Genomic DNA, 112,677 nt, shown 5'->3' with positions numbered 1-112,677 from the left:
AATGGCCACGCCACTGGAAGTCATGGAACTGAACGACACCATAGCCATGCTGAAACAGGTGACACGCTATGGCGGCAATATCCGTGACTCTCTGGTCGAATACACCAGCCTGGTTGAACAACGTCAGGTATCTGACCTGCGTGAATATGTGAGCAAACTTTCCGCCAAGATGACAGTGATCATGATTCTGTTCCTGTTTCCGGCGCTGATGATCTTCCTGGCTGGGCCGGGATTTATGGGCTTATCCAAAGCACTAAAAGGAGTAAATGGCTTATGAGAAAAACCGCACTGATGATGACGTTCGCATGGCTGTGCTTGCAGAGTTTGCCCAATGCCGCCGCCGAGTTCAACAGCAAGTCTGCACCGACTATCAAAACGGTTGCCGACAAAGCCTGCGCAGAGCTTGCGCCTGAAGAAACCACCAGACTTTCGCTGATCCAGCAGATGCTGGCAGAAGGCAAGCCACACGCTGCGCTGGCCCACCTCGATGCCATCAAAGTCAGAAGTGAACGCGCAGAACTGCTGCGTGCCCATGGTCTGCGCCAGACCGGGCGGGCAGCGCAGGCACAGGGCATCTATGAACAGTTAACCAATAGCTGCGTTTCCGGGCATGCCTATCGTGGCCTGGGGCTGATCGCCAGCCAGGGCGGCAATCTGACTGAGGCACTGCGCTTTCTCAAGGCTGCCAGCAACGCGCTGCCAACCGAACATACCATACGCAATGATTACGGTTATGTGCTGATGCAGGCCGGCCAGAGTGAACCCGCCTTGCATGAGTTCCTCACTGCGGTTGAGCTGGCACCAGATTACCGTCAGGCGGCCCACAATCTGGTGCTGCTGCTTTACAAACAAGGCGATATCGCCAGGGCGGATGCATTTGCCAGACAGTTCGGCCTGGTAGAGGATGAGATGCAGCAACTGAAAAAAATGACGCAAGCCAGCAACAAAGCCAACCCATAACCGGGCCAACTCATCACCAAAGGAGCCGTCATGAACCGTATTTGCATCCTGATGCTAAGTGGACTCTTCTCCCTCTCTGCCGCCGTGGCGGACGAGGTGCCAGGTCAGAACACAGCCGTACAGCAGCCATCACCATACCCCTTATCACCGACGCAGCAATGGCTAGAACTGCAACGATCAGGAAAATCAGCCTCTGCCCAGGCACAGCCATTCTCGGGCGAAGTCATGGATAAAGTACATACGCGCTACCTCAAGAGCTTTGAAAAACCGATCCCGGAGTTCTTTGAGCATGAGATGCGCACCGCTCGCTAACTACCGTTACCAGCGCGGTGCCATCGGTCTCGCTGGCGGCCTGGTATTGTTGCTGGCATTACTGCTGACTATGCTGGTAGTGGATAGCGGCCGCCTGTGGATGCAACAGAAAAAACTGCAATCCATCGCCGATATGTCGGCTATTCATACTGCACGCCATCTCGGTTGTAATGCCAGCCAGCAGGCTGTGATACAGATCGCGCAACAGGCCGCCTTGAATAATGGCTTTGATGGCCAGCTCGCGGCCAGCCCCAACCAGGTGCTGCTAGGCAGGCTGGATACCGTACAAGGCATACGCCAGTTCACTGCCGACGGCAGTGCGGGTGCTGTCTATGTCAGGGCGACCAAAGAGGTACCCAGCAGCCTGATCGCCGGCGGCCTGTTCGGCGGCACAGTCACCTTGCATGCAGAAGCCGTGTCTATGTCTGACCCGCCATTGGCCACTTTTGGCGTGGGCAGTTTCACCACCAGCCTGACCAGCCAGCAATCCGTGCTGCTGAACGGGCTGTTAGGCGGCATGCTGGGCGGTCCGCTCAACCTGGACGCGCTGACTTACCGCGGTATTGCCGCCACCACAGTCACCTTGCACGATATCCTGGCGGTTTCCGGGCAAGCTGGCACGGTGGAAGAGCTGCTGAATACCAATCTGGAGATAGGCGACCTGCTAGACCTGGTCGCCAGCGCTGCCGCACAAAACGGCGTGGCAGACCTGCAGGCGATCTCAGGCATACAGACCATCGCCAGTATGACGGTGAAAAATGTGCCGCTCAAGCTGGGTGATGTGCTCGCCGTGACCACGCCTGACGCCAATGCCGCTGCCGGTGTCGCGCTGAATGTCTTATCCATCATCACCACTGCCGCCATGATCGCCAATGGCAACAATGCCATCACCCTGCCTCTGGCCATCAATATTCCTTCACTCACCAGTATCAATGCCCTGGTGACTATCACCGAACCACCGCAACTGGCCATAGGGCCGGCCGGCGGCGGCGCTTTCTGCACCGCAGCGCGCACGGCACAGATCAGGGCGCGGGTCGCGGTGCTGGTCAATATCCCCTTGCTGGCGCGCATAGACCTGGCTCTGGGCGTAGAGGTGGCGCAAGGCGCTGCCAGCCTGCGCAGCATTCAAACCAGTGATGGTGAGACCGAAGTGGTCATTGACGCCAGCCCGGGCATTGCGTCGCTGACGCTGACCAATATCGCCGGCACGCAACCGGCCAGGATCACAACACTACTGAATATCCCGCTTGCCGATATAGGACTCAACCTCCCGCTACAACCACCCAGCCCGCAAACAATCGCTTTCAGCGTAGACCACCCGCTCAAGGATCATCTGCCCCTGTCACAAACCGTGAGCAGCCAGCTGGGCAGCAGCCTGGAAAATGCGCTGGGGCAACCGAACACCCTGACCGTGACTGTATTGAGTGTATTGAATCTGGGCCTGCTCAACACTGTACTTTCCTCTATCGTCAGCCCGCTACTGGCAGAGATAGGCAAGGTATTGCTGGACCCGCTGCTCAACCTGCTAGGCATACGTTTAGGCGGTATGGATATCACGCTGGATGACGTACAGTATCGCCAGGCCAAGCCGCTGGCTATTTAAGCGCTGGCATCACTCGGCGGCCTGATCGCCGTGCTGCCAGCTTTTATAAACGAATTCAAGGCTGTAGCCATCCAGATCAGTCACCTGCGCCGCGTAATAGCGCGGGTCGTAATGCAGTTGTGGCCCTGGCGGGTGCAGGCTGCCAGCGCCGGCGGCCATGGCAGCAGCATAAGCCTGCCTGACCATGAGCTCAGTATCTGCCACCAGGCCTATGTGCACAGCGCCAGGAGCTGCCTGCCCCTGCCTGAGCCAGAAGAACATGCGCCCTTTTGCACCAAAGCCTTTCAGATCAGGGTGCCCTGCCGGGCCGTCTTTGCCATCATAGTCGTGGCGCAAGCCTATGCCCAATACCGGCAGCAAGCGCTCATAAAATGCGATGGCGCGCTGTGTGTCGCTGACAGTCAGGAAAATATGATCCAGCATCCGGGCTTCCTCAATCAATGAATATAAGCAGTGATACCACGACTATGGCGCAATGCCTAATAATGATTTAAATTGCTAGCGGTCTTTACTACAATCATGCCGTCATCAATTTGGTCGAGAACAAAAATGCATCGCACACTGGCCTGTACCCTGTCTGTCACTTTTGGCGTTTTCATCCTGATGACCAGCCCTCATTCAGTGGCCGAAGATGTGCCTGAGCCCTCTACCATCAGACTGCCCGGTATTGCCCACGTCTGGGGTGTAGATACCAAAGACATGAGCACCATCACTTTTGAAGAAATAGAGAATTGCATAAGCACGGACTCGGCGATCAGGCAGCAATTTGCCAGCGTTCAACTTGAAACAAAACGCATCAACGAAGAAGTGGCAAAAGCCGAAACCAGTGTAGAAGAAAACCAGAATGCCAGACTGGTGCTGGAGAAAGAAGCAAATGAGGTGCAGCTTGAGATTTCAGCCATGAATACACTGAATGACCAGTTCTCTAAAAGAAAACAGGACCTATCGGCTTTAACCAGCAAGAAAGTCGATGCAGCGGCCGCCAAAAAGATCAACCAGCAAGTCGAGCAATTCAATAAAGATATCATTCAGTTTAATGCTGACTCTTCGGCCTTAAAAGCAAAGACGCAGCAACTAAAAACCAAACAGAACAAATTCAACGACGATCTCGAAAGTTTGAAACAACAGCTAGATCAGCTAAATAGCAAAACCAGTGACTTCAACCAACGAAAAAAATCCTTTGATAAGACCCTGCTTGCTTACAAAGACAAATGCACCGGCACGCACAAGCTGGAGAAGTAACAGCCAAGACCTAGCGTGGTGGTGCTATGGCTTGCGCCACGCTCGATAAAAATCTCCCTGATTGTTTCTGAGGTGACATCGGTCAGCCTTCCTTTTGCATATAAGTCGACCAACGCTTCATCAATCATATTTCTGTAGTGATCTGATAGCGCTGGTTTTTGTTGATTTCTCATGATTAGTTTCTTGTTATTTGCTATAAAAAATCCCCTCGCAACTAGCTTTAACAGCGGGGGTTGCCTGAACAATGCCGTGCTCCTAAGCATTGATCTCTGTTGGCTGTTGATGCGTTGCCATACAAAATAGCTACACCCGCTTGCATTATGTGAGAAAAATTTATACACTAACTGAACAGACCTGTCTGCCCATTGACCTACCAAGTCATCGTGCTGTGACAGACCAGGCTGAATCAGGCTGCCTCAAATGCGGTGAATCAACAATGAGCGCGGTTAATTAAAAAGACAGATTTCAAGGGGAAATAAAAATGAATGATGATAAACATGCTGGCAATGTCATTTTACTGCGTACAGCTTGTATCACCTTACTGATAGGGTTGGTGCTGGCATGGTGTCTGGTGATGACGCGGGGCCTGAAGATCCCTTACATGCTCAACCTGTTTACCAGCACCGAGAACCTTCTATCCGGGCATTTAGATTATTTGATGATGACCATGCTGTTGCTGGGTTTTTACGCATCCAAGATCACTTTGCCGAAGTTTGTCATTTGGCCGATGGCATTGGGTTCCATCGGTAACCCGACCGCTTTCCTGGTGCTGGCCATAGACCCAAAGATACATTCATTGCCTTATATCCTGTTTCTCTACACCACATTATCATTGACTACTTTTGGTTTTGGCATGGCTGCGATCAAGGTGTTCAGATACTCCCTCAAATAAATCGTCTCTGGTGAAAAGCGCTGGCATAGGGGTAGATATTCACTATGGGCATTGATCTTAAAAACTCGAAAACACAATATGGTTTGATCGCCAGGATATTGCACTGGAGCAGTGTGGCGATGTTATTGACTATCATAGTGGTGGCTAGCCAGTTTTCAGATCAGGCGCCCGGGCCGGAAAAGCTGGCGCTGATCTCCAGCCACTCTTCCATAGGTATCCTGCTGTTCATGCTGATGGCAGCAAGACTGACTTGGCGAAACCTGAATGCGAACCCTATCCACTCTTACAGCATCCATAACTGGCAAAAACTGCTGGCTATTTCACTGCACAGAACTATCTACGTCATCATCATTGCCCAATGTTGCCTGGGTATATTGCTGCTACTCACCAGTGGTGAGACATTTCATTTTTTCGATGTGTTTGAATTACCCGCATTGCTAGCGACAGCCCACCCCATGCACGCAACAGTATTAGGCTTGCACTACCTGGTCTCGGTGATGATTTATCCTTTATTCGCTATCCACATCACTGCCGCCATCTACCATCAGATTTTTGGCCTGGTGGAAGAAAATCCATCGTAAATAATCACCAGCTCAGGCCACCAGCTACCGTGCTGCAAGCCCTCTTTGCAGGTGTCACCTATGCCTCGTTTCACAGACTTGGTAAGCGCTTTCTCTGACAGAATATAAACAAAAAAGACCTCAAGCCTTAAGCTTGTGCCTTTCTATCAATGCTGGCCGCGCTGCGGGGCTAACATAGCCGCAACAGAGTAGTCCCCAGGCACATCAGATTCACAATTATCTGCTAATATCCAGCTGAGAATAAATCTCAATAAAAATAATATGACCTCACTAAGGAAGTAAAAATGAAGAGAAGTCGTCACCACTTTAAATTCGCCAAATTTGCTTTGCTAGCCAGTTTAGTGACCGGAGCTGTGATCAATACCAATCCGGTGTTTGCAGCACAAACTACTTATCGCCTATCGTATCTTGAAGCTTTTACCAAAACCGGCGGCAGCGCTGCTCAAGACATCAATAACCAGGGGCAAATCGTTGGTTCCAGCTGGTTATTAGGTGGCAACGGCATGGCAGCTATCTGGAACAATAACCAAATCTCCGCACTGGGCGGACCTTCACGCGGGTCTTCGGCCTGGGCGATCAACAATGCCGGCGTGGTGGTTGGGTTGAACCATGATGGTAGCCGTCAAAACGCCATGCAATGGGAGAATGCCCAGGAATCTGTACTCGTCACCCAAACTTGTTGTTCAGGGACGTCCGCACAGGCAATGGACGTGAACAATCACGGCGTCGTTGCCGGCTGGACTAATCATAGTAATGATGGCCAATCAGGCGCCGTCATCTGGACTAACGGCAACAAACAGTTTCTACCGGGCCTGCAGGCAGGTAGTAACGGTAGCTTTGCCAGCGGCATCAATGACCTGGGCCAGGTCGCTGGTCTGAGTACCAATCAATTGGGATATCAGCATGCTACGCTGTGGAGCAATGGTACGGTGACGGATCTTGGTAGAGTTGCCGGCTTTAGTGCCAGCTTTGCAGAGAGGATCAATAACGCAGGAGATGTGGTCGGACAAAGCAGCAATGGCTTTCTGACTGCCATGCATGCCACCTTGTGGCGTGACGGTCAGATCATAGACCTTGGCAGCCTGAACGGTGGTGCGGATGCAAGTGTTGCCAAAGACATCAACAACGCGGGCCAGATCGTCGGCTATAGCTTTGTTGACCCATCCAATTACAACAGCCTGTCAAAAGCGGTGATCTGGTCAGACAACCTGACTGCAATCAATCTGGAAACGCTGATCGACGTACAAGACCCTCTGTATGGTAAAGCCTCTCTAGCGGCAGCCTGGGGTATCAATGACCTGGGCCAGATCGTGGGCTGGGGCTGGGTTGGTGGCCAACAACAAGCGTTCTTGCTGAACCCGGTTTCATCCGTTCCAGAACCTGAGTCTTATGCCATGCTATTGCTTGGTTTGGCTGGAATAGCAGTTCATCGGCGCAAGACTCAAAAATAGCTTCAAACAGATAATTCACATTAAAAGCCCTGCGATCGCAGGGCTTTTTTATATATCTACGCCAAACAAAAAGACCCAAGGCATATGCATATGAGCCGCTTTTTAATCAGGGATCTCCTGCACCAACTGAAGCAACATTTCTCTTTCAGCTGCGGAGATGCTCTTAATCCGCGATTTGTTCAGGGAGCCTACTATGACTGCATTCTCCCAGCGCCCTTGGGCAGAAGAAAACAAGCCTAGCGTACTGCGGCTGCCATTGACGTGAATCAGAAGCATCACCAGCGATGGCACAGGCGGTGTTACCAGCAGCATACCCCCCTCGGAGTCGTGCTCACCAAGCCAGCGCTCTAATGGTTTTAGCTGCCCTGTGCTTAGCTTCCATTTCTTTGGTTGAGGCAGTGCGCTATTTATCCCCAGATCGGAGATTTCCACCGCTACTAACGGAGAAAATTCATCATCGCAACCGGCAAGTAAAGTACCTATGAAAAGAACGATCAGATAGATGTGACGCATCTCAACCCGTCTTAGCGGCGAGCTCTTTAGCATATCGCCTGCCAGTGAAACTGACGAATATCCATATCACCAGCGCATGTAATACGCCGATAAAAAGGACAGTAGCGCCTAGCGCGCCAAGATTAACCTTTCCTACTTTCGCGGAGAGCGCGATGAGTGCAATCAGTGTTTGCAGACCCATATCTATCAATGTCATGCCTAGGATGGCCTTCACTTTTTCCTGCGCGGTGAAATATCGTTTGTTTGAAACAGCGAACCAATAGCAAACCCCCATGACGGTTCCCAAAAGAGCCGCTGTTCCACCTGCAGAAACCGATTTCGCCCCCAGGAGGGACACGATCACGCCTATGGTGAATAACGCCCCTACATAAACGATGGCAAACCGAATAAAAAATCCTGATAGTGACATGAGTCCAGCCCCTTACTGTCGAATGTCGTTGAAGTAAATCGATACTGATCTGCACCCTGCCTTATTAAATGATGCACTCAGTATAGTAGTTTGATAGTTTGCAGTAGTGCCGTCACTTCCACTTTGCGTCTTGCTTCGGTTTCAGGAAAACCAGTTGAAATGCACTCGGAGACAAAGAATACTCTTTTCCTATCTTCTTTCATGGGGAACTCGGTCACATCAGTCCAGCTGATGGCACTGACACCAACAGCGTTTTTATTCTGATAGGGATGGTTTCTCACCGTTTCCCATCCATCCCGAGCTTCGAATCTCTTCTGGTTCGGGAATTGGCGTTGGTTGGACGACACAATTTCAGTCTTACTGGTTTTTGACAGGAAATGACCTTTTCGACCTAACGGTACCGGGATACCCATTTGCAAGTATTCATTCATGCCACTCGATTCCAAGTCTTTATCTTTGACTTTGGCGATCTCACTGGCCAGGTTTTCTAAACTCCAGTAGTAGCCAACTTCGCCATTGCTGTATGTGAGCTCTCGCATTGAGCATTGAGCCTCATTGTTCTGCGCCACCAAATAAAAAAGAAATCTGATACCAGCATCTGTTTTGAGTTTGCCGAACTTTGAAACCTCATCCCGCTCTCGCAGATAGGTTGCAGTTTGATCTAGCCAAAGGGATGGCAGATCAATAGATATGACGCCGTGGCGGTCTGCTACGGTTTGTGTTTCAGGCGTGGTCGCGCAAGAAGTCACCAGCATCAACATGGAGAGTGCCGGTATCACCATTTCTTTTTTCATATCGTTTTAGTTTTAAAAGATTGGGCACCACGTTACTACCAATTGATGTCTTTTATATTAAAGATGACTATGCCACACCTCAAAACAAAAAAGACTCAAGGTGTTAACTTTGAGTCTTTCTATCAATAGTGATCCCTCTACGAGTCAAACACAGCAGCAGCGGATGATGCTCCGCCGATCAAGCACTAAATAATTGACTCTCCACTCCACTCTCTCTAAGCAACCGTATACACAAGCCCGGCTCAGCTCTTTCTGCAGAGAGATGCCAGCCATGTGACGTTGCAATTTCTTTACAAATCGTCAGGCCCAACCCTGAGCCATGATCTCTTCTGTGCACACCTCTCCAAAAGCGATCAAATATTCGGTGCAAGTCTTCCTCCGCGATACCGGGACCATGGTCACGAATGGCTAACTCCACTGCATTAACGAGTATGACGATTTCGCTACCCTGGGGAGCATGCTGAATGGCATTCTCCAGCAAATTTTTAAGCAGGGTGAATACAGCGGCTCGATCAGCGAACCACTCAACGGTTTGCGGATATGCAAGCGTCACTTTGACATTTGCAGCGCTCGTCATGGGCGCCAGGAAATCAATGACTTCCCTGGCGACTGCATTGATATCCACCACTCTGAAATGATAGTTCTGAAACTCGCTGACCTCGGCTAATAACAACAATTGCTGAACCTGGCGTGTCATGTGCATCACATCATTTAGAAGTGCATCTCTGTCTGCACTTTCTTTTTGCAGCTCTGTTTGTGCGCGGATCAAGGCGAGTGGAGTCTTTAGTTCATGGGCGGCTGTTGCAAGAAATTCCTGCTGGATACGAAAACCTTTTTCCAGCCGGTCCAAAACATGATTGAAGTTTTTTATTAAAGGGACAATTTCTGTTGGCACACACTCGACAGACAAGCGCGTATGCAGTGATTGAGGTGAAATGTTGGCAGCTGCCTCTGAAGCCTTGCGCAAGGGTTTAAGCGTGTAGCGCAAGGTGATATAGGCGCAAGCACCGAACACGCACAGCAATACCAGACTGAATAACAGTATCCCCCACCCCATGAATGGCAATGCAAAAGAACGATGCATAAAATAGAAAAACCGATTGCTGGCAGCAAACTGAACGTACCACGTACTCCCGTTATGTGTGGTGGATGCGGTCGCACCATGAAATAGAACGTCGTTGCGCTTGAATTCAAAGGGGCCGATTAATCGGTTGGATGCGGATGGTCTTTTAGGCCAAAACTCCAAGCCTGCGGCAGACATCAATACCGGATTGCCGACCTCATCTAACACACGATATGCTGCTTCCTGCCTGAGACTTTCAAATACCCAACTAAAATTGTCTCCTTTTATCTCAAACCCCTGCGGTGAACCATACTGATCAAATAGCAGTTTATGAGACATCTTCTCGGTAAACTCATCCATATCTGCACTTGCCAGAAAGCTGGTTTGAAAGACTAAAAGCCACAGAATACCAGCGGTAAAAAGCGCAATACTCAGCACTACACCCAGCACATAGGCAAACAGGATTTTTACACTTAAACTACTTAGCCACTTTTTCATTGGAGAGAGCATAGCCATGGGTTCTCATATTAATTATTTGCAGGCGTGACCCCACTTCGATCAGTTTTCTTCTAAGTCTATGGATCACAACATCTAAAGCATTGGGGGTCACGGCATCATTCAGCCCCCAGCCAGCAGCTTCAAGTGCGCTATGCCGCACGACCTCCCCCTCTTTGCGCACCAGTATCCAGATAATCTGTAGCTCAGAGGGTGACAAAGTGACACTTTTGTCACCGCAGTGCATGGTGCCGGCATTGGGTTTAATGATGAGATCAGCATAGTTTGGGTCAAGGTCAACACTGGCGACAGAACGTCTTAATAATGCACGCACACGAGCCAGCATTTCATCCATCGCAAAGGGCTTTGCAAGATAATCGTCTGCGCCAGCTTCAAGACCTTCAATACGATCATGCAGGGCGTCCTGCGCGGTCAGGATCAGACACGGAATGCCAAGGCCCGCCTGGCGTAAGCGTTTAAGCAATACAACACCATCGCCATCTGGCAATCCACGATCAAGCACCAGGGCTTGATAATTCAGATCACGGATAGCAACCCAGGCAGTTTCAATACGGTCAAAAGTATCTACGGCGATTCCCGAAGCCGATAATTTCTTCTCGACTAACTCAGCAAGTCTTTCGTGGTCCTCGACCAGAATAATGCGGCTCATCAGGATAAGGACTCACATGTAAATAATGCGAGATTGTGGCTAGCAGTAACTACCCGTGGACTAGCTTTGATCTCCCTGGAGAGCCTGGCGAATGCCAGGTGTAGAAACATGGAATGTTGCTTGTGTAACACGTATGTCCCTCTTAAGCCTAAGTCAATATTGATAGCGCCATCAGCTTTGTAAGCAGGTCGTTCCATAAGTACTTCACTGCTACCTGCGCCATTAAAATAATCCATCTACTTCCCGTCCTGTCACCCAATCGCCAGTGCTTTTCGACACTGGATTTAAACCTTTTACCATTGCTGTACTGTTGTAATCAATACTATTTAATCGCTCAATCTCTTTAAAAACATTCGAGCGCGTTTAAAAACAACTGCATCATCGGATTTCTTTTCTTACTGAATACTTACCAAAAAATTATTTCCAGAAAGAATTCAGAAAGTTTTCCTGCCGTACATTTGAGTCCGCAGTGCATTTGCACTCAAATCTGTATCAGCAGGAAACGATTTTCTGATGAACAAACTGTTTATTGCTTTAAGGCAATAACTGGAATGCCTGAACAGCTGGCTGGCTGCGCTTTACATAGTGCCTTTACGCATAACACTAGCCCTGAAGCAATCAATAGGAGTATATAAATGAGAGTGAATCTATTTTTCAATTTTTTGATACTTGTCGCATTATCAGGATGCGCCACAGCAGGCAATCCGGATCCATTAGAGTCTGTGAATAGGAAGACTTTTGCTTTCAATGAAAAACTGGATAAAGCGGTGCTTATCCCGGTTGCAAAAAGTTATCAAAGCGTTGTGCCGGTAGAGGTACGTAAAAGTGTCAGTAACTTTTATGCTAACCCGCGGGACTTGGTATCTGCCCTGAGTTTAGTTCTACAAGGGCGCCCCCAGGAAGGAGCCTCTGATCTAATCAGATTTGGAACCAACACTACAGTTGGTGTACTTGGGTTATTTGACGTAGCAACCCACTTGGGTTTTGAGAAACATAATGAGGATTTGGGTCAGGTACTGGGTCACTGGGGAATGGATGCAGGCGCTTATATCGTCTGGCCGCTATTTGGTCCCTCATCTACACGTGATACGGCTGCACTCATTGGTAATCTGGCTGTTACGCCACAAGTATTTGTCTCAGATACAGGCCTTTACAACTTTCTGACAGGTATGCAGGTGGTCAATTCACGGAGCGAATTACTTTCTACATCGGAACTGATTGATGAAAGCGCATTGGATCCCTACTTATTCGTTAGAGATGCCTATCTTCAATATCGCCAACATTTAGTTTATAACGGCAACCCGCCACCCCTCTCAGAAGAAGATTTATTTGATGATCCGCCTATCGAAAATGAATATTTAAAACACCACACTCCATCAGGTTTAGATAAGTCGCCTAGTGATTGATCGGCTATGACTCGCGAGTGAGACTCTGGGCAGGGTTTGGGGCTGCAGCAAGGTTGCAACCTGGTTTTTTTCTTGGCAAATAGCGTTTTATAGGCAGATATACCAAAGGTTGAGTTAACTGGAACATCCACTCACGAATAGCTGATCCATATGATCAAATACATCATCTGCACCAGCCTCTGATAACACACTTGCAGGAAACAGGCCTGCAAATCCATACACTGTCATACCTGCCGCTTTTCCGGCCCGGATCCCGGTAGGTGTGTCTTCAATGACGGCACAACGCTCAGGCCGTATCTTATTAACACTTGCGGCCTTTAGATAAACATCTGGTGCAGGTTTTGGGTTAGGTAGGTCGTAAGAAGAAAACATTTTCCCTGCAAAAAATCTTAACAGATCCGTTTTAGCTAGCATCATTTCAATTTTGGACTGGGTACTATTCGAAGCTACGCAATAAGGCACCTGCAATCGATGAATCAAATTTCTTACACCAGCGATCTCTTGCACATTTAGCTTGAGAAGCTCCACGGCTTTAAGGTGATAATCATGCAGAAAAGAGTCAGGTAATTTAATGTTGTACTCTTTAATGATGCTCTCAATGCAGTGTTCAATCTTCACCCCTACAAAACGACTGACGAATTCTTGTTTGGTGTATTCAATGCCATATGTTTCAAGCATATCTATCATGAGTGCATTGGTGATCGTTTCACTGTCAACCAGCACTCCATCGCAATCAAATATAACTAATTCAAAAGACTTCATTTCATGATTCCTGACTTCAGCGACTTGGCCCAAGATGATGACAACTCATTCTGGCTCAAAATGATGCAAAAACCCCCTCTTGTTTGCACAAGAGGGGGGTGGTACCAACCTTTGGAGATCAATCAAAAGGTTTTACTGCGGAGATACAACTTCCAGATTTAAAGCGCAAACACGTTCAGCGCGCCGCCACCTGGTGCTGCGTTGTACTTGGTCAACTCTTTGTAGCCACCAGCCGCTCCTAGTGCATCGGTGTCTTTCGTCATACCCAAGTTCATGGCAACGCCTGCCCAACCACCAATACCTGAGTAAACACCCACGTATTGTTTCCCTTTGTTACCGTATGTGAATGCATTACCGATCACGCCGGAACCAACCTGGAACTTCCACAGTTCTTTACCAGTTTGTGAATCAACTGCTTTGAACCAGCGATCCAGAGTGCCGTAAAACACCAAATCACCGGCTGTTGTCAAAGCACCACCCCAGGCAGAGAACTTCTCTTTGTTATACCAAACTTTTTTGTTAGTCATAGGCTCGTAAGCACCGAAACCACCCATGACGCCGTCAGGACCTGCAAACATAGTCAATGTGGCACCAACCCATGGTTGACCAGCAACGTATTTAGACTCAACTGGCTCGTAAGACATACACACGTGGTTCAAAGGTGTGTACATCAAACCAGTTTTTGGTGAGTAGGCAGCTGGCTGTTGGTCTTTGGTACCTAAAGCAGCTGGACAAATACCTTTGGCGTTGTAGTCCTGGTGGGTTGAGTAACGTGAGTCCTTATTTGGCACACCCGTTTTCAGATCGACATCGCTTGCCCAGTTAACGAACGGGTGGACTTTCTGTGCAGAGACTAAGTTACCGTTGTTAGCTTGCCATGTGTAGATGAAACCGTTACGGTCATGGTGCCATGCGTATGTTTTGCCACCTTTGTCGAACAGGATCACTTCGTTGATACCGTCGTAGTCCCACTCATCGTGTGGCGTCATTTGCATGCCCCACTTGGCCATACCTGTATCCAGGTCACGGGCGAAGATTGTCATCGACCATTTGTTGTCACCTGGACGTACATCTGGGTTCCAAACGGATGGGTTAGCTGTACCGTAGTAAACCAGGTTTGTTTTTGGGTCATATGGCCACCAGCCCCAAACCGCACCACCACCGTGTTGCCAGCCGTCTTTAACCGCCTGTGGTTTCAACCAGGTACGTGTACCCAGTTCTTTTTCGCCGACTTTCAATTGATCGTTAGGGATCTTTTTGAATGAACCACCTTCTTTGTTACCGCCATTTACGTCCTGGTACACAGACAGCGCACTGTACTGTGGATTGTCCTTATTGAAATCTGGCCCGATCAAAGCTTCTGAGTCTGGTCCTAATGAGTAGGCTTTCCATGCCAGCGAACCATCTTTGATGTTATAAGCAACAAAGAAGCAGCGAACACCAAACTCGGCACCTGAACAACCAGTTAAAACTTTATCTTTGATCACGTGTGGAGCGTTGGTGTTAGTTGCACCGACTTTAGGATCAAGGTTCTTCACTTCCCAGACTTTGTCACCTGTTTTGGCATCCAGAGCAACCAGCATACCGTCATTTTGTTGCAGGAAGATCTTGCCATCGCCGAAACCCAGACCGCGGTTAACCACGTCACAACACATCACCGCTTGAACTGATGGGTCTTGTTTAGGGAAATAAGACCAGACGATCTTTTGGTTGTCGCTTAAATCCAGAGCGTATACGTTATTAGGAAATGCTGTATGCACATACATCATATTACCTACAACCACTGGAGAGCCTTCATGACCGCGGTTTACACCCGTTGCAAACGTCCATGCGGCTTTCAGATTTTTAACGTTACCTTTGTTGATTTGGGCCAGATTGCTATAACCGTGATTGCTGTAGTTGCCCCGAGGAAAAGCCCAGTTGTTTGGATCTTTAATTGCTGCTTCCTGGTCTGCAGCAGCAAATGCAACCATAGGCAAAGCCATAGACGCCGCAACCAAACCCAATGCTAAATTGATTTTGTTAACTTGCATGATTATCTCCGATAGTGTTCAAATATCCCAAACTCATCAAAATCCACTTGCAGATGTTTTTTGTGGTTGAGTCTATTTTTTCTTTCATCTCAACTAAGCATGAGAGAGAGAACGTTCTGTCTCTTTAGACATTGAGCGCACTATAAATTATTGAAATCAGCAATGCAAGCATTTTTGTAACATTTAGTTACAAATAAAAAAGCCCGCTCTTTAGAAGCGGGCTTAACATATTGAATATATTAACTATTCAGACTATTTCTTAAGTGTGCTTTTTATGATCAAAAGTGCAGCATCTTTGGCTTTTACCGCCGCATTAGATCCAGGCGCTACTCTTTCAACCAACGCCGCACCCTCAAATAACATGATTATTTGCTGGCTCAGGCCAACTGGATCTAATGCCCCAGCATCTTTTGCCAGCTCGGTGAAAAACTCTTGCAGCTCTTTTGCCAGCGCAATAGAAAACTGATTCACAGGGTGATCAGCTTCCGGGAATTCTATGGTGCCAATGTGAAATGGCAGACCCTTGAAGCTTGGTGTACTGATCCATTCTTCAACCAGGTTACAGAGCGCAATCAGCTTATCAATCGGCTTGCCTTTTTGATTCACCAGACCGCTGTTCAGCCATGCAAAAAATGCATCTGCCTTACTTCGCAGAAAGGCGATGATGAGCGTATCTTTGCTGGGGAAGTGACGATACATGGTTGCTCTGGCGACACCTGATTCATTGATGATCATGTCCACAGCACACGCATTGATACCTTTCGCCTCAAACAGGCTAGTGGCCGTGCCTATGATCTTCTCTTTGATTTCAGCTGCGCTCAACTGCAATGTATCCTGTAATAAATCAGTGATTTAACCGAATGGTTAACGGGGTATATTCGCAGTGTACTAGTGAAAGTGCTGCTTGTAAATTCGTCAACTGGTCCAGATCGATTTCACCAGTTTTGATGAAATTCAAGAAAGCAGCACGTTGCTCTGCCGGTAATGTTGCAGCTTGTGGAATCAAACAAACTGACTTACCCATCTCCTTACGCAGCGAGTAGAAGTGACTAGGCACATAAGGGCTAGGCATAGGCTCGGTAGAATCAAGGTAGTTATTCCCAGTTAAGCTGACTGTCTTGGGCTGCATCCCTAAGGGTTGATGCTGATTGATGTACAGGATGGCACCAATGATCAAAATGAATCCACTCAAAAGTACCGCATTGAATAAACCAACCTGGCTCCTGTTTGAAACAGTCAGCACAGAATCCAGACTGGATTCTGCTAATTGCCAATGCTTTGAAAAAGTCTCACGCTTGATTTCAAATTTCAATGCACCAATCACAATAAACAGAATCTGATCTGTGAGGTCATTGGGCTTTTTAATATTTAAGCTGGCCACTTGTTCTGTGATGATATTGCGCAATTGCTCAATGTCATTAAAGTCCATTTTGAGCGCAATATCACGCATGACCTTCTGCTTATCGACATCGTCACTCCAATCAGAGAATACAGAAATGATAGCTTTCAAACGCCCCTTGGGAGTCTTTGCCAAGCTATGAATTTCAGTTTTTAAATTGTTGAGTTCTTGATTTCTTATGGTTTCCATAACGCACACTTTGATGAGTGTCTTTTAGATTATATGCTCATCCAGGCCTAAAATTGTGAATTCATGCCTGGCTGGGGTTGGTTAAGATGCAAAAACTTACCTAAGCAGAAAAACAAAAAAACTCAAGGCATTAGCCTTGAGTCTCTCTATCACTGGTCGTCCGCTGAGAGTCGAACACAGCACTCAATAGCTTAGCGTCTTAACCTCAGGTTGTTCAAACCAGTTCGACTTCAACCAGGTTATCGCTAAACGTATTGGAATGCCCCATATCTCCATACTCGGCGGAGCTGATACAGTTAACAGTACCGTTGTTGAGTTGGCGCCAATAGCCTAAAGTAGCCACGACTATTCCAGGATTCACATCTGTGGTGACCCGTGCCTGACCTTCAAAGGCGCCTCTGTCATTGAATACCCGCACTACCAGTCCATCCTGAACGTCTCGCGCTAATGCATCTACCGGGTTGATCATCAGGTATTGCTCGCCTTGTACGCGGATCTTGGATTCCATATTAGCGTATGAAGAATTGATAAAACCGTGGCTTTTAGGAGAAATGATGCTCAAAGGGAATCTGGCAGCCAGTACAGCATTAGTATCTGCAGACTCTCGACTGGCGATATAAGCCGGTAATGGATCCAGATCTTCTCCGGGTTGAAAATGCTCGTACATCTGCCTGAAAGGCCCGGCGACGAAATTTTTCGCACCTTCAACCATGAACATGCATTTACCAGTAGGGGTAGGAAAATTACCTAGCCGGTGAGGTGCACGGTCGTCTTTTGTACCCACATTCAACCTTGCAAACCCATGCTCACGCATATAGTCAAGATCAATACCTTTGCATGCGGGCGAACTCCAGTCTACATAATTCTGCAGACATTCGCTGTCGCTCCATTTGAAATTGTCTTCTTCAAATCCCAACCGTTCAGCTAGCCGGCGGAATATTTCATTATTTGGTAATGCTTCTCCCGGAGGCGCTATACATTTGGTGTTATAGGTGAGATATAAATGACCCCAGGATAAGATCATGTCTTCCTGTTCAGCGCCCATGGCTGCTGGCAAGACGATATCTGCATAAGAAGCCGTATCTGAAATGAAATGATCCGCTACGATGGTAAACAGGTCCTCCCGCTTCAAACCCTCGATCACCTTGTCGGTTTCCGGGGATTGAGTGACAGGATTGGTATTCCACACCATGATAGATTTAATGGGGACTTCTAAAGGCGTTTCGCCAAGCAGGGCTCTGCCTAATTGCAAGATATTAACGACCGGAGTCCCTTCAGGGATCAGATCCGGCCTGCAAATCACGTCAAACTTGTAAGGATGCTCCCAAACCGGGAATTGCAGCGCACCCCCTCCAACGTGACGCCAGGCACCGATGAGTGCAGGCAAACAGGTCACTGCACGTATCGCCTGACTGCCACCATAATTTCGTTCTAATGCCACGCCTATGCGTATGGCTGCGGGCGGGGTCAAAGCATATTCACGCGCAAACAGGCGGATCTCGTCTGCCGCTATGCCTGTGATTTCGGCAGCCCATTCTGGAGTACAGGTTTTCGCCCTTTGCGCCAGCTCTGCATACCCGACCGTATAGCTTTCGACGTAATCATGATCGACCAGATCCTCTGCGATGATCACGTTCATCATCGCCATTGCCAAAGCGCCATCAGTACCCGGCTTGGGTGCAATATGCCAATCCGCTTCTTTCGCCGTTTTGGAAGCGAAAGAATCAACAACCACTATCTTCGCCCCTCTTTTTTGCGCCTCTTTAATAATATGCCAATGATGAAGATTGGTTGAGACCGAGTTACATGCCCAGATAACAATGAAATTCGCATGTATGAAACTCTCGGGATCTACCCCGGCAGTTGGCCCTACCGTGAGCAACCAGGCGGTACAAGAGCCTTCACCACAAAAAGTCCTTTCGCAGACGGTAGCGCCCAATCGGTTGAAAAAAGCATCCCCACCGTTGAGCCCATGTACCAGCCCCTGATTGCCTAAATAACTGACTGGCAGTATTGAGCGAGGGCCCTCATCTTTAATCAGCGCTTGCCATCGATCAACAATCGTATCCAGTGCTTCATCCCAGCTGATCTGCTGAAATTGATTACTGCCTTTTGGCCCTACTCTCTTCATGGGGTGCAGAAGGCGATTTGGATGATAATGCCGCTTTTCGTAATCCTTTAACTTCACGCACAATCCACCACGCGTCATCGGATGATGGGGGTTGCCCGAAACCGACATCAGCTCCCCGTTTTTGACATGGAACTGCATGGAACAGGTATCGGGACAATCATGCGGACAACCACCATGAAAGGTTTCAATTACATCTGCAACATCATTCATCTTCCACTCCTTGATCACGTAATCAATTGAAAACGGCTAAAACAAGCAGACTAAAAACAATACGCCAAGCACTCTTTCAAACATACTGATTTCCATTTGAAATGGTATGTCGGGTTTGATTTATGATAGTACACCCCAAAACAAAAAAGACCCAAGGCGTTAACCTTGGGTCTCTGTATAAATGGTGGCCTCTTCGTGAATAGCGTCTATGGGTTTGTATAAACACTACATCTCTGCTCAAGGTCGCGGAATGTTGATACTGGATTTCGAACCACTTTACCTTTAACGCCAATTTCAAGTTCGTTCACTGATAAGTTACAGCGATCACCAACAACATTAAAACCGACCTCATATTGAGTTTCAGCTTTAGGTAAAAACGAAAACGTCAGATTGCAGGACTTCCAAGAGATTGTGCCAACTCCAATGCTGTGATCATAGCCTCGGTTAATAACAAACACTAATTCCTTACCGGCTGGGATGTTTCTCTCGATATAAGATAATGGTGGAGACGATAAGGGAGCATCTCTCATTTCTAAAGTATTCCCATACTCTTTAACAGATTGAGGTATAGAATAAAGAAGCTTAGTAAGATCGTATCCTGGACCTCCCATAAAACCTGAATAAAGTCCTTTTCCACATGAGTCATCCTCGTACATTGTCACAGCATAGTGAACATCATCTACAGCCAAAAATCTTACGCTAGCTTTGGGGGCTGTATTAGGCGGTGGTGTGTAATATGTTGTCGTCACACATCCTGATAGGAGAAGGAAAATCGACACAACATTGAATTTCGATATTGGAAAATACTTTTTATAGTTACAGTTCAAAACAATACCCCAAACATACTTCAATTCTGAATGGCCAAGGAAGCCAGGCTGACCAACTGCTAATTTTCTGCACCTAATAACACTATGCAAATGTAGTTGTTATCTATATGACCTCAAGCCTCATCTAGAACTGCCCACCTAAAAGCCGAAACTGAGCATCAACGCTAAGCTACTCCCGCCTGGGTAAATCCCAACTCCCACGCCAAGCCAACATAACGGCCAACGATCGCCACCGGGATTACCGTCGTATCAGCCAGCCCCCTGATTTCTTGGCTATGGCACAAAGCGTGCGACTATGGGCAGGGTTTGGGACTGCGAGTGTGTGAACTTCGGAGGCAGCTAGGAATCTTTTTCTTTTAGCAAGGATTTGATTACAACCAAAACTCCGACTGTAATGAAAATAATTCCATAATATGGCAACCGCCGAATCGATTTGGGAAAGGTTCTTGCGTCATTCATGGCATCAAAAGTAACTCCATATCTATTACTTTCGTATAATGCGATTGCTAAACATATAGACCCAATCATTAAAAACCATACAGCAGTATGAGACTCAAGGGCTTCTCCATCACTACGGATAAGATCATAAATAACGATTCCAATACCAACTAAAATTGCTAATCCAAGATAGCTTAGATCATAAGGTCCAGTCACAATTGCCAAAATAAGTGCTGCTGGCAAAAAGAGTAAGCGATCCATAATTCAATATATTTTTAAACACGCCTAGTAGTTTACCTCACCACAAAACAAAAAAGACCCAAGGTGTTAACCTTGAGTCTCTCTATAAATGGTGGCCCCTCTGTGAGTCGAACACAGCACCAACGGATTATGAGTCCGCTGCTCTAACCAAGCATGAGCTAAGGGGCCGGAAAGGGTGTGATTATAAACTAATCTTGGCCGTTTTCTAAGAAACTGCGCAGACGTTCTGAACGAGTCGGGTGACGCAGCTTGCGCAGAGCTTTTGCTTCGATCTGGCGGATACGTTCACGAGTCACGTCAAACTGTTTGCCCACTTCTTCTAACGTGTGGTCGGTGTTCATTTCGATACCAAAGCGCATACGCAGTACTTTGGCTTCGCGCGGGGTCAGTGATTCAAGTACTTCACTGGTCGCGTCACGCAGGCTGGCGTATACGGCAGCATCCATAGGTGCCAGCGTGGTGTTGTCTTCGATAAAGTCGCCCAAATGAGAGTCTTCGTCGTCACCGATCGGTGTTTCCATCGAAATTGGCTCTTTGCTGATCTTGAGGATTTTGCGGATTTTTTCTTCCGGCATTTCCATTTTTTCAGCCAGCGTCGCCGGATCAGGTTCCAGACCAGTTTCTTGCAGGATCTGGCGGCTGATACGGTTCATCTTGTTGATGGTTTCTATCATGTGCACCGGGATACGGATGGTACGTGCCTGGTCAGCGATAGAACGTGTGATCGCCTGACGGATCCACCATGTGGCATAGGTGGAGAATTTGTAACCACGGCGGTATTCAAATTTATCCACGGCTTTCATCAGACCGATGTTGCCTTCCTGGATCAGGTCCAGGAACTGCAAGCCACGGTTGGTGTATTTTTTGGCGATTGAGATCACCAGACGCAAGTTGGCTTCGATCATCTCGCGCTTGGCACGGCGGGCACGGGCTTCGCCTGTAGTCATTTGCTTGTTGATGTCGCGCAGCTCTTTGATAGGCAAGCCTACACGCACCTGCAGGTTTTGCAGGCGTTCCTGCTGGTCAAGGATAGAATGCCTGAAGCGTGACAGACGCTCGGTGTAAGCAGGGTTGCCTGCCAGCTCACCATCCAGCCAGTTGAGGTTGATTTCGTTGCCAACAAAGCTCTTGATGAATTGCTGGCGCGGCATACCGGCGCGGTCTACACAGAATTCCATGATCTTACGTTCGTGCGTACGCACTTCTTCAACCATGTTACGTACCTGGTCGCACAAGGCTTCAACCTGTTTGGCCGAGAAACGGAAGGTGGTCAGCTCATCCAGCACTTGCTGGTGCAGGGTTTTATATTCGTCGTTCTGGGTGCCTTTTTCTGCACGGATTTCGTTCATTCTGGCATTGGTGGCACGGATTACAGAGAAGCGGTTGAGCACTTCTTCTTTCAGTTTTGCCAGCAGCTCGGCAGACATGGATGAAGCTTTGGCTTCATCATCTTCCTCGTCTTCTTCTTCCTCTTCTTCGCCCGCTTCTTCTTCGGCTTCTACCGCAGCCAGGGCATCATCCAGGCCCAGATCGCTATCGATCAGGCCATCAACCAGCTCGTCGACGCTCATTTCGTCTTTTTCGACTTTATCAACCATCTCCAGCAGCTGGGCGATGGTGGTCGGACAGGCGGCGATCGCATGCACCATGTGCTTGAGGCCGTCTTCGATACGCTTGGCGATCTCGATCTCGCCCTCACGGGTCAGCAGGTCTACGGTACCCATTTCGCGCATATACATACGCACCGGGTCAGTAGTACGGCCAAATTCTGAGTCTACGGTTGCCAGGGCTTGCTCAGCTTCTTCGGCGGCATCTTCATCAGTCACAGCTGGCGGTGCGTCAGACATGAGCAGGACTTCGGCATCAGGCGCTTCTTCGTACACCTGGATACCCATGTCATTAATCATGCCGATAATGCTCTCGATCTGCTCGGAGTCTTGCACATCATCCGGCAGGTGGTCATTGATTTCAGCGTAGGTGAGGTAGCCACGCTCTTTACCCAGAACAATCAGGGTTTTCAGGCGGGTACGGCGTGCCTCGGCGTCCAGGGCCTGGGTGGCGGGATCTTTAGGGGATTCGACTTCTTTGATTCCGAGTTCTTTGTCTAAACTTTTATCTGCTTTTGGTCTGGCCATGGCCGATTCCACCTCTAAAATGATTGTTGTCGAGCGCCGACCATATCTACTGACACGCCACTCGCTATAACATTACGGGAAACCCTACATTTTACCTGATTTTTACATTTTCTTTAAGCATACCCATGACGCTTTTTGTGGGTATTTGGAAAAAACAGGCTAGCGCTTACTGGTTAACTGACGTAACGACTCCCGTTCAGCATCCGAGAGTGTAGAAAACGGCTTTTCTGTGAGTTTGCCAAGCAGCGATTTATCTCGTGCTGCCAGCGCCATATCGGATAATTGGGTACACGCCCCCTCAAATTCAAGTGTGAAGTCCAGGCTTTCATCCAGTAATGACAATTCTCTATGTAATTGATTACTCAACACTTGCGAAATGGCAGGGCTGATCATCTGCAACAGCACCACCGGGCGCGACTGCGGCTGCTTGATCGCGGTGTTGACCACTGTACGCAACATGTTCTCCTCGTCACTCTCGCCCAAAATCTGCTCCAGCAGATCAGGCCTGGCCCATTGCGGGCGCATCAGCAAGATCAATGCGATACGCAAATACAGGGACGAAGGTGTTCTGGAGCGTGGCCGGGCTGCCTTTTGTGGCGTTTTGGCCGGGTTGGGCAGTTTGAGCATGCGCTGCATCTCGCCCTCGCCGAGGCCGGTCATTTCAGCGACTTTTTTGCGCAACAGCATGGCAAAGCGTGGTGCCTGGATCTGCTTGAGGATAGGCTCGGCATCATTGAGGAACTGGACTTTATCCTCCTGCGAAGCCATAGGGTTATGTTCACTCAGATGCTGGATGATGTATTGCGACAATGGCAAGGCTTTATCCATTTCCGCCTCAAATGCCTGTTTGCCGAACTCGCGCACGAAACTATCAGGGTCATGTTCGGCAGGCAGAAAAAGAAAGCGCAGTTTCAAGCCATCCTTGATTGCAGACAAGGCATTCATCACTGCGCGCCAGGCTGCCGTGCGCCCGGCTTTATCGCCATCAAAACTGAAGACGATCTCATCGGTCTGGCGCATCAGTTTGGCGATATGGAAAGGCGTAGTCGCAGTGCCCAACGCGGCCACCGCATATTCAATCCCGTATTGTGCCAGCGCCACCACATCCATATAGCCTTCGACCACCAGCACGCGGCCGGCGTCGCGAATGGCGCGCCGTGCCATAAACAGGCCATACAGCTCATGGCCTTTTTGAAACAATGGCGTCTCCGGCGAGTTGTAGTATTTTGGCGTATCTTCCGGGTTGATGACGCGGCCACCAAAGCCTATCACCTCCCCTTTCTGGTTATGGATAGGGAACATGATGCGGTCGCGGAAACGGTCATAGCGCCGCCCCTGCTCGTTCTGCACCACCAGCCCGGCGATCTCCAGCGCTTCGGCTTCATAACCGGGGAATATCGTTTGCAGATTTTGCCAGCCAGCCGGCGCGTAACCGACCTGGAACTTGGCTGCCACTTGCCCGCTTAAACCACGCCCTTTCAAATACTCGATCGCATGCGGCGATTTTTTAAGTTCAGCTTTATAAAACGCTGCCGCCTGCTGCAAAGTCTCTTGCAAACTCAGCATCACCGCCTTGCTCGGCGCCTCGGGCTGGTTGGGGTCGCGTTTCTCCTGCGGCACTATCATGCCGACCTGTCTCGCCAGGTCATGGATAGCCTCAATAAAGCTCAGCCCGTTATATTCCATCAGAAAACTCAGTGCTGAGCCATGCGCGCCACAGCCAAAGCAGTGATAAAACTGCTTGGTCGGGCTCACGGTGAAACTGGGTGATTTTTCGTTATGGAAAGGGCAGCAGGCTGAATAATTCGCACCGGCTTTTTTCAGGGGAACGACCTTGTCGATGACTTCGACAACATCAACGCGATTAAGCAGTTCTTGAATAAAGCTTTCGGGGATCATAAATGCAAGTATCGCTTATGCCGGGCAAAAAACAAAGGGCGCTCAACGCGCCCTCCAAGTCTTGTGCACAGCGTGCGGGCCTAGCCTAAAGCAAGCTTGATCAAGCCAGAGACTTTTGCCATATCCGCTTTACCGGCAACCAGCGGCTTCACCGCGCCGACCACCTTGCCCATATCCTTGGCGCCGGCGGCACCAGTGTCAGCGACGACTTTGGCGATGATGGCCTTGATTTCTTCTTCGCTCATTTGCGCTGGCAAATATTCCTGCAACACAGTGACTTCAAACTTTTCCTGGTCAGCCAGATCATGACGCTCGGCACTCTCAAAAGCGGCAATTGAATCACGACGCTGCTTGAGCATTTTCTCGATCGCACTGATGACAGCCGCATCATCCAGTTCGATACGCTCATCCACCTCGCGCTGTTTGATCGCCGCCAGCAACAGACGGATCACGCCCAGTTTGGCCGTATCCTTGGCACGCATGGCGGTTTTCATGTCTTCGGTGATTTGTGCTTTTAAGCTCATAAGGTATCCAACAAAAAAGGCTGACTATAAATAGCTAAAGGTTGTGGCACGCCACAACCTTTGCAATATTCGGTTAACCAGATCACCAGTTAACCGCAAGACACACTCTACAGATTAGTAGAGTTTTGTCGGCAACTGTTGGTTGCGCAGACGACGGTACTGGCGTTTAACCGCAGCAGCAGCTTTACGCTTACGTTCCCAAGTTGGTTTTTCGTAGAACTCGCGTGCACGCAAGTCGTTCAACAAACCTGTTTTTTCAATCAAACGCTTAAAGCGGCGCAATGCAACGTCAAACGGTTCGTTCTCTTTCACACGAATAGCGGTCATGTAAATCCCTATCCTTACAATTATTGGTTAGACTAATGGTGCATGCGGATTGATGCAGCACTGAAAACCGCGTATTCTATCGCGCTTATTTGGATTTATCAATCCTTTCTGTAAAAAATCATTTTCTGGACCTCTCTTCATGTTGGTATTGGGCATTGAATCTTCTTGTGACGAAACCGGGGTAGCGCTGTATGACACGCGCCGCGGATTACTGGCGCATGCGCTGCACTCACAAATTGATATGCACGCGGCTTATGGCGGCGTGGTGCCCGAACTCGCTTCGCGCGACCATATCCGCCGCGCGTTACCGCTGACCCAGCAAGTGCTCGCCCAGGCAGACAAGACCTTGCAGGATATTGAAGGTATCGCCTATACCCAGGGGCCTGGCCTGGCCGGCGCCTTGCTGGTAGGCACCAGCATTGCACAATCGCTGGCATTTGCCCTGAATGTGCCTTCCATAGGTGTGCATCACCTGGAAGGCCATTTACTCGCCCCCATGCTGGAAGAAAACCCGCCTGCTTTCCCGTTTGTGGCATTGCTGGTGTCAGGTGGCCACAGCCAGCTGATGCGGGTAGATGGCATAGGCCAATATGAATTATTGGGCGACACCCTGGATGATGCCGCCGGTGAAGCGTTTGATAAAACCGCCAAACTGATGAAACTCGGTTACCCGGGCGGCCCGGCACTGTCAAAACTGGCAGAGTCCGGCAAACCACGCTTTCAGCTACCGCGCCCTATGCTCAATAGCCCGGACCTGAATTTCAGCTTTAGCGGCCTGAAAACGGCAGTCCTCACGCTGGTGAATAACCAGCCACAACTGGATGAAGAAACGGTGCAGGACATAGCCTGGGAGTTTCAGGAGTCGGTCACCGAGATACTGGCGCTCAAATGCATGAAAGCACTCAAGCAGACCAAACTCAAAAGACTGGTGGTTTCAGGCGGTGTGGGCGCTAACAAACGCCTGCGCCAGCGTCTGAACAGCGAAGCGGAAAAGCGCGGCGCCAGCGTCAGTTACCCCAGGCTGGAATTCTGCACCGACAATGGCGCCATGATCGCCTTTGCCGGCGCCATGCGCTTGCATGCCATGCAGCAAAGCACGCCCGATTACAGCTTTAGCGTGCGCCCACGCTGGGATCTGGCCGAGCTCAAAGCACCGGCCTGAGTCACTTTTTGCCGAAACGGCTTTCGGTGCCGGCCAGCAACTTCTCAATATTGGATTGATGGCGAATGATCAAAAACGCCGACATCACCACCACTACAGCGACATATACCGGGTAAGGCGACAGGAACTGCCAGGCGATCACCGGCGCCAGCAATGCCGCCACCAGTGCCGCTAACGAAGAAATGCGGCTGAGCAAAAAGACTACCAGCCATACCGCGACCACACTTAATGCCAGCCAGCCGGAAAACGCGATCATCACACCCAGCGCCGTGGCCACCCCTTTGCCGCCTTTGAACCTGTGATAGATCGGGTACAAATGTCCCAGAAATACCGCCAGGCCGACCAGCGCCACCACATCCATCAACATACCGGCCTGCAATGCCAGCCAGACTGGCAACCAGCCTTTAAACACATCGCCCAGCAAAGTGAGGATAGCAGCCGATTTTTTACCGCTGCGCGCTACATTGGTCGCGCCTATATTGCCGCTGCCTACCGAACGCGGGTCTGGCAACCTATACAATTTGCTGACGATAATGCCAAAAGCGATAGAGCCGATCAAATAGGCAGCCACCACCCAAATGACAGACTCCACCCCAAACCCAAAACCAAATTCGTTCATCTTAAAAACTCCAGACAGATACGCAGCCGCTTTGTGCCAGCGCTGCGCGATGTTGTATGATGCCGAATCATACTGTATTCCCGCCCGCGCGGAAATAACCAAGGACGCATAGTGATGGACACGATATTTCTGGAACAAGTCAAAGTACAAACCAAACTAGGGGTGCCCGAATGGGAGCGTGCCGTAGCACAAACCGTACTCCTGGATATTGAAATCGGCTATGACTTCAGCCTGGCGTGCCAGAGTGATGCGATAGCAGACACTATCGATTATGGGCAGGTGGTGGGCCGTATCCGCGAAACATTGGCAGAGCGTAGTTTTAAACTTGTAGAAGCGCTGGGCGAGCATGTTTGCCAGCTGATCTTGCAGGAGTTTAAGGCTCAAAATGTGAGATTGAAAGTGAGCAAGCCGGGGATATTGCCGGGATTGAAGGCGTTGGGGATTACGATTTATCGGCAAGTTTAAGGGCTGAGGTGATTGGTTTTTTTAGCGGCTGGACTAATAACCTCTTTTGGCTGACAGAGAACATTGCTCCTCGTATAGCTTGGTTACTGTGAAGAATTAAGTGTCGGACTAGCGGTGACTTTCTAATCAGTATTTGTTTGGATAGTTTTGCGCTCTATTTCAGCATTTTCTTTCGCCTCTAGGCGAGTTACTTTTCTTTGCTTGCACAAAGAATAAGTAACCAAAAGAAATGCACCCTAGCTTCCGCTTTTTCCCTCCGTTGCTCATCAGCGTGGGCGTCCAACGAAACTCGCCCTAGCGGCTTGCACACTACGCAAGCCGCCGCGGAACTCGAACAGACGCTGGCCGAAAACTCCCACGCTGACTGCGCTACTCGGCGCGTCAGATAGGGGCCCGTTAAAACCACACGCTCTCTGTTTACCGAGACCCGCCGCATTTATGCCCGCGCAACCAGCGAAATAAACCAAAGCAAAAAACGAAATAACACGAAACAAAACCCACCAACAAACCAAAAGAATTGGTTGGTTGGTGGGTTGGTTTTAGTCTTGGAAGTTAAGAGGGTCACTAAGCGCCCTGTACAGTTTGAGCTTCACCACTCTCTAAACGTGGTGGGTCTAAATGGGCCCCTATCTGACGCGCCGAGTAGCAGAGTCAAAATAAGAAATAAGGGAGTGACTGTCTGAACTCCGCGGTGGCCTGCGCAGTGTGCAGGCCGCTAGGGCGAGTTTCGCGACCGCTTATGCCTAAGTCCGGCAAAGCAACGGACGAAAGTCCTGAGGTGAGCAACGCAGGAAACAAGCGGAGGCTAGGGTGCCCTTTCTTTTGGTTACTTATTCTTTGGGCAAGCAAAGAAAAGTAACTCGCCGAGGGGCGAAAGAAAATGGCGCAACAGAGCACTGAACTAAATCAAAGAAATACCGATTAGAACGTCACACCAGCCGCAACAACACCTTCAAAAACACTCACCCCCGCGGGTGATGCATCTTATGCAACTGCTGCAACCTCTCCCTCGCCACATGCGTATAAATCTGCGTCGTCGAAATATCCGCATGCCCCAGCAACATCTGCACTACCCGCAGATCGGCGCCATGATTAAGTAAATGCGTGGCGAATGCATGCCGCAGCACATGCGGGCTGATATGCTGCGGAATGCCCGCCTGCAATGCATACCGCTGGATCAGGTGCCAAAAAGCATGCCGCGTCATGGCGTCACCACGGTTAGTGACGAACACCGCGTTACTCAGGCTGCCTTTTAATATCTCTGCCCTGGCCTGGCCCAGATAACGGTCTATCCATTCGGCGGCTTCCTGACCCATAGGCACCAATCTGGTTTTGCTGCCTTTGCCGGTGACGCGCACCACGCCATCTTGCGTGCTGACCTCTGCGATGGTGATATTCACCAGCTCGGAAACCCGTAAACCACTCGCATACAACAGCTCCAGCATGGCACGGTCACGCATGCCTAGTGCTGTGTTCACATCCGGCGCGTGCAGCAGGTCTTCCACTTGTGCTTCACTCATGGTTTTGGGTAGCTGCTTGGGCATTTTTGGCGCTTCTATATGCAGCGTCGGGTCCTGGCTGATCAGGTTAGCCAGTAGCGCATAGCGGTAAAAACGGCGCAGGGTGGCGATCAGGCGGTTGATACTCCTGACTTTGACCAGGGGGAAGCGGTGCGCCAGATATGCCTGTACATGATGTGACTGCACTTGCCACAGGCTGGGCGCTTGCTTGCTGGCCCATTCGGCAAAGCCTTTAAGGTCATTGCGGTAGCTCGCCAGTGTATTCGGCGACAGGCCGTCCTCCAGCCAAAGCTGGTCGATAAAACTATCGATTTCGGGAAAGCTGGCCACTGCCGCACTGTCATTTTGCCGCATGTGCCTGCTTACCTGGCAGCCTGTTCGTGCGCCAGCAGCCAGCGCTTGATGTCTAAACCACCTGCTATGCCTTGCATAAAGCCACCCAGGCCGTTACTGGCGACGATACGGTGGCACGGGTTAAACAATGGCAAGGGATTGGCACCACAGGCGTTAGCAACGGCACGTGGGCCAGACTGAATAGCGGCAGCCAATTGCCCATAGGTACGTGTTTGGCCGACCGGGATCTCGCGCATGGCTTGCCAGACGCGTTGCTGAAAAGGCGTACCACGATTGGGGGTGATGGTTTGCCAGGCCGTATGCGGATCTTGCAGATATGCGGTCACCTGCTCAGCCACTACGCGGGCACGCGGATCACGGCTGGCCTTGAGCGGCAAGGCATGCAGCAGGAACTGCAGCTCTACACCGCTTGCGTCACAGCGCACTCCGACAAAACCGAACGGTGCAGGGATCAGGGCGTCTAGCGCATCATCAAGGCTTTTCATCTGTCTATTAAACTGTAATCGCAGGCTGTGTGCAACCGGCAATCTGGCATTTTCAGCCATAAAAAAACCCTTCCGAAGAAGGGTTTTTTCAGCAACGCTTAAATTAACTGTTGTTTGTAGCGATGTCTTTCTCGCGCGCAACCAGTTTTTCTTTAATACGTGCAGATTTACCTGAACGCTCACGCAAGTAGTACAACTTGGCGCGACGCACGTCACCACGGCGTTTCACTTCGATAGAAGCGATCTGTGGGGAGTAAGTCTGGAATGTACGCTCTACGCCTTCACCTGAAGAGATCTTACGTACGATAAATGAGGAGTTCAGGCCTCTGTTACGTTTAGCGATCACTACGCCTTCGTAAGCCTGTACACGTTTACGTGTACCTTCAACCACGTTCACACCTACGATAACTGTGTCGCCTGGTGCAAAGCTAGGGATGGTTTTGTTCAAGCGGGCGATTTCTTCCTGCTCTAACATTTTGATAATGTCTGCCATGCTACTTCCTTTCGTTCCTTTTAATTGTAAAGAGCTCGTTCCTACTCCCAAGCACACTGTTCAAAACTCAGTGGTCTTGGCTACCTTCTTTGAGTAGCCTAGCTTCTTCCTTCGTCAACGGCCTTGCGGCCAGTAAATCCGGGCGTTTAGCCCTTGTTAGCAGCAGCGATTGTTGTAACCGCCATTGTCTAATCTTTGCGTGGTGCCCCGACAATAACACCGGCGGCACCGCTAATCCTTCAAATACTTCAGGTCGCGTGTAGTGCGGGTAATCGAGCAGGCCATTCACAAACGAATCTTCCTGCGCGGAGTCGGCATCACCCAGGGCTCCTGGCAACTGGCGTATGATCGCATCCAGTAACACCATGGCCGGCAATTCGCCCCCACTCAACACATAATCACCGATAGAGATCTCTTCATCTACCAGTGTATCCAGCACACGCTGGTCTACGCCTTCATAGCGACTGGCCAACAACACCAGCCCCTTACAATCTTTAAGTGCCATCACCTTTTCATGGCTGAGCGGCTTGCCACGCGGTGACAGATGAATCACCCTGGGGGTGACCCCTTGTGCCAGCAATCTGGCCTTGGCATCGCCTATGGCGGCTGCCAGCGGCTCTGCCAGCATCACCATCCCCGGGCCACCGCCATACGGCCTGTCATCCACGGTGTGATGCACATCCTGCGTATACTGGCGCGGGTTGGTCAGGTTTAACTGATACAAGCCACGTTGCCTGGCACGGCTGGTAATGCCATGCTCGGTCAGTGCTGCAAACATCTCAGGAAACAAACTGATGACTTCAATCTGCATCATGAGCGCTGTTTCCCTTTAAAAATCGGCATCCCAATCAACCAGCACGGTGCCGGCCTTGATATTCACATCCGGCACTGCATCACTGGTAAAAGGGATCAGCCGCTCGCGGTATTCCTCATGCGTCTTGCCGTCTTTACCCTTGACGCTGACAGCTTGCTCTTCACGCACCACCAGCACGTCATTGGCACCGGTTTCAAAAACCTGGGTGATTTTGCCAAACGCGACACCCTGCGTATTGCTGACACTCAACCCTATCAGGTCAGACCAGTAATACTCACCTTCATCAGGTTCTGGCAATGCGGCGCGTGGTACCGCGATCTGCTGGCCCTTCAGGCTGAATGCGGCATCGCGGTCTGCGACACCTGCCAGCTTGATCAGCAGCACATCGTTGTGGATCTTGGTCTGCTCAACCGTGCATTCACGCCAGTTCGGCGATTTGCCTATCCACCAGGCCTGGTAATCCAGCAGCCCATCCAGATGTTCGGTATCGGGCACGACTTTCAGCCACCCATAAACGCCATATGGGGCGACAATGCGCCCCATTACAACCATATCTTCAAACGCCATCTGAGTTCAGGCGTAAGAAAGATTATTCAGCAGCTGGTGTGTCAGCAGCTGGCGCTTCAGCAGCAGCTGCGGCGGCTGCAGCATCTGCTTCAGCTTTAGCGTCTGCATCAGCTTTTTCTTTGGCAGCGGCTTCTGCAGCAGCGGCGTCAGCTTCAGCTTTCAGCTTGGCAGCAGCTTCAGCTTCTTTTTTAGCCTTGGCAGCATCTGCTTTTGCAGCGTCTTTAGCTTTAGCAGCAGCCATACCATCCACACCTTTAGCGTGGAACTTGACCAGACGGGCAACGGTGTCAGACACCTGAGCGCCAGTACCGATCCAGTATTGCGCACGCTCTTCATTGATACGCAGGCCTTCTGCACCAGCACGCGCTGATGGATTGTAGAAACCGATGCGCTCAACGAAACGACCGTCACGACGGTTGCGGGAATCTGCCACAACTACGCTGTAAAACGGGTTCTTCTTAGAACCACCGCGTGATAAACGAATAACGACCATAATCTTGTTCTCTTAAAAATGAATTCTTAGCAGAAAGGCGCGGATTATACTTGATAATTACGCGCAGTGGCAAGTTCTTTTCACTTAGCCGGTCAGGCATTCCGGTACGGCGTCGGGTCAGCAACACCGGCTTGCACGAAACCTGCTTTACGGAAACGGCAGGAATCACATACACCGCAGGCTGCCCCGGCATCATCTGCCTGGTAGCACGATACCGTCAAGCCGTAATCCACGCCCAGTGCGTGACCAGTGCGGATGATATCGGCCTTGGTCATATCTATCAGTGGCGCATGTACAGTGATAGGCTGGCCTTCCACTGCCGCCCTGGTCGCCAGGTTCGCCATTTGCTGGAAGGCCCTGACATACTCGCCACGGCAATCAGGATACCCGGAATAATCCAGCGCATTCACACCGATAAAAATATCGTTCGCTTCCAGCACTTCTGCCCAGGCTAACGATAGCGACAGCATAATGGTGTTGCGCGCTGGTACATAAGTGACAGGGATGCCAGCAGTCTCATGTTCAGGCACGGCGATATTACTATCGGTCAGCGCAGAGCCGCCAAATAGTGACAGATCCAGTTGCACGGTCTTGTGTTCTGCCGCGCCCAGGGCGGTGGCGACGCGCTGGGCGGCCAGCAACTCGACATTATGCCGCTGATGATAATCCAGACTCAGGCAGTAACACTCATAGCCTTGAGATTGAGCGATCGCCAGCACAGTGGTCGAATCCAGCCCGCCGGACAACAGGATGACAGCCTTGGGTTGATGGCTGGTTGAAGATTGATGCTGATTGAAGTCTGCCATTTATACCCCCTGCTTCTCGCCCCATAAAATCTTGTGTAATTGCAGCTGCATCCTGACAGGCAGATGGTCCTGCAAGATCCAGCTGGCCAGGGTCTCGCCGCTCACCTGGTTAAAACTGGGAGAGAACAAATGATCACAGTTGCTCGGGAACGGTTGTTCCGCCAGCATCTGCCTGGCCCAGTCATAGTCTTCACGGCTGCAAACCACCCACTTCACTTCGTCACCCACCTTGAGCAGTGGCAGGTTCTCCCAGCGATTCTTGGCCATCTCGCCAGACCCTGGTGTTTTCACGTCCATGATCACTTTCACCCGCTGATCTACCGGCGTCAGATCCATGGCACCGCTGGTCTCCAGAGAAACCTGGTAGCCGGCATCACATAAACGGGTGAGCAACACACTGCAGCCTTTTTGCGCCAGCGGCTCGCCACCAGTCACGCATACATAGCGCGTGCCGTGCTGTTTGATCTCTTGCATGATCTCATCCACTGACATATTGCCGCCGCCTTTAAAAGCGTATTCGGTATCGCAATAAACGCAGCGCAACGGGCAACCCGTAAGACGAATAAAGATGGTCGGCAAGCCGACCCGCGAACTTTCGCCTTGCAATGAATAAAAGATTTCGAAAATTCTGAGTGTGGTCATGGGAGTAGTAAAGTAAACGGGCAGATATTGCTATCTGCCCGTTATTATCGCCCAAATCAGGCAATTTCCATCATGCTAACTGCTATTTAATGCTTTCAAGCACCTTCAAACGTTTTTGCGCACTAGGCGTGACTTCTGCAGAAGGGTGAGCTGCGATCAGATCTTTCAATGTCTTCTTGGCCGCTGGTATCTGCCCTAACTGGATCTGGCTGTTAGCCAGACTCAGCATGGCATTCGGTGCCAGCGGATGGGAAGCATAGCTATCCAGAAACTTCTGCTGGGTAGCGACTGAAGATTTGTAGCTTTTCAGTGCAAACTGGGCGTAGCCCATGCCATACAAGGCATCAGGCGCCAGTTTGCTGCCAGCGTAAGTTTTCAGGAAGTTGTCATAGGCAGCAAACGCTTCTTTATACTTACCCGCCTGGTTCAGTGACTCCGCTTCTGAGAAAGCACGTGATTCCTGCTGCGATGCATCAGCCTTGGCGTCACCACCATTGCCTGGCGCTGCCCCTGAGCCGAGCTGGCCGGTCACCTGCTGCGCAAGTGATTCCAGGCCTTTTACCCGGGTGTCGAGGTCAGTGTACTGGGCATTCTGCTTGGTGCGCATATCTTCCAGCTGATGGTTGACCACTTCCAGGTCACCCTTCAACTGCGCCACATCCTGGCGGATCTGCTCAAGCTGGTTCTGCATATCCAGCAAGCCTTTGCCATTGATCAGCGACTCCAGGCTTTGCACCCTTTTATCCAGGGATTGCTGGGTGCGCGTCAGGTCGCTGATGGCTTTTTGCTGGGCATCATGCTCGGAAGTCTGCTTGTTTTCCAGCTCGAGGATACGTTTGCGTGCTTCACCATCATCAAACAGTGCAGCGTGACTGACTGCCGGAACAGTCAGCCCCAGCGCTAAAGCCATTAAAATGGCTGAACGCAAATTACTGGCCATAGACAACATCTACGCGACGGTCATGCTGGAAGCAATCTTCATCTGCGCAATTTTGCTTGGAACGCTCTTCGCCATAGCTGACTGTTTCAATCTGGCTATCGCTCACACCCAGTACGTTCAAAGCGTTTTTAACCGCTACTGAACGACGTTGACCCAATGACAGGTTGTATTCGTGCGTACCGCGCTCATCGGTGTTACCTTGCAATACCACTTTAGTTTGTGGGTGTGCTGCCAGGTATTTGGCGTGGTTAGCCACCAGGTCTTTGTACTCTGCACGGATCGCATCGCTATCGTAATCAAAGAAGATCTGGCGTTTTGCCAATTCAGCAGCGCTCAACTGATCCTGGCTGCTATCAACATCAACAGTTTTGATGTCGATCTTGTTAGCGCCGGCAGAACCGTCATTGCCATTGTTCTGTGAGTTTGAAATCGGCTTGGTCACGCTTGAATCTTCAACCTTGGCCGGGTTCATCGGTGTGCTTTTACAAGCGGTCAGCACCAATGCCAGTGCAGCAATTTTCCAAATATTGTGGTTCATACTTTCTCCTTAAAATTTAGTTAAACAAACAAAAAACTGATGACTACTTGGGAGATGCCTGGGCAGGCCCCCATGCAGGTTCACGAATATCACCACCTGCTTCAGACAGGCGTTGTCTCACCAGACCATCCACAGCCACTGTGGCCAATGTGCCTTTGCCACCTACGCGCGTGGCATACATCAAGGTACGTGAATTCGGTGCAAAGCTGGGGGATTCATCTTGTGAACCGCTGCTGAGTATTTTGACCGCGCCAGTGCCTAAATCTTGTACTGCGACTTTAAATGCGCCGCCGTCATTACGGATGTAGGTGAGATATTTTCCATCAGGAGAGAAACGTGGGCTCACGTTGTAGCTACCTTCAAACGTGACACGTGATGCTGAGCCACCAGAAGCTGGCACTTTGTAGATCTGAGGTCTGCCACCACGGTCCGAACTGAAGTAAATGAACTGGCCGTCTGGAGAGAACGCAGGTTCAGTATCGATCGAACTGCTTTTGGTCACTTGTTGCAAATTAGAGCCATCCACAGAGATAGTATGAATCTGTGAGTTAGCGCCATAGGTCAACACCACAGCCAGCTTGCTGCCATCCGGCGCCCAGGCTGGCGCACTGTTATTGCCTTTAAAATTGGCAACGACTTTACGCTCACCCGTGTAAAGGGATTGTACAAACACGATGGGTTTCTTTTTCTCAAATGACACGTACGCCATTTTGCTGCCGTCTGGTGACCAGGCCGGGGAAATGATAGGTTCATTCGATGACACCAGGGTCTGTGCATTGAAGCCGTCTGCATCTGCAATTTGCAGCGTAAAGCGCTTGCCTGTTTTAGTCACATAGGCGATCCGCGTAGCAAACGCCCCTGGCTGACCGGTGAATTTTTCATATATTTTATCTGCGATCAAATGCGCCACATGTCGATACTGGCTAGCCGCAACAGTGTATGTTTCTTGCAGCAATGGTGTTTGACGCAGCACATCTATTACTTGCACCGACACCTTAAGACTACCGTTTGGTGCCACTTGCACATCACCAATACTCAAACCCTGAGCTTTTAGGGCATTCCAGTCAGTGTATTTAATCTGGGCAGCAGTGGTCGGCAATGAAGGCACGCCGCTGGTATTCAGGATGCGGAACATGCCGCTACCTTTTAAATCATTGCTGATGATTTCATGCAGTTTGTTCTTGCTTTGCAAGCTAGCCGGCTCTGTCATTGGCAAAATAGCGATTGGAATCTGGATAGCGCTACCACCGCTGATTTCGATTTCCAGTGCCGCATGTGCAGTCATTGACGAAATACACATCAAAACACCTGCTGCCAAGCTATTACATAATGCCAGGCGATATTTTGCCAAGCGAGTTCCAACAGTTTTCATGGTCACAGTAATGTTCACTTTATAGTTGCCTGTTTTATCAAGAATTATAACGAAAAGCCTTCAACTCGTCATGGTTTTAGCCACGTGGCTTAAATTTCACCCGAATCTGTTCCAACAATTTTTTACGCTCGGCCGGATGATCCTCGCCCGGCAGATCAAATGGCTTGGCTGCTAATACCGCACGCAATACTGCATCATCACATACTGCATCACCTGAACCTTTAGCCAGTTTCGGCATGCCGGCAATATCGCCGGTAATCGTTAACTGTAAATCTACGAGCAGTTCAGGATTTGAGACCGGGCACAAGCCAGGGTTCACATTGCTGCGGATCTTGCGAGTCATCAGCCCAGTGTAATACCCTAACACCGAAGGATCTACCGGACCCGAAGCGGAAGCGGCTTTTTGCGACTCCATGTCCTGCTGGCGCATGGCATCCTGCACTTTTTTAAGCTTGTCTTCTTCCTCTTCTTTACGCAGGGCTTCCTGAATCTTCTTCAGTTTTTCTTCCTGCTTTTTCTTCTCTTCTTCTTTCTTTTTTTCTTCTTCTACCTTGCGCTTTTTCTCATCTTCGAGTTTTTTGAGTGCAATTTCCGCATCTTGTTCCGCTTTATTCACCTGCGGCTCTGGTGGCGTCACCTTTTCAGGTGGCTTAGGCTTTGGTTCCGGCTCGGGTTCTGGTGGGGGCGGTGGCTCTGGTTTTGGTGGTTCAGGCGCAGGTTTAGGTTGCGTCTTGCTAGGCAAGCTATCCCATAATGTTGCCTCCATCACAGATGGATTCACATGCACCGCTTTCCAGTCAATCATAAAAACCATGGTCAGAAACAACGCTATATGCATCAGCACAGACAATATCGCTGCGCGCCTGCGGAATACCTGATCCTGTGGAGAATGTACGATTTTCATCTAAATAGCGACCTGCCGCCTATTTCTCGTTCTGAAACAGCAAGCCAACCTGATTGACTTGTGCCTGCTTTAATAGATCCATCACCGAAGCGACTTCTCCATACGGTGTTGCCTTATCAGCCGATACCACCACTGGCTTTTCGGCTTCAGACAGCTTCTGGCGTATCAGGGCCAGCATATCGTCACGCTCCATCTCCCTGCCGTCCATCATGACCGTGCCTTCTTTTTTCACAGTGACCACGATAGGGTCACCGCTCTGCTTCAGGGCCTGGCCGACTTTAGGCAGTTCTACCATGCCTGGATTAGTCATAGGCGCTGTCACCATGAAAATCACCAGTAATACCAGCGTCACATCGATGTAAGGCACGACGTTGATCTGGTTCATCATGCGCCGTTTACGCGTTCTGCTCATAAGCGCTCCGATCAGGCTCTACGTTGCAAAATGTTGGTAAATTCTTCCATAAAGCTTTCGTAGCGGACCAGCAAACGGTCTACGTTGGCCGCAAAGCGGTTATAGGCGATCACAGCCGGGATCGCAGCGAACAGGCCGATCGCGGTGGCGACCAGCGCTTCGGCGATGCCTGGCGCGACCTGGCTCAATGTCGCCTGCGCCACATTGGATAAACCGCGGAAGGAGTTCATGATGCCCCATACCGTGCCGAACAGACCGATGTAAGGGCTGACCGAGCCCACAGAGGCCAGGAATGGCAGGTGTGAATCCAGGTAATCCAGCTCGCGGTTATAGGCTGCGCGCATGGCACGGCGGGTCGCTTCCATCACGTCGCTGACTTCAGCGTCTTTTTGCGCATCTTTCTGCTGTTTGTGGCGTATGAATTCTTTTAAACCGGCCTGGAAGATACTGGCCATGCCTTGCGGCGTTTTGCGGCCGGAACCTATGCGCTCATAGAGTTCATTCAAATCACCACCAGACCAGAATTGCGCTTCAAACTGGTCGACATTCTCTGCGGCAGCCTTTAATGAAAACACTTTAATGAAGATATACCACCAGGAAGCCAGTGAGGTCAGCAGCAAGATCAGCATGACCACCTGTACGGGCAAACTTGCGCCGCTCACCAGGGTAAAGATCGACATATCGTTTGTGACATTCATGAAGACTCCAGTGCTATTTTGATACGGGCCGGAATACCCGTGGGTTTAAATGAATCCGCATTGACGCAGGCAACTTTTACCTGCGCTTCTAGTAAAACCAATCCGTCCCGCATGACCTGTTGCTGGCAGCTGAAGCTGCCGCGCCGCATTTCAGTCAGTTGCGTGACTATGTTTAATTCATCATCCAGCCTGGCCGGTTTCTTGAACTGTATCTGCATGCTGTGCATCACGAATACTATGTGCTCATTCTGCCGCAACACGCTCTGTGCAAAGCCCAAAGCGCGCAACCATTCAGTCCGTGCGCGCTCCATAAAGTTCAGATACTGGCCGTGGTAGACCACGCCACCGGCATCGGTATCTTCGTAATACACACGCACTGGCAATACAAACATTACTGACCGCCCTCCTGCCACAAGTCACTGCTGACCATGCTGGCAGGCGCCCGTAAGCCAAAGTGCTGGTAGGTTAACAGGGTCGCCACGCGGCCACGCGGGGTGCGCATCAGATAGCCTTGCTGTATCAGGTAGGGCTCCAGCACATCCTCTATGGTATCGCGCTCTTCACCGATGGCAGCGGCCAGGTTATCCAGCCCGACCGGGCCGCCAGCAAATTTTTCCACCACTGCCTGCAACAACTTGCGGTCCATCACATCCAGCCCCTGCTGATCCACATCCAGCATTTTCAAGGCGGCATCGGCGATCAAATCGGTGACCACGCCATCAGATTTCACCTGCGCATAATCGCGCACGCGGCGTAACAGGCGGTTGGCGATACGCGGCGTACCACGCGCCCTGCGGGCGATCTCGACCGCGCCAGCCTGTTGCATGTCCACTTCCAGCAGGCTGGCAGAACGCGCCACAATTTTGGCTAATTCATCATGCGTGTAAAACTCCAGCCGCGCCACGATGCCGAAACGGTCACGTAGCGGGTTAGTCAGCATGCCGGCACGCGTGGTTGCCCCTATCAGGGTGAATGGCGGCAGATCCAGGCGCACACTGCGTGCGGCTGGCCCTTCACCTATCATGATATCCAGCCGATAATCCTCCATCGCCGGATACAGTATCTCCTCCACCACCGGGCTCAGCCTGTGGATCTCGTCGATGAACAATACGTCATTGGGTTCAAGATTGGTCAGCAGCGCGGCCAGGTCGCCGGCGCGTTCCAGCACCGGGCCGGAAGTCATGCGCAGGTTGACGCCCATTTCTTTGGCGATGATATGGGCCAGTGTGGTTTTACCGAGACCGGGTGGGCCGAACAGCAGTACATGATCCAGCGCTTCCTGGCGGCCGCGAGCGGCATTGATAAAGATCTCGAGTTGACCGCGCGCTTTTTCCTGGCCTACGTACTCATCCAGTAATTTGGGTCGTAGCGCCCGCTCCAGCGCTTCTTCCTGAACGCTGACCGTAGCTGGGGCAACAAGTCGATCGGTTTCTATCATGGGATGGTCGGTGATGAGGTCATGAAACACTTAAAAGTGGTGCCAATTTAATCAGTGCAGGACATCATTGCCGCTAATTATAGAAGTTATTTTTCAGGCATCATACCATGGCGCGAGATAGCATGGGGCGCCGGACCATTAGCGGCAATATTATTTGCGTTTCTGGATTATTTGGACAGATATTTCAGCGCCTGGCGGATACCGTCACTGACGCCTACGCCTGGCTCCAGCAATTTGATGGTCGCCTGCGCTTCGCGCTCATGGTAACCAAGTGCCACCAGCGCATTCAGGATATCATCCGTCGCCGCTTTGGCCACCGGCTGCGCCGAAGTGGAACCAGTCACCACAAACTTGTCTTTCAGCTCCAGCAACAGGCGTTCCGCAGTTTTTTTGCCTATGCCTGGCACACGCGTCAGCATGGCCACCTCTTGCTGGCTGACTGCCAGCATCAAGTCATTGACACTGACGCCACTTAAGATAGACAGGGCCGATTTGGCACCTATGCCATTCACTTTCAACAACTGCTTGAAAGTGTTCTTCTCTTGCTCGCTGCCAAAACCATACAGCAATTGTGCGTCCTCACGCACCACCATGTGCGTGAGCAACTGCACCGGCTGGCCGAGCTCGGGCAAGTTATAAAAAGTGCTCATGGGCACTTCAACCTCGTAACCTACACCATTGCAATCCACCACTATCAGCGGTGGCGACTTTTCCAGCAAACGACCATTCAGACGTGCAATCATACTAACCTTCCATTTTTGACCCTGAACCCGGTAGTTGCCAGTGCACCCAAGCCTTGGCCGCCATGTGCATGGCAAATGGCACAAGCGAGCGCATCTGCCGAATCGGGGCTGGGGTTTGCAGGGAGTTTCAACAGGCGCTTGACCATTTCCTGCACCTGTTCTTTTTGAGCGTGGCCGTTGCCGACCACCGATTGTTTGACCTGTAATGCGGTGTATTCTGCCACCGGCAACTGCCTGATGACTGCCGCCGAAATGGCTGCGCCCCTGGCTTGCCCGAGCAACAAGGTGGATTGCGGGTTGACATTCACAAACACCTTTTCAATCGCTACCTGGGTAGGCTGGTAGGTATCTATCACCTCAAACAGGCCATCCAGTATGACTTTCAGGCGCTCTGGCAATGCTTCTTTTTCTGCTTCGCCAGCCACACTTTTTTTGGCGGATGCGGTTTTGATCACCCCGCTACTGACATAGCTGAGTTTGCCGCCCAGGGTCTCTATCACACCAAAGCCTGTCACCCGCAGACCGGGGTCTATACCCAGGATACGCTGCACTGTCATGGCTGTTGCACCGCAGAAAAGCTCACTAGCTCTCTTCAATCACGGCAGAGGTATACACATCCTGCACATCATCAAGGTCTTCCAGCATATCGAGGATCTTTTGCATCTTGACTGCATCGTCGCCGGTAAACACCACTTCATTCAGCGCTTTCATGGTCACCTGCGCCATGACTGCTTTCAGGCCTGCGGCTTCCAGCGCTTCTTTCACGCTGACAAAATCAGCAGGTGCCGTGATCACCTCTATACTGCCGTCCTCATCGGTGATGATATCTTCCGCGCCCGCTTCCAGCGCCGCTTCCATCACCGCATCTTCTGACACACCCGGTTCAAATACCAGCTGACCACAGTGTTTGAACATAAACGCCACGCTACCATCTGTGCCCAGATTGCCGCCGTGCTTGGTCAGTGCATGCCGCACGTCCATCACCGCACGTTGCCGGTTATCGGTCAGGCAGTCGACAATGATAGAGGCACCATTGATGCCATAACCTTCATAGCGTATCTCTTCGTAATTGACGCCTTCCAGCTCACCAGTGCCTTTTTTGATCGCACGCGTGATATTGTCCGAAGGCATGTTTTCTTCTTTGGCAGCGGCAACGGCTGCCCGCAGGCGCGGGTTCATGGCGATATCACCGCCGCTCAGCCTGGCTGATACGGTGATCTCTTTAATCAACTTGGTGAAGATTTTGCCGCGCTTGGCATCCTGGCGCCCTTTACGGTGCTGGATATTGGCCCATTTACTATGTCCCGCCATGGAATGTCCTTATTCAGTCTATGCTGAGATGATCGTTTTGAGAAAATAGCGATTTTACCACAGCGCACCCGCCTGATTTTCACAGCGCATATATCGCTATAAAAGCCGCATATTTACATATGCAAAACTGGAATTTCCAATTTTAAATCGGTGTTAATATTTGTTTTCCATTGTATATAAATATATTTTCGTACATGGAAACTTCTTTATCACGCTCACTTGCAGCCGCAAGTAGCGCCATAAAGCCTGGAGAAGCAAAAAAAACCTATTAAGGAGAAGTATATGGCATTACTGAAATCCCTGACTTTCGGACTGTTTGGCACTGTCAATCATGTGATTGACAGCACCCAGGCGAAGCTGAACAGCGCGCTTCCACAAGTCATTACTCCGCTAGACCATACGATAGATCACCTGCTGGCCAGCACCGGCAGCCTGTTGAATGGCGGCGCCGCCTCTACGCTGACCGGCACTGTTGGCGGACTGATAAACACGGTGAACCAGACCGTGGGTCAGGCCAGCGGGGAGGTAGCCACCCTGGTGAATAGTGCCACTGTCGCAGTGGGCGACGTGGTGGATACAACCCAGCACTTGCTGCTGGATGTATCAGGCACAGTGACCAATATCACACATGGCCTGGGTGAAACACTGGGTAGTACCACCAGCCTGGTGGATGTACCTGCCGTGGTTGGTACGGTCAACCACATAGTGACTGACGTGGTGCATGCAACAAACTCGCTGCTGGATCAAACGGCAACCACAGCGGGCGCGACCGTTAACGGCGTGACGGCGACTGCGGGCACTTTGCTGAATGAGGTCACGGCAGAGCTCGCCGCACTGGTGAATGGTACTGCCCCCGAAGAAGGGCCTGCTGAAGAAGGGCCCCATGCAGATGCTGGATTGCTTGCTGCCGTTTCAGGCGTAGTCGCCGGTGTGACTGGTACTGTGGGTGACCTGCTAGGCAGCGAGCACAGCGTGGTCGATGTGAGCGGCTTGCTCGCAGGCGTGACCGGGCTGGTCGGCAATGTCGGCAGCCAGGTGGATGTATCCGGCCTGTTAAGCCATGTCAACGGCCTGCTGGATGTGCAGGGGGTGGTCAACACGGTGACAGAAGTGAGCCATGGCGTGGCCAATGAGGTACTGAATGTCGCCGACGTGTTGTTTGAGACTGGCGATGGCTTGCTGCACAATGTGATTGCTGCTGCCGGAGACATCACAGCCAGCACGCCGGCGGTGACGGCTGGTCTGAGCCATGCCGTGGGTGATTTGACCCATGCGGTAGGCGATGTGACTTCAGTGCTTGGCCATTTGCTGGGTGGGGTACAAAACGGTTTACACGAGCTAGCCTGATATCAGGTCGTTGCAACAAAAAGCCCGCAGTTGCGGGCTTTTTTTATAAGGCTTTACTCGACTTTGGTTGCTCGCGGATAGTGACCCAGGAGATCACCAGCAGGGCGATAGCGATCAGCACCATGCCTATGGACTCCATCGCATCCGGCACTTCACCGAGTTGTATCCACGCCGCGATCACCCCTATCACCGGTGCCAGCATGGAACCCATACTGGCCACACCCGCTGGTAAGCGTTGCAAGGCAAACAGCCATAGCAACCAGGCGAACGCCCCGCACAAGACTACATTGAACAAGATAGCGCCTATCAGGTAAGTTTCCCACAGGATAGGTGGCGCCGGTACCAGAAAAGCAATCACCACCATAGGTAATGACCCAAGCAGCATCGGCCAGGCAGTGAGGTTGATCAGATCCAGTTCAGGGTGGCGTCGGTGCAGTTTCTTGGTCATGATCACAGATAATGACCAGGAGATCCCGGAAATCACTGCCAGTGTCATGCTGAAAGCGTCAGCACGGATATGCAGCGGGTCAAAGATAAATAGCATGCCGAACACGGCCGAGATTACCGCCAGCCACTGCCAGCCATGCACACGTTCGCCCAGCAATGGCCAGGCAAACAACAATGTCCAGAACGGCATGGTGTAAGTGAGCACCGCTGTTTTACCTGCGCCGCCCTCCACCAATGCCCACATCAACACGCCGGTAAAGCCTACATTTTGTAGCAGACCCAACACCAGCATGGTAGGGAATTCTGTCAGCCGCATGGAACGCCGCGTGACATACAACACCAGAAACAGCACCAGCGCACCGAAAAACGTGCGCATGGCTGCAAACTGGAACGGCCCGGCATACTGCAGCGCACTCTTCATCACCACCCAGTTGTAGCCCCAGATAATGGCAAGGACTAACAAGGCGGTAAGTGCCTGTGAACGCTGTTTAACCAGTTGATCCATTTCGTTTGTCTCTGATGGTTATTCTTAAATAAAAGCGAGCGATCAGTTCCAGATGTGCGTCACGGCCAGCCACTGGCCATCAGCCTGCTTCTGGAATACCACTTGCACATTGCCGCCAAACTGCTGTTTAACGCCATCTTCACCGACCAGCGCGCCTGCCCAGTTACCTGTTTGCGTGGCCAGGCTGTCAGTCACAATCGCTTCTTTCATAGTCAACGCGTGCTCGATCACACCGGCCTGGATCAAACCACCAAAAAAATCGGCGATCGCCTGACGACCTTTGACTGGCTCACCTGCCGGCGCTGGCAATACGATGGCAGTTTCGGCATATAAAGCAGCGATCGCTTGTGTGTTTTTACTGTTGAAAGCGGCATCAAATTGCGTGTTCAATGATTTTAACGTGTCTACTACTGCGGTCATTGCTAAACTCCTTGGAAAAATGCTATGAGGTAAAATGCTACGAATTACTGATTGAAATCCCAGGCCGACATTCCATCGTCTATCACGCCCAAAATACTTTGCAGATCACTGCGCTGGCGCTCTGACAAGCCTTGCATGCACAAGCGCAGACGGCTGTAATAATCCGGCATCACCGCATCCAGCTTGGCCTGGCCGGCAGCAGTCAATTTGATCTGCACACTGCGTCTGTCCTGCGGCGCCGAAACCCGCTGCACCAGGCCGCCCTGCTCCAGACCGTCCAGCAAACCGGTCATGGTGGCACGTGTCACTCCCAGCTTTTCTGCCAGCACCGAAGGCTGCGAGCTCAGATCACGCTCGCGCATGAGCAAGATCAGCACCCACCAGCGACCCTGCAACAGATCATGCTTGCTCAGGCAGGCATCCAGCGCTACCGACAGATCGGTCGCCACCCTGAGCAACATCAGAAAACTGGCAATGGCAGTGACGTCAGCCGCAGGGTACCGCTCGGCAAAGCGCTCTAATACTTCTTGGGAGGGAAGGTCTCTAAGTTGCAACATAATTAGGTGACATTATAGTTAGGTTCCTAACTATGTCAAGTTTTATCCACAGTTTTGCTTACTTACACAACATCTTGAAATTGATTACGTCCAAAAAAAAGATCCATTTATTTCTAAACAGATCTTTCTTTTTTGGAGTGATGATTACTTTTTAAAGCATGTTGACTGATTGAGTTTCAATTAAAAATCCAGGGTGGCAGATAAAATAGCTGTTCTTGGGGTACCAAAAGTGAGGCCAAATTGGGAAGCCGTACTCCAATACCTTTTATCAAAAGCATTTTCAATATTTGCTCTCAACGTCACTTTTTTGCCATGAGCGGTGAATACATAACGGCTGCCTATGTCGAAACGAGTCCAGTCAGGTATTTCTCTCGTATTGGCTTCATTCACATACTGATCCCCTGTGTAGATAGCACGGGCTGTCAAAGTTAAACCGGGTACATAGCTTAAATCCCACTCGCTACCCAGATTCACATTGACTTTAGCAACGCCTACAGCCGTATTACCTTCATTGACGCCAGCATTCGTTTTAGTCAGCTCAGCATCTAAAAGCATAAAGCCGCCCAATAGCCTGACCCCTGAAAATGGCTCACCAAATACATTCAACTCCAACCCAGTATTTTGCTGCTCTCCGTTCAATCCATAAACCAGAGTGACTGGATCAGTAAATGTACTTGGTCGTTTTATTCTGAAGATGCTCATCGTGGTTGTAAATTTACCCAGGTCAACTTTTACACCAGCCTCTATTTGCTTGGACTTGCCAGGAGGCAACATCGCACCTGGGTTAGCTACACCGACATTAGGGCCAATAGGCGTTTGAGTCAGCGCCTCAATATAGTTAGCAAACACTGAAACATTTTCAAAAGGCTTAAGCACGATCGCCGCAGTAGGCGTCAGTGCATCTTCATCATACTCAGCTGTTTTACTACCACTGACTGCATTATAGGTTTTGCCGATAACACGCTGTTTTCTGGCACCCAGCGTGAGCTGCACGCGCTCATTAAGCATGGATAAGGTATCTGTTACAGCAAAGCTTACAAGCTCTGTTTCGCCTGCCCGGGTGGGATGACCAGAAACGCCGGCGGTACTTGGCTCAGCTCGGTTAACCGGGTTATAGATATTGGAAGCGACAGACCCTAAAGCACTTTCGAAATTTCCGAATTCAATTTTGTACAAGCTGGTATTGAAGTTCACAGCATGGTCTACAAAGCCGGTTGTAAAGGCGGTTCTAATACCTGCCTCACTTGAAACGGTGTCTTCATCACGAAGGAATACATTGGTTGTCGCAGTGAAGTTACCTGCTGAATTCACATTAATTGGCGCCACTCGAAGAAAGTCATAGCGCCCTCTTCTGGCACCCCAGGCGGCATAGGCGGTAGTGAGTGGGGCAATGTCGTATTCCCCTCTGAACATCACTGCGCTATCAATGGAGTCAGCATATGACCATTTTTGAGCAAAATTGTCGCCAATGCGATTGGCGCGGGGAACCACGGCAGCCCCAGTCAAAGCGACACGCTCTAAAGGCGCTGTTCCACGATTCTCGTAATGGTATATATCACTGGAAAGCCGTAACTTTTCACCGCGGTAATCTAAGGCTACAGAAAGTAAACTTCTCTCGATTTCCTGGTCGTTTCCAAATGATGTTTTGCCATCCTGGTGCACTGCATTCACTCGTACACCAAATTCACCATCGCTACCAAAGCGTCGGCCTACATCTAAATGGCCACCTAACACTGACTCAGTCGCATAGCTGGCGGTAAATTGTGTGATGTCCGTATCTGTTGCCCGCTTGGGCGCGATATTGATAGTCCCGCCAACAGCGCCACTAGGAGACATACCATTTAAAAGCGCATTAGGTCCTTTAAAGATCTCTACGCGCTCGGCAGACTCGACAGGTACGGTATAGGTCGGAACAATGCCATACAAACCATTGAAAGCGATTTCGCTGTTAACCAGGTTAAAGCCACGAATGGTGAATTGATCGAAACGACCAAACCGTGGATTGATGTTTCGCACCGATGGGTCATTAGCAACGACATCTGCGACAGTCGATGCTTGTTGATTTTGTATCAGTTCCTGAGTGTAGCTGGTCATACTGAATGGTGTATCCATCACAGACTTATTTCCCAACAGTCCGACTTTGCCACCTGTTGCAACTTGCCCACCGGCATAGACTGGCAGTGGCTTGCCACGCGTTTCTACTGTGCCCTTAACGGTAACCGTCTCTAAAGTTTGACTTTCTGTGGACGCTTTTTCTGATTTTGATTCATTTTTTTCAACTGCTTTGCTTGTTTCACCTGCTTTACTTGTTTCTCCGGCATGCAATGTCGATGCGACGAACAATGCGGCAATTAAAGAACTCAATGTACTAGGTTTAAATTTATTACTAGGCTTGAATTTATTACCAGGTTTGAATTTATACGACTGTATAGAATTACTTTTGTATTGCTGCATATCCTCTTCCAAGCTATTAGTATTCTGGGGGCGGGATTATAAAGCAAATCTATAATGAGAACCATTATCAATAATGTCATTTCCATAGCGTCTAGCCAGCTTTAAGCACTATGTTCAAAGAAAAAACATGAGCTCAATGAATCAGTTAGCGTTATCTAATTTAACAAACTGTATTCATTAGCATCACTCATGGGTGTATATTAGTTATCCGAGATGATGGAAGGAGGAAGCGATGAAGACTCTTCAACAAGTACTCAAACTGAAAACACACCAGGGTATCATCAGCATTGCGCCTAACCGGCCGGTGTTTGATGCACTGGTGATTCTTGCCGAATACAAGATAGGCGCGCTGGCGGTGATCAAAGACGGCGAGCTGGTCGGTATTTTTTCCGAACGCGATTATGCGCGCGAGATCGTCCTTAAAGGCCGCTCCTCCAAAACCACCGAGGTGGCTGAGGTGATGACACAGAAAGTCATCACCGGCAAACCTGATGAACTGGTGGAATCTGCGATGAACACCATGCTGGAAAAACGTTTCCGGCACTTACCGGTGGTAGATCACGGCAAAATGCTGGGCATGTTGTCTATAGGCGATATCCTGAAAGAAACCATCAGCTACCAGCAAGAACTGATCAAGCAGCTGGAAAGCTATATCCATAGCTAGTGCCTTGCCCTGATACAGCTTGCAGCAGCTGTATCAGGGATTGAATAGCTGGCGTGACTAGTTACTCACCTATTATTTTTACCAGCACGCGCTTGTTGCGTCTGCCATCAAACTCGCCGTAAAAGATCTGCTCCCATGGGCCAAAATCCAGCTGGCCTTCAGTCACCGCGACTACCACTTCCCTACCCATGATCTGGCGTTTGATATGGGCATCAGCGTTGTCCTCGCCGGTGTCATTATGGCGGTAACCGCTGACCGGCTCATGCGGCGCTAATTTTTCCAGCCAGATCTTGTAATCATGGTGCAGGCCGCGTTCATCATCATTGATAAATACGCTGGCAGAAATATGCATGGCGTTGATCAATACCAAACCTTCTTTTACACCGCTTTCGCGCACGCACGCCACCACATCCTGCGTGATATTCTTGAAATCCATACGCGCCGGAATGTTGAACCACAACTCTTTACGAAAACTTTTCATCCTGACCTCTCCTGTCCGCTAGTGTATGGATTTTAACATCTGGCACACGATTCAGTGGCTGCCTGACCGCAAATGCCATTAAAACAAAAAAGGCCTCTATCGAGGCCTTTGTGCTGTCATGCCAGCTTAACTATGCACATCTACCGCTTGCGTGAATGACTTGCCTTCATTATCGGTGGCAACCACCTCCAGCTTGCCTGGCGCATCAGGGATAAAGCTGAATTTCATATATGGGTCTTCACTGGTGCCTACGCCCACATCTACCGTCATCACTTCTTTGCCGTTATAGGTAAAAGTCGCTTTATTGATATAAAACGCAGGCACAAAGCCTTGTGATACCAGGTCGCGCTGCAGGCCGGTGCGCATCACGTGCTTGATATTAAAGGTCGCGGTGGCAGGCTCGCCAAACTTGGGCGCGTCGACATTGAACTTGATCTTGCCTGCGGCGGCGCGCACTTCGGCCTCATTATTATCTACCGTACCGCCACAGCCACCGGCGGCGCGTATCTCGCGTTTGGTCATATACAGCTTGCCATCCGCAGTCTCGCCGATCAGGCGCACAAAAGAATCGGATTCCTGGCGTATCCTGGTCGCCATCTGAAAGCCGTTTAAACTATCGGTCAAATGGTAGGTTGAAGCCAACTGGATAGGGTTGGCATCGACGATCACATACAATTTCTTGATCGCCACCCCGTTGGCAGCCGCTTTGTCATAGGTCAGCGTCACCGGCACCTGCGCACCGCTCTCGGCCCGCCGCGGCGCTTCGATCTTCAGAAAATCGACTTCCTGAATATCGCGCTTGGGAAAGAATGCTTCTTTAACCACAGTCCAAAGTTTTGGGTCTGCCTCAGCCTGCGCCATGCCACTAAAACCCAAGGCACTGAAACCAAGACTGCTTAAACATAAGGCAGAAATGCCTGCCCAGCTGCATATTCTTTTCATCGTTTTCCCCATCCATGTCGCTTTGTAGTTATTGCTGTTGCATGAAAGCCATTCTCTACCCAAAACACAAATGCTATCTGTGATTGCCATCACACATAGACCAGCCTTATGCCAGCTTGCTAGGGTCACCTGAAGGACGCATTTCGTAGCTGGGGTCGGCAAATTCTTCAAAATTGAGTTCTACGCCGTTGCCAGCCGGGTCGCGCAGGTTGATCTGGCGGATGCCATTGGCCAGCGTGCGGCTGGTATAGGCCAGGTCATGCGCTTGCAGGCGCGACTCCATCTCCGGCATATCGGTACAGGTGAACGACACATGGTCGAAGGTGCCATGCACATGCAGTTGCGGCGCTTGGTCAGTTTTATATTCTGCCAGGTGTATCACATCGTTATCGCCTATATACAGCCAGTAGCCATAGGTGGTGCTGGCGACGCGCTTGCCAACCGTGAGCCCCAGCACATCGCAATAAAAATCACGCAGCTTGTGCATGGTGTCTCTATCGGAGCGGAAATTGACATGATTGATTTCGGTCAGTGGCATGATTACCTTATGAATTCATTGTTACAAGTCGGCAACTATAGTACAAAACTTGTTGCGTACAAACTAATACGCTGCAATCAATGCCCTGAAAATTGACACAGGGCAAATCCGTGTACACCGGCGGCGGCCAATTGCTGCATGCCGCCGAGCTCGGGCAGGTCGATGACGAACGCTGCCTGCGCTACCACGCCGCCTAATTGACGGACTAAAGCCACCGCCGCCAGCGCGGTGCCGCCGGTGGCGATCAGGTCATCCACCAGCAGGATGCGCTCGCCCGGCGCTATCGCATCCTCATGCACTTCCAGCGCGTCACTGCCGTACTCAAGCAGATAGGGTTGTGAAATGGTGGCCCAGGGCAGCTTGCCGGGCTTGCGCGCAGGCACAAAACCGGCCCCCAGCCTGACTGCCAGCGCCGCGCCTATGATAAAGCCACGCGCCTCCATGGCGACCACCTTATCAAACTGATGGCTTGCATAGGCCTGGCCAAGCGTCTCAATCGCTGCCGCAAACCCTTGTTTGTCCTGCAACAGGGTGGTGATATCCCTGAACTGGATACCCGGTTTCGGATGGTCCGGGATAGTGCGTATCAATGCCTCAAACATAGCCACCTTCAATAGTCACCTTCACTTGATCTGAAATAAAAAAGCGCGCCCGGATGGACGCGCTTGGCATGAAGCCTGGCCAGTGCGGCATTGCGGACAATGCCGATACCAGTTTGATCAGCTGGCAGCGGTATTCTGCTGACGTACGCGTATATGCAACTCGCGCAACTGCTTCTCATCCACCTCGTTAGGGGCATTGGTCATCAGGCACTGCGCGCGCTGCGTTTTCGGGAAAGCGATCACATCACGGATAGATTCAGCGCCTGTCATCAAAGTCACCAGTCTATCCAGGCCAAAAGCCAGGCCGCCGTGCGGTGGTGCGCCGTATTGTAGGGCGTCCAGCAGGAAACCGAATTTCTCCTGCGCTTCTTCCTTGCTGATCTTCAAGGCATCGAATACTTTTGATTGTACGTCCTGCTTATGGATACGCACAGAACCGCCACCCACCTCCCAGCCGTTCAACACCATGTCATAAGCTTTGGACAAGCAGGCGCCCGGATCGCTGACCAGCAAGTCTTCGTGGCCGTCTTTAGGCGCCGTGAACGGATGATGCAAGGCCACCCAGCGGTCATTCTCTTCATCATGCTCAAACATGGGGAAATCAACCACCCACAATGGTGCCCACTGGCGTCCATCGACATGGCCTTTTTCGTGACCGACTTTGCTACGCAATGCGCCCAGCGCTTCGTTGACGATCTTGGCTTTATCGGCACCAAAAAACACGATATCGCCGTTTTGCGCACCTGTGCGCTCAATGATGGCCTGCAGCGCATTGACGTGTATATTTTTGACGATAGGGCTTTGCAGGCCTTCTTCGTTCAGCTTGGTAATATCGTTGATCTTGATATACGCCAGGCCTTTGGCACCGTAGATTTTGACAAACTCGGTGTACGCATCGATCTCGGAACGGCTGATAGCCGCACCGTTAGGTACGCGGATCGCCGCCACGCGGCCACCGGCCATATTGGCTGCACCGGCAAACACTTTAAAATCGACATCTTTCATGACATCGCTCAGCTCGGTGATCTCCAGCGTCACGCGCATATCCGGCTTGTCTGAACCGTAACGGTTCATCGCTTCACTGAATGGCATACGCGGGAACTGGGCTGGCAGATCCACATCCTGCACCTTTTTCAGCATGCGGCGTATCATTTCTTCCACCAGATCCATGATGTCGTTTTCTTCAAGGAATGAAGTTTCGATATCCACCTGGGTGAATTCAGGCTGACGGTCTGCACGCAGATCTTCGTCACGGAAACATTTGGTGATCTGGAAGTAACGGTCAAAACCGGCCACCATCAACAATTGCTTGAACAATTGCGGTGATTGCGGCAAAGCAAAGAACTGGCCGTGATGCACGCGTGAAGGCACCAGGTAATCGCGCGCACCTTCAGGAGTAGAGCGCGTCAGCATAGGCGTTTCCACTTCGATGAAACCGTTATCATCCAGGTAATCACGCAGGTTTTTTGCGACTTTATAACGCAGCATCAGATTCTTCTGCATGGCCGGGCGACGCAGATCGATATAGCGATGTTCCAGGCGCACGGTTTCAGTCAGAGTGTCATCATCGAGCATGAATGGTGGCGTCAATGAAGCATTCAGTACTTCGATCTCAGTCGCCAGCATCTCGACTTCGCCGGTAGGCAGATTGGTGTTGACTGTGCCTTCTGGGCGGGCGCGCACTTTACACACCACGCGCAGCACAAACTCGTTACGTACGGTTTCTGCGATAGAAAACGCCTCTTTGGTGTCCGGGTCGATCACGATCTGCGCCAGGCCTTCACGGTCGCGCAGATCAATAAAGATCACGCCGCCGTGGTCGCGACGCCTATGGGCCCAGCCACACAGTGTCACGGTTTGTCCGATATGTTCGCGGTTCAGGTGACCGCAGTAATGTGTACGCATCATAATAATTTTTATAGAGTTAAAAGGGTTTTGCGATTAATGCTGTTTTGGCAAAGGCGCCACTGTACCCATGCTAATGATGTATTTCAAGGCTTGATCCACACTCATATCCAGCGTGATCACGTCAGCTTTCGGCAACATCAGGAAAAAACCCGAAGTCGGGTTAGGCGTGGTCGGCACATAAACGCTGACATATTCACCTTGCAGGTGATTGGCCACATCGCCGCCTGGGGTGCCGGTCAGGAAAGCGATGGTCCATACGCCTTGCCGTGGATACTCGATCAACAGTGCCTGACGGAAGGCATTGCCGGAATCCGAGAACAAGGTGTCCGACACCTGCTTGACGCTGGAGTAAATGGATTTCACCACCGGCACGCGTATCAGCAGGCTTTCCCATAATTCTATCAATTGCTGGCCGAAAATATTGGTCGCCACCAGGCCAGTCGCCAGCACGATGACTACCGTCAGGATCACACCAAAACCAGGGATATCTATGCCGAGCAAGGCAACCGGGCGCCAGGAGGTAGGCAGCAGGAACAGGCTCTGGTCCAGCGTCTGCACTAAAGTTTTGAGCACCCATACCGTAATGAATAACGGAACCAGCACCAGTAAGCCTGTAATGAAATATTTTTTCATGGTGATTGCTTTTCGCTGTTAGTGACAGGCACAACCGGTAGCGCACTTGGCACCGCTGGTAGCTGTTTCTGTACTGGCAGACTCAGTGGCCTTGCTGCTTGTTGCAGAACTGCCATTTTTAAAATCGGTCGCGTACCAGCCACTGCCGCTGAGCTGGAAATTCGGTGCGGAGACTTTTTTAGAGAAAGTCTGCTGTTTGCATTGCGGACATTCGTCCACGCTGGGAGCAGAAACTTTGCGCATCAGCTCTTGCTGATGACCGCATTCGCTACATTGGAAATCGTAGATAGGCATATGTAAACGCAACCCGAAAGACAACTTGCTGAAAAAGATTTACTAAGCGGCAAATTATACCTGATTCGCGCTGCAAAACATCAAAACAGCCGCGATGTAATTGAATTAAAAAGACTTTAAGGACACATGCATGCAACAAACAAATGTTAAAACCGTGGCACTTTCCACCCTGTTTGTATTTTTGGGATTCGTCAGCCGCGACCTGAATGCGCACCATCAACGTTTGTCATTGCATAGCACACCGCAAAAACCGCGCACATTCGCGGTAGCAGTCACCGATCTGCTCTACGCCGAACCTACACTGACGATACGCAAGCTGAAATAAGCCGCTGCTCTCAAACCAGCCAGGCTGGCACCTGCGGGTCAGACTTGCGCTTCGTAGGTCGTCTGGTCCAGCAATGCTTCAACGCCAGTGGCATTGGCTTCCAGCTTGAATATCCAGGTCGCGTAGGGGTGGTCGTTCACTTTTTCTGGTGCAGATAGCGCTTCGTCATTCACCGCCAGCACTGTGCCTGCCAGAGGCGCATACAGATCAGAACCGGTTTTCACCGACTCGATCAGGCCGCAAACTGCAAACTGTTCGACCGCCTGGCCGACCTTGGGCGGGTCGATAAACACCACATCACCCAGCATATTTTGCGCATATTCGCTGATACCGACCAGCCATACCCCATCTTCTGCTTGCGCCGCCCAAGTGTGTTCTTTAGAAAAGAGGTATTTCAAGCCTGTTGACATATGAATAGAATTCAAAAAATGAGGTGATAATAATTGTGCCATAGTCTATTAGCCACACCAAAGCTTATTCCGCATTCACTTACAGCAACACTTGTTGTAAAGGTTTAATTTTTTACACTAAAAAATTGCGATAAGTGATTGACGCTGAATAATAACTGGGCAATAATAAAACTGGTTTCTGGAAGGTGGATTATGAGTTTTTTCAAGCATTGTCTTAAAGTTTTACTGGTGAGTTCCATCGCTTTTGCGCCAGCAGGCCAGGCGATCGCAAAATCCCCAGCCAAAAAACAGACTGTCTCTGCCAGCAAACATAAAAAAACCAGTGCGCGCGTGTCGTCCGAATATCGCGTCAACCCGAGCAAAACCAAATCCATGCGCCCAACCAAGGTGCATGCCAGAAAACTTGCCAAACCTGCAGCCGATGCAGAGATGTTTGATTCATTTGTAGGCAAATCGAGCAACAGCAATCTGGCGATCGCTTCAACCAAAGCGCTGGTGATGAACCAGAATACGCACGAGATCATCTACTCCAAGAATTTAGACACCCCCACCCCTATCGCCTCTGTCACCAAACTGATGACCGCCATGGTGGTGCTGGACGCCAAACTCAACCTGAATGACGAAGTCTCCATCACCGAGATGGACGTAGACTACCTGAAAGGCACCTCTTCACGCCTGCCGGTGGGCACCACTATGACACGTGAAGACCTGCTGAACCTGGCATTGATCGCTTCAGAAAACCGTGCCGCTTCGGCTTTGGCCACCCATTACCCGGGCGGCAAACAACGCTTTATCCAGGACATGAACGCCAAAGCCGCCAGCCTGGGCATGATGAACACCCACTTTGAAGACTCTACCGGCCTCAACAGCAACAACGTCTCTACCGCGATGGACCTGGCAAGAATGGTACATGCGGCTTACCAGTACCCGATGATACGCCAGATCACCACCACCTCTGATTACGACCTCAACGTACACAGAAGGCAGCCGCTACATTTCCACAATACCAATGCACTGGTCAGGGAAAGCACCCACAGCAGCTGGGAGATAGGCTTATCAAAAACCGGTTACATCAGTGAAGCCGGACGCTGTCTGGTGATGCAGGCAACGATTGCCGGAGAACCGCTGATCCTGGTGTTGCTGGATTCTGTCGGCAAACTGACCCGTATCGGCGATGCCAAACGTATCAAAAAATGGATGGAACACAATTACAGCACCCTGTCTTCGCAGAACAAAGGCGGCGGCGACATCGTGCTGACCGGCTTATCCATGAGCAAGACTCTGGGCGAAGACGCTAACTGATCAGAGCGCACGTACAATAAAGTCCGCGAATGTCGCGGACTTTTTTATTTCCCCTACTCCAGCCCCAGCAATGCACCAAAGCGTGATGCCATCTGGCGAACTCAATTTGCTAATAGCGCGTAGTGGTTTTTAACGGGCCCCTATCTGACGCGCCGAGTAGCGCAGTCAAAATAAGGAGGAAGGGAGCGACTGTCTGAGCTCCGCGGTGGCCTGCGTCTTGTGCAGGCCGCTAGGGCGAGTTTCGTGACCGCTTATGCCTAAGTCCGGCAAAGCAACGGACGAAAGTCCTAAGTTGAGCAACGCAGGAAACAAGCGGAAGCTAGGGTGCATTTCTTTTGGTTACGTTTTCTTTGGGCAAACAAAGAAAAGTAACTCGCCGAGGGGCGAAATAAAATGCTAAACCAAAGCACTAAACCACCCCAAGAAATACCTACTAGAACTCTCATAGCTAGTGCAGTACTTGCTCTCTATTGTATCCAAGCCATGCATGACCCTTGCCTGTATTCCGTCCTCCGACGGAATGACAGGCAGTTGAAGTGCTGATTATCTGCGCATACGCCAGCGTGCTCGGAAATCTAAAACGCGGCACCGTTTTTTTCCACACCCCGCCTAAGAACGACCTACGCAAACTTCCAATAGCAAAAAAGCGTGCTTCTCAGCACGCTTTTCATTCTGGCAGTTAGCATCAACCCAGGTTAGGCGCCAACCATCTCTCCAGCCATGCCTTCTCCACCTGCCGCCGCTTGGCCATGTCTTCCACCTGATCATCAGCGATCTTGTCCACACTGAAATACCTGGATTCAGGATGCGCCAGGTAGAAACCACTGACCGCCGCTGCCGGCAACATGGCGTAGCTATCCGTCAATTGCATGTCTATCTCTTCGGCCTGCAACAGCCTGAACATATCGGCTTTCACCGTATGATCCGGGCAGGCAGGGTAGCCCGGCGCCGGGCGTATGCCCTGGTATTTTTCCTTGATGAGGGCTTCACTATCCAGCTGCTCGCTTGCGACATAGCCCCACAAGTCTTTACGCACACGCTCGTGCATATACTCGGCAAATGCTTCCGCCAGACGGTCAGCCAGTGACTTGAACATGATGGCGTTGTAGTCATCGTGGTTCTTTTCGTAGTCAGCCAGGCGTTTTTCCATGCCCAGACCGGCGGTGACGGCAAACAGGCCTATATAGTCATCTACCCCTTTAGGCGCAATAAAATCGGCCAGGCACTGGTTAGGCCGTGCCACACCGTCTATCACCGGCTTCTGTGTCTGCTGGCGCATGCCATACCAGGTCAGTGCTACCTGGCTGCGGGATTCATCGGTGTAGATCTCTATATCATCACTATTGACCTGATTGGCCGGGAACAAGGCGATCACGCCATTGGCAGATAACCAGCGACCATCAATGATGCGTTTCAGCATGGTCTGCGCTTCGGCAAACACTTTGCTCGCAGCTTCACCGACTACCTCATCTTTGAGGATGGCGGGATAAGGCCCTGCCAGATCCCAGGTCTGAAAGAACGGGCCCCAGTCTATATATTGGGCGATCAGCGCCAGGTCGATATTCTTGAACACCCGCCGACCAATGAATTTGGGTTTTACCGGCTTGCCCGCTGCGGAAAAATCGACTTTGGCAGCATTGGCGCGCGCATCGGCCAGGCTCAGCATAGGCACGCCTTTTTTATTGGCGTGCTGGTGGCGTGCTTTGGCATAATCGGCCTGTATCTCGGCCAGGTAAGCGCCGCGGGTTTCCGGCGTCAGCAGGTTTTGCATGACGCTGACCGAGCGCGAAGCATCCGGCACATAAATGACCGGCCCTTCGTAATGCGGCGCAATCTTCACCGCGGTATGCGCGCGTGAAGTGGTCGCACCACCTATGAGTAAGGGGGTCTGGTTTTCAACAAAGTGTGGGTCGCGCTGCATTTCCCTGGCGATATAAGCCATTTCTTCGAGCGACGGTGTGATCAGGCCACTCAAGCCTATGATATCGGCATTCTCAGCCTTGGCCATGGCCAGGATCTCGGCGGCGGGCACCATCACGCCCATATTCACCACTTCGAAGTTGTTGCATTGCAACACCACCGAGACGATGTTTTTGCCGATATCGTGCACATCGCCTTTCACCGTGGCAATAACGACCTTGCCCTTGGGCTTGGCCACTATACCGGTGCGACGTTCTTCTGCGGCTTTTTCTTCCTCAATAAACGGGATCAGGTGCGCCACAGCGGATTTCATCACGCGCGCCGATTTCACCACTTGCGGCAAAAACATCTTGCCCTGGCCGAACAGGTCCCCGACCACATTCATGCCATCCATCAGCGGGCCTTCAATCACATGGATAGGGCGGCCGCCGCTGTTCATCACTTCCTGGCGCACTTCTTCGGTATCGGCCACGATAAAGTCGGTGATGCCATGCACCAGCGCATATTCCAGTCGTTTGCTCGCAGGTACCGGGCTTTCGGGCGTGCCGCGCCAGGCCAGTGTGGCTTCAACCTTTTTGCCACCGGCAACCAGGGTACCGGCGATTTCTATCATGCGCTCTGTCGCCGCCAGCGGATTGTCCGGGTCTACCACACGGTTCAGCACCACGTCTTCTACGCGCTCGCGCAATTCAGCGGGGATATCGTCATAGACGCCGACCATACCGGCGTTGACTATGCCCATGGTCATCCCGGCCTGGATGGCGTGGTAGAGAAATACGGTATGTATCGCTTCGCGCGCGGGTTCGTTGCCACGGAAACTGAAACTGACGTTGGAGACGCCCCCGGAAATGCGCGCATAGGGCAGGTTCTGCTTGATCCAGCGCGTGGCTTCGATAAAGTCCACCGCGTAGTTGTTGTGTTCTTCGATACCAGTGGCAACGGCAAAGATGTTGGGGTCAAAAATAATGTCTTCCGGCGGGAAACCCTGGCCTACCAGCAGATCATAAGCGCGTTTGCAGATCTCGGTTTTGCGCGCATAGGTATCGGCCTGGCCGGTTTCATCAAACGCCATCACCACCACGGCGGCACCATAGCGCTGGCACAGTCTGGCCTGGCGCAGGAATTCGGTTTCGCCTTCCTTCATGGAGATAGAGTTAACGATGGCTTTGCCCTGCACACACTTTAGGCCGGCCTCTATCACTGCCCATTTGGACGAATCTATCATGATAGGCACGCGCGCGATATCCGGCTCGGAAGCGACCAGATTGAGGAAATGCGTCATCGCCTTGACCGCATCCAGCATGCCTTCATCCATATTGATATCGATGACCTGCGCGCCGTTTTCTACCTGCTGGCGGGCGACACTGAGCGCTTCTTCGTATTGCTCGTTGATGATCATGCGCGCAAACGCTTTGGAACCGGTGACGTTGGTACGCTCGCCTACATTCACATACAGCGAGTTCTCATCGATGATAAAAGGCTCCAGCCCGGACAGTTTGGTGGTGACTGGCAATGCAGGCACCTGGCGCGGCGGCAGACTTTTGATCGCCTGATAGATGGCGTTGATATGGTCAGGCGTGGTACCGCAGCAGCCACCGGCGATATTGATAAAGCCGCTGTCGGCAAACTCCTTGACCAGGCTGGAGGTCACATCCGGCGTTTCGTCAAAGCCGGTATCTGACATCGGGTTAGGCAAGCCAGCGTTAGGGTAGATGCACACAAAAGTATCTGCCACCTTGCTGAGCTCTTCGGCGTAAGGGCGCATCAGCGTCGCACCCAGTGCACAGTTCAGGCCTACCGTCAGTGGTTTCACATGCCGCACAGAATGCCAGAACGCAGTCACGGTCTGACCGGAAAGGATACGGCCGGAGGCATCGGTCACGGTGCCTGAGATCATGATAGGCCAGGTCTTGCCCTGCTCTTCAAAGAAAGTCTCTATCGCAAACAAGGCGGCTTTACAGTTAAGAGTATCAAAAATGGTTTCCACCATCAGGATATCGGCGCCACCATCGACCAGCCCGCGTATCTGCTCGTGGTAAGAGTTCACCAGCTGGTCAAAACTGACGTTACGGGCGGCCGGGTCATTCACATCGGGAGAAATAGAAGCGGTCTTTGGCGTAGGGCCTAGGGCACCGGCAACAAAGCGCGGCTTGTCCGTTGTGCTGTATTTGACGCAGGCGGCCTTGGCCAGCTTGGCCGCCTCTACGTTCATCTCATACACCAGGTGCGCCATATGGTAATCGTCCTGCGCGACGCTGGTGGCGCCGAAAGTATTGGTTTCGACGATGTCGGCACCCGCAGCCAGGTATTTCTCGTGTATCTCCTGTATCACCTGCGGCTGGGTCAGTGTCAGCAGCTCGTTATTGCCTTTGACAAACAGCTCGCGCTCACCGGGCGGACCCTGAAAATCCTTGAAACGCTCGCCACGGTAATCAGCCTCGGTCAGCTTGTATTGCTGGATCATGGTCCCCATCGCGCCATCCAGGATCAGGATGCGTTTGGCCAGGGCTGCACGTAGCCATTGCTCGGTGGTGGAGACTGACAGTTGCGTCATGCGTATCAACTTGAAAATAAAAGCGCTATTTTAACACAGCGGGTTTCAAGCTCTGCTGCTAGAAATTGAAGCGGAAAGTCGTCATCAGGACATGGTTCTCGCGGTCTACCGTGCGCGTGTTGATGTACTGGTTGAGATAGCCGGCATCGACATTGGAAAAGTCGTTGAATTTCCAGTTGATACCCAGGAACAGGCGGTTCTGGTCTATGCCACGGCGCACGCCCCACTCGGTCTGGTTAAAGTTGATGAACAACTCGTCATACACCAGCCATTGCAATTGCGGGTGCAGCGTACTCGGCGTGGTGGCCCTGACCATTTGCCGCATGCGGTGCCCTACATCCTGAAAATCTTCACGGCGGCGCTGTTCAAAGCGCGTGCGGCTGGTCAGGGTGATAGACGCCACTTCGTCGAACTGGTACTGAAACTGTTCCCATAAGCGGTTCTCCCGAAAGCTGGATTGCCCGGCAGGGTGAGTGATCACCGTGTCGTAACCCAGCCAGACGCTGGATTTGGGGTTGAATTTGTAAAACACCGCCGGGCGCAGGATAAGCTGGTCAAAGTCGCGCCCTTCCTCGCGCCAGCGCGGGTGCGTATCCATGCTCCAGTAAAAATTGTCTGCCGGAAGCTTGCCCTGGGCGTACACGCTGAGCCAGTAACGGCCGTCTTCTTCAGTCTCGGCGAAGACGGGCGCGCTAGCGAGCAACGACAGCGGCAAAAAAACACGGTTTAAAAAAATATGGTCGAATCGGGAAAATGACATTAACATCGCGGCATTCTATTGGTATAAATCAGCATGGCAACAAATCGGCTGCCGTTGAGCGGCCGGCTATGTAAGGGGATTGCATGATATCAGGTTTGGTTCAACTCTTTTTGTGGCAGGGCCTGGGCGAGCTGCTCAGCAAATTCTTTCTGCCCGGTATTCCGGGGCCGGTGCTGGGCTTGCTGTTATTACTGGCATTTTTATGCCTGAAAGGCCAGGTAGATAACGACCTGGCCAACGTGGCAGATGCTTTCCGCCAGCATCTGGGATTACTGTTCGTGCCGGCTTCGGTCGGCGTGCTGCTGTTCCTGCCCGAGTTACAGACGCATGCCCTGGCGGTAGGCACTGCCTTGCTGGTCAGCGTGGTGCTGACCATTGCGGTGACGGCCATCGTGCTGAAAGTGTTCTGGTATTTTTCGCTCAAGCGTAACAAGGGCATCAGCAGGGAGCAGCGCCATGAATAACCGCATCCCTATCTCTGAGATCTGGGTCTACCTGTCGGGTGACCCGCTATTTGCGCTGATCATCACCCTGGCGACCTACCAGCTGGGCTATTTGCTGTATGTGCGCGCCAAACGGCATCCGCTGGTCAACCCGGTGGCGATTGCGGTGATACTGACCTGTTTGATCATTGATACGCTGGATATGCCGTATGAGAAATACTTTGAAGGCGCGCAGTTCGTGCACTTTCTGCTGGGGACGGCCACTGTGGCTCTGGCGGTGCCTATCTACTACGGTTTCAAGCGCATGCAGGGCAAGATCTTCCATATCTGGGTGGCGCTGACTGCGGGTAGCACGGTATCGATAGTCAGCGCCGTCGCCATCAGCAAACTGATGGGGGCTTCTGACAATATTGTCGGCAGCATGTATGCCAAATCAGTGACTGCCCCTATCGCCATGGGCATAGCCGAACGGCTGAGTGTATCGCCCACCCTGACTGCCGTGTTCACTGTGATCACCGGCATGCTGGGCGCTATCCTGGCGCCTTATATCCTCAACGCGAGCAAAGTGCAGCAATGGTGGATACGCGGTACCGCTATCGGTGTCGGTGCACACGGCCTGGGGATCACGCGCGCGTTCAGCGTCAATGAAGAAGCCGGCATCTATGCCAGCATGGCCATGGGACTGAACGGGGTGATCAGTGCGATCGGGCTGCCTATCGTATTGACCTACTTAAGGCCATATCTGGGCTTTTAAAACTGGCAACGGCTGGGCCCAGCCAGAAACATCATGCGCCAGATGGCTTTAGGCCAGCCTGAGAGCCAGCCTGCCTGGTGGCTAAATCGTTCTAAGGCTCGGCGCCGTCGAACTCCGGGTCATAGCCCTCGCTGGTCGCCGCTTTACGCTGATGCTCTTTCCACTGTTTGCGCAGCGCCTCTTTCTTCTCCGGCGTCAGACTCTGGAACTGCTGATAGCGTTTACGCGCATTTTCACGCTCGTAAGGCGTCATGCGGCTCCACTTGACCAGCTGCTTTTGCACACGCTGCTGTTTCTGCGCGTCCATTTTCGGGTATTGGTGGGCGATATCCAGCATCTTTTCACGCTGCCAGGGACGCAGGGTATCCCACTCGGATTTTAATGGCGCCAGCACCATACGCTGCTGCTCGGTCAATTGCGCCCAGGTCACATTGGCAGCTGGGTCATCGGGTGACAGGTCATTCTTGATCGCACCGATATCCGCCATTGCCAGCATTGAAGTGCCAGGATGAACATCTGTCGACCCTGCCTGCGCGGCATGCAGACTGCCCGCTACACATAAAGACAATACCACCCAGCCTAATACCAACGAATGATTTCGCATCACTTCTCATTGTTCCATTGATTTAATACACACCATTGATTTGATACACATACACTGAAAGTCAGATATGCTCTGAATAATGCCAGGGCTCAAAGCCGTTATCGACGAACGCCTCTACCGGCAAGTCTGCACTCAACAGCATGGCATCATCACTATGCTGCGCAGAGACCATCAACACACCGACCACCAGGCACACAGACAACGCGGCTGCGCCCATCATGCGTGGATGGCCGAATGACGCCCACGACAAAATGTCACCCACTGCTGGTGACGTTCGTTTAGTCTCGGCAAAGCGCCTTAAGGCAGCCTGCCTGGCTTCAGTTAAACGGGTTTCAACCTCTGCGGATAATGGCTGGACATCATTTTTCAGTAACTCCACACATTCGCGCAAAGGGAGTGGCAAGTCGTCTTCCGGATGACGTTGTTTACTCATGGCTTTACTCCTCTTTTTTGCAACTTCTGGACGCCGAGACCGGCCTGGCCTAATGTCAACGACAAAGCACCGACCGCGCGTGAGCAATGTGTTTTGACACTTCCCTCCGAACAACCCATCGCGGCCGCAGTTTCGGCTACATCCAATTCTTCCCAATAACGCAATACGAATGCTTCTCGTTGACGTGCTGGTAACTTTTCTAGCGCTTTTTCAATCAAGTTCATGGTTTGCGAGCGCTGCAACTGTTCAGAGGGGTCAGTTTCGGGCCCTTCTACATCTATGGTTTCCAGCAGGTCGAATTCTTCATCATCCTGCGGACCAAAAGATGAAAATAAAGAGGTCCATAAATTACGTACCTTTTGCCTGCGCCAGAAATCGCGCGTGGTATTCTGCAAGATACGCTGAAACAGCATGGGGTATTCCGCTATCGGTTTATTGGCGTATTTGTCTGCCAGTTTCAGCATCGCGTCCTGCACGATATCCAGCGCTGCATGGTCATCACGCACGGCATAGGCGGTTTGCCTGAATGCCCGCTTTTCAATATGACATAAAAAATCTGATATTTCTTGCGCACTCGCCACTACAGTTCCTAATCCCCGAGATAATCAAAGTTTTCAACTCGACGATCACTGTCACTCCGCTGCAGATATGTTTGTTATTGGCAGTCAAAGAAACAGGTATCGTTTATCTCCCTGTTGCTCGGAGTATATCAGTTTTAATTTTATTACTGATAGAATAAGGCTTGATGGCTGCACAACGATGGTTTACCTGATGACACCCAAACAAGAATGCACTCAACTACATGACTCGCAGCATGGCACGCAGCCGCATCGCTGGCCTGTGACCCCTGCTGACCGGGAGCCTGTGTGATGGCCTCTGCCCTGCCTGCCACCGTGCCTGAAAAAACACCTGACCTGCAACATCTGCGGCTATACAGCCTTTATCGCCTTTGCGCTTCCGGCATGCTGTTGGGCAGCCAGTTATGGCCGTACTTCAGGCACACGTTTGCAGAGCCGGCTTATGTATTCTGGGCACTGGTAGTGTTTTTCTTTTATGCGCTGACAGTCAGCCTCAGTTTCAGGCACCTGCAATTCAAAAGTGGCATCGCGCTCAAACTGCAAACCAGCCTGGATATCGCTGTCATCGTGGTCATGATGCATTTTCTGCAAAGCAGCCAAAGCGGTATCGGCTTGTTGCTGATCATTAATATCATCTTTGCCGGCCTGATCAGTGACGGCCGTTTTGCCATGTTTTACGCGGCGATCGCCACCATAGGCATCTTGCTGGAAAACACCCACCAGGTGATGAAACACAACCTGCTAGGCGATAACTACAGTGATTACAGTAGTGCGGTATTACTGTCTATCAGCTGCTTTGCCACCGCCTGGCTGGCGCAAACCCTGACCACGCGTATGCAAAGCAGTGAGAAACTGGCCAGCGAGCGTGGCCAGGATATAGAACAGCTGGCGAGGACCAATGCGCTGATCACGCAAGAAATGCCAAATGGCGTGCTGGTGATAGACCAGCATCAGCGCTTGAAACATTACAATTTCCAGGCGTGCAAATTACTGGGGCTGGAAGACAGCCAGTGCCTGGAAGCCGTGCGCTCACAGGCGGCGCTGAGTTTGCTGACGCCAGCCATCACCCAGCTCCTGCAAACCGCGCCCGCCAACAAACTGGCACCGCAGGACGCCACCAAACTTACCATTAACAACCGTGATCTGGGCATACGCTTTCATGCCATTTCAGAAAACATGGATAATGGCGTGGTGATCTTCATTGAAGACTGGTCACAGATACAGACCCAGGCCCACCAGGTGAAACTCGCCGCCCTGGGCAGGCTGACCGCCAATATCGCACATGAGATCCGCAACCCTTTGAGCGCGATCAGCCATGCCACGCAGTTATTGCAGGAAGACTCCATAGAGCCGGGCACCGAGCGCATGCTGCAGATCATTTCAGACAATGTGCAGCGGCTGGACCAGATCATCAAGGACGTACTCGAGCTCAACCGCCGTGACCGCACCAACCAGGAACAATTCAATATCAAAACCTTTATGCAGGAGTTCTACCAGCAATTTTGCGCGGTAGAAAAGATAGACCCGCACAACTTCACGCTCAGCATCCCGGAAAAACACGCCACTATCGTGTTTGACCGCCGGCATATCAACCAGATACTCTGGAATCTATGTAAGAATGGCTGGCGGCACAGCAAGCAACAATCACGCAGTCTGCAACTGAAAGTGAGCGGCGACAAAAGTGGCCAGTTCATCCATGTGACGATCAAGGATGATGGCAATGGCATAGACCCCAAGATTCAGCCGCACTTGTTTGAGCCTTTTATGACCACGGAAAAAACCGGCACCGGCCTGGGTTTGTTTATTGCGCGCGAGCTGGCCGAAGCCAATGGCGCAAAACTGGATTATTCGAGCACGGCAAGCGGCACACAATTTTCACTGACAATTAAGAAGGTAATCGTTTAATGGCAAACTCCTATCGATGTCTGGTGGTCGACGACGAGACCGATATCCGTGAACTGGTCGTCCTGACGCTGGAGCGCATGGGTATACAGGCCGAGAGCGCCAGCAATATCACTGACGCCAAACATATGCTGCACTCTTTCAGCTATGACCTGTGCCTGACCGATATGCGTTTGCCGGACGGACTGGGGCTGGAACTGGTGCAACATATCAATGCCCAGTTCCCTGGCTTGCCGGTCGCCGTCATCACCGCCTATGGCAGTGCAGAAAATGCAGTGTCGGCGTTAAAAGCCGGGGCGTTTGATTACATCACCAAACCGATCTCGCTGAAACAATTGCGCCCGCTGGTGGAATCCGCACTCAAACTTTCATTGCAGAAAGAATCGCAGGGAGCGAATACCGTAGACCTGATAGGCGCCTCTCCGGCCATGAGCTATGTGCGCACCATGATCGCCAAACTGGCACGCAGCCAGGCGCCGGTGTATATCAGCGGCGAATCAGGCAGCGGTAAAGAACTGGCTGCCAGGCTGATACACCAGAACAGCTCGCGCAAAGACCAGGCTTTTATCGCCGTTAACTGCGGGGCCATCCCGGAAAACCTGATGGAAAGCGAATTTTTCGGTTATAAAAAAGGCGCCTTCACCGGCGCGATCCAGGATACGCAAGGTCTGTTCCAGGCCGCCAATGGCGGCACTTTATTCCTGGATGAAGTGGCGGATCTTCCGCTGGCCATGCAAGTGAAATTATTGCGCGCTATCCAGGAAAAGAAAGTAAGAGTGGTAGGCAGCACCGTGGAAGAAACGGTAGACGTGCGCATTATCTCGGCCACCCACAAGAACCTGAACGCCATGATGGAAAAAGGCGAGTTCAGGCAGGATCTATACTACCGCCTGAATGTGATCCAACTCAAAATGCCATCGCTGCGCGAACGGCCGGAAGATATCCCTGAACTGACCGAGCGCCTGCTGGGCAAACTGTGCCTGAACCAGAGCATCAGCAAACCCGGCATTGCGCCCGAAGCCAAAGTCTATATTCAGCAATTACAGTTTCACGGCAATGTACGCGAACTGGAAAACATGCTGGAACGCGCGCTGGCATTGTGTGATGGCCTGACCATCGCGGTGGGGGATCTATCACTGGAAGATATGCCGGCAGCGCCCATCAGCGACAGGCCGGCCATGCCATGGGACACCCCCGCCATCGAAGAACGCGTGGCTGCACCGGTGCATGCTGCGTCACATGCCGAGGTGGCCTTGCCGCTAGAATATGCGGCCAGCCCTTCCGCAGCCGGCAATACCATGCTCCCTATGGATGTCAGCCTGTCGGACTATCTGGAAGATATCGAGAAGCGCACCATCTTGCAGGCGCTGGAGAAAACCAATAACAACAAAACCGCCGCTGCCAAACTGCTGGGCATCAGCTTCCGCACTTTGCGCTACCGTTTATCCAAACTGGGCCTGTCCAAAGAACAGGATGTAGAAGATACCGACGGCGAAGAGGAATAAGGTTTTAGAGGAATCTTAGTCAGGCATGAGAGGATAGAACGCTAGCCGCGCCTTGCTACCCTCTTGCGGCAAACCCTGGTTCTAACTGAGTACGATAGCCAGATATAAAATATACAACAGGCCATTGACCAGCAGGTGCCAGACCAGCAAACCACCCTTGGCCACGCGGTAACGTAACCATATCGCCGCCAGCAGGGTGATCAAAATCCCCAGCGCCACTTCTGTTCTTGGCGCCCAGTCTGTCAGCATGATGCCTATCGCCGGCAACAAGGTGCCCTGAAACACCATGGCGCCAGTGATATTGCCAAACGCCAGCGTATCCTTGCCTTTACGTATCCACAGGATACTGTTCACTTTTTCTGGCAGTTCGGTAGCGATAGGGATGATCAGCAACGATAGCAACAGGGCAGAGACCCCCAGTATGGCTGCCGCTGTTTCAACCTCATTGATAAAGCCTTTGGCACCAAAGATCAGCAAACCTAGCCCGATCACCAACTGCAGCGCAATGGTGAAGATATTGGTCGGCAGGCCGATTTTGGCCAGCATCATGACATCTTCAGCCTCGGTAGCATGCCCTTCCTCTACCAGTCCGCGCGAGGCCTTGATGGTCATCAGCACATAGAAGAAATAGATCAGCACCATCAGTATGCTGATGCCATAACGCACCAGGGCTTCGGTGTGTGGCACAAACATGGCAATAGTGGCGAATATAAAGGCCAGGATAAAGAAATTGAGGTCGCGTACCAGCCCGGTACGCTCGGGACGGATATGCCCGCTGCTGCCACGGCGTTTCCACACTGACAAGGCCATCAGGCTGATGGAAAGTGTGGCCAGCATCAACGGTGCGCCCAGGATGGCGCCCACACCGATATCGTGACCGGCATGGCTGTCGCCGCTGGCAGAGGTGTAGGAGAAAATAGCCAGTAATGGCACCAGTGTCTCGGGCAGGGCCGTGCCCACTGCGGCAAAAATAGAACCAGTCACGCCTTCTGAGATTCCCAGACGCTCACCCAGGTGTTCCAGCGCATTGGTAAACACTTCCGCAGCGATCAGTATCACCACCAACATTAAGAATAACTGCAAGAAAACCATGACTCGTTCCTGTCTGGCGGCAATCAGTTTTCCATGCGGCCTCCGCCAAAGCGGCATGGAATGACAAACTTGTGGTTGCGGGCGGAATCATAACGCAATTCGCGAGAATTCACCTACAATGTTGGCATGTCGCCAGCGCTTTCCACCCCTGTTGAAATTGATGACCTAGGCATGGCCAGCCCCTGCCAGTTCATATTATCCCCCAATACCGATAGCCGCCCGGCGGGTAGCGGCCCGGTGGATAAAGTCATAGACATGATAGTGGTGCATAACATCAGCCTGCCGCCCAACCAGTTTGGTGGTGCTGGCATCATCCAGCTATTCACCAACACGCTGGATGCCACTGAGCACCCCTACTATGCAACGATCGCCCACTTAAAGGTATCGTCGCATTTCCTGATCCGCCGTGACGGCCAATTGATACAATTCGCCAGCTGCCTCCAGCGCGCCTGGCACGCCGGCGTTTCCAGCTGGCAGGGCAGAGAGCGCTGTAATGACTTCTCGATCGGCATAGAGCTGGAAGGCAGCGACGACTGCGCTTTCGATAACGCGCAGTACCTGCGCCTGCAGGCGCTGATAGATGCGTTAAAAAGACGCTACACTATCAGGCATATCGTTGGCCATTCACAGATCGCGCCAGGGCGCAAAACAGACCCCGGCCCATTTTTTGACTGGCAACGCATCACATGACACGCATAGCCGCCTGCGTTCAGACCTCGGGGTCTGTCGCTCTGGCTGGCGGCGAAGTATCCAGACTGACCGCGATCACACCTGTCATCACCAGCACAGTGCCTACGCCCTGCACCCACGATAATTGCTCATCGAGAAACACATAGGCCAGCACTATGGTAGAGACCGGCCCTATCGCGCTGATCAGCGATGCCTTGCGGCTACCCAGTTGATGGATACCCAGATTCATCAGCATGGTAGGCAGAACCGTAGCGATCACCGCCATTAAAAACGCCAGCACATAAACTGGTTGCGGCAAAGCGGTGAGCGTGACAAAAGAAGCATCAGCGCCAAAATGGCAGGCACTCGCCAGCGTCGTCAGACTCATGACGATCGCGGTGAACCTGGTGGCACCCAGCTTGGGGATCAACTGCCCGCTACCCAGCAGATAAGCGGCAAAAATGATCGCACTTAACAATACCAGCCACGCACCATACAAAGTATCGCTGGAATTCAGCGCCGCAAACTCAACATCGTGCCAGACCACCAGAATGACCCCGGCATAACTGGTGCCCATGGCTAGCCATTCGCGCCTGGTGATATGGTGCTTTAAAAACACCGCACTCATCACTACCACCAATGTCGGGTAAAGAAACAGGATCACTCTCTCCAGCCCCGCCGAAACATAATGCAGCCCTTCAAAATTGAGCCACATAGAACCATAGCCGCCTGCCGTCGCCAGGATCAGTAGAAAAACCCAATCCCTGGCTGTCATCGTCAGCGGTGACTTCTGGCGCATGGCCCACCAGCCCAAACCAATAAAGAACGGCAGCGCAAATGCCATACGCAAGGCGATCAGGCTGGCGGTATCTATGTGGTAAACATAGGCGAGCTTGGCCATAATGGCTTTTGAAGAAGCAAAAATAGACGACAACAGCACCAGCATGGCGCCGTAATAAGGGTGTGTAGCGTGTTTCATATCAGCCCTGAATTTCATGGGCTCTACGGGAAGGCAATGCAAGATCAACCGCGGAGAGCCCGCGGTTGCAAAAGTTTAAGACAAGCAGCAACCGCGACAGGATGTGGCGACCAGCCACAATGCCTTTCGGGTCATTGTCACAACAGAAGGTTGAGAAAAGTGCTTGTGCATAAGGTTGCGGAATTTACGCGTAATCGGCGGCATGGTCAAGCGGGCATTGTGGCATGCCCTTAGCTTGGGGTTACTTTCCGTCGCTGGCGTAAGGCAGAAGAACCGGCGCAGCGTGGTTCAGGTTACCGTGAGGTACTAATCGGTAATTCTTTGGCTGGTTCAGTGGTCTGTTTCAGCATTTTATTTCGCCTCTAGGCGAGTTACTTTTCTTTGCTTGCCACAAGCGGTGGAACTCGCAGAGCGGGTGATGTGCTTGCGGTACATCTGTAATTGCTATTTCTTTGGATGGTTCAGCGTTCTATTTCATCATTCTTTTTCGCCCCTCGGCGAGTTACTTTTCTTTGCTTGCCCAAAGAAAACGTAACCAAAAGAAATGCACCCTAGCTTCCGCTTTCTTCCTGCGTTGCTCATCAAAATAAGCGGTCGCGAAACTCGCCCTGACAAGCCACACACTTCGTGGCTTGTTGCGGAGCTCAGACAGTCGCTCCCTTCCTCCTTATTTTGACTCCGCTACTCGGCGCGTCAGATAGGGGCCCGTTTAAAACCACCACGTTGAAACGTTGGTTTGACGGTTTTGCATTCAGGGCGCTTAGTGCCCTTTTTAACTTCCAAGACTAAATTCAACAAACCAATTCTTTTGGTTTGTTTTGCTTTGTTTCATTTCGCTGGTTGTGCGGGAATAAATGCGGCGGGTCTCATTTAACTAAGAGCGTGTGGTTTTCACGGGCCCCTATCTGACGCGCCGAGTAGCGCAGTCAGCGTGGGAGGGGTCGGCCAGCGTCTGTTCGAGTTCCGCAACAAGCCACGGTGTGTGTGGCTTGTCAGGGCGAGTTTCGTTGGACGCCCACGCTGATGAGCAACGCAGGAAACAAGCGGAAGCTAGGGTGCCCTTTCTTTTGGTTACTTATTCTTTGGGCAAGCAAAGAAAAGTAACTCGCCTAGAGGCGAAAGAAAATGCCGAAATAGAACGAAAATCTATCCAAAGGAATACCAATTAGAACTTCACATCAAGCACATCACTCGCTCAGGGATTTGTGGCAAACAAAGAAAAGAACTCGCCGAGTGGCGAAAAAGAATGGTTGAATCTTCCAAACAAATATCTAATTACAACTTCAAATTAGATAGAACGCATTGCAACGAGCGCCAACAGCCGCACCTATTCCAAACCTAAAATTGCCATGCGCCTAATCCGCTACCCAATCCCCACTCTTCCCGCCACGCTTCTCCAGCAGCCGGATACCATCCATAGTCATGCCGCGATCGATCGCCTTGCACATATCGTATATCGTCAACAAGCCGACCTGCACCGCGGTCAAAGCTTCCATCTCCACCCCGGTCTGACCCGTCGTTTCACATTGCACCCGGCAAACAACACTATGCTCAGCCTCGTCGGCGACAAAATTCACCTCCACACGACTTAAGCTAAGCGGGTGGCATAGCGGGATCAGCTCACTGGTCTTTTTGCTGGCCTGGATGGCGGCGATACGCGCGATCCCCAGCACATCGCCTTTTTTGGCATTGCCTTGCAAAATCGTCTGCAAGGTAGCGGCCTGCATGCGGATGCGGCCTTCGGCGATCGCCACGCGTCTGCTGTGCGCTTTGTCGCCGATATCGACCATATGCGCATGGCCCTGGGCGTTGAAGTGGGTTAATTCGGACATGGTGAAAAATGATGAACTCAAGCGATGAAGTCGTTATCATAACAAGTTTGGCTCAGCGGTTTATATTGGGCCAGCAATAATGTCGTTTAAGGGCGCTTTTTTCAGTCGCAGGCATATGGCTTTTAATCCATTCAAATTGAAGCAGCAGCATCCACACCTGGCGTATGGACGCTGGCTGGTGGCATTCGCTTTGCTGATGCCATCAGGATTCCCCATACTGGCAGAAAGTGCGGTTGGCCAGTTCTCCGGCAAGCCTTACGAGCCTGACCTGGATCTGCATTTGCCAGCTGACTCTTCCAACCAGCTGCCTGAGCTGGGTGATGCATCGCAAACCGTTTTGTCGGCGCGCGATGAAGAAAAGATTGCGAACCAGATCCTCAAACAGGTGGCTAGCAGTGAGGATGTGTTTGATGATGCGGAAGTCACTGACTATTTGCAGGCATTGGGCAAGCGCCTGGGTGCCAGTAGCCCGGACAAGCAGCAGAAATTCTATTTTTTTGTGCTGCAGGAAAGAAGCATCAACGCGTTTGCCATGCCGGGTGGCGTGATCGGTGTGCATACCGGCTTGTTTACTTCATCGAATAGTGAATCAGAGTTGGCCAGCGTTTTGGGGCATGAGATAGGCCATGTCACCCAGCATCACCTGGCGCGCATGCTGGCGTCACAAAAATACGATATGTTCAAGAATATTGCGGCAACGGCGCTGGCCTTACTGGTGATGCGTTCCAATCCGCAGGCTGGCATGGGTGCCATGACGGCCGCGTCTGCTGCGGGTATCCAGCGCCAGATCGACTATACGCGCGAGCATGAGCGTGAAGCCGACCGGGTCGGGCTGACCATCCTGCAGGATGCCGGTTTTGATGTGCGCGCCATGCCGGCCTTTTTCAATACCCTGCAACGCGCCACGCGTTTTTCTGATGGCAATATGCCCAGCTATCTGCGTACCCACCCTATGACCAGCGAGCGGATCGCCGATATGGGTAACCGCGTGCAGAATCTGCCGTATAAACAAGTCAGCGAAAATCCGGCTTTTTCACTGATGCGGGCAAAGATACGTGCGTTTGAGAGCAGCCCCACGCAAATGGTGGAAGAGTTTAAAAACAACCTGGAAGAAGGTCGTTTTCAGAATGAGCTGTCCGAGCACTATGGTCTGGCCTATGCCTATCTGCGTGCAAACCAGGCCAAAAATGCTGAGCAGCAAGTGCAATGGCTGGAACAGCATGGCATGGTCAACCCTTATCTGGTGACATTAAAAGCCCTGACCCTGGCCAAACTGGGGCAAGTTGCCGAGGCTGAAAAGCAGTTTGTACAAGGCTTGCAAAAGTATCCGCAACACAGGATGCTGGCACAAGGTGAAGCTGAATTGCTGATCCGCAGTAATCAGTGGGCGCAGGCAGTGACCTTTATCCAGAAACAGTTGTCCATGTTTCCTGATGACCCAAAACTGTATGACTGGCTGGCCGCTGCTTATCAGGGGCAAAACAAGCAGATATTGCGTCACCAGGCGCTGGGCGAGTCATATGTGCGCAAATATGATTTGCCACGCGCGATAGACCAGTTCGACATTGCCAGCAAAGCCAAGGATGGTGATTTTTATCTGCAATCCAAGGTAGAAGCGCGGTTAAAGGCGCTCAGGCTGCAACAGGCACTGGAAAAAGACGATGACAAAAATTGATAGGGTGGGTAGCGTCTGATGCAAAGAAGAACGGTGTTAAAAGGCTGGCTGGCATTGGCGACGCTGCCCTTGTGCCTGGTGGTACAGAAGGTGCAGGCCGCTGCCTGGTTCGTGCAGGCGTTTGAAGCCAGACACACCGCAGAAGTCATGACGGCATTGCAGGCACAGGCAGTGCCGGTGTCGCAGAATATTCACATCGAAGCCCCGCAAAAAGCCGAGAATGGCTCGGTGGTGCAGGTGGAGATCGCCACTGCCCAGCCCGCCGGTAGCGTCAGTACCTTGCGCTTGCTGGCAGACGCCAACCCGACACCGCTGATCGCCAGTTTTGAGCTGGGCAAGCAGGTGCTGCCCAAAGTGGTGACGCGCATCAAGCTGGCGCAGTCAGGCGATCTGATCGCCCTGATCCAGCAAACTGGCGGGCAATTTCAGCAGCAACGGCGTTTAGTCATCGTGCTCGAAGATGGTTGCGCCGGCAGTGAGCGCGAAGAACCTTTTGCCAGCAGCATGAAAATGCGCGCGCGCCCACTTGAAGATGGCACGGTAGAGCTCAAGATAATCATTGTGCACCCTATGCGTACAGGGCGTAGTAAAAATGATGAGGGTGTTTTAATGCCAGCGCACTTCATGCAACTGATGCAAGTGCTGCTGAATGGCCAGCTGATCGTAGCTGCGCAAACCGGCACCGGCATATCACGTAATCCTTACTTTACTTTTTACCTCAAACAGGCCAAGGTGGGCGACGTGATCGCAGTGCACTGGCAGGATAACCAAGGTTTTGAAGGGCAAGGCCAGGTCACCGTTACGCAGTGATTATCAATAAGTAATATTTATCAATAAAATTAATACAATCAATTATACATATATAATATATTTGCCTACAATGCATCCATTCGCTGTGGAAACACGGCAACACTTTTAATTAACCATGATTTAAATCATCCATTTGAATCACTTATAAGGAGAGCTACATGTCATTGATCAACACACAAGTACAACCATTCAAGGCCCAGGCATTTCACAACGGTAAATTTATCGAAGTGACTGAAGAGTCATTAAAGGGCAAATGGTCTGTGCTGATTTTCATGCCGGCAGCGTTTACTTTCAACTGCCCTACAGAAGTTGAAGATGCGGCTGACAACTACGCAGAATTCCAGAAGGCTGGTGCTGAAGTGTACATCGTGACCACCGATACGCATTTCTCCCACAAGGTTTGGCACGAGACTTCACCAGCAGTGGGCAAAGCGAAATTCCCATTGGTAGGTGACCCGACTCACCAGTTGACACGTGCTTTTGACGTGCATATCGATGAAGAAGGTCTGGCATTGCGTGGTACTTTCGTCATCAATAACGAAGGTGTGATCAAAACGGCTGAAGTACACAGCAACGAGATCGCCCGTGATGTCAAAGAAACTTTGCGCAAGTTGAAAGCGGCTCAGTACACCGCAGCTAACCCAGGCCAGGTTTGCCCGGCCAAGTGGAACGACGGTGCTGCAACATTGACACCATCACTGGACCTGGTAGGCAAGATTTAATCTCTCTGAGATTAGCTTGAGTAAAGCCCTGCAAGCGCAGGGCGCTCAGGTAAAGTCACTAAGAGGTTATTTGCCTGGAAGTGGTTTTACCTGAGCCTCCCCCCAACCGTTTTGATTGCCATGTGTCATGGCCAAGGCTGCTTGCCGCCTGAAATATGGCAAGCACCAAATTTTGGAGAATAAAAATGTTAGACGATACCTTAAAGACACAACTGCAAACCTACCTCGGCATGCTGCGTCAGCCTATCCGTCTGATCGCATCCCTGGATAGCAGCGACAATGCTGCGAAAATGCGCGAATTGTTGCAAGAGATCAGCGCCTTGTCCGACAAAGTCAGCCTGGACGAAAGCGGTGATGATGCACGCAAACCTTCATTCGTGATCGCCAAGGAAGGCGAAACGCATGGCGTGCGCTTTGCGGCGATTCCCCTGGGCCATGAATTCACTTCACTGGTACTGGCTTTGTTATGGACCGGCGGTCATCCACCAAAAGTGGAGCAGGATGTGCTCGACCAGATCAAGGCGCTGGATAGCGACCTGAACTTTGAAGTGTATATGAGCCTGTCATGCCATAACTGCCCGGACGTGGTTCAGGCCACTACGCTGATGACGGTATTCAATCCGCGCATCAATGTGACGGTGATCGATGGCGGTTTGTACCAGAACGAAGTAAACGAACGCAATATCATGGCGGTGCCGGCGACTTTTCTGAATGGTGAAATGTTTGCCTCCGGCCGCATGCTGGTAGAAGAGTTCCTGGCCAAGGTGGATACAGGTGCAGTTGCCAAGGAAGCCGAAAAACTCAACGCCAAAGAGTCATTTGATGTTCTGGTGGTGGGTGGTGGCCCGGCCGGGGCATCAGCTGCGATCTATGCAGCCCGTAAAGGCATACGCACCGGCATCGTGGCGGATCGTTTTGGTGGCCAGGTCAATGACACACTGGCGATCGAAAACTTTATTTCCGTCAAGGAAACCGAAGGGCCGAAACTGGTCGCGGCGCTGGAAGAGCATGTGAAGACTTATGACGTCGATATCATGCCTTTGCAACGTGCGGTAGGTTTGAGCGAGCCGCAACAGGCTGATCATAAACACGGCGGCCTGATAGAGGTCAAGCTTGAGAGCGGCGCTATCCTGCGCAGCAAGTCAGTGATCCTGGCGACCGGCGCGCGCTGGAGAAACCTGAACGTGCCTGGCGAAGCAGAGTACAAAAACAAAGGCGTCGCCTATTGCCCGCACTGTGATGGCCCGTTGTTCAAAGGCAAGCACGTTGCTGTGGTGGGCGGTGGTAACTCCGGCGTGGAAGCGGCAATAGACCTGGCAGGTGTGGTTGGTCATGTCACTTTATTGCAGTTTGATACCGAGCTGAAAGCCGATGCCGTGCTGCAACGCAAATTGCGCACACTGCAAAACGTCACTATTCTGACCAGTGCACAAACCAGTGAGATCACGGGTGATGGCACACGCGTCAACGGCCTGAGCTATACCGACCGCGTCAGTGGCGAAAGCAGGCATGTGGCACTGGAAGGTGTGTTCATCCAGATTGGCCTGGTGCCCAACACGGATTGGCTGAAAGGCACGCTAGACCTGAGCAAATATGGTGAAATTGAGATCAACAACCATAATGCGACTTCGCTGCCCGGGGTGTTTGCCGCAGGGGATGTGACCACTATCCCTTACAAGCAGATCGTGATCGCCATGGGTGAAGGGTCGAATGCCGCCCTGGGTGCATTTGATTACCTGATCCGTCAGTAATTAGTCTGGTAACAATAAAAAAACCTGCTGCAGCAGGTTTTTTTATATCTGGAGATGCCCTGTGACTAGGCGAGCAGAGACAAGGACACCGCTTCTGCCACTTTGATACCATCGACAGCGGCGGACAAGATGCCGCCGGCATATCCTGCCCCTTCGCCACAAGGAAACAAGCCTTTGGTATTGATGCTCTGCAGCGTGTCATCGTCACGCTTGATACGGATAGGGCTGGAGGTGCGCGTCTCGACCCCGGTCAGGATGCCATCGGCCAGGTCAAAATTGGGGATCTGTTTGGCAAACGCCGGAATCGCTTCACGGATAGCATGAATGGCAAATGCAGGCAACGCCGATTCAAGATTGGTGAGATGCACGCCAGGTGTGTAAGAAGGCGTGACTTCGCCAAACTCGCTGGAGGGTCTGTTGGCCAGAAAATCACCTATCAGTTGGCCGGGGGCAGAGTAATCGCTGCCACCAAGCACAAAGGCATGGCTTTCCAGCTGGCGTTGTAATTCTATGCCCGCCAACGGATGGTCAGGGTAATCCAGTTCTGGCGTGATACCGACCACGATGCCGGCGTTGGCGTTGCGCTCGTTGCGGCTGTACTGGCTCATGCCATTGGTGACCACGCGGTTAGGTTCGGAAGTGGCAGCCACCACCGTGCCGCCCGGGCACATACAGAAGCTGTAGACACTGCGACCATTTTGCGCATGATGCACCAGTTTATAATCGGCAGCGCCCAGCTTTTGCAAGATATCGTCGCTATAACTTTTGCCATAGCGTGCGCGGTCGACCAGGCTTTGCGGATGCTCGATACGGAAACCGATAGAAAACGGTTTCGCTTCGACATAGATGCCTTTGTTGTACACCATTTCAAACGTATCACGCGCGCTATGCCCGACTGCCAGCACCAGGTGACGGGTGGGCAGGTATTCGCCAGTTTGCAAGCTCACACCCTGCACCTGCTGGTCCTGAACATCGATCTCGGTGACACGGCTGCCAAAGCGGATCTCACCGCCCAGGCTGGTGATGGTGTTACGCATCTCTTCTACCATGCTCACCAGTTTGAAGGTGCCTATGTGCGGATGGCTGACGTACAGGATCTCTTCCGGCGCACCGGCTTTGACGAACTCCTGCAACACCTTGCGGCCGTAATGCCTGGGGTCTTTGATCTGGCTGTAAAGTTTGCCGTCAGAAAAAGTGCCTGCGCCGCCTTCGCCAAACTGCACGTTGGATTCCGGGTCCAGTTTGCGTTTGCGCCATAAGCCCCAGGTGTCCTGCGTGCGCTGGCGTACTTCTTTACCGCGTTCAAGCACGATAGGTTTAAACCCGGCTTGTGCCAGTATCAACGCGGCAAAGATGCCGGCCGGGCCAAAACCGACCACTACTGGCCGGTGTGGCAGCGCTTGTGTATTGGTGGCGACAAATTTGTAACTGGTGTCTGGTGCCGGTTTGATATGCGGGTCTTTTTTAAAACGGGCGAGCACTTTCGCCTCGTTCCTGAGCTCGACATCGATGTTGTAGACAAACAGGATCGCATGCGTTTTACGTGCATCCACGCCGCGTTTGAATATCTCAAAGCCGATCAGATCACTTTCCGGGATCTCCAGGCGTTTGAGCAGGGCGGCCTTGATCTGGTCGTCCTGATGTATCAGTGACTCGGCTTCAATAAGGGGTAGTTTGATTTCAGTGATTCGTAGCATAATAGGCTCGCGGATAGTGGTTATCTATCAAAAACGTATTTTATTACATTCGGTATCGTCGTATGATAGATTTTAGTAGCCGGTGAATTTAATTCGCAACAGAATTGGTCGTTATCAATGTATGTTTAATTACAAGCGACGAATACTTATCCCGTTAATCATTGCCGCAACCATACTGTGCGGTTCAATGTTATGGCTATTTATTGCCATGTATCAGCTTGTGTCTTTCTCGGAACAAAAAGATTCGGTAGACCGTCAGCGCTATGAAATCGCCGCCCTGGGCAGAGCCATCACCAATGCCGAAAGCGGCCAGCGTGGCTATCTGCTCACCGGGCATACTTTATTTCTCGACACCATGGAGCAAGGCCGGGTAGATACGCATACCCTGGTCGCACGTCTGGACAGGTACGCAACCGATCTCGAACTGATACTTCCCGAGCTGCACAAGGTCAAGCAGCTGATCCACCAGAAATTCGATGTCATGGACAGGAGTATCCAGGTGCAGATGCGTGCCGGGTCTTATGCTTCGCACCTGACCGTGAGCAAAGATAAAGGCCGCGAGGTGATGAAGCTGATCAATGACCAGCTGGCGCAGATGGATAGCAAACTGCAGCGCCTCAGGAGCGATTACGCGCAGGAGATACGCCAGCGGGTGATCGAGTCTGTGATAGGTGCCATCCTGCTGTGCATGCTCATCATAGGCGTGCTGCTGTTTTCATACAGGAATACGACGGACCTGTTAGAGCAGATGCTGGAGACCCAGGCCGTCACCGAACAGTTGAGTCATCAGGTCGATCACGACCTGCTCACCGGCTTACCCAACCGGCGCAGTGTAGATGAGCATCTGGAAACCGTATTTCAGCGGGCCAGGCACGTCTCAAAACCGTTCGCTATCTTCTTTATGGACCTGGACGGGTTTAAACAGGTCAATGATGAATACGGCCATGAAATTGGCGATGCCCTGTTGATAGAAGTGGCCAGCATGTTTCAGCGCGTGCTCAGGCAAACGGATTTTCTGGCCAGGCAAGGTGGCGATGAATTCGTGCTGGTGGTCGGCAGTTATTTGCACCGCATGGAACTGGTGCAACTGGCGCAACGCCTGATACAGTTGTTCACGCGGCCGGTGATAGTCAGGACCAAGGCGCTCAATATCGGTGTCAGTATCGGCATTGCCGAATACCCGCGGCATGGCAAACAGGTGAAGCAGCTATTGCATGCGGCCGATCAGGCCATGTATGTGTCCAAGAAAAACGGCAAGAATTCTTACAGTTTTGATGGCGAGTGATGGCTGAACAGGCCTAATTCGCCAGCTCCAGTTGCAACATACTTTTCAGCAGTGGCACCGTGACCGGCTTTTTGGTCGTCAGTGACCACTCGTCCAGCGCATCGAGTACCGATACCAGTGTGGGTAAATCACGGCGCAGATATTTCAGGCAGTAAGCGATCACTTCATCCGGCAGTTTCATGCCGCGGTCACTGGCATGGGCGCGCAAGGCATCGGCTTTTTCACTATCACTCAGAGGCTGCAACTGGTAGACCAAGCCCCAGGCCAGGCGGGTGGCCAGATCATCGCGCAAACCCATCTGGCTGGGCGCATGACTGCCGGCAGTGACCAGCACGCCACCTTCAGCTTTAATATGGTTAAAGGTATCAAACAGGATGATCTGCGACTCAGCATCCAGGGTGTGTACATCGTCGGCGATATGCGCGCCCATGGCCTGGGCCGCCAGCAACAGATGGGTCTTGCCGCTGCCATTAGTGCCCCACAGGTACACGAATGGCGTAGGGGTTAGCCCGGCCAGAACAGCTTGCAAGCTGCTCAAGGCCTCGTGGTTCTGGCCTATGATGAAATTGTCAAAGCCGGGTGCAGCAGGCGGCTGGATATTAAGCAATAATTGTTTCACAGCAAAATTCTAATTGGTTTTGGGATCAATCATCCGCCAGGTGGATCACTGATGCCTGGCTGTGCAAGTAGGTCTCGCTACGCAAATAACTTTTTTTGACGTAACGCAAGCCGACAGCGATCGCAGCGCTGACCGGCAACGCCAGCAACACACCGGCAAAACCAAATAATTGCCCGCCTGCCATCAAGGCGAGGATCACCAGCACCGGGTGCAGGCCGATACGGTCACCGACCAGAATAGGCGTCAGGAAAAAACTTTCTACAAACTGGCCTACCCCAAACACCAGCAGCACCGGAACCACTTCCGGTAATGAGGCGAATTGCAATAATGCCAGCATGATGGCCAGGATAAATGCCAGGGCGAAACCAAGATAAGGCACAAAGCTGAGCAAACCGGCGATCATGCCTATGGACAAGGCCATATCCAGGCCCACCAGCCATAAACCAACGCTATAAAACACGCACAGTGACAGCATGACTGATAGCTGCCCGCGCAAGAACTCGGCCACCACACTGTCGATATCTTTGGCGATCTTTTTGACGCGGCCTATCAAGTCGCGTGGGATCAACTCGCCTATTTCAGTCATCATGTCATCCCAGTCGCGCAAAAAGTAAAATAGCACCACAGGTAACAGAAGAATATTGGCGAGCATGCCTATCAGGTTGAGGCCTTTCTGGCCTGCACTCAGCAATACGCTGCCTACAAAGCTGCTCGCTGTTTGCCAATGCTCAGTCACCAGCTTTTGTATATAGGCAGGGTTCACATTGAAGCGTATGCCAAAACGCTGTTGCAGCCAGGGTTCCACCTGCTGGTGAAAATGATCCACCACTGCTGGCAAGCGTTGCACTATGAGCATGGATTGTTGTTGCAACAGAGGAATGATCACCAGCATCAAACCTATCAGCGCCAGGATCACGCCAGCCATGACTAACAAGGTCGCCAGGGTGCGGCCTACTGTCCGGTGGCGGTATCCGACTTCACTTAACCTGTCCACCAGTGGGTCCAGCATGTAAGCGATGACCATGGCCGCCAAGAACGGTGTCAGCACCGGCTCCAGCAGATAGAACAGGTAGATGAAAAGCGCAGCCACTATCCACCAGCGATTCTCACTGACAAACTGAGTCACACTGGACTTTTGATACTCGTGATCTGACATGGGCGCCTATCATGCATACTCGTAATCCGGCATAGGTCGAACTGGCAAGATGCGTTAAAATAATGGTTATTCCTAAAATTATACTGAATTTCATGGCTATCACGCGCTTTGTTGCCATATCCATGAATTTATATTGAATTTAATATTCATAGCATAGAAAGAAACGAGAGCACTTTGACGACTTCTTCTGATAAAACTTCTGTCACCTATCGCGATGCCGGTGTGGATATGGAGGCAGGTGATGCCCTGGTCGAGCAGATCAAGCCATTTGCAAAACGCACCATGCGCCCTGAGGTGATGGGTGGCATAGGCGGCTTTGGTTCATTGTTTGCCATGCCGAAAAAATTCAAGGAGCCGGTACTGGTTTCCGGCACCGATGGCGTAGGCACCAAGCTCAAGCTGGCCTTTCAGCTCAACAAGCACGATACCGTAGGCATAGACCTGGTCGCCATGAGTGTGAACGACATTCTGGTGCAAGGTGCCGAGCCGCTGTTCTTCCTGGATTATTTTGCCTGCGGCAAACTGGAAGTCGGCACTGCGGCTGCCGTGATCAAAGGTATCGCGCAAGGCTGCGAAGAATCCGGCTGTGCGCTGGTAGGCGGCGAAACCGCTGAAATGCCAGGCATGTACCCGGCCGGTGAGTATGACCTGGCAGGGTTTGCCGTCGGTTGTGTGGATAAAGCCAATATCATTGATGGCACGACTATCGCGGCCGGTGATGTGGTGCTGGGGCTGGCGTCCAGTGGCGCGCACTCCAATGGTTATTCACTGATACGCAAGCTGATTGAAACTTCGGGCATTGATATGGAATCTGACTTTCATGGCCGTAAATTTAAAGATGTGGTGATGGCACCGACCAAGCTGTACGTGAAATCCGTGCTCAAACTGCTGGAAGCACTGCCGGTCAAAGGCATGGCGCATATCACTGGCGGCGGCATCACCGAGAATATCCCGCGTGTATTGCCGGCGGGCCTGACTGCCGAAGTGCAGAAATCCAGCTGGACCTTGCCACCGTTGTTCCAGTGGTTACAGGCACAAGGCAATATCGCGCCTTTAGAAATGTACCGTACCTTTAACTGCGGCATAGGCATGGCGATCATCGTGGCTGCCGAACATGCACAGCAAGCTGAAACTCTGCTGGCTGATTCTGGCGAAACGGTTTACCGCATAGGCCAGATCCGTGCGCAACAGGCTGGCGAAGCGCCGACTGTGGTGGTGTGATGCATCCCTTACGCTTGCATAGCCTGGTGGCCCGTTGCCTGGCGGCAGCCCTGCTAGTAGCTACTAGCGGCTTGTCGGCCGCGCCCAAGCAGCTGAGTCTGAAATATGATCTGCTGCAGCAGGGCGTGACCATCGCCAGCGTGAAAGACCAGCTGACAGTCACCGGCAATAAATACCAGATAGATTCACTGGCTGAAGGCAAAGGTATTTACAAGCTCATGGGTGAGCGCACACTCTCCAGCCAGGGCGATGTAGCAGACAATAGCCTGCGCCCTGCTCACTTTGAATCGCGTCAATCCAAGCATGCAGACAAGGCCTTGATCAGCGATTTTGACTGGGGCAAAAAAGTGCTGAAAATGCAGGTTAAAGGCGAGCAGCAAAGCGAGAAACTGAGCAAAGGCACGCAAGACCTGTTGAGTGTGATGTATTGCTGGATGTGGCAACCACCCAAAGGCAAGCAGGTGAAACTGGCAGTGACTAACGGCAAAAAGCTCTCGCCGCACACCTTTGTGGTGACAGAGGAAAGCACGCCACTGCAAACCGAGGCGGGGACATTCAACGTGATCAAGCTGACCGATAGCGACGGTGAAAAAATACTTTATCTAGCCAGGGATAAAGGTTATCTGCCGGTCAAGCTGGTGGTGACGGATGATGGCAAACGCATGGAACAAGTGATCACCAGCATCACTGGTCAGTAACGGGTATTCTGCACATAGAGAAATCGCGTGACTAAGAAACAGGGCCTGCACAACTGGATACGGCAACATGTTTCCTGGTCATTGGGGTTGGCGTTGTTGATCTCCTTGCTGGTGCATGTGTTGCTGCTGCAAGAAGCCGCCTGGCAAAGCTGGTTTGCACAAGAAGAACAGCCACCCACCTTATTGAGCGCGCAGTTGCAAGCCGCGCCTAAAAAACCGGCATTAAAAGCACCTGTTAAAGCAGCCCGACCGAAAAAATCGCCTGCCGCCAGGCCTGAGCCAGTGCCAGCTGATGCTGCGTCGCAGCCAGTCGAGCAGTCGTCAGAGGCATCACCGCCCACAGACGCCAATGCAGATGCAGCAGGCGATCTTGAAGCGGCGCGCCAGGCCGAGATCGCTGCCTGGCATGAAACGGATAATGTTGTGGCAGAGCCTGAATCAGCCTTGCCGCCGTCTTATCAACGCGTGAGCACCGAGTTTGCGGTGTTTGTGAATGGCGAAAAACAGCCTGCAGGCAGTGCCAGGATAGATTATGCGCAACAGCCATCCGGGCAGTACACGCTGCATTGGATGGTTGAAGGGCGCGGCCTGTTAAAATTGCTCTACCCCAAGCTGGAGCAGCAAAGCCGGGGGGAGATAGGCCCGCATGGATTAAAGCCGCATTTTTACCGCTATGCGTTTGGTAGCAAGGCGGACAAGATATATGAAGCCGATCTGGATTGGGAAACCAACTTGATCACCCTGAAAACCGCCAAGGGTGAGCAACGTTACGACCTGCCTGACAACACGCAGGATATCCTCAGCTTTATGTATCAGTTTATGTTTGTGCCGCCATTGCAGGAAATGCAGGTCGCATTAACCAACGGCAGGCGCCTGAACACTTACCAGTACGAGTTTGAAGGCGAGGATGCCATGGTGATCGCAGACCAGACCATACAGACCGTACACATCGCCCATACCCGTGGTGAAACGGACGAAAAGATAGAATTATGGCTGGCCAGCGATTATCGCTATGTGCCGGTCAAGATCAGGAAACAGGAAAAGAACGGCATGGTGGTAGAACAGATCGCCACGCACTTAACGACTGAATAACGCAAGACGCAATCTATTTGAAAGACATTGATGAACTCCACCCTTATGCGCCAAACGGCGGCTTTATTAAACGACATGCTGCAATTCGAAAGCCCGGCCGATGGCAAACTCAGTGAGTTCTTTCGCCAGCATAGAGAGCTAGGCACCAAAGAGCGCGCCTGGATCGCCGAAACCGCCTATGGCGTGTTGCGTCGCTACCGTTACCTGCGCGAAATCAGCATCACAGAGCCTGATGAGCAGGAAGACACACGTAAACTGATCCTGGCTTATCTGATCAAGGTCGAAGGCAAAAGCATACGCGACCTCGACGACATGCTGGACGAGCGTCAGAAAGAATGGGCGGTGCAAATCAAAAGCAAAACCAGCGAAGGGTTCAGCCCCGCCATTCTGGCTGATGTACGCGACTGGTTCTGGGACAAGCTGGTAGCGCAATATGGCGAAGCCGAAGCCATGACTATCTGCCGCAGCATGTTCGAGCAAGCCAGCTTAGACCTGCGCGTAAATACCATCAAAGCGACGCGTGAAGAGGTGCTGGCACGCATGCTGGCCGAAAATACCGTTAAAGACAACGTGATAGCCACTACGCCATACTCGCCAGTGGGTATCCGTATGGGCTCGCGCCTCAATATCGGCAAACATATCCTGTTTACCGAAGGCAAGATAGAAGTGCAGGACGAAGGCAGCCAGTTGCTGAGTTACCTGGTTGCGCCCAAACGCGGACAAATGGTGGCCGACTTGTGTGCCGGTGCAGGTGGCAAAACGCTCGCACTAGGTGCACTGATGAAAAACACTGGCCGCTTGTATGCGTTCGACGTGTCTGAGAAACGCTTGAACAATCTGGGCCATCGTTTGAAGCGCAGCGGATTATCCAACCTGCAGGCACAGCTGATCAACAACGAAAATGACTTAAAACTCAAACGACTGAACGGCAAGTTCGACCGTGTGCTGGTCGATGCGCCATGTAGCGGCCTGGGCACTTTACGCCGCAACCCGGATCTGAAATGGCGGCAAACCGAACAGGATGTCGCCGAGTTGAATGTAAAACAGAGCAATATCCTGGCACGTGCTGCCAAGCTATGTAAAACCGGCGGTCGGGTCATCTATGCCACTTGCAGCCTGTTGCGCGATGAAAACGAAGCGATTGCCGAAGCGTTCCTGCAAGCGCACCCGGACTTTAAACTGATCCCTGCCAGTGAAGTACTGGCACAGCAGAATATTGCGCTGGATACGGGCGAGTATTTAAAACAACTGCCACATCTACATGGCACGGATGGGTTTTTTGCGGCGGTGTTTGAGAAGGCCAGCCCAGCAGCCGACACTGCAAAAGATTCGTAATTATTCAGTTCCCCTTCGTCCGAGTGGATCAACCTGCACTCGGACGGATCAAGCTTTCTGCTGATATGCCCAGATCCTGATGTAGTCTCCACATCATTTTGGTAGTCAATCCCCGTTTGCGGTTGAGTACTTCATACACTCGGTTGACTTGCCCTATCATGGGTACCAGGTCTTTTGCAGTCAGCCCTTCTTGCTCCATCCTGAATTTGATCGCCTCGATCGGATCTGGTGGGTCGATCTGATAATGCCTGGTTTCATAGGCTGCTATCAGGGTCAGCAACACTTCAAAGCGATCACCTTCGGGTGTATTTAATTCCGGCTCGTTGTCAAAGTACGCAGCCACCGCATGCAAAGCTTGTTGGTAGTCTTGCTCATTGTGTATCGGTTTAATGTGCATGTTTACTCCAGTTCAATAGTTTGCGAATCGATTGCATCATAGTGTTGGTGAGTACCAATAAATTTGATGTAAACCGCGCCGAAACGATAAGCGATCGCAACAATCAATCGGTAATGATTGCCCTTGATATTAAAAACAACACGTTTGTTTTTTAACACGCTGGCATGTCTATATTTGTACTTGATATCAGAGGGTTGCAGCCAGCGAGCCTGTTTGACTTCATCTACCCAGGCTTTCAAATGTTGTTCACTATCCGGGTGTTCCTGCCAAAAATCTTTAAGTATTTTGACCGAAATTATTTTCATAAGGCATCTTAAGTCCCATTTTGGGATATGTCAACATCCAGCTTTTGGGTTATTCTTGAAGCCAACGCCACTGCCCGGTTTTTAAAATCTCAGACATGACTAAACTCTCCTTGAATCTGCAAATACTGATCGCTGCGTTGCTGGGGGTGGCTGGCGGTTTGGCGGTGCATGGCGGGCCTGCTGATTCAGCGGCCGTGCAGTGGAGTCTATACGCCGCCAATCTGATAGGCACGCTGTTTATAGACCTGCTTAAAATGGTGATGATACCGCTGGTATTCTGCGCCATCGTGACTGGCATCGCCAACCTGCGCCAGCATAGCCAGATGAGTGCGGTGTGGAAGACCACCTTGCTGTTTTTTGCCACCACCACCATGATTGCGATCGTGATCGGTTTAGCTGCCACGCATATTGTGCAACCCGGGGCCGGCTTGCATCTGGATATGTTTGCCGACGCCATGCAGCAGTTTGAGTCCAAGCAATTGACCTTGCCGGAATTTTTCACCCAGTTTCTGCATGGCATTTTCATGAACCCGTTCAAGGCGCTGGCCGAGGGCAATATCATCGCCATTGTGGCGTTTGCATTAGTGCTGGGCATTGCACTGGTCATGGCGTCCGACCGTTATCCGCAACTATTGGGTCTGTTTGAAGAAGGCATGACGGTGTGCATGCAGATCATTAGCTGGATCATGCGGCTGGCGCCTTTTGGCATTGCGGCCTTGCTGTTCAAACTGGTCGCCACCCAGGATGTGAGCCTGTTTGCGACGCTGAGCAAATTTATTCTGCTGGTGATGGGCACCACCTTGCTGCATGGTCTGGTAGTGCTGCCAGCCCTGCTGTATCTGCTCACCCGCAAGCGGCCGCTATGGTTCTTGCGCAATGCGCGTGAAGCGCTGTTGACGGCGTTTGCCACCAGTTCAAGCAATGCCACCATGCCGGTAACCATGCGCTGCACCACACAGAACATGCAGGTGAAACCCGAGATCGCCGGTTTCGTCGTCCCATTAGGGGCGACAGTCAATATGGATGGTACCGCCCTCTACGAAGCCTCTGCCGCCCTGTTTGTGGCGCAACTGGCAGGCATAGATTTATCATTGGGCCAGCAGCTGGTGGTGTGCTTTACCACCATGATCGCCGCCATGGGTGCCCCTGGTATCCCCAGTGCCGGCATGGTCACCATGGTGATGGTGCTGCAAAGTGTAGGCCTGCCGGCCGAGGCGATCGCGATTTTATTGCCTATAGACCGCTTGCTGGACACAGTCAGGACCGCCGTTAATGTGGAAGGTGACATGATAGGCAGCCTGGTGGTACAACACGTGACTGAATCCCATTCTTCAAGCTAAAATCAAGCCCATGCTAGAACAACGCATCGCCCAGGTTTCAGATACTCCCGTCATTTGCGCATTGGTGAATGCAGCTTATCGCGGCGAGACCAGTCGCGCAGGCTGGACCACCGAAGCCGATCTATTGACCGGGGTACGCACCAGTGAGCGCACCATACAGGCGCTGATCGAAAGCGAACAGGCCTGTATCTTGCTCGGCGAAGAAGCGGGCGGTGTCGTGTCAGCCTGTATCTGCCTGGAGCGGCATGCCGAATCAGCAGACATCGTGCACCTGGGCATGATCGCCGTTTCGCCGCTGTTGCAAAACCGCGGTTATGGCAAAACCATGATACTCGCGGCCGAAAAACTGGCAAAAGCGCAGTGGCAGGTGCAAAAGGCGGAGATGATGGTGATCAGCCTGCGTGAGGAGCTGATCGCGTTTTATCAGCGGCTGGGCTATCAGCCGACCGGGGTGATAGTGCCGTTCCCGCACCAACCAGATATGTGGCAGGCGCAGGTTGAGAATATGCAGCTGAATATCTTGCAGAAGGTACTGTGACACCATCTTCATCGGTATTTGCTTCATCGGTATTTGTTTGGCTGATTTAAACAGACCTTTTCGCCTGCCGGCGAACAACAAGGCTAGTATCAGCCATAGAAATACCGTCTGACACTGGCCGCAAGTGCCACCACCCCGCTGTCAGCCTGTCAGGCAAGCAAATCCACTATCCTGCGCGCGCACTCCGGCGCCATGGTCACCCCATAGCGAAAATGCCCGGTATTCAGATACAGATTCTCTATCTGCGGATGCCGCCCTATCATAGGGATATTATGCGGCGTTCCCGGCCGCAGCCCGCTCCAGTGTTTGATGATAGGTTGCCCCTGCAATGCGGGCAATATGGCTTCTGCCTTGGCCTGCATTTCTTCACGCATGCTCTCGGTCACCCCCGTATCAAAGCCTACATCCTCCAGGCTGCTGCCTGCCAGCAAATGACCATCTGCGCGTTGCAGCATATAAAAACCATCCCGGTAAACGATATGCGGCAACAGGCCAGGTTGCAGCTGGTATAGCAGCATCTGCCCGCGCATGGGCTTGATATCCAGCGTGAGCGCGGTTTGTTTGAGCAGTTCGAAACTCCAGGCGCCAGAGGTGACCACGTAGCTATCCGCTTGCAGGGTTTCGCCAGCGGTGGTCTGCCAGCCATATATAGGCGACTGCCCTTCTTGCAGTGGCAGCAATTGGGTCTGCTCGCGTAGCTTGACGCCGTGTTTGATCAACCAGGCTTTCAGGGCTTGCAACAGGCGTGGATTGCGGATCTGCACCACTTCGGGGATAAGCAGGTCTTCGCCTTGCGCTTCTGCCACCAGGCCGAATCTGCTACACCATGCCAAAGCCTGTTCACGATCGAATGGTGGCTGTATCAGCATGCCACTCTGTATGCATTCGGGGTCTATGCCGGTTTCTGCGAATAGCTGGGCACTGATGGCCGGGTAAGCCCGGGCACCGGCCAGCGCCAGCTCGTTAACCACATCCTGGTAAAACCATGGCAACAGCGGAAACGCGATACCTGCCCCGGCCCAGGAGGCTTCACCCGAGGTTTGTGCGGCGATGATATTGCGTTCGACCACCGTGACCTCATGGCCTTGCTTGCGCAGTTGCATGGCGGTCAAACAACCGACGATGCCGCCGCCGACGACTAATACCGAAGTGTTTGCCATAAAGATTTTTTCAGGAAAAAACGCGTGTGTTTAACCAGTGGGTCAAACAAGCGGCTGACTAAACAGGCTGCCAACTTTACACTGTTAGCAGCCTGTTTGAAATCAGGGGTGGGTCAAGGTTTGCGGCCGGAAATCAAATAGACTTCCATGGCGATCAGGGCGGCATTACTGCCCAGCAAGACCAGCACATCACCTTCAACCAGGACGATATCGCCCCTGGGCACGACGGGTTCTGGCATATTCGGGCGGCGCAGCTGTTTGACCTCGACCGCAAAATCCTCAAACGGGATATGGTCCAGCCGCAGGCCATGCGCGTAAAAGTTTTTGTACATTTCCACTGAATGCAATTGCGGCAACGAAGCGGTAGATGCATCTGCGTCGCTGACACCACGGAAGTAACCCTTGAACATTTTGTAGCGCTCTTCGCGGAACAGGCGTATACGTTTGACCACACGGTTCAACGGCACACCCAGGGTAACCAGTGCGTGTGAGGCCAGCATCAGGCTGCCTTCGAGTATCTCGGGCACGACTTCGTGCGCACCGGCGGCGCGCAACTCATCCATCTCGCTGTCATCATGGGTACGCACGATCACCGGCAGGTTAGGATGCCGTTCTTTGATCACATCCAGCACTTTCATGGTGCCACGCGTTTCGGCATAGCTGATGATGACAGCTTTGGCACGAGCCAGTCCGGCCGCTTCCATCACCGAACGCCTGCTGGCGTCGCCATAAATCACATTCTCACCAGCTGAGGCGGCTTCCTGCACGCGGCTGGCATCCATATCCAGTGCGACATAGGGGATATTCTCTTCACGCAGGAAACGGCCCAGGTACTGGCCACTACGGCCATAGCCGCAAATAATGACGTGGTCCTGCAGCTCCTGACTGTGCTCTTGTATGGTGTCTACGCCCTTGATGCTGTTGCGGGTATAGCTTTTCACCAGATAGCGCGCAATGCGGCCGTTGTATTGAATAATAAACGGCGCCACCAGCATGGAAAGCACGGCGACGGACAACACCAGTTGCAAGGCATCGCCATCGATCAAATGCGTTTGCAAGCCCAGCGCCAGTACCACAAAAGTGAACTCACCGGCCTGGCCGAGGATGATGCCGGTACGCACACCCACACCCATTTCAAAACCATAAAACTTGGTCAGCACCGCGATCAGCCCCATTTTGAACAGCAGGTATAAGGCCAGCAACAGCACCACCAGCAGTGCATTATCCAGGATCACCCTGACATCCAGCAGCATGCCGACACTGATAAAGAACAGGCCGAGCAGGATATCGCGGAAAGGCGCGATATCTGACTCCACCTGATAGCGGTATTTGGTTTCAGAGATCAGCATGCCTGCGACGAACGCACCCAGGGCATACGATAAACCGGCAAAATTGGTGGCTGCAGACATCAGCAACGTCACCATCAGCACGTTTAATACAAACAGTTCACGTGAGCGCTGTTTGGCGACCAGTTCAAACCAGAAGTTAAGGATATTCTTGCCGAACTTGAATAGCAGGAACAACAGAACTGACGATTTCAGCAGGGTCAGCCCGAGCACATCCAGCCAGTTGTTGCTGTGCGCACCCAGTGTCTGGATCAGCACCAGGATAGGGATGACTGCCAGGTCCTGGAACAGCAGTACACCTATGCTCAGACGGCCGTGGCGGGAATTAAGGTCCACGCGTTCCATCAGGATCTTGGAAACGATGGCGGTTGAAGACATGGTCAGCGCAGCGCCTATGATAAAGGCGGTGGTCAGGCTCAGGCCGGCCATTTTGCCCAGTACCAGGCTGACCAGCAGCGTCAGGATCACTTGCCCGCCGCCCAGACCGAACAGGGTCTTGCGCATGGCATACAGCTTGGGCAGGCTGAATTCCAAGCCTATGCTGAACATCAGGAACACAATGCCGAACTCAGCCACCTGGCGACCGGTTTCCTCATCCTGTATCAGGCCCAAAGCGTGCGGGCCCAGGACTATGCCTATCATGAAGTAGGCCAGAATGGCAGGCATGCCCAATATGCGGAATAAACCGACGGCGAATACCGAACTGGTGAGCAACAAGAGTAAATGGATTAGGGAGTCAAACATGCAAAAATTCTAAAGCAATTAATTCAGACCACGCTGCGCTGCCATAAGTGAAAACACCTCGCGTGGTCTAATGATCTATGATGAAACAGGATTGTGTCAGCCTGATTATGCTGCCACAAATCTTTGTTTAATGCAAAAAATGTGCCTGATATTAAAAAATCATTAAAAAAGCTGCGTTTTGCTTTCTTGCCGGGGCGGTCACTTGCTATACTTAGCGACCATGAGTATAGCAAAATCAGGTGTCAAACTTGTTGAAAGTTCTGACATCGTGGAAAAAGCGCGCAATGTGTTATTGCACGAAGCAGATGAGATTCGCCAGCTGGCCGGACGCCTGGGCGCTGCGTTTGAGGCTGCTGTGCATATGATCGTTGATTGTCGTGGCCGCGTCGTGGTGACTGGCGTGGGCAAATCCGGCCATATCGGCGGCAAGATCGCCGCCACCTTTGCCAGCACCGGCACCCCGGCATTTTTCATGCATGCCGCTGAAGCCAGCCACGGTGACCTCGGCATGATCACGGCTGATGATGTGGTGATCGCGCTTTCCAACTCCGGCGAGAGCGATGAGATCATTAACATATTGCCGGCGATACGCCGCCTGGGTGCGCCTATTTTAAGCATCACCGGCAGCACGGACTCGACCTTATCGCGTGAATCGCAAGTGCATCTGAGTGCAGCGGTCAGCCATGAAGCCTGCCCGCTGGGCCTGGCACCTACGGCAAGTACCACCGCCGCGTTAGCCCTGGGTGACGCACTGGCTTTATGCGTGCTTGAACTGCGTGAATTCACCGCAGAAGACTTTGCCCACTCGCACCCTGGTGGCAGCCTGGGGCGGCGTTTACTGGTCAGGGTCAAAGATGTGATGCGTACCGGCGATGCCATCCCCAGCGTGAAAGAAAACGCCACGGTGCAGCAAGCCATACAGGAGATCTCCAGCAAGGGCATGGGCTTTACCGCCATTGTCGATGCAGAGCAACACCCGGTGGGCGTATTTACTGACGGTGATATACGCCGTTTATTCGTGCAAGGCCTGACCGACCATCAGGCACCTGTCACCAGCGTCATGAGTCATCAACCCAAATTGCTGGGTACGCAGCAGATGGCCGTCGAAGCAGTCAGCCTGATGGAACAACACAGGATCAACGGCTTTCTGGCGGTGAACGAACAGCAGCAATTGGCAGGCGCATTCAATATGCATGACTTGCTGAAAGCGAAAGTGGTCTAGGCTGGGCGGGGATCTATAGCGATGCTTAAATATCCGATTCTGCTACCGATAGGCCTGATGGTGTTTTTGGCGCTGCTGACCTTCTGGATCAACCAGACGGTGCAGGAAGAAGCCTCGCGCATGACTGGCGTCAGCCGGCATGCGCCAGATTACATGCTTTATAATTTTGTCAGCACGCGTACAGACGCCAGTGGCCATACCAAATATGTGCTGGCTGCCTCGCAGATGCGTCATTATCCTGACAGCGATTACACCGAGCTGGACCGGCCGCGCTTCACTCAGTTTGGCGAGAATATGCCTTACACCCAGATTTATGGGCAGCGCGGCAAGATATCCGGCAATGGCAAACTGGTGGAGTTTGTAAAGCAGGTGAAAGTGGTGCGCCAGGCCACCGCTGAAAAAGGCGAAATGCAACTGAAGACGGAACAGCTGTTTGTTGAACCGGATACGGATATCGCTTACACCGATCTGCCGGTGACCATACTCCAGCAGCCGGGTAGCGTGGTCACAGGCACCGGCATGCGCTTTGATAAAAAATCCGAAACCATGCAATTATTCAACCGGGTGCATGTACATTATGAGCGCGCGCCGGTGGCAGTGAATGCAACGCCAGCCGCCCAGCCGGGCAAAACAAAAAAACCGGCCCGCAGCAACAATAAAATCAGGCCTGACACAGGTCAATAATCAAGGATCGATGATTCTGGAGAGATGAGTTGAAAACGTACAAGCAATTATTTTATGTGACCTGCCTGCTACTGGGTACGCTGCTGCATTGGTCAAACACCGTCAGGGCCGAAGAGTCTGACCGTGAGCAACCGATAGAGCTGGAAGCCGACACCGTGAGTGTCAACGATGCCAAAAAGATCAGCACCTACACCGGCAACGTCATCCTCAACCAGGGCACGCTGCAGATCAAGGCAGACAAGATGATAGTGCGCGAAGACCAAGATGGTTTTCAGCATAGCACCTGTATCGGCAGCCCGGCGACGCCGACCACCTTCAAGCAAAAGCGCACTGGTAAAAACGAGTGGATGCAAGGCAGTGGCCAGCGCATTGAATACAACGGCCGCATGGATAAAGTGCAACTGTATACCAATGCCTGGGTCAAACGTGGCGAAGACATCGTCACTGGTGATTACATCAGCTATGACGCCAATGCGGAATATGCGGAAGTCATCGGTGGCACCAAAGCCAACCCTAACGGCACTGCCAACAGCCGGGTCAAGGCGATCATTCAGCCCAAGAACAAAACCACGCCACCGGTGATAGATAACAAGGCCAATGCACAGCAAGGGCTGCGCATGAACCGCTCGTTACAGCTCAGGGCTGAACCGGCAGCCAGCGGCACCGCAAACGAACCCAAGAAAGAACCACAGTAAAGACTGGCAATATGCAAACAACTGCTTCACCAGACAATAGCCATTTAAGCGTCAGCCATTTAAAAAAAGCTTACCAGGGTCGCACCGTCGTCAGGAACACGACGCTGGAATTACATAGCGGCGAAGTCATAGGCTTACTGGGCCCGAACGGGGCAGGCAAAACCACCAGCTTTTACATGATCGTCGGCCTGGTCGCCCTCGACGACGGGCATATCACCCTTAATGGCACCGATGTCAGCCACGCCCCCATGCATGAACGGGCACGCATGGGCCTGGCCTACCTGCCGCAGGAAGCCTCTATTTTCCGCAAGATGACGGTGACAGATAACATCCTGTCTATCCTGGAAACACGTCCTTACACCGCTGAAGAGCGCGAAGCCAAACTGGAGTCGTTGCTGGACCAGTTGCATATCCAGCATATACGCAACAGCCAGGCGGTCAGCTTGTCCGGCGGGGAACGTCGCCGGGTCGAGATCGCCCGCTGCCTGGCTACCGACCCGAAATTCATTTTGCTGGATGAACCGTTTGCCGGCATAGACCCGATCGCGGTGATAGAGATTCAGAAAATCATCCGTTATCTGAGCAGCCAGAATATCGGCATTTTGATCACAGACCACAACGTGCGTGAAACACTGGATATCTGTGACCGCGCCTATATCGTGAACGAAGGCGCAGTGTTTGCGGCCGGCACGCCCGATGAGATCATTCAGAATGAAGGTGTGCGTGAAGTCTATCTGGGCAAAAATTTTAGGCTGTAAGTCTTTATGAAGCAAAACCTGCAATTACGCATGTCGCAAAACCTGGCACTGACGCCGCAGTTGCAGCAGTCTATCCGTCTGTTGCAGCTGTCGACGCTTGAGCTGAGCCAGGAGCTGGAAGCCATCTTGCAGGAAAACCCTTTGCTCGAGATGGCCGATAATAATGAAGAAGGCGAGTTTGAAGACAATACGCCCGACGCCCCGTTAGCAGCGCAGGCTGAAGTCGAAGATGCCAGTTCCTTTGACGTCGCCATGCAGCAGCAAGACATTCCCTCGCCTGCCGACACCTTGCGCGAAGAGTTACGCGATGACCTCAGCGGCAATGAAGGCGAACTGCCCAACCTGAATGAAGAGTTCACGCCGCCTGAGTTTGAAGACGATTACGGCGAGTTTGGCAGCACCAGCAACTGGGATGAGGCAGGCCGTAACAACAGCGATGATGAAGACGGTGATTTTTCGCGCCAGGATGCCAGCAGCATCAGCCTGCGTGACCACCTGATAGACCAGATACAGCTGGCCCACCTGTCGCACCGCGACATGAGCCTGGTCAAGCTGCTGCTGGACAGCATCAATGACGACGGCTACCTTGAGCAGGACTTGCAGGAAGTGGTAGACAACCTGCCGCTGGAACTTGAAGTCGACCTGCTGGAACTGGAAACGGCGCTCAAGCTGATCCAGAACCTGGACCCTATAGGCATAGGTGCACGTGACCTGCGCGAATGCCTGTTGCTGCAACTGCATGCCCTGCCGGCCAGCACGCCCTTCCTGAAAGTGGCGATCGCCCTGGTGAAAGATCATCTGGCGCTGCTCGCCAACAAAGACTTTATCAAGCTGCGCAAACAGCTAAGTTGCGATGAAGCCTCACTTAAAGGCGCGCAACAACTGATACGCCAGCAGAACCCGCGGCCGGGCAGCGAGTTCTCCAACTTTAGCCATGACCATTTTATCCAGCACGATGTGGTGGTGAAAAAGATCAAAGGTATCTGGGTCGCGACCCTGAACGATGGTGTGATCCCGAAGCTGCGCATCAACCAGATGTATGCCGACATCCTCAAACGTAACCGCGAAAGCTCGGGCCAATACCTGCAAAGCCAGATGCAGGAAGCCAAATGGATGATCAAGAATATCCAGCAACGCTTCTCGACCATCTTGCGTGTCTCTCAAGCGATCGTAGACCGGCAGCGTAACTTCTTTGAACACGGTGACATTGCCATGCGCCCGCTGGTGTTACGTGAGATCGCCGAAGAGCTGGACCTGCATGAAAGCACGGTTTCTCGCGTCACCACCCATAAGTACATGCTCACTCCCAGAGGGGTTTATGAGCTTAAGTATTTCTTTGGCAGTTCAGTGGCGACCGATGCCGGCGGCTCCTGCTCGGCCACTGCCATACGCGCACTGATCAAGCAAATGGTGGCAGAAGAGAACGAGAAAAAACCACTTTCTGACAACCAGATCACCGATACCCTGGCGCAACAAGGCATAGTGGTGGCACGGCGGACGATAGCCAAATACCGTGAGTCACTGAGCATACCGCCAGCCAACTTGCGTAAATCACTGTGATCATTCAAGTCGCTTAAAAAACAAAAGGCCGCTATGCAAGCGGCCTTTTTCTTGTAGCAAAACCCCGATTATTGAATCGTTATCCTGGCGAATTTACGCTTACCCACCTGGGCAACCACCACGCTTTTTGCCAGCTGCAGATTCTTATCTTCTACCTTGATACTATCCAGCTTGACGCCACCTTGCTGGATGGCACGTATGGCTTCACTGGTGCTTTCAACCAGACCAGCCTGTTTCAGTAACTGGCTGATGCCTATGCTGTCACCTGCTATGGTGACTGCGACTTCCGGCACTTCATCCGGGATACCGCCTTTGGCACGCGTCTGGAAGTCCTGCAAGGCTTTTTCTGCAGCAGGCTGGCCGTGGAAACGGGCAACGATCTCCTGGGCGAAACCTACTTTGATATTACGCGGGTTTTCGCCGTTGGCGATGGCTGCTTTCCATGCGGCTATGGTTTCCAGTGAAGCAAAAGACAGCAAATCGATATAGCGCCACATCAGTTCATCCGAGATAGACATGATCTTGGCAAAAATGCTTTCCGGCGCTTCGCTGATACCGATATAGTTGCCCAGCGATTTGGACATTTTATTAACGCCGTCCAGGCCTTCCAGCAATGGCATCATCAACACACATTGTTGCGACTGGCCAGCCTGTTTTTGCAGCTCGCGGCCCATCAGCAGATTAAATTTCTGGTCGGTGCCGCCCAACTCCATGTCTGATCGCAAAGCCACCGAATCGTAACCCTGCAACAGCGGATACAGGAACTCGTGTATGGCGATAGGCTGGTTGCCTTTGAATCGCTTGGAGAAATCATCGCGCTCCAGCATGCGCGCGACCGTGTGGCTGGCCGCCAGCTTGATCATGCCTGCCGCCCCCAGCTCGCTCAACCAGCTGGAGTTGAACACGATCTCGGTTTTGGCCGGGTCCAGTATTTTAAACACTTGCTCGGCATAGGTGTCGGCATTGATCTTGACCTGCTCTACCGTCAGAGGCGGACGGGTGGTACTTTTGCCGGTCGGGTCGCCTATCATGCCGGTGAAGTCACCGATCAGGAACAATATCTGGTGGCCCAGATCTTGCAGCTGACGCAACTTGTTGATGAGTACGGTATGCCCAAGATGCAGATCCGGCGCGGTCGGGTCAAAGCCAGCCTTGATGCGCAGGGGCTTACCGGTTTTGAGTTTCTCAATCAGTTCGTGCTCTATCAGCAGCTCATCGGCACCGCGCTTGATAATAGCGAGGGCCTTGGTAATTTCAGGGCTGATCGCTTCAGAAGTGGGTTTTGCGTCTGTCATAAATACAATTCTGTCATGCTGTAGCGCCTGTTTGGCATGCCATAGCAGTCGTTAAATTTAAAGCGGCTATTTTAACGTAATCTGCTGCTTTACTGTAGGCATATCCCTGCGCAGTGTTACCATGTGGGCCTATGATTTCTCACTCTACATCGGCTAAGCGTTATTTTATTGGCATCATGTCAGGCACTAGTCTGGATGGTGTCGATGCGGCGCTGGTCGCACACACGGGCGATGCGTTTCAACAGATAGACCAGGCATTTGTGCCGTATCCGGCGCCGGTCAAACAAATATTGCTGGCACTCCATGAACCGGCGAATAATGAGCTGCATGTGGCCGCCATGATGGCCAATACATTGGCAGCGCTTTATGCAGATGCTGTGCAAAAACTCTTGGCGCAAAGCGGATTACCCGCAGCTGAAATCACGGCGATAGGCTGTCATGGACAAACCATACGCCATTGCCCTGACTTGCCTGACGCACAGGCATACACCTTGCAGATCGGTAACCATGCACGATTGGCAGAACTGACAAAGATAGCTGTGGTTGGTGATTTCCGTAGCCGCGATATTGCGGCAGGCGGCCAGGGTGCGCCCTTGGTTCCGGCGTTTCACCAGGCGGTATTTGCCAGTGCATCCAGAAATCGCGCCATTATCAATATCGGCGGCATCGCCAATATCTCCTGGCTACCGGCCACTGGCCAGGTGACCGGCTTTGATTCCGGCCCCGGCAATATGCTGCTGGATCAATGGACACAACAGCATACCGGCCAGGCTTACGATGCCAACGGTGACTGGTCTGCCGGCGGCCAGGTGAATGATGCCTTGCTGCAAGCCATGCTGGCTGAACCTTACCTGGCACTCGCTGCGCCCAAAAGTACCGGACGTGACCTGTTCAATCAGCAATGGCTAGCCAGACATTTACAGACCAAAACTGACCGCCCGCAGAATATTGCCCGCAGCTTAGTGGAGCTGACAGCAGTCAGCATCGCCGACGCCATCACTCGCTTTTGCCCCAATACCGATGAAGTCTATGTCTGCGGCGGTGGCGCGCACAATCGCTTGTTAATGAGCCGTTTATCAGCGCTACTGGGTTGTGCTATTGAGCCCAGCGACACACTGGGCGTGGATGCAGACTGGGTAGAGGCGGTTGCCTTTGCCTGGCTGGCACAACGCTGTATCGATGGTTTGAGCGGCAACCTGCCGGCGGTCACAGGCGCACATGGGCCGCGTGTCCTCGGTGCGATCTACCCCGCGTAACAGCATTTTTAACAACTTATTTTTCACCCATGCAGTGCCCATGCACCATGCCCAGGTTTTAAACTGGTGCATGTTTTTGTGGCATTTTCTGTGTTTTCAATGACTATCTCCCGGCAAGTGCGCTTTTTAAGAGTTGATTGCGTATAATTTAGCCTTAACCCCGTCTACCTATTTTGAGCATGTCATGGCAACCAAAGCGACCATTTCTTTTGACAACGACACCCCGGCGATCGAACTCCCTATCCTGAAAGGTTCCTTAGGCACCGATGTGATAGACATCCGCAGCCTGGGCAAACATGGGATTTTTACTTATGACCCAGGGTTTATGTCTACAGCCGCCTGCGATTCAGGCATTACGTTTATCGATGGCGAAGAAGGTCTGTTGTACTACCGCGGCTATCCTATTGAAACACTGGCTGAAAACTGTGATTTCCTGGAAGTCTCTCATTTATTGCTGCATGGTGAGTTGCCTGATGCCACCCAGAGTGCAGATTTTGGGCGTGCCATCCGCAAAAACAGCATGCTACACGACCAGATGAGCAATGTGTTCCGCGGCTTCAGGCGCGACGCACACCCTATGGCGGTCATGATCGCCGTCGTAGGCGCAATGGCGGCGTTTTACCCGGATAACAATGATGTGACCAACCCTGAATCCCGCAAACGCGCAGCGATGCGCCTGCTGGCCAAGGTGCCGACCATTGCTGCCTGGAGCTATAAATACAATATGGGCCAGCCGTTCATGTATCCGAAGAACGATCTGGGCTACGCTGAAAATTTCATGCACATGATGTTTGCCACACCCTGTGAAGAATACGTGCCTAACCCTATCCTGGCGCGCGCATTTGAGCGGATTCTGATCCTGCATGCAGATCATGAGCAAAATGCCTCAACATCTACCGTGCGCTTGGTGGGTTCCAGCGGTGCCAACCCATTTGCCTGTATCGCGGCCGGTATCGCCTCGCTGTGGGGCCCTTCGCACGGCGGCGCTAACGAAGCCACGCTGAACATGCTGGAAGAGATGGGTGACATCAGCCGCATAGGCGAATTCATCAATCGCGCCAAAGACAAGACCGACAGCTTCCGCCTGATGGGTTTTGGCCACCGTATCTACCGCAATATGGACCCGCGTGCCTCTATCATGCGCAAGACCTGCCACGAAGTATTGAATGAACTGGGCCTGCAGGATGACCCCATGTTTAAACTGGCGATGGAACTGGAGAAGATCGCTTTGGAAGACGAGTACTTCGTCTCCCGCAAGCTCTACCCTAACGTCGATTTTTACAGTGGCATCGTCATGCGTGCCATGGGCATACCCAACTCCATGTTCACCGCTATTTTTGCGCTGGCGCGTACCGCAGGCTGGATCTCGCAATGGTGCGAGATGAATGCAGACCCGGAACAGAAGATAGGCCGCCCGCGCCAACTTTATGTCGGCGAAACGCGCCGGGAGTTTGTGCCACTGCATCAACGCTGATTTCAGAGTGGCCTAAAAACAAACCGCCGGTATTCCCGGCGGTGATCAAAATAAAAAAGCCGGGCAATGCCCGGCTTTTTCATATCAACTCAGCTTACACCGAGAACGAACTGCCGCAACCGCAGGTGGTGGTGGCATTCGGGTTACGGATAACAAACTGCGACCCTTGCAGGCTATCGGTATAATCGATTTCCGCACCGGCCAGGTACTGCAGGCTCATAGGATCTATCAGCAAGGTGACGCCATCTTTATCCACTTGCGTATCATCTTCATTCACCTCTTCTTCAAAGGTAAATCCGTACTGGAAACCTGAACATCCACCGCCGCTGACAAACACGCGCAGTTTCAGGTCTGGCGAGCCTTCTTCATCAATCAGTTCTTTTACCTTTTTAGCGGCATTATCGGTAAATACCAAGGGGATAGGCATTTCAATATCAATCATAGCTTCTGCGGTCATCATAGACTCCTGTCAAACTTTCAAAACCAATATGGCGGCGAAATCCTGGATTTCAAGTCAGTTCGGGAACAGTCACTTCAGGTGGCTGTTCGCCGATATAGATCAACTTGCCTTCTATCACCGCGCCAGTATGCATTTCCAGTGATTTGTAATATAAATCACCGACAATTCTTGCCTTGCTTTGCAACTCAATAAACACCGAGGCCTTCACCGGCCCGCGTATCAATCCATTCAGGACAACTTTAGAGGCCTCGACCGCGCCAGTGATGGCACCGTTCTCACTGATGATCAAAGTGCTGGGATGCTCACGTTTTTCAATCACATTGCCTGCGATCTGGCCATCCACCCGCAAACCACCGGCAAATTGCATATTGCCATGTATCTGGGTCTCATGACCGACTAAGGTATCAATATGGCTATCGATATGAACGCTTTTTTTGAAAAACATAGCACTTCCTAACTTTTATTGCTGCTAACGCTTGCACAAGCTCATATCATGCACGCATTTAGCGCTTGGTTATTTTCTTGTAAAACACCAATTCTTCTTTCAGTTTGATGTTTTCATCCTGCTGCGCGGTAAGCGTTTTTGCCAGGTTATTGCTGGTTGCCAGTTCTACTTGCAACTCACGCTGCGATGCGATTAATTTTTTCTGTAATTCAATATTTTCTGAGGTGACCTGACTTAAGCGCTGGCGCACATACTCGCTATTATCATCATGCAGCGCCCAGTACGCCAATGCGAAGCCCAGTAGCAGGTTAATGACGGCCAGCGAACCCTGAAAATACCACGGCCGGTGTGAGCGCACCGCAACTTGCTTGGCCGTTAATCCAAAATGGTTTCTGAGTCTTCTGCGTATGGGTCTTATCATTATGGCAATAATGGCAACACTTGCAAACCGGTATCTGCCGCCAGGCCGAACATGAGGTTCATATTCTGTACCGCTTGGCCTGAAGCGCCCTTGACCAGGTTATCTTGCACCACAACGATTGTGACATAATCGTTTGCCTGTGGATATAAAGCCATCCGCAAAACATTGGAGCCACGTACTGACCGTGTTTCCGGCAGCGCGCCCGCTGGCATCACATCGACAAAATACTCATGCTGGTAACGTTGCTCATACACTTGCTGTAGTGACTGTTTGCTGCCGGCAGCGTTCAGTTTTACATGCAGGGTGGTCAACATACCGCGTATCATCGGGATCAGATGTGGCACAAAGATTAAATTGACCGCGGCATCGCCCGAGAGTTTCTTCAATTGTGCCAGAATCTCGGGGTGATGGCGGTGCCCGGCCACGCCATAGGCTTTGAGGTTGTCACTGGCTTCGGAGAACAAGGTGCTGACTTCGGCTTTTCTGCCCGCGCCGGACACACCGGATTTGGCATCGGCAATGATAGGCACGGCAAAATCTATCCAGCCATTTTCAAGCAATGGTGCCAGCCCCAGCAACACGGTGGTCGGGTAACAGCCCGGGTTACCTATGACTTGTGCCTGCGCCACCTGGTCGCCATACAGTTCTGTCAGGCCATAGACGGCCTGCTGCAGTATATCGGTACAGCTATGCGGCAGTTTGTACCATTTTTCAAATTCCGCCGCGTCTTGCAGGCGGAAATCCGCCGCCAGATCAATGACTTTCACCCCGGCCGCGACCAACGCTGGTGCCTGGCTCATGGCCACACCATGCGGGGTGGCAAAAAATACCACATCACACTGGGTTAAATCGATGGTGGCCGGATCACTGAATGCCAGGTCGACCACGCCACGCAGGCTTGGAAACATGTCGGCCACTGGCAAGCCAGCTTCGCCGCGCGAGGTGATCACCTGCAACTGCACCTGCGGGTGCCTTGCCAGTAACCGCAACAATTCGACACCGGTATACCCGGTACCACCCACAATGCCGACTTTAATTTTTTCCATAGATCTCAACCAGGCTCGCGATTTATGCACAAACTTGTGTTTATGCAGAAAAGGTAAAACAATAAATGAAAAAGGCCGCCAATGCGACCTTTTTGCACAACTCTCTTTGTAACAAACGTGAAATTAACGTTTGGAGAACTGCTTCCGGCGACGCGCTTTGCGCAGGCCGACTTTTTTACGTTCTACTTCACGTGCATCACGGGTAACGAAACCAGCGTGAGACAGGGCGCTCTTCAAAGCGGTATCGTAGTCTATCAGTGCGCGGGTGATACCGTGACGTACTGCACCAGCCTGACCGGATTCACCACCACCATGCACGTTGACCAGAATGTCAAAAGTACCGGTGTTGTTTGTTAATTCCAGCGGTTGACGCAGAATCATGCGAGAAGTCTCGCGTGAGAAATAAACGTCAACTGGCTTATCGTTTACTACGATGTTGCCGCTACCGGACTTCAGGAACACACGTGCCACGGAGCTTTTGCGGCGGCCTGTGCCATAGTTGTATTTACCGATCATGCTTTATCCTAATCGTCTTATATTAGATGGTTAATGTTTGCGGTTGCTGAGCAATGTGCTCATGCTTGTCACCAGCATACACTTTCATTTTCTTGATCATGGCATAGCCCAAAGGACCTTTTGGTAACATGCCTTTAACCGCTTTCTCCAGCGCGCGACCTGGGAAACGGTCCTGCATTTTGGAGAATGTAGTGGTTGTGATACCACCTGGGTAACCGGAGTGACGGTGATACAACTTGCCACCAGCCTTGTTACCAGTTACTTTAATCTTGTCCGCATTGACGACAACGATGTAGTCACCAGTGTCTACGTGAGGTGTGTAAATAGCTTTATGCTTGCCGCGCAGGCGATGGGCAATAGCACTGGCCAGACGACCCAAGACCAAATCTGTGGCGTCGATCACGAACCAATCACGTTGAACTTCATGCGATTTTGCTGAAAATGTTTTCATTTTATAACTACCAAGTTATAGCGTGTAAATTAAGAGGGCGGATTATAAGCCAGCTTGAGAAAGCTTGTCAACGAATTAATCCGAAAAAAGAAATGATCGCAGCCCTTGGAATGCAATCACTATGGCAGGCATTTTACGCCCACAGTTTTTTCTCGTGTCAATTATGCAAATTAAACGAAATAAAACGTGTTTCCTGGCCTATGCCCCTTGATATTTTGGGGTTTTATTCGGCTAAGTGTTATATTAGGCCATTCATTAAGTTTCTATGCAAGCTTGAATTTAAAAAACAATTATTCGTATCATGCTTTTTAGCAACCGCAGGCGCAAACAAGGTGGACGCTTCGCAGCCATTTCCCGGTTGCGACCGATTGCTTTACTGCCGGCTTTTTTTCTTTTGGCTTTGGCACCGGCATTACATGCCGCCGAGTTCAAAGCCCTCAGCATAGAGTCTGCGCCAGGACAGCCATTTCTGGCACAACTAGCGATAGATCACGCACACCCCAACACCGATATCAGCTGCTTCAGCCTGCAACAAGCGATGGCGACTGAGCCTATCCAGCTTGAATACACGACTTTAGGCAGCCAGCAAGGCGTACTGATGCTGTGGTCGAATACTGCGATTGCAGGCCCGCTGACATTGACGCTGACTGACCGTTGCCTGCGTCACAGCCAGACATTCACCATACAGGCGGATAACACGGTGACTACCCCGGCGCCGACAGTCACTCAACAGGCTACACCTGAAATCACCGCCCAGGCCGCGCCACTGGCTACGCCTGCGCCAGCCCAGCCAGCCATGCCGGCTGAATCAGACACTGCCAGCGAGGCCATTCCGGCAGACGCCTATAATGCCTTGCAGCAACAGATAGACACCCTGCAAACAGACTTTAAGCAATTGCAGAGAAAATCAGACGTCCTTTACGCCAGCAATCTGGCCCAGGCCAGCATTTTAACCACCCTGAAGCAGCAACTGACCCAGCTGCAAAACGAAAACCATTTATTACGCACCCTGGTGCTGACCTTGAGCCTGGCACTGATCATCACCGGTTATTTCTTTGCCGACTGGCTAAGACGACATGCGGCAGTGCCTAAAGCCACCAAAGTCCGCGACAAGGCAAAAACACAGGCCAGCCATACGCAAACCGGCCATAGCCAGCCAGTGCACACCCAGCCTGCGTCAGCAGCAGGAGTGGCTGCCAGCCATCAGCCGCCAGTCACGCAATCACCTTACCAGGCCGCGCCTGGCAGGCTGCAGGCAGTGCCCTTGCATGCCAATGACGATGTGGTCTCCCCGGCCAGCGCCCCGCAAAGAATCAGCTCACAGCAAACCACCAATGCAGTCATGCAGGATGCCTCGCGCCTGTTTACGCACGGCCGCATCAATCAGGCGATAGAGCATTTGCAGCAACATCTGGCCAGGCACCCGAAATCTTCGCCGTGGATGTGGCTGTATTTACTCGATCTGTTATCCAAAGAAGGCAAGCAGCAGGAGTTTGATATTGCCGCCGGCGATTGCAAGAAACATTTCAACCTCAGCGTCGAGCGTAATCCTGACTTTAAACAGCAGGGCATAGAGTCTTACCCGCGCATCATGAAAGCTTTGCAACAGACCTGGGGTACGCCACAGGTGATCGCGCTGATCGATGACCTGGTTTACAACACGCGACTGGTGCCGCGCATGGGTTTTGAGCGCAGTATCTTTGAAGAGTTGATGATGCTGAAAGAGATCGCTTGTCAGACACAGAACCTGCCAGCCTCGCCACCGGCAGCGCAGCCCGCAGCTGACGCAGACAGCATGCAGGATAATCTGCGCGAGCTGCAACAATTGTCAGGCGATATTTATGTGCTGGCGCCGGTAGACCAGACACCTTTCCAGTACTGGACCGATTTCACCTTTGAACTGGATGAGCCTTCGACCGTGCGTAAGTCAGCTTAACCAGAAAGCCAACGCCAGACCGACCGTTAAAGCCGCGCCTATCCAGACATTCTCCAGAAACGCTTTAAAGCATAGCCCGGGGTGTCGCGTGCGTATCAGCTGATATTGACGCAGTATCAACAGCACTGCCAGCCCCCAGCCTGACCAGAACGGCCATCCCAAACCAAGCGCAACCCCAAGCCTGGCCATGATGGCGAGCATGATGACAAAACAGGCCATGATAGCCAGCACATCCCAGCGCCCAAAAGTGATCGCTGAAGAGCGGATACCGACCTTGAGGTCATCAGCCCTGTCAACCATGGCATAGGCGGTGTCATAGGCGACCGACCAGCTCACATTCGCCAGCAACAGCCACCACGCCAGCGCAGGCACCTGCCCTTGCAAAGCGACGAATGTCATGGGGATACCAAAGCCAAACGCCACCCCCAGATACGCTTGCGGGATCGCTAAAAAGCGCTTGGTATAAGGGTAGCTGACGGCAAGGAACAAGGCCGGCACCGACCAGGCGACCACCTGCCAGCCCAGTGTGCACACCAGCATAAAGGCAAGCAGGGCCAGGCCCATGGCCACCAGATAGGCCTCTTTCACCGATATCTCGCCGGTTGCCAGCGGGCGCAAGCGCGTACGCGCCACCGCGCCATCCCAATGGCGGTCGGCAATATCATTCAGTGCGCATCCGGCCGAGCGCATCAGCACAGTACCCAGCACAAACACCAGCATTACATGCAGGTCTGGCTTGCCTAGCCCGGCAATCAGCAGGCCCCACAAGGTAGGCCACATCAGCAGCCAGATGCCTATAGGCTTATCCAGCCTGGTCAGGCGATAGTATGCATTCCATTTTGCCAGTGACAACATGGTGTTTATTCAGTCACAGTCATACAGAATCTGCCTGCGTGGCAGAGCCAGGTAAAAACACTTCTGTCACCAGCAGGTGATGGCGTTGCAGGCAGAATAATGAGCGCCGCGCCCACAACGGCTGGCGCGGCAACAATGGCAGATGTTTTGACACTGTTTTATATAAGGGATGCGCAGGGGAAAGTTTGCGGAAATGCAGCACACCGCGCTCTACAGTGGGGTTGGCAAACAAGGCTGCACCCAGGGGCAAGCGGCCCATCTTGCGCAGGCCATACCATGCGCCGCGAAGATCCTTGCGCGCGATCACGCTGTGCGCGAATACACGCGGCTGGCCATCGCCCATCAGCCACACTTCACGCACCCAGGCCTGGGTGCCCATGGCTAATTGCAGCAGCTGCCTTTCGTCTACATGCGGCTTACACCAGGCTTCACGCACCAGCTGCACAGAAAAGTCAGCATAGTGGCGCTTCAGGCGTGCGGTGAGTGAGCCACGCTCTTGCAGCCAGGGGCGCAAGGCATGCTTGGCAGTCGGTGTAGTCTGCCAACCAGCGTCATCGCAATAGTGCACACGCTGCATGGCAGTCACTGCTGCGGAAGTTTGAAAGTTTTAGGCAGCCATACCCACAGCTGCCCTTGCTGACGCATGGCCCCGGCCAGCTTGCCGGCAGGCTCACCCTCTCCCCAGTAGATATCCGCGCGCACGCCACCCTTGATGGCGCCGCCGGTGTCTTGTGCCAGCATCAGTTGCTGCAAAGGCGTTTCGGAGTTGGGGTAGGGTTGCGTGGTCGCCATGAACACAGGCGCCCCAAGCGGGATGTAAAACGGATCGACGGCGATACTGCGCGCGGCAGTTAACGGCACGCCGAGCGCACCCAACGGGCCGGACAAGCCGGTTGGCAATAATTTAAAAAACACATAACTTGGGTTGGCATTGAGCAAGCCTTGCAACTGCTCGGGATGTTGCTGACCCCAGGTTTTGATGCCCTGCATGGAAGCTTCACTGGCAGTCAGCTCGCCTCTTTCGACCAGCACTTTACCGATAGACTGGTAGGGATGGCCATTCTGGTCAGCATAACCGACCGGCACGCGCTCGCCATTCTCCAGTTCAACGATACCTGAGCCCTGCACCTGCAGGAAAAAGGCTTCTACTGCGTCATTCACCCACAGCAGCTCATTACCCAGCAATGGCGACTGCAACTGCTCGATCTCGCTACGTGTGTAATAAGGCACCAGTGTCTGCCCCTGCACTCGTCCGCGCACACGCTTGTATTTAAGGTCAGGAAAAAGGTTAGACAGGTTGACCGTGATCAGGTCGCCAGGTACCTTATACAGCGGCACAGGGTAGCGCTCGCTGGCGGCCCTGGCACCTTTCAATACCGGCTGGTAATAGCCGGTGATCAGGCCTTGTGCTGCACCATCCACCTGCTGCGTGGTGTAGACATTGAAAAACTGCTGCCAGTATGCCTGGATGGCGCTGGCGTCGTCGGCCTTTACTGTTTGTGCCGTGGCACACACCGCTTGCCAGTCAGGCTTTTTCTTCAAGCCCTGGCAGCTTTGCAACCATGCGTTCCAGCTGGCAAGCCAGTTTTCATTTTCCAGGCCGGGGATATCGCTCCAGCTGACCGCACTCAACAAAGCATAAGGCTGGCTGGGTGGCTGACGACCAGCTGTATCTGTCTTTTCAGGCGCAACTGTGACGCTGGCCGGCACTTTTGGCGCCGATTTTTTTGGCGGCACCGGCGCAGCAGACTGGCAACCAGCCAGCAACAGCACACAGGCCAGCAACCCTAACTGGCTGAAGCTGAACATCGGTTTGGCCACTGAACCAGCAACCCGCTCTGCAGCAATAAACTTTTTAACTGATTCCACTTGTTAACTAATCCCACTCGGAAATTTTCAGCCTTAATGCAAGCCCGCTGCCTGGTGCAGCCAAAAAGTCGGGATATCCACCTCGAACCAGTGGCCATCGATGGCCACCATTTGATAAGTACCGTACATCTCGCCGCTGGGGGTATTGAACATCACGCTGCTGGTATATTTGTATTCGGCATCCGGCGCCAGCAAAGGCTGCTCACCGATCACGCCCAGGCCTTTGACTTCACGTACCTGTTGCATGGCATCGGTGATCACCCAGTGGCGGCTGATCAATTGCGCCGCCGTGCTGCCGGTGTTGCGGATAGTCACGGTATAAGCATAGACATATTGCCCTGCTTCCGGGGAAGATTGATCCTGAAGATACTCGGTGACTACCGTTACTTCGCATGCATATAAGCCGCTATCCGTCACATTTACCCTATCATGCCTGTCGTCGGTGAACTGGGGCTGGCGGAATAAAGTTTTTTCGCCATCCGCCCCGCTAAAAATGATTCGCGACCAGCCTCAACCGCCTTTTTCATGGCGCTGGCCATCAATACCGGGTCACGCGCTGCCGCAATCGCCGTGTTCATCAACACACCGGCACAGCCTAGTTCCATGGCAATGGCGGCATCTGAAGCACAGCCTACACCGGCATCCACCAGCACAGGAATGTTGGCGCTCTCGATAATGATCTGCAAGTTCCATGGGTTGAGGATACCCATGCCGGAACCTATCAGTGAAGCCAGCGGCATCACTGCCACACAGCCTATGTCTTCCAGCTGCCTGGCGATGATAGGGTCATCGGAGGTATACACCATGACTTCGAATCCTTCTTTCACCAGGGTTTTGGCAGCTGCCAGGGTCTCTGTCACGTTGGGGTATAAAGTATTCGGGTCACCCAGCACTTCCAGTTTGACCAGTTTATGGTCATCTAGCAGTTCGCGCGCCAGGCGCAAGGTGCGTACGGCATCATCTGCACTATAACACCCGGCGGTGTTGGGCAAATAAGTAAATTCAGCCGGCGGCAAATAATCCAGCAGTGAGGGCTCGTTGGCATGCTGGCCGATATTGGTACGCCGGATGGCGACTGTGATGATGTCGGCACCACTGGCATCTATGGCCGCGCGCGTTTCCGCAAAGTCTTTATATTTACCGGTTCCCACCAGCAGGCGGGATTGATAACTGTTACCGGCGATCACCAGTGCATCACTCATGTCATGTATTCTCTAAAATTGATAGGATAGGCAAAGCAGGGCTTTGGTTGCAGTCGGCCGGGCTTAACCGCCGCCGACTGCGCCTACGATTTCCAGCTTGTCATCCCCTTGCAGCTGCACGGCCGGGAACTGGCTGCGGGGCACGATATCACCGTTACGCTCGATCGCAATGCGCTTTCCTGTCAACTGCATATGTTCAACCAGCGCCAGCACCGTCATCGCCTCTGATGGCAGCTGCATGGCATTACCATTCACAAAAATTTGCATCCCACTCTTCATTTCTCATAGTTTCAGCCGTTATTTTACGAAATATTGACGCATTTGGCTTTTAGTTTTTAAGCGCTGTCGCTGTTGTCATCGAATCGCCACGGTCACGCGTTAAAGTATACAAACATGGCATCATGTTTGCTTTGATGTTGTAGCGGCGCAAATACAGCATCAGAATTGGACCAAATTGGGCACTTTACGCTTTAAGCCTTTGCTCGATCAGGAACTTTTTGTTAATTTTGTCGCCACAGACACGACGAACACAATTCGTCATGTTTCACTGGAAATATTGAATCCCAAAAGGAAAAATTGAAATGCAAATAGTAGAGTCTTACCAACCAGCTTCGTCTATCCATATTTTAACTGACGAAATTTACTCCCCAAGCTTGAATACTGCTTCCGCTGCTGAAAGCATCACTTCTACAGCCTCGCTAAAAGCGAAAGAGCATTTAAAAGCAATTACTGAATTGCATCGCTTTCTGGAATCCAGTTGCGATTGCGTTTAACGCTTTAAACCAGTTTGGCCCCTGACCCGCATTGGGTCGACTTTTATAAGCTACACCGCAGGTAAAGCATTTGAATAGTGCATATAGCACTGTTTTCGCTTTTTCTGCAGGCAGGCTTTATAAAACAAAAAAGATGGCAATCAGCCATCTTTTTATTTTTATACCTACACTTTTTACACCTGCTCATAGTGCAGATGCCAGACTGGCACCCGCACTTCAGGCATAGCCTTACTCGATAGGCAATTCCGGTCTACCTTTTTCCGGCCAGTCCAGGTGGAAGAACTGACCACGCGGATGATCCTTGCGCTCATAGGTATGCGCACCGAAAAAGTCACGCTGACCTTGCAACAGGTTAGCAGGCAAGTCGGCACTTCTGTAACCATCGTAATAAGCCAGCGCTGCAGCAAAGCCTTGCGCAGGGATACCATTGGTCACCGCCAGCGCGATCACTTTACGCCAGCCAGCCTGGCCTTCATTCATGGCATTGGTGAAATAAGGGTCCAGCATCAGGTTCTTCAGACGTGAATTCAAGGCGTAGGCATCGGTGATCTTTTGCAGGAAACGCGCACGGATGATACAACCGCCACGCCAGATCTGCGCCAGTTCGCCGAAGTTGAGTTTCCAGTTATACGCCACTTGTGCTTTGTCGATCAGCTGGAAGCCCTGGGCGTAAGCGCAGATCTTGGAGCAATACAGCGCATTCTTGATCGCCTCAATAATGGCTGGCTTGTCGGTTTCCTTGACGATTTCCGGCCCTTTCAGGATACGGCTGGCTTCTACACGCTCTTCTTTCAGGCTGGATAGCGCACGTGCGTACACGGCGGCAGCGATGGCATTGGCCGGGGCACCCAGCTCCAGGGCGTTGGCAGCGGTCCACTGACCAGTGCCTTTCTGGCCTGCAGTATCCAGGATATTGTCGACCAGGAAGCCTTTGCCACCCGGGTCTCTTTGTTGCAGGATATCTGCCGTGATCTCGATCAGGAAGCTGGACAGCTCACCTTTGTTCCACTCGGCGAATACTTTACCGATCTCATCGGCTGGCATGCCTAACAGGTTCTTCATCAGCCAGTAGGCTTCGCAGATCAGCTGCATATCGATGTATTCGATACCGTTATGCACCATTTTCACATAATGGCCGGCACCGTCAGGGCCAATATATTCCGCACAGGAGAATCCGCCTTGCACCGGCTTGCCTGGCTCGCCACCTTCCAGCGGGGTGCCGGTCACCGGGTCTACCTTGGCGGCGATATCACGCCAGATCGGTTCCAGGCTAGACCATGCCTTACGCGTGCCGGATGGCATCAGTGAAGGGCCAAAACGGGCGCCGGTCTCACCACCTGAGACGCCGGAACCAATAAACTCTATGCCTTTGGCAGCCAATTCTTTTTCGCGGCGTATGGTATCTGTCCACAAGGCGTTACCGCCATCAATAATAATATCGCCCTGCTCGAGGAAAGGCAGCAAGGCGTTAATGGTCACATCAGTGGCGCTGCCAGCTTTAACCAGCAATACGATCTTACGGGGGCGCTTGATGCTCAACACGAAAGAAGCCAGGTCAGCGTGACCGACCACACGTTCGTGTGAAGGCTCTTTGGCTTTGCATTCCTCGATGAAATTCAGCATTTTTTTTGGGTCACGGTTATAGACCGCAATGGTGTAGCCGTGATCAGCAATGTTTAACGCCAGGTTTTGGCCCATCACTGCCAATCCTA

Annotated in this window: 120 protein-coding genes and 1 tRNA gene (2 of these 121 running past the window's edge); 40 read left to right on the top strand and 81 right to left on the bottom strand. The window is 52.0% G+C overall.

Features of this window, described 5'->3' with window-relative positions; genetic code table 11:
* The 4 genes in view from ACT6RZ_RS00855 to ACT6RZ_RS00840 are tightly spaced (at most 30 nt apart) and all read left to right on the top strand, a layout consistent with a single transcriptional unit that may run on beyond the window.
* Positions 1–277, top strand: the end of a protein-coding gene (locus ACT6RZ_RS00855) for a type II secretion system F family protein (protein WP_444700298.1). 641 nt of this gene lie to the left of the window's left edge; the window shows 277 of its 918 coding nt (coding positions 642–918); its start codon lies beyond the left edge, outside the window; it ends in the stop codon at positions 275–277.
* Complete coding sequence (locus tag ACT6RZ_RS00850) at positions 274–960, top strand: hypothetical protein (RefSeq protein ID WP_444700297.1); 687 nt, start codon at positions 274–276, stop codon at positions 958–960. Before ACT6RZ_RS00855 ends, ACT6RZ_RS00850 begins: the two co-directional genes overlap by 4 nt.
* Before the next feature lie 30 nt (positions 961–990).
* Positions 991–1,272: a DUF3613 domain-containing protein gene (locus ACT6RZ_RS00845; protein WP_444700296.1), complete on the top strand. Its 282-nt coding sequence runs from the start codon at positions 991–993 to the stop codon at positions 1,270–1,272.
* Complete coding sequence (locus tag ACT6RZ_RS00840) at positions 1,250–2,875, top strand: TadG family pilus assembly protein (protein WP_444700295.1); 1,626 nt, start codon at positions 1,250–1,252, stop codon at positions 2,873–2,875. Before ACT6RZ_RS00845 ends, ACT6RZ_RS00840 begins: the two co-directional genes overlap by 23 nt.
* A 9-nt stretch (positions 2,876–2,884) precedes the next feature.
* Here ACT6RZ_RS00840 and ACT6RZ_RS00835 read toward each other — a convergent pair whose 3' ends face one another.
* Positions 2,885–3,298, bottom strand: coding sequence for a VOC family protein (locus tag ACT6RZ_RS00835; protein ID WP_444700294.1), 414 nt, complete (start codon positions 3,296–3,298; stop codon positions 2,885–2,887).
* 126 nt (positions 3,299–3,424) lie between these two features.
* On the opposite strand from ACT6RZ_RS00835, the gene ACT6RZ_RS00830 reads away from it, so the two are divergent.
* Positions 3,425–4,117, top strand: coding sequence for a hypothetical protein (locus tag ACT6RZ_RS00830; protein WP_444700293.1), 693 nt, complete (start codon positions 3,425–3,427; stop codon positions 4,115–4,117).
* On the opposite strand, the gene ACT6RZ_RS00825 is transcribed toward ACT6RZ_RS00830, so the two are convergent.
* Positions 4,075–4,290, bottom strand: a complete 216-nt coding sequence (locus ACT6RZ_RS00825) for a hypothetical protein (protein WP_444700292.1) — start codon at positions 4,288–4,290, stop codon at positions 4,075–4,077. The two genes, ACT6RZ_RS00830 and ACT6RZ_RS00825, sit on opposite strands and share 43 nt — an antisense overlap.
* Positions 4,291–4,598: 308 nt before the next feature.
* Here ACT6RZ_RS00825 and ACT6RZ_RS00820 point away from each other — a divergent pair, with 308 nt between their 5' ends.
* From ACT6RZ_RS00820 to ACT6RZ_RS00810, 3 genes are all read left to right on the top strand, one after another.
* Positions 4,599–5,009, top strand: coding sequence for a hypothetical protein (locus ACT6RZ_RS00820; protein WP_444700291.1), 411 nt, complete (start codon positions 4,599–4,601; stop codon positions 5,007–5,009).
* Between the two features lie 44 nt (positions 5,010–5,053).
* Positions 5,054–5,590, top strand: a complete 537-nt coding sequence (locus ACT6RZ_RS00815) for a cytochrome b (RefSeq protein WP_444700290.1) — start codon at positions 5,054–5,056, stop codon at positions 5,588–5,590.
* 284 nt (positions 5,591–5,874) lie between these two features.
* Positions 5,875–7,041 (top strand): PEP-CTERM sorting domain-containing protein, encoded by a 1,167-nt coding sequence (locus tag ACT6RZ_RS00810; RefSeq protein WP_444700289.1) that lies wholly within the window; start codon positions 5,875–5,877, stop codon positions 7,039–7,041.
* Positions 7,042–7,143: 102 nt separating this feature from the next.
* Here the strand turns inward: ACT6RZ_RS00810 and ACT6RZ_RS00805 are convergent, their stop codons facing one another.
* The 6 genes from ACT6RZ_RS00805 to ACT6RZ_RS00780 form a co-directional block, all read right to left on the bottom strand.
* On the bottom strand, positions 7,144–7,554 hold the full coding sequence (locus tag ACT6RZ_RS00805; RefSeq protein WP_444700288.1) for a hypothetical protein: 411 nt from the start codon (positions 7,552–7,554) through the stop codon (positions 7,144–7,146).
* A gap of 1 nt (position 7,555) precedes the next feature.
* Positions 7,556–7,963: an ABZJ_00895 family protein gene (locus ACT6RZ_RS00800; protein WP_444700287.1), complete on the bottom strand. Its 408-nt coding sequence runs from the start codon at positions 7,961–7,963 to the stop codon at positions 7,556–7,558.
* Positions 7,964–8,040: 77 nt separating this feature from the next.
* The gene (locus tag ACT6RZ_RS00795) at positions 8,041–8,757 is read right to left on the bottom strand and encodes a hypothetical protein (RefSeq protein WP_444700286.1); all 717 of its coding nucleotides are present in this window, start codon (positions 8,755–8,757) and stop codon (positions 8,041–8,043) included.
* 178 nt (positions 8,758–8,935) lie between these two features.
* Positions 8,936–10,336 carry a sensor histidine kinase gene (locus ACT6RZ_RS00790; RefSeq protein ID WP_444700285.1) on the bottom strand — a complete coding sequence of 467 codons (1,401 nt, stop codon included), beginning with the start codon at positions 10,334–10,336 and terminating at the stop codon, positions 8,936–8,938.
* Positions 10,299–10,985, bottom strand: a complete 687-nt coding sequence (locus ACT6RZ_RS00785) for a response regulator transcription factor (RefSeq protein ID WP_444700284.1) — start codon at positions 10,983–10,985, stop codon at positions 10,299–10,301. The genes ACT6RZ_RS00790 and ACT6RZ_RS00785 overlap by 38 nt, the downstream gene beginning before the upstream one ends.
* Entirely contained in the window at positions 10,985–11,221 is a 237-nt protein-coding gene (locus ACT6RZ_RS00780) for a MipA/OmpV family protein (protein WP_444700283.1), read from the bottom strand. The genes ACT6RZ_RS00785 and ACT6RZ_RS00780 overlap by 1 nt, the downstream gene beginning before the upstream one ends.
* A gap of 399 nt (positions 11,222–11,620) precedes the next feature.
* On the opposite strand from ACT6RZ_RS00780, the gene ACT6RZ_RS00775 reads away from it, so the two are divergent.
* Complete coding sequence (locus ACT6RZ_RS00775; protein WP_444700282.1) at positions 11,621–12,391, top strand: MlaA family lipoprotein; 771 nt, start codon at positions 11,621–11,623, stop codon at positions 12,389–12,391.
* 114 nt (positions 12,392–12,505) lie between these two features.
* Here ACT6RZ_RS00775 and ACT6RZ_RS00770 read toward each other — a convergent pair whose 3' ends face one another.
* The 12 genes from ACT6RZ_RS00770 to rpsU all read right to left on the bottom strand — a co-directional run bounded on the left by ACT6RZ_RS00770 (position 12,506) and on the right by rpsU (position 25,526).
* On the bottom strand, positions 12,506–13,153 hold the full coding sequence (locus ACT6RZ_RS00770; protein ID WP_444700281.1) for an HAD family hydrolase: 648 nt from the start codon (positions 13,151–13,153) through the stop codon (positions 12,506–12,508).
* Positions 13,154–13,311: 158 nt separating this feature from the next.
* Positions 13,312–15,186 (bottom strand): methanol/ethanol family PQQ-dependent dehydrogenase, encoded by a 1,875-nt coding sequence (locus ACT6RZ_RS00765; RefSeq protein ID WP_444700280.1) that lies wholly within the window; start codon positions 15,184–15,186, stop codon positions 13,312–13,314.
* A gap of 252 nt (positions 15,187–15,438) precedes the next feature.
* Entirely contained in the window at positions 15,439–16,008 is a 570-nt protein-coding gene (locus tag ACT6RZ_RS00760) for a TetR/AcrR family transcriptional regulator (RefSeq protein ID WP_444700279.1), read from the bottom strand.
* Between the two features lie 22 nt (positions 16,009–16,030).
* Positions 16,031–16,774 carry a hypothetical protein gene (locus ACT6RZ_RS00755; RefSeq protein ID WP_444700278.1) on the bottom strand — a complete coding sequence of 248 codons (744 nt, stop codon included), beginning with the start codon at positions 16,772–16,774 and terminating at the stop codon, positions 16,031–16,033.
* 214 nt (positions 16,775–16,988) lie between these two features.
* Positions 16,989–19,115: a molybdopterin-containing oxidoreductase family protein gene (locus tag ACT6RZ_RS00750; protein WP_444700277.1), complete on the bottom strand. Its 2,127-nt coding sequence runs from the start codon at positions 19,113–19,115 to the stop codon at positions 16,989–16,991.
* Between the two features lie 206 nt (positions 19,116–19,321).
* Positions 19,322–20,032: a hypothetical protein gene (locus ACT6RZ_RS00745; RefSeq protein ID WP_444700276.1), complete on the bottom strand. Its 711-nt coding sequence runs from the start codon at positions 20,030–20,032 to the stop codon at positions 19,322–19,324.
* Between the two features lie 249 nt (positions 20,033–20,281).
* A complete protein-coding gene (locus ACT6RZ_RS00740) occupies positions 20,282–20,641 on the bottom strand; it encodes a hypothetical protein (protein WP_444700275.1) in 360 nt (119 codons plus the stop codon).
* 89 nt (positions 20,642–20,730) lie between these two features.
* Positions 20,731–20,809, bottom strand: a tRNA-Ile gene (locus tag ACT6RZ_RS00735).
* A gap of 20 nt (positions 20,810–20,829) precedes the next feature.
* Entirely contained in the window at positions 20,830–22,776 is a 1,947-nt protein-coding gene (gene rpoD / locus ACT6RZ_RS00730; RefSeq protein ID WP_444700274.1) for an RNA polymerase sigma factor RpoD, read from the bottom strand.
* Between the two features lie 159 nt (positions 22,777–22,935).
* The gene (dnaG, locus tag ACT6RZ_RS00725; protein ID WP_444700273.1) at positions 22,936–24,675 is read right to left on the bottom strand and encodes a DNA primase; all 1,740 of its coding nucleotides are present in this window, start codon (positions 24,673–24,675) and stop codon (positions 22,936–22,938) included.
* 80 nt (positions 24,676–24,755) lie between these two features.
* Positions 24,756–25,199 (bottom strand): GatB/YqeY domain-containing protein, encoded by a 444-nt coding sequence (locus ACT6RZ_RS00720; RefSeq protein WP_444700272.1) that lies wholly within the window; start codon positions 25,197–25,199, stop codon positions 24,756–24,758.
* A 114-nt stretch (positions 25,200–25,313) separates the two neighbouring features.
* Positions 25,314–25,526, bottom strand: coding sequence for a 30S ribosomal protein S21 (gene rpsU, locus ACT6RZ_RS00715; protein ID WP_055828694.1), 213 nt, complete (start codon positions 25,524–25,526; stop codon positions 25,314–25,316).
* Between the two features lie 139 nt (positions 25,527–25,665).
* On the opposite strand from rpsU, the gene tsaD reads away from it, so the two are divergent.
* Positions 25,666–26,688 carry a tRNA (adenosine(37)-N6)-threonylcarbamoyltransferase complex transferase subunit TsaD gene (tsaD, locus tag ACT6RZ_RS00710; protein WP_444700271.1) on the top strand — a complete coding sequence of 341 codons (1,023 nt, stop codon included), beginning with the start codon at positions 25,666–25,668 and terminating at the stop codon, positions 26,686–26,688.
* A 1-nt stretch (position 26,689) separates the two neighbouring features.
* On the opposite strand, the gene plsY is transcribed toward tsaD, so the two are convergent.
* Complete coding sequence (gene plsY, locus ACT6RZ_RS00705; RefSeq protein ID WP_444700270.1) at positions 26,690–27,307, bottom strand: glycerol-3-phosphate 1-O-acyltransferase PlsY; 618 nt, start codon at positions 27,305–27,307, stop codon at positions 26,690–26,692.
* 114 nt (positions 27,308–27,421) lie between these two features.
* On the opposite strand from plsY, the gene folB reads away from it, so the two are divergent.
* Positions 27,422–27,772: a dihydroneopterin aldolase gene (folB, locus tag ACT6RZ_RS00700; protein ID WP_444700269.1), complete on the top strand. Its 351-nt coding sequence runs from the start codon at positions 27,422–27,424 to the stop codon at positions 27,770–27,772.
* A 962-nt stretch (positions 27,773–28,734) separates the two neighbouring features.
* Here the strand turns inward: folB and xerD are convergent.
* The 19 genes from xerD to ACT6RZ_RS00605 all read right to left on the bottom strand — a co-directional run bounded on the left by xerD (position 28,735) and on the right by ACT6RZ_RS00605 (position 42,302).
* The gene (xerD, locus tag ACT6RZ_RS00695; protein ID WP_444700268.1) at positions 28,735–29,646 is read right to left on the bottom strand and encodes a site-specific tyrosine recombinase XerD; all 912 of its coding nucleotides are present in this window, start codon (positions 29,644–29,646) and stop codon (positions 28,735–28,737) included.
* An 8-nt stretch (positions 29,647–29,654) separates the two neighbouring features.
* The gene (locus ACT6RZ_RS00690; RefSeq protein ID WP_444700267.1) at positions 29,655–30,131 is read right to left on the bottom strand and encodes a methylated-DNA--[protein]-cysteine S-methyltransferase; all 477 of its coding nucleotides are present in this window, start codon (positions 30,129–30,131) and stop codon (positions 29,655–29,657) included.
* Positions 30,132–30,234: 103 nt separating this feature from the next.
* Positions 30,235–30,624 carry a 50S ribosomal protein L19 gene (gene rplS, locus ACT6RZ_RS00685; protein WP_444700266.1) on the bottom strand — a complete coding sequence of 130 codons (390 nt, stop codon included), beginning with the start codon at positions 30,622–30,624 and terminating at the stop codon, positions 30,235–30,237.
* A gap of 67 nt (positions 30,625–30,691) precedes the next feature.
* On the bottom strand, positions 30,692–31,435 hold the full coding sequence (trmD, locus tag ACT6RZ_RS00680; protein ID WP_444700483.1) for a tRNA (guanosine(37)-N1)-methyltransferase TrmD: 744 nt from the start codon (positions 31,433–31,435) through the stop codon (positions 30,692–30,694).
* A gap of 18 nt (positions 31,436–31,453) precedes the next feature.
* Entirely contained in the window at positions 31,454–31,990 is a 537-nt protein-coding gene (gene rimM / locus ACT6RZ_RS00675; RefSeq protein WP_444700265.1) for a ribosome maturation factor RimM, read from the bottom strand.
* A 37-nt stretch (positions 31,991–32,027) separates the two neighbouring features.
* Positions 32,028–32,498, bottom strand: a complete 471-nt coding sequence (gene rpsP / locus ACT6RZ_RS00670) for a 30S ribosomal protein S16 (protein WP_444700264.1) — start codon at positions 32,496–32,498, stop codon at positions 32,028–32,030.
* Positions 32,499–32,590: 92 nt separating this feature from the next.
* Positions 32,591–33,304 carry a 7-cyano-7-deazaguanine synthase QueC gene (queC, locus tag ACT6RZ_RS00665; protein ID WP_444700263.1) on the bottom strand — a complete coding sequence of 238 codons (714 nt, stop codon included), beginning with the start codon at positions 33,302–33,304 and terminating at the stop codon, positions 32,591–32,593.
* Positions 33,305–33,946 carry a 7-carboxy-7-deazaguanine synthase QueE gene (gene queE / locus ACT6RZ_RS00660; RefSeq protein ID WP_444700262.1) on the bottom strand — a complete coding sequence of 214 codons (642 nt, stop codon included), beginning with the start codon at positions 33,944–33,946 and terminating at the stop codon, positions 33,305–33,307. It abuts the gene before it with no gap.
* A gap of 82 nt (positions 33,947–34,028) precedes the next feature.
* Positions 34,029–34,886 (bottom strand): YbgF trimerization domain-containing protein, encoded by an 858-nt coding sequence (locus ACT6RZ_RS00655; RefSeq protein WP_444700261.1) that lies wholly within the window; start codon positions 34,884–34,886, stop codon positions 34,029–34,031.
* Entirely contained in the window at positions 34,876–35,424 is a 549-nt protein-coding gene (pal, locus tag ACT6RZ_RS00650; protein WP_444700260.1) for a peptidoglycan-associated lipoprotein Pal, read from the bottom strand. Before pal ends, ACT6RZ_RS00655 begins: the two co-directional genes overlap by 11 nt.
* A gap of 43 nt (positions 35,425–35,467) precedes the next feature.
* Positions 35,468–36,724 (bottom strand): Tol-Pal system beta propeller repeat protein TolB, encoded by a 1,257-nt coding sequence (gene tolB, locus ACT6RZ_RS00645; protein WP_444700259.1) that lies wholly within the window; start codon positions 36,722–36,724, stop codon positions 35,468–35,470.
* Between the two features lie 148 nt (positions 36,725–36,872).
* Positions 36,873–37,700 (bottom strand): TonB C-terminal domain-containing protein, encoded by an 828-nt coding sequence (locus tag ACT6RZ_RS00640; RefSeq protein ID WP_444700258.1) that lies wholly within the window; start codon positions 37,698–37,700, stop codon positions 36,873–36,875.
* A gap of 19 nt (positions 37,701–37,719) precedes the next feature.
* Positions 37,720–38,112: an ExbD/TolR family protein gene (locus tag ACT6RZ_RS00635; RefSeq protein WP_444700257.1), complete on the bottom strand. Its 393-nt coding sequence runs from the start codon at positions 38,110–38,112 to the stop codon at positions 37,720–37,722.
* Positions 38,113–38,123: 11 nt separating this feature from the next.
* Entirely contained in the window at positions 38,124–38,810 is a 687-nt protein-coding gene (gene tolQ, locus ACT6RZ_RS00630) for a protein TolQ (protein ID WP_444700256.1), read from the bottom strand.
* Complete coding sequence (gene ybgC / locus ACT6RZ_RS00625) at positions 38,807–39,202, bottom strand: tol-pal system-associated acyl-CoA thioesterase (protein ID WP_444700255.1); 396 nt, start codon at positions 39,200–39,202, stop codon at positions 38,807–38,809. The genes tolQ and ybgC overlap by 4 nt, the downstream gene beginning before the upstream one ends.
* The gene (ruvB, locus tag ACT6RZ_RS00620; protein ID WP_444700254.1) at positions 39,202–40,248 is read right to left on the bottom strand and encodes a Holliday junction branch migration DNA helicase RuvB; all 1,047 of its coding nucleotides are present in this window, start codon (positions 40,246–40,248) and stop codon (positions 39,202–39,204) included. The genes ybgC and ruvB overlap by 1 nt, the downstream gene beginning before the upstream one ends.
* A 167-nt stretch (positions 40,249–40,415) precedes the next feature.
* Entirely contained in the window at positions 40,416–40,991 is a 576-nt protein-coding gene (gene ruvA / locus ACT6RZ_RS00615) for a Holliday junction branch migration protein RuvA (RefSeq protein WP_444700253.1), read from the bottom strand.
* Entirely contained in the window at positions 40,988–41,548 is a 561-nt protein-coding gene (gene ruvC, locus ACT6RZ_RS00610) for a crossover junction endodeoxyribonuclease RuvC (RefSeq protein ID WP_444700252.1), read from the bottom strand. The genes ruvA and ruvC overlap by 4 nt, the downstream gene beginning before the upstream one ends.
* A gap of 25 nt (positions 41,549–41,573) precedes the next feature.
* The gene (locus ACT6RZ_RS00605; protein ID WP_444700251.1) at positions 41,574–42,302 is read right to left on the bottom strand and encodes a YebC/PmpR family DNA-binding transcriptional regulator; all 729 of its coding nucleotides are present in this window, start codon (positions 42,300–42,302) and stop codon (positions 41,574–41,576) included.
* 282 nt (positions 42,303–42,584) lie between these two features.
* Between ACT6RZ_RS00605 and ACT6RZ_RS00600 the strand changes: the two genes are divergently transcribed.
* Entirely contained in the window at positions 42,585–43,649 is a 1,065-nt protein-coding gene (locus tag ACT6RZ_RS00600) for a hypothetical protein (protein ID WP_444700250.1), read from the top strand.
* Between the two features lie 43 nt (positions 43,650–43,692).
* Here the strand turns inward: ACT6RZ_RS00600 and ACT6RZ_RS00595 are convergent, their stop codons facing one another.
* From ACT6RZ_RS00595 to ACT6RZ_RS00580, 4 genes are all read right to left on the bottom strand, one after another.
* A complete protein-coding gene (locus tag ACT6RZ_RS00595; protein WP_444700249.1) occupies positions 43,693–44,601 on the bottom strand; it encodes a DMT family transporter in 909 nt (302 codons plus the stop codon).
* Between the two features lie 42 nt (positions 44,602–44,643).
* On the bottom strand, positions 44,644–45,021 hold the full coding sequence (locus tag ACT6RZ_RS00590; RefSeq protein ID WP_444700248.1) for a YybH family protein: 378 nt from the start codon (positions 45,019–45,021) through the stop codon (positions 44,644–44,646).
* Between the two features lie 44 nt (positions 45,022–45,065).
* Complete coding sequence (locus ACT6RZ_RS00585) at positions 45,066–45,578, bottom strand: MarR family winged helix-turn-helix transcriptional regulator (RefSeq protein WP_444700247.1); 513 nt, start codon at positions 45,576–45,578, stop codon at positions 45,066–45,068.
* 180 nt (positions 45,579–45,758) lie between these two features.
* Positions 45,759–48,032, bottom strand: coding sequence for a TonB-dependent receptor (locus ACT6RZ_RS00580; RefSeq protein ID WP_444700246.1), 2,274 nt, complete (start codon positions 48,030–48,032; stop codon positions 45,759–45,761).
* Between the two features lie 232 nt (positions 48,033–48,264).
* On the opposite strand from ACT6RZ_RS00580, the gene ACT6RZ_RS00575 reads away from it, so the two are divergent.
* Positions 48,265–48,696, top strand: a complete 432-nt coding sequence (locus ACT6RZ_RS00575) for a CBS domain-containing protein (protein WP_444700245.1) — start codon at positions 48,265–48,267, stop codon at positions 48,694–48,696.
* Positions 48,697–48,757: 61 nt separating this feature from the next.
* Here ACT6RZ_RS00575 and ACT6RZ_RS00570 read toward each other — a convergent pair whose 3' ends face one another.
* From ACT6RZ_RS00570 to ACT6RZ_RS00540, 7 genes are all read right to left on the bottom strand, one after another.
* Positions 48,758–49,177 carry a secondary thiamine-phosphate synthase enzyme YjbQ gene (locus tag ACT6RZ_RS00570; RefSeq protein WP_379057272.1) on the bottom strand — a complete coding sequence of 140 codons (420 nt, stop codon included), beginning with the start codon at positions 49,175–49,177 and terminating at the stop codon, positions 48,758–48,760.
* 126 nt (positions 49,178–49,303) lie between these two features.
* Positions 49,304–50,038: a quinoprotein dehydrogenase-associated SoxYZ-like carrier gene (locus ACT6RZ_RS00565; RefSeq protein WP_444700482.1), complete on the bottom strand. Its 735-nt coding sequence runs from the start codon at positions 50,036–50,038 to the stop codon at positions 49,304–49,306.
* A 187-nt stretch (positions 50,039–50,225) separates the two neighbouring features.
* Positions 50,226–50,657: a VOC family protein gene (locus tag ACT6RZ_RS00560; RefSeq protein ID WP_444700244.1), complete on the bottom strand. Its 432-nt coding sequence runs from the start codon at positions 50,655–50,657 to the stop codon at positions 50,226–50,228.
* Positions 50,658–50,734: 77 nt separating this feature from the next.
* Entirely contained in the window at positions 50,735–51,259 is a 525-nt protein-coding gene (locus tag ACT6RZ_RS00555) for an adenine phosphoribosyltransferase (RefSeq protein WP_444700243.1), read from the bottom strand.
* 117 nt (positions 51,260–51,376) lie between these two features.
* Positions 51,377–53,167: an aspartate--tRNA ligase gene (gene aspS, locus ACT6RZ_RS00550; protein WP_444700242.1), complete on the bottom strand. Its 1,791-nt coding sequence runs from the start codon at positions 53,165–53,167 to the stop codon at positions 51,377–51,379.
* 33 nt (positions 53,168–53,200) lie between these two features.
* Positions 53,201–53,800, bottom strand: a complete 600-nt coding sequence (locus ACT6RZ_RS00545; protein ID WP_444700241.1) for a DUF502 domain-containing protein — start codon at positions 53,798–53,800, stop codon at positions 53,201–53,203.
* An 18-nt stretch (positions 53,801–53,818) separates the two neighbouring features.
* On the bottom strand, positions 53,819–54,094 hold the full coding sequence (locus ACT6RZ_RS00540; RefSeq protein WP_444700240.1) for an FmdB family zinc ribbon protein: 276 nt from the start codon (positions 54,092–54,094) through the stop codon (positions 53,819–53,821).
* A gap of 130 nt (positions 54,095–54,224) precedes the next feature.
* Between ACT6RZ_RS00540 and ACT6RZ_RS00535 the strand changes: the two genes are divergently transcribed.
* Complete coding sequence (locus ACT6RZ_RS00535) at positions 54,225–54,419, top strand: hypothetical protein (RefSeq protein ID WP_444700239.1); 195 nt, start codon at positions 54,225–54,227, stop codon at positions 54,417–54,419.
* Between the two features lie 38 nt (positions 54,420–54,457).
* On the opposite strand, the gene ACT6RZ_RS00530 is transcribed toward ACT6RZ_RS00535, so the two are convergent.
* On the bottom strand, positions 54,458–54,817 hold the full coding sequence (locus tag ACT6RZ_RS00530; protein WP_444700238.1) for a glycine cleavage system protein H: 360 nt from the start codon (positions 54,815–54,817) through the stop codon (positions 54,458–54,460).
* 240 nt (positions 54,818–55,057) lie between these two features.
* Between ACT6RZ_RS00530 and pbpG the strand changes: the two genes are divergently transcribed.
* Positions 55,058–56,131, top strand: a complete 1,074-nt coding sequence (gene pbpG, locus ACT6RZ_RS00525; protein ID WP_444700481.1) for a D-alanyl-D-alanine endopeptidase — start codon at positions 55,058–55,060, stop codon at positions 56,129–56,131.
* Between the two features lie 685 nt (positions 56,132–56,816).
* Here the strand turns inward: pbpG and metH are convergent.
* Positions 56,817–60,605, bottom strand: coding sequence for a methionine synthase (metH, locus tag ACT6RZ_RS00520; RefSeq protein ID WP_444700237.1), 3,789 nt, complete (start codon positions 60,603–60,605; stop codon positions 56,817–56,819).
* Positions 60,606–60,663: 58 nt separating this feature from the next.
* Positions 60,664–61,365: a DUF2490 domain-containing protein gene (locus ACT6RZ_RS00515; RefSeq protein ID WP_444700236.1), complete on the bottom strand. Its 702-nt coding sequence runs from the start codon at positions 61,363–61,365 to the stop codon at positions 60,664–60,666.
* 83 nt (positions 61,366–61,448) lie between these two features.
* On the opposite strand from ACT6RZ_RS00515, the gene ACT6RZ_RS00510 reads away from it, so the two are divergent.
* Together ACT6RZ_RS00510 and ACT6RZ_RS00505 are read left to right on the top strand one after the other, a co-directional pair.
* Entirely contained in the window at positions 61,449–61,829 is a 381-nt protein-coding gene (locus tag ACT6RZ_RS00510; protein WP_444700235.1) for a CidA/LrgA family protein, read from the top strand.
* Positions 61,822–62,562: an LrgB family protein gene (locus ACT6RZ_RS00505; protein WP_444700234.1), complete on the top strand. Its 741-nt coding sequence runs from the start codon at positions 61,822–61,824 to the stop codon at positions 62,560–62,562. The genes ACT6RZ_RS00510 and ACT6RZ_RS00505 overlap by 8 nt, the downstream gene beginning before the upstream one ends.
* Before the next feature lie 91 nt (positions 62,563–62,653).
* Here ACT6RZ_RS00505 and ACT6RZ_RS00500 read toward each other — a convergent pair whose 3' ends face one another.
* The 3 genes from ACT6RZ_RS00500 to ACT6RZ_RS00490 all read right to left on the bottom strand — a co-directional run bounded on the left by ACT6RZ_RS00500 (position 62,654) and on the right by ACT6RZ_RS00490 (position 64,180).
* Entirely contained in the window at positions 62,654–63,166 is a 513-nt protein-coding gene (locus tag ACT6RZ_RS00500) for a DUF3106 domain-containing protein (protein WP_444700233.1), read from the bottom strand.
* A gap of 61 nt (positions 63,167–63,227) precedes the next feature.
* Positions 63,228–63,599 (bottom strand): DUF3619 family protein, encoded by a 372-nt coding sequence (locus tag ACT6RZ_RS00495; RefSeq protein WP_444700232.1) that lies wholly within the window; start codon positions 63,597–63,599, stop codon positions 63,228–63,230.
* Positions 63,596–64,180, bottom strand: coding sequence for an RNA polymerase sigma factor (locus tag ACT6RZ_RS00490; protein ID WP_444700231.1), 585 nt, complete (start codon positions 64,178–64,180; stop codon positions 63,596–63,598). The genes ACT6RZ_RS00495 and ACT6RZ_RS00490 overlap by 4 nt, the downstream gene beginning before the upstream one ends.
* Positions 64,181–64,468: 288 nt before the next feature.
* On the opposite strand from ACT6RZ_RS00490, the gene ACT6RZ_RS00485 reads away from it, so the two are divergent.
* A complete protein-coding gene (locus ACT6RZ_RS00485) occupies positions 64,469–66,082 on the top strand; it encodes a two-component system sensor histidine kinase NtrB (RefSeq protein ID WP_444700230.1) in 1,614 nt (537 codons plus the stop codon).
* Positions 66,082–67,584: a sigma-54-dependent transcriptional regulator gene (locus tag ACT6RZ_RS00480; RefSeq protein ID WP_444700229.1), complete on the top strand. Its 1,503-nt coding sequence runs from the start codon at positions 66,082–66,084 to the stop codon at positions 67,582–67,584. Before ACT6RZ_RS00485 ends, ACT6RZ_RS00480 begins: the two co-directional genes overlap by 1 nt.
* 81 nt (positions 67,585–67,665) lie before the next feature.
* Here the strand turns inward: ACT6RZ_RS00480 and ACT6RZ_RS00475 are convergent, their stop codons facing one another.
* Complete coding sequence (locus ACT6RZ_RS00475) at positions 67,666–68,676, bottom strand: sodium:calcium antiporter (RefSeq protein ID WP_444700228.1); 1,011 nt, start codon at positions 68,674–68,676, stop codon at positions 67,666–67,668.
* 126 nt (positions 68,677–68,802) lie between these two features.
* On the opposite strand from ACT6RZ_RS00475, the gene ampD reads away from it, so the two are divergent.
* Positions 68,803–69,366, top strand: a complete 564-nt coding sequence (gene ampD / locus ACT6RZ_RS00470) for a 1,6-anhydro-N-acetylmuramyl-L-alanine amidase AmpD (RefSeq protein WP_444700227.1) — start codon at positions 68,803–68,805, stop codon at positions 69,364–69,366.
* Between the two features lie 19 nt (positions 69,367–69,385).
* Here the strand turns inward: ampD and ACT6RZ_RS00465 are convergent, their stop codons facing one another.
* Both ACT6RZ_RS00465 and moaC read right to left on the bottom strand, forming a co-directional pair.
* The gene (locus tag ACT6RZ_RS00465; protein ID WP_444700226.1) at positions 69,386–70,324 is read right to left on the bottom strand and encodes a DMT family transporter; all 939 of its coding nucleotides are present in this window, start codon (positions 70,322–70,324) and stop codon (positions 69,386–69,388) included.
* Between the two features lie 1,355 nt (positions 70,325–71,679).
* Complete coding sequence (moaC, locus tag ACT6RZ_RS00460) at positions 71,680–72,156, bottom strand: cyclic pyranopterin monophosphate synthase MoaC (protein WP_444700225.1); 477 nt, start codon at positions 72,154–72,156, stop codon at positions 71,680–71,682.
* Positions 72,157–72,271: 115 nt separating this feature from the next.
* On the opposite strand from moaC, the gene ACT6RZ_RS00455 reads away from it, so the two are divergent.
* The 4 genes from ACT6RZ_RS00455 to ahpF all read left to right on the top strand — a co-directional run bounded on the left by ACT6RZ_RS00455 (position 72,272) and on the right by ahpF (position 77,114).
* Positions 72,272–73,831: a beta-barrel assembly-enhancing protease gene (locus ACT6RZ_RS00455; RefSeq protein WP_444700224.1), complete on the top strand. Its 1,560-nt coding sequence runs from the start codon at positions 72,272–72,274 to the stop codon at positions 73,829–73,831.
* A gap of 18 nt (positions 73,832–73,849) precedes the next feature.
* Positions 73,850–74,641 (top strand): thiosulfate oxidation carrier complex protein SoxZ, encoded by a 792-nt coding sequence (gene soxZ / locus ACT6RZ_RS00450; RefSeq protein WP_444700223.1) that lies wholly within the window; start codon positions 73,850–73,852, stop codon positions 74,639–74,641.
* Between the two features lie 158 nt (positions 74,642–74,799).
* Positions 74,800–75,363 (top strand): alkyl hydroperoxide reductase subunit C, encoded by a 564-nt coding sequence (gene ahpC / locus ACT6RZ_RS00445; RefSeq protein WP_055828833.1) that lies wholly within the window; start codon positions 74,800–74,802, stop codon positions 75,361–75,363.
* Positions 75,364–75,548: 185 nt separating this feature from the next.
* Positions 75,549–77,114: an alkyl hydroperoxide reductase subunit F gene (gene ahpF / locus ACT6RZ_RS00440; RefSeq protein WP_444700222.1), complete on the top strand. Its 1,566-nt coding sequence runs from the start codon at positions 75,549–75,551 to the stop codon at positions 77,112–77,114.
* 65 nt (positions 77,115–77,179) lie between these two features.
* On the opposite strand, the gene ACT6RZ_RS00435 is transcribed toward ahpF, so the two are convergent.
* Positions 77,180–78,811: an NAD(P)/FAD-dependent oxidoreductase gene (locus ACT6RZ_RS00435; protein WP_444700221.1), complete on the bottom strand. Its 1,632-nt coding sequence runs from the start codon at positions 78,809–78,811 to the stop codon at positions 77,180–77,182.
* A gap of 208 nt (positions 78,812–79,019) precedes the next feature.
* On the opposite strand from ACT6RZ_RS00435, the gene ACT6RZ_RS00430 reads away from it, so the two are divergent.
* Positions 79,020–80,096 carry a diguanylate cyclase domain-containing protein gene (locus ACT6RZ_RS00430; protein WP_444700220.1) on the top strand — a complete coding sequence of 359 codons (1,077 nt, stop codon included), beginning with the start codon at positions 79,020–79,022 and terminating at the stop codon, positions 80,094–80,096.
* A gap of 13 nt (positions 80,097–80,109) precedes the next feature.
* On the opposite strand, the gene ACT6RZ_RS00425 is transcribed toward ACT6RZ_RS00430, so the two are convergent.
* Positions 80,110–80,715, bottom strand: a complete 606-nt coding sequence (locus tag ACT6RZ_RS00425; protein ID WP_444700219.1) for an HdaA/DnaA family protein — start codon at positions 80,713–80,715, stop codon at positions 80,110–80,112.
* Between the two features lie 25 nt (positions 80,716–80,740).
* Positions 80,741–81,871 (bottom strand): AI-2E family transporter, encoded by a 1,131-nt coding sequence (locus ACT6RZ_RS00420; protein WP_444700218.1) that lies wholly within the window; start codon positions 81,869–81,871, stop codon positions 80,741–80,743.
* A 174-nt stretch (positions 81,872–82,045) separates the two neighbouring features.
* On the opposite strand from ACT6RZ_RS00420, the gene purM reads away from it, so the two are divergent.
* From purM to ACT6RZ_RS00400, 4 genes are read left to right on the top strand one after another with little or no spacing between them, the layout of a single operon-like run.
* Positions 82,046–83,092 (top strand): phosphoribosylformylglycinamidine cyclo-ligase, encoded by a 1,047-nt coding sequence (gene purM / locus ACT6RZ_RS00415; RefSeq protein ID WP_444700217.1) that lies wholly within the window; start codon positions 82,046–82,048, stop codon positions 83,090–83,092.
* Positions 83,092–83,790 carry a DUF3108 domain-containing protein gene (locus ACT6RZ_RS00410; RefSeq protein ID WP_444700216.1) on the top strand — a complete coding sequence of 233 codons (699 nt, stop codon included), beginning with the start codon at positions 83,092–83,094 and terminating at the stop codon, positions 83,788–83,790. Before purM ends, ACT6RZ_RS00410 begins: the two co-directional genes overlap by 1 nt.
* 27 nt (positions 83,791–83,817) lie before the next feature.
* Complete coding sequence (locus ACT6RZ_RS00405) at positions 83,818–84,882, top strand: DUF3108 domain-containing protein (RefSeq protein ID WP_444700215.1); 1,065 nt, start codon at positions 83,818–83,820, stop codon at positions 84,880–84,882.
* A 30-nt stretch (positions 84,883–84,912) separates the two neighbouring features.
* The gene (locus tag ACT6RZ_RS00400; protein ID WP_444700214.1) at positions 84,913–86,217 is read left to right on the top strand and encodes an RsmB/NOP family class I SAM-dependent RNA methyltransferase; all 1,305 of its coding nucleotides are present in this window, start codon (positions 84,913–84,915) and stop codon (positions 86,215–86,217) included.
* A 28-nt stretch (positions 86,218–86,245) separates the two neighbouring features.
* Here the strand turns inward: ACT6RZ_RS00400 and ACT6RZ_RS00395 are convergent, their stop codons facing one another.
* Both ACT6RZ_RS00395 and ACT6RZ_RS00390 read right to left on the bottom strand, forming a co-directional pair.
* On the bottom strand, positions 86,246–86,614 hold the full coding sequence (locus ACT6RZ_RS00395; RefSeq protein ID WP_444700213.1) for a helix-turn-helix domain-containing protein: 369 nt from the start codon (positions 86,612–86,614) through the stop codon (positions 86,246–86,248).
* A gap of 2 nt (positions 86,615–86,616) precedes the next feature.
* Positions 86,617–86,919 (bottom strand): type II toxin-antitoxin system HigB family toxin, encoded by a 303-nt coding sequence (locus ACT6RZ_RS00390; RefSeq protein WP_444700212.1) that lies wholly within the window; start codon positions 86,917–86,919, stop codon positions 86,617–86,619.
* Positions 86,920–87,014: 95 nt separating this feature from the next.
* Here ACT6RZ_RS00390 and ACT6RZ_RS00385 point away from each other — a divergent pair, with 95 nt between their 5' ends.
* Positions 87,015–88,259, top strand: coding sequence for a dicarboxylate/amino acid:cation symporter (locus tag ACT6RZ_RS00385; protein ID WP_444700211.1), 1,245 nt, complete (start codon positions 87,015–87,017; stop codon positions 88,257–88,259).
* Positions 88,260–88,269: 10 nt separating this feature from the next.
* A complete protein-coding gene (locus ACT6RZ_RS00380) occupies positions 88,270–88,797 on the top strand; it encodes a GNAT family N-acetyltransferase (RefSeq protein WP_444700210.1) in 528 nt (175 codons plus the stop codon).
* Between the two features lie 149 nt (positions 88,798–88,946).
* Here the strand turns inward: ACT6RZ_RS00380 and ACT6RZ_RS00375 are convergent, their stop codons facing one another.
* Together ACT6RZ_RS00375 and ACT6RZ_RS00370 are read right to left on the bottom strand one after the other, a co-directional pair.
* A complete protein-coding gene (locus ACT6RZ_RS00375) occupies positions 88,947–89,957 on the bottom strand; it encodes an NAD(P)/FAD-dependent oxidoreductase (protein WP_444700209.1) in 1,011 nt (336 codons plus the stop codon).
* A 113-nt stretch (positions 89,958–90,070) separates the two neighbouring features.
* Positions 90,071–92,047, bottom strand: coding sequence for a cation:proton antiporter (locus tag ACT6RZ_RS00370; protein ID WP_444700208.1), 1,977 nt, complete (start codon positions 92,045–92,047; stop codon positions 90,071–90,073).
* A gap of 220 nt (positions 92,048–92,267) precedes the next feature.
* On the opposite strand from ACT6RZ_RS00370, the gene ACT6RZ_RS00365 reads away from it, so the two are divergent.
* Genes ACT6RZ_RS00365 through ACT6RZ_RS00345 form a run of 5 tightly spaced genes read left to right on the top strand, consistent with a single transcriptional unit; the run spans position 92,268 to position 96,966 of the window.
* On the top strand, positions 92,268–93,269 hold the full coding sequence (locus ACT6RZ_RS00365) for a KpsF/GutQ family sugar-phosphate isomerase (RefSeq protein ID WP_444700207.1): 1,002 nt from the start codon (positions 92,268–92,270) through the stop codon (positions 93,267–93,269).
* Positions 93,270–93,290: 21 nt separating this feature from the next.
* Positions 93,291–93,953, top strand: a complete 663-nt coding sequence (gene lptC / locus ACT6RZ_RS00360; RefSeq protein ID WP_444700206.1) for an LPS export ABC transporter periplasmic protein LptC — start codon at positions 93,291–93,293, stop codon at positions 93,951–93,953.
* A 29-nt stretch (positions 93,954–93,982) separates the two neighbouring features.
* On the top strand, positions 93,983–94,648 hold the full coding sequence (gene lptA, locus ACT6RZ_RS00355) for a lipopolysaccharide transport periplasmic protein LptA (protein WP_444700205.1): 666 nt from the start codon (positions 93,983–93,985) through the stop codon (positions 94,646–94,648).
* Between the two features lie 11 nt (positions 94,649–94,659).
* Positions 94,660–95,406, top strand: a complete 747-nt coding sequence (lptB, locus tag ACT6RZ_RS00350) for an LPS export ABC transporter ATP-binding protein (protein WP_379057219.1) — start codon at positions 94,660–94,662, stop codon at positions 95,404–95,406.
* 6 nt (positions 95,407–95,412) lie between these two features.
* The gene (locus ACT6RZ_RS00345; RefSeq protein WP_444700204.1) at positions 95,413–96,966 is read left to right on the top strand and encodes an RNA polymerase factor sigma-54; all 1,554 of its coding nucleotides are present in this window, start codon (positions 95,413–95,415) and stop codon (positions 96,964–96,966) included.
* Positions 96,967–97,034: 68 nt separating this feature from the next.
* Here the strand turns inward: ACT6RZ_RS00345 and tyrS are convergent, their stop codons facing one another.
* Positions 97,035–98,261: a tyrosine--tRNA ligase gene (gene tyrS / locus ACT6RZ_RS00340; RefSeq protein ID WP_444700203.1), complete on the bottom strand. Its 1,227-nt coding sequence runs from the start codon at positions 98,259–98,261 to the stop codon at positions 97,035–97,037.
* 131 nt (positions 98,262–98,392) lie between these two features.
* Between tyrS and ACT6RZ_RS00335 the strand changes: the two genes are divergently transcribed.
* Together ACT6RZ_RS00335 and gltA are read left to right on the top strand one after the other, a co-directional pair.
* A complete protein-coding gene (locus ACT6RZ_RS00335; RefSeq protein WP_444700202.1) occupies positions 98,393–99,517 on the top strand; it encodes an anhydro-N-acetylmuramic acid kinase in 1,125 nt (374 codons plus the stop codon).
* Positions 99,518–99,701: 184 nt separating this feature from the next.
* Positions 99,702–100,991 carry a citrate synthase gene (gene gltA, locus ACT6RZ_RS00330; protein ID WP_444700201.1) on the top strand — a complete coding sequence of 430 codons (1,290 nt, stop codon included), beginning with the start codon at positions 99,702–99,704 and terminating at the stop codon, positions 100,989–100,991.
* A gap of 94 nt (positions 100,992–101,085) precedes the next feature.
* On the opposite strand, the gene erpA is transcribed toward gltA, so the two are convergent.
* The 6 genes from erpA to rplM form a co-directional block, all read right to left on the bottom strand.
* Positions 101,086–101,448: an iron-sulfur cluster insertion protein ErpA gene (gene erpA / locus ACT6RZ_RS00325; protein WP_444700200.1), complete on the bottom strand. Its 363-nt coding sequence runs from the start codon at positions 101,446–101,448 to the stop codon at positions 101,086–101,088.
* 52 nt (positions 101,449–101,500) lie between these two features.
* Positions 101,501–101,896: a bactofilin family protein gene (locus ACT6RZ_RS00320; RefSeq protein WP_444700199.1), complete on the bottom strand. Its 396-nt coding sequence runs from the start codon at positions 101,894–101,896 to the stop codon at positions 101,501–101,503.
* A gap of 58 nt (positions 101,897–101,954) precedes the next feature.
* Entirely contained in the window at positions 101,955–102,317 is a 363-nt protein-coding gene (locus ACT6RZ_RS00315; protein WP_379058944.1) for a hypothetical protein, read from the bottom strand.
* A complete protein-coding gene (argC, locus tag ACT6RZ_RS00310; protein ID WP_444700198.1) occupies positions 102,317–103,363 on the bottom strand; it encodes an N-acetyl-gamma-glutamyl-phosphate reductase in 1,047 nt (348 codons plus the stop codon). The genes ACT6RZ_RS00315 and argC overlap by 1 nt, the downstream gene beginning before the upstream one ends.
* Positions 103,364–103,486: 123 nt before the next feature.
* Positions 103,487–103,879 carry a 30S ribosomal protein S9 gene (rpsI, locus tag ACT6RZ_RS00305; protein ID WP_379034087.1) on the bottom strand — a complete coding sequence of 131 codons (393 nt, stop codon included), beginning with the start codon at positions 103,877–103,879 and terminating at the stop codon, positions 103,487–103,489.
* 22 nt (positions 103,880–103,901) lie between these two features.
* Positions 103,902–104,330: a 50S ribosomal protein L13 gene (gene rplM / locus ACT6RZ_RS00300; protein WP_055828872.1), complete on the bottom strand. Its 429-nt coding sequence runs from the start codon at positions 104,328–104,330 to the stop codon at positions 103,902–103,904.
* A 394-nt stretch (positions 104,331–104,724) separates the two neighbouring features.
* Here rplM and ACT6RZ_RS00295 point away from each other — a divergent pair, with 394 nt between their 5' ends.
* The gene (locus ACT6RZ_RS00295; RefSeq protein WP_444700197.1) at positions 104,725–106,266 is read left to right on the top strand and encodes a hypothetical protein; all 1,542 of its coding nucleotides are present in this window, start codon (positions 104,725–104,727) and stop codon (positions 106,264–106,266) included.
* Here the strand turns inward: ACT6RZ_RS00295 and ubiA are convergent.
* The 6 genes from ubiA to thiS form a co-directional block, all read right to left on the bottom strand.
* The gene (ubiA, locus tag ACT6RZ_RS00290; RefSeq protein ID WP_444700196.1) at positions 106,258–107,121 is read right to left on the bottom strand and encodes a 4-hydroxybenzoate octaprenyltransferase; all 864 of its coding nucleotides are present in this window, start codon (positions 107,119–107,121) and stop codon (positions 106,258–106,260) included. The two genes, ACT6RZ_RS00295 and ubiA, sit on opposite strands and share 9 nt — an antisense overlap.
* A 19-nt stretch (positions 107,122–107,140) precedes the next feature.
* Positions 107,141–107,698, bottom strand: a complete 558-nt coding sequence (locus ACT6RZ_RS00285; protein WP_444700195.1) for a chorismate--pyruvate lyase family protein — start codon at positions 107,696–107,698, stop codon at positions 107,141–107,143.
* 5 nt (positions 107,699–107,703) lie between these two features.
* On the bottom strand, positions 107,704–108,930 hold the full coding sequence (gene mltA, locus ACT6RZ_RS00280; RefSeq protein WP_444700480.1) for a murein transglycosylase A: 1,227 nt from the start codon (positions 108,928–108,930) through the stop codon (positions 107,704–107,706).
* A gap of 93 nt (positions 108,931–109,023) precedes the next feature.
* A complete protein-coding gene (gene apaG, locus ACT6RZ_RS00275) occupies positions 109,024–109,407 on the bottom strand; it encodes a Co2+/Mg2+ efflux protein ApaG (protein ID WP_444700194.1) in 384 nt (127 codons plus the stop codon).
* 2 nt (positions 109,408–109,409) lie between these two features.
* Positions 109,410–110,192: a thiazole synthase gene (locus tag ACT6RZ_RS00270; RefSeq protein ID WP_444700193.1), complete on the bottom strand. Its 783-nt coding sequence runs from the start codon at positions 110,190–110,192 to the stop codon at positions 109,410–109,412.
* 63 nt (positions 110,193–110,255) lie between these two features.
* Positions 110,256–110,459 carry a sulfur carrier protein ThiS gene (thiS, locus tag ACT6RZ_RS00265; protein WP_444700192.1) on the bottom strand — a complete coding sequence of 68 codons (204 nt, stop codon included), beginning with the start codon at positions 110,457–110,459 and terminating at the stop codon, positions 110,256–110,258.
* A 314-nt stretch (positions 110,460–110,773) separates the two neighbouring features.
* Here thiS and ACT6RZ_RS00260 point away from each other — a divergent pair, with 314 nt between their 5' ends.
* Entirely contained in the window at positions 110,774–110,965 is a 192-nt protein-coding gene (locus ACT6RZ_RS00260) for a hypothetical protein (RefSeq protein ID WP_444700191.1), read from the top strand.
* 228 nt (positions 110,966–111,193) lie between these two features.
* On the opposite strand, the gene gndA is transcribed toward ACT6RZ_RS00260, so the two are convergent.
* A protein-coding gene (gene gndA, locus ACT6RZ_RS00255) for an NADP-dependent phosphogluconate dehydrogenase (protein ID WP_444700190.1) crosses the window boundary here: on the bottom strand, positions 111,194–112,677 show its 3' portion. The gene runs 31 nt beyond the window's last position; the window shows 1,484 of its 1,515 coding nt (coding positions 32–1,515); its start codon lies off the right edge, out of view; the stop codon is at positions 111,194–111,196.

Origin of the sequence: Methylophilus sp. (assembly GCF_052437885.1) — a bacterium.
Classification (GTDB): domain Bacteria; phylum Pseudomonadota; class Gammaproteobacteria; order Burkholderiales; family Methylophilaceae; genus Methylophilus.
This window is presented reverse-complemented; position numbering and strand designations above follow the sequence as displayed.

Bases quoted from the DNA above. Each gene is read 5' to 3' on its own strand.
- ACT6RZ_RS00850 (WP_444700297.1), top strand. From the start codon at position 274: ATGAGAAAAACCGCACTGATGATGACGTTCGCATGGCTGTGCTTGCAG.
- ACT6RZ_RS00845 (WP_444700296.1), top strand. From the start codon at position 991: ATGAACCGTATTTGCATCCTGATGCTAAGTGGACTCTTCTCCCTCTCT.
- ACT6RZ_RS00840 (WP_444700295.1), top strand. From the start codon at position 1,250: ATGAGATGCGCACCGCTCGCTAACTACCGTTACCAGCGCGGTGCCATC.
- ACT6RZ_RS00835 (WP_444700294.1), bottom strand. From the start codon at position 3,298: ATGCTGGATCATATTTTCCTGACTGTCAGCGACACACAGCGCGCCATC.
- ACT6RZ_RS00830 (WP_444700293.1), top strand. From the start codon at position 3,425: ATGCATCGCACACTGGCCTGTACCCTGTCTGTCACTTTTGGCGTTTTC.
- ACT6RZ_RS00825 (WP_444700292.1), bottom strand. From the start codon at position 4,290: ATGAGAAATCAACAAAAACCAGCGCTATCAGATCACTACAGAAATATG.
- ACT6RZ_RS00820 (WP_444700291.1), top strand. From the start codon at position 4,599: ATGAATGATGATAAACATGCTGGCAATGTCATTTTACTGCGTACAGCT.
- ACT6RZ_RS00815 (WP_444700290.1), top strand. From the start codon at position 5,054: ATGGGCATTGATCTTAAAAACTCGAAAACACAATATGGTTTGATCGCC.
- ACT6RZ_RS00810 (WP_444700289.1), top strand. From the start codon at position 5,875: ATGAAGAGAAGTCGTCACCACTTTAAATTCGCCAAATTTGCTTTGCTA.
- ACT6RZ_RS00805 (WP_444700288.1), bottom strand. From the start codon at position 7,554: ATGCGTCACATCTATCTGATCGTTCTTTTCATAGGTACTTTACTTGCC.
- ACT6RZ_RS00800 (WP_444700287.1), bottom strand. From the start codon at position 7,963: ATGTCACTATCAGGATTTTTTATTCGGTTTGCCATCGTTTATGTAGGG.
- ACT6RZ_RS00795 (WP_444700286.1), bottom strand. From the start codon at position 8,757: ATGAAAAAAGAAATGGTGATACCGGCACTCTCCATGTTGATGCTGGTG.
- ACT6RZ_RS00790 (WP_444700285.1), bottom strand. From the start codon at position 10,336: ATGGCTATGCTCTCTCCAATGAAAAAGTGGCTAAGTAGTTTAAGTGTA.
- ACT6RZ_RS00785 (WP_444700284.1), bottom strand. From the start codon at position 10,985: ATGAGCCGCATTATTCTGGTCGAGGACCACGAAAGACTTGCTGAGTTA.
- ACT6RZ_RS00780 (WP_444700283.1), bottom strand. From the start codon at position 11,221: ATGGATTATTTTAATGGCGCAGGTAGCAGTGAAGTACTTATGGAACGA.
- ACT6RZ_RS00775 (WP_444700282.1), top strand. From the start codon at position 11,621: ATGAGAGTGAATCTATTTTTCAATTTTTTGATACTTGTCGCATTATCA.
- ACT6RZ_RS00770 (WP_444700281.1), bottom strand. From the start codon at position 13,153: ATGAAGTCTTTTGAATTAGTTATATTTGATTGCGATGGAGTGCTGGTT.
- ACT6RZ_RS00765 (WP_444700280.1), bottom strand. From the start codon at position 15,186: ATGCAAGTTAACAAAATCAATTTAGCATTGGGTTTGGTTGCGGCGTCT.
- ACT6RZ_RS00755 (WP_444700278.1), bottom strand. From the start codon at position 16,774: ATGGAAACCATAAGAAATCAAGAACTCAACAATTTAAAAACTGAAATT.
- ACT6RZ_RS00750 (WP_444700277.1), bottom strand. From the start codon at position 19,115: ATGAATGATGTTGCAGATGTAATTGAAACCTTTCATGGTGGTTGTCCG.
- ACT6RZ_RS00740 (WP_444700275.1), bottom strand. From the start codon at position 20,641: ATGGATCGCTTACTCTTTTTGCCAGCAGCACTTATTTTGGCAATTGTG.
- rpoD (WP_444700274.1), bottom strand. From the start codon at position 22,776: ATGGCCAGACCAAAAGCAGATAAAAGTTTAGACAAAGAACTCGGAATC.
- dnaG (WP_444700273.1), bottom strand. From the start codon at position 24,675: ATGATCCCCGAAAGCTTTATTCAAGAACTGCTTAATCGCGTTGATGTT.
- ACT6RZ_RS00720 (WP_444700272.1), bottom strand. From the start codon at position 25,199: ATGAGCTTAAAAGCACAAATCACCGAAGACATGAAAACCGCCATGCGT.
- rpsU (WP_055828694.1), bottom strand. From the start codon at position 25,526: ATGACCGCTATTCGTGTGAAAGAGAACGAACCGTTTGACGTTGCATTG.
- tsaD (WP_444700271.1), top strand. From the start codon at position 25,666: ATGTTGGTATTGGGCATTGAATCTTCTTGTGACGAAACCGGGGTAGCG.
- plsY (WP_444700270.1), bottom strand. From the start codon at position 27,307: ATGAACGAATTTGGTTTTGGGTTTGGGGTGGAGTCTGTCATTTGGGTG.
- folB (WP_444700269.1), top strand. From the start codon at position 27,422: ATGGACACGATATTTCTGGAACAAGTCAAAGTACAAACCAAACTAGGG.
- xerD (WP_444700268.1), bottom strand. From the start codon at position 29,646: ATGCGGCAAAATGACAGTGCGGCAGTGGCCAGCTTTCCCGAAATCGAT.
- ACT6RZ_RS00690 (WP_444700267.1), bottom strand. From the start codon at position 30,131: ATGAAAAGCCTTGATGATGCGCTAGACGCCCTGATCCCTGCACCGTTC.
- rplS (WP_444700266.1), bottom strand. From the start codon at position 30,624: ATGGCAGACATTATCAAAATGTTAGAGCAGGAAGAAATCGCCCGCTTG.
- trmD (WP_444700483.1), bottom strand. From the start codon at position 31,435: ATGCAGATTGAAGTCATCAGTTTGTTTCCTGAGATGTTTGCAGCACTG.
- rimM (WP_444700265.1), bottom strand. From the start codon at position 31,990: ATGGTTGTAATGGGGCGCATTGTCGCCCCATATGGCGTTTATGGGTGG.
- rpsP (WP_444700264.1), bottom strand. From the start codon at position 32,498: ATGGTCGTTATTCGTTTATCACGCGGTGGTTCTAAGAAGAACCCGTTT.
- queC (WP_444700263.1), bottom strand. From the start codon at position 33,304: ATGGCAGACTTCAATCAGCATCAATCTTCAACCAGCCATCAACCCAAG.
- queE (WP_444700262.1), bottom strand. From the start codon at position 33,946: ATGACCACACTCAGAATTTTCGAAATCTTTTATTCATTGCAAGGCGAA.
- ACT6RZ_RS00655 (WP_444700261.1), bottom strand. From the start codon at position 34,886: ATGGCCAGTAATTTGCGTTCAGCCATTTTAATGGCTTTAGCGCTGGGG.
- pal (WP_444700260.1), bottom strand. From the start codon at position 35,424: ATGAACCACAATATTTGGAAAATTGCTGCACTGGCATTGGTGCTGACC.
- tolB (WP_444700259.1), bottom strand. From the start codon at position 36,724: ATGTGTATTTCGTCAATGACTGCACATGCGGCACTGGAAATCGAAATC.
- ACT6RZ_RS00640 (WP_444700258.1), bottom strand. From the start codon at position 37,700: ATGAAAATCGTACATTCTCCACAGGATCAGGTATTCCGCAGGCGCGCA.
- ACT6RZ_RS00635 (WP_444700257.1), bottom strand. From the start codon at position 38,112: ATGAGCAGAACGCGTAAACGGCGCATGATGAACCAGATCAACGTCGTG.
- tolQ (WP_444700256.1), bottom strand. From the start codon at position 38,810: ATGAATGTCACAAACGATATGTCGATCTTTACCCTGGTGAGCGGCGCA.
- ybgC (WP_444700255.1), bottom strand. From the start codon at position 39,202: ATGTTTGTATTGCCAGTGCGTGTGTATTACGAAGATACCGATGCCGGT.
- ruvB (WP_444700254.1), bottom strand. From the start codon at position 40,248: ATGATAGAAACCGATCGACTTGTTGCCCCAGCTACGGTCAGCGTTCAG.
- ruvA (WP_444700253.1), bottom strand. From the start codon at position 40,991: ATGATTGCACGTCTGAATGGTCGTTTGCTGGAAAAGTCGCCACCGCTG.
- ruvC (WP_444700252.1), bottom strand. From the start codon at position 41,548: ATGACAGTGCAGCGTATCCTGGGTATAGACCCCGGTCTGCGGGTGACA.
- ACT6RZ_RS00605 (WP_444700251.1), bottom strand. From the start codon at position 42,302: ATGGCGGGACATAGTAAATGGGCCAATATCCAGCACCGTAAAGGGCGC.
- ACT6RZ_RS00600 (WP_444700250.1), top strand. From the start codon at position 42,585: ATGGCATTACTGAAATCCCTGACTTTCGGACTGTTTGGCACTGTCAAT.
- ACT6RZ_RS00595 (WP_444700249.1), bottom strand. From the start codon at position 44,601: ATGGATCAACTGGTTAAACAGCGTTCACAGGCACTTACCGCCTTGTTA.
- ACT6RZ_RS00590 (WP_444700248.1), bottom strand. From the start codon at position 45,021: ATGACCGCAGTAGTAGACACGTTAAAATCATTGAACACGCAATTTGAT.
- ACT6RZ_RS00585 (WP_444700247.1), bottom strand. From the start codon at position 45,578: ATGTTGCAACTTAGAGACCTTCCCTCCCAAGAAGTATTAGAGCGCTTT.
- ACT6RZ_RS00580 (WP_444700246.1), bottom strand. From the start codon at position 48,032: ATGCAGCAATACAAAAGTAATTCTATACAGTCGTATAAATTCAAACCT.
- ACT6RZ_RS00575 (WP_444700245.1), top strand. From the start codon at position 48,265: ATGAAGACTCTTCAACAAGTACTCAAACTGAAAACACACCAGGGTATC.
- ACT6RZ_RS00570 (WP_379057272.1), bottom strand. From the start codon at position 49,177: ATGAAAAGTTTTCGTAAAGAGTTGTGGTTCAACATTCCGGCGCGTATG.
- ACT6RZ_RS00565 (WP_444700482.1), bottom strand. From the start codon at position 50,038: ATGGCGCAGGCTGAGGCAGACCCAAAACTTTGGACTGTGGTTAAAGAA.
- ACT6RZ_RS00560 (WP_444700244.1), bottom strand. From the start codon at position 50,657: ATGCCACTGACCGAAATCAATCATGTCAATTTCCGCTCCGATAGAGAC.
- ACT6RZ_RS00555 (WP_444700243.1), bottom strand. From the start codon at position 51,259: ATGTTTGAGGCATTGATACGCACTATCCCGGACCATCCGAAACCGGGT.
- aspS (WP_444700242.1), bottom strand. From the start codon at position 53,167: ATGATGCGTACACATTACTGCGGTCACCTGAACCGCGAACATATCGGA.
- ACT6RZ_RS00545 (WP_444700241.1), bottom strand. From the start codon at position 53,800: ATGAAAAAATATTTCATTACAGGCTTACTGGTGCTGGTTCCGTTATTC.
- ACT6RZ_RS00540 (WP_444700240.1), bottom strand. From the start codon at position 54,094: ATGCCTATCTACGATTTCCAATGTAGCGAATGCGGTCATCAGCAAGAG.
- ACT6RZ_RS00535 (WP_444700239.1), top strand. From the start codon at position 54,225: ATGCAACAAACAAATGTTAAAACCGTGGCACTTTCCACCCTGTTTGTA.
- metH (WP_444700237.1), bottom strand. From the start codon at position 60,605: ATGACGCAACTGTCAGTCTCCACCACCGAGCAATGGCTACGTGCAGCC.
- ACT6RZ_RS00515 (WP_444700236.1), bottom strand. From the start codon at position 61,365: ATGTCATTTTCCCGATTCGACCATATTTTTTTAAACCGTGTTTTTTTG.
- ACT6RZ_RS00510 (WP_444700235.1), top strand. From the start codon at position 61,449: ATGATATCAGGTTTGGTTCAACTCTTTTTGTGGCAGGGCCTGGGCGAG.
- ACT6RZ_RS00505 (WP_444700234.1), top strand. From the start codon at position 61,822: ATGAATAACCGCATCCCTATCTCTGAGATCTGGGTCTACCTGTCGGGT.
- ACT6RZ_RS00500 (WP_444700233.1), bottom strand. From the start codon at position 63,166: ATGCGAAATCATTCGTTGGTATTAGGCTGGGTGGTATTGTCTTTATGT.
- ACT6RZ_RS00495 (WP_444700232.1), bottom strand. From the start codon at position 63,599: ATGAGTAAACAACGTCATCCGGAAGACGACTTGCCACTCCCTTTGCGC.
- ACT6RZ_RS00485 (WP_444700230.1), top strand. From the start codon at position 64,469: ATGGCCTCTGCCCTGCCTGCCACCGTGCCTGAAAAAACACCTGACCTG.
- ACT6RZ_RS00480 (WP_444700229.1), top strand. From the start codon at position 66,082: ATGGCAAACTCCTATCGATGTCTGGTGGTCGACGACGAGACCGATATC.
- ACT6RZ_RS00475 (WP_444700228.1), bottom strand. From the start codon at position 68,676: ATGGTTTTCTTGCAGTTATTCTTAATGTTGGTGGTGATACTGATCGCT.
- ampD (WP_444700227.1), top strand. From the start codon at position 68,803: ATGTCGCCAGCGCTTTCCACCCCTGTTGAAATTGATGACCTAGGCATG.
- ACT6RZ_RS00465 (WP_444700226.1), bottom strand. From the start codon at position 70,324: ATGAAACACGCTACACACCCTTATTACGGCGCCATGCTGGTGCTGTTG.
- moaC (WP_444700225.1), bottom strand. From the start codon at position 72,156: ATGTCCGAATTAACCCACTTCAACGCCCAGGGCCATGCGCATATGGTC.
- ACT6RZ_RS00455 (WP_444700224.1), top strand. From the start codon at position 72,272: ATGGCTTTTAATCCATTCAAATTGAAGCAGCAGCATCCACACCTGGCG.
- soxZ (WP_444700223.1), top strand. From the start codon at position 73,850: ATGCAAAGAAGAACGGTGTTAAAAGGCTGGCTGGCATTGGCGACGCTG.
- ahpC (WP_055828833.1), top strand. From the start codon at position 74,800: ATGTCATTGATCAACACACAAGTACAACCATTCAAGGCCCAGGCATTT.
- ahpF (WP_444700222.1), top strand. From the start codon at position 75,549: ATGTTAGACGATACCTTAAAGACACAACTGCAAACCTACCTCGGCATG.
- ACT6RZ_RS00435 (WP_444700221.1), bottom strand. From the start codon at position 78,811: ATGCTACGAATCACTGAAATCAAACTACCCCTTATTGAAGCCGAGTCA.
- ACT6RZ_RS00430 (WP_444700220.1), top strand. From the start codon at position 79,020: ATGTATCAGCTTGTGTCTTTCTCGGAACAAAAAGATTCGGTAGACCGT.
- ACT6RZ_RS00420 (WP_444700218.1), bottom strand. From the start codon at position 81,871: ATGTCAGATCACGAGTATCAAAAGTCCAGTGTGACTCAGTTTGTCAGT.
- ACT6RZ_RS00410 (WP_444700216.1), top strand. From the start codon at position 83,092: ATGCATCCCTTACGCTTGCATAGCCTGGTGGCCCGTTGCCTGGCGGCA.
- ACT6RZ_RS00400 (WP_444700214.1), top strand. From the start codon at position 84,913: ATGAACTCCACCCTTATGCGCCAAACGGCGGCTTTATTAAACGACATG.
- ACT6RZ_RS00395 (WP_444700213.1), bottom strand. From the start codon at position 86,614: ATGCACATTAAACCGATACACAATGAGCAAGACTACCAACAAGCTTTG.
- ACT6RZ_RS00390 (WP_444700212.1), bottom strand. From the start codon at position 86,919: ATGAAAATAATTTCGGTCAAAATACTTAAAGATTTTTGGCAGGAACAC.
- ACT6RZ_RS00385 (WP_444700211.1), top strand. From the start codon at position 87,015: ATGACTAAACTCTCCTTGAATCTGCAAATACTGATCGCTGCGTTGCTG.
- ACT6RZ_RS00380 (WP_444700210.1), top strand. From the start codon at position 88,270: ATGCTAGAACAACGCATCGCCCAGGTTTCAGATACTCCCGTCATTTGC.
- ACT6RZ_RS00375 (WP_444700209.1), bottom strand. From the start codon at position 89,957: ATGGCAAACACTTCGGTATTAGTCGTCGGCGGCGGCATCGTCGGTTGT.
- ACT6RZ_RS00370 (WP_444700208.1), bottom strand. From the start codon at position 92,047: ATGTTTGACTCCCTAATCCATTTACTCTTGTTGCTCACCAGTTCGGTA.
- ACT6RZ_RS00365 (WP_444700207.1), top strand. From the start codon at position 92,268: ATGAGTATAGCAAAATCAGGTGTCAAACTTGTTGAAAGTTCTGACATC.
- lptC (WP_444700206.1), top strand. From the start codon at position 93,291: ATGCTTAAATATCCGATTCTGCTACCGATAGGCCTGATGGTGTTTTTG.
- lptB (WP_379057219.1), top strand. From the start codon at position 94,660: ATGCAAACAACTGCTTCACCAGACAATAGCCATTTAAGCGTCAGCCAT.
- ACT6RZ_RS00345 (WP_444700204.1), top strand. From the start codon at position 95,413: ATGAAGCAAAACCTGCAATTACGCATGTCGCAAAACCTGGCACTGACG.
- tyrS (WP_444700203.1), bottom strand. From the start codon at position 98,261: ATGACAGACGCAAAACCCACTTCTGAAGCGATCAGCCCTGAAATTACC.
- ACT6RZ_RS00335 (WP_444700202.1), top strand. From the start codon at position 98,393: ATGATTTCTCACTCTACATCGGCTAAGCGTTATTTTATTGGCATCATG.
- gltA (WP_444700201.1), top strand. From the start codon at position 99,702: ATGGCAACCAAAGCGACCATTTCTTTTGACAACGACACCCCGGCGATC.
- erpA (WP_444700200.1), bottom strand. From the start codon at position 101,448: ATGACCGCAGAAGCTATGATTGATATTGAAATGCCTATCCCCTTGGTA.
- ACT6RZ_RS00320 (WP_444700199.1), bottom strand. From the start codon at position 101,896: ATGTTTTTCAAAAAAAGCGTTCATATCGATAGCCATATTGATACCTTA.
- ACT6RZ_RS00315 (WP_379058944.1), bottom strand. From the start codon at position 102,317: ATGATAAGACCCATACGCAGAAGACTCAGAAACCATTTTGGATTAACG.
- argC (WP_444700198.1), bottom strand. From the start codon at position 103,363: ATGGAAAAAATTAAAGTCGGCATTGTGGGTGGTACCGGGTATACCGGT.
- rpsI (WP_379034087.1), bottom strand. From the start codon at position 103,879: ATGATCGGTAAATACAACTATGGCACAGGCCGCCGCAAAAGCTCCGTG.
- rplM (WP_055828872.1), bottom strand. From the start codon at position 104,330: ATGAAAACATTTTCAGCAAAATCGCATGAAGTTCAACGTGATTGGTTC.
- ubiA (WP_444700196.1), bottom strand. From the start codon at position 107,121: ATGTTGTCACTGGCAAAATGGAATGCATACTATCGCCTGACCAGGCTG.
- ACT6RZ_RS00285 (WP_444700195.1), bottom strand. From the start codon at position 107,698: ATGCAGCGTGTGCACTATTGCGATGACGCTGGTTGGCAGACTACACCG.
- mltA (WP_444700480.1), bottom strand. From the start codon at position 108,930: ATGTTCAGCTTCAGCCAGTTAGGGTTGCTGGCCTGTGTGCTGTTGCTG.
- ACT6RZ_RS00270 (WP_444700193.1), bottom strand. From the start codon at position 110,192: ATGAGTGATGCACTGGTGATCGCCGGTAACAGTTATCAATCCCGCCTG.
- thiS (WP_444700192.1), bottom strand. From the start codon at position 110,459: ATGCAAATTTTTGTGAATGGTAATGCCATGCAGCTGCCATCAGAGGCG.
- ACT6RZ_RS00260 (WP_444700191.1), top strand. From the start codon at position 110,774: ATGCAAATAGTAGAGTCTTACCAACCAGCTTCGTCTATCCATATTTTA.